General features: G+C 57.5%; 97 protein-coding genes and 2 tRNA genes (1 of these 99 running past the window's edge). 32 read left to right on the top strand and 67 right to left on the bottom strand.

Annotated features, from left to right (window positions below; translation table 11 throughout):
• The 5 genes from GJ699_RS00490 to GJ699_RS00470 form a co-directional block, all read left to right on the top strand.
• On the top strand, positions 1 to 263 hold the final stretch of the coding sequence (locus tag GJ699_RS00490; protein WP_154372067.1) for a hypothetical protein. The gene continues 451 nt to the left of window position 1, outside the view; only the last 263 of its 714 coding nucleotides appear in the window; the start codon falls outside the window, past its left edge; the stop codon is at positions 261 to 263.
• 388 nt (positions 264 to 651) lie between these two features.
• Positions 652 to 1206, top strand: coding sequence for a phasin family protein (locus GJ699_RS00485; RefSeq protein ID WP_154372065.1), 555 nt, complete (start codon positions 652 to 654; stop codon positions 1204 to 1206).
• Positions 1207 to 1275: 69 nt separating this feature from the next.
• Entirely contained in the window at positions 1276 to 2916 is a 1641-nt protein-coding gene (locus GJ699_RS00480) for a VRR-NUC domain-containing protein (protein WP_154372062.1), read from the top strand.
• Complete coding sequence (locus tag GJ699_RS00475; protein WP_154372061.1) at positions 2913 to 5234, top strand: ATP-dependent DNA helicase; 2322 nt, start codon at positions 2913 to 2915, stop codon at positions 5232 to 5234. Before GJ699_RS00480 ends, GJ699_RS00475 begins: the two co-directional genes overlap by 4 nt.
• 33 nt (positions 5235 to 5267) lie before the next feature.
• Entirely contained in the window at positions 5268 to 5726 is a 459-nt protein-coding gene (locus tag GJ699_RS00470; protein ID WP_154372059.1) for a nuclear transport factor 2 family protein, read from the top strand.
• A 21-nt stretch (positions 5727 to 5747) separates the two neighbouring features.
• On the opposite strand, the gene GJ699_RS00465 is transcribed toward GJ699_RS00470, so the two are convergent.
• The 8 genes from GJ699_RS00465 to trhA form a co-directional block, all read right to left on the bottom strand.
• Positions 5748 to 6173, bottom strand: coding sequence for a GNAT family N-acetyltransferase (locus tag GJ699_RS00465; protein ID WP_154372057.1), 426 nt, complete (start codon positions 6171 to 6173; stop codon positions 5748 to 5750).
• Between the two features lie 8 nt (positions 6174 to 6181).
• Positions 6182 to 6913: a LytR/AlgR family response regulator transcription factor gene (locus GJ699_RS00460; RefSeq protein ID WP_154372055.1), complete on the bottom strand. Its 732-nt coding sequence runs from the start codon at positions 6911 to 6913 to the stop codon at positions 6182 to 6184.
• 4 nt (positions 6914 to 6917) lie between these two features.
• Positions 6918 to 7994, bottom strand: a complete 1077-nt coding sequence (locus GJ699_RS00455) for a sensor histidine kinase (protein WP_154372053.1) — start codon at positions 7992 to 7994, stop codon at positions 6918 to 6920.
• Positions 7994 to 8716: a LiaI-LiaF-like domain-containing protein gene (locus GJ699_RS00450; protein WP_229261871.1), complete on the bottom strand. Its 723-nt coding sequence runs from the start codon at positions 8714 to 8716 to the stop codon at positions 7994 to 7996. Before GJ699_RS00450 ends, GJ699_RS00455 begins: the two co-directional genes overlap by 1 nt.
• On the bottom strand, positions 8713 to 9093 hold the full coding sequence (locus GJ699_RS00445; RefSeq protein ID WP_154372051.1) for a LiaF transmembrane domain-containing protein: 381 nt from the start codon (positions 9091 to 9093) through the stop codon (positions 8713 to 8715). The genes GJ699_RS00450 and GJ699_RS00445 overlap by 4 nt, the downstream gene beginning before the upstream one ends.
• A 121-nt stretch (positions 9094 to 9214) precedes the next feature.
• Positions 9215 to 9373, bottom strand: a complete 159-nt coding sequence (locus GJ699_RS34075) for a hypothetical protein (RefSeq protein WP_195763419.1) — start codon at positions 9371 to 9373, stop codon at positions 9215 to 9217.
• A gap of 150 nt (positions 9374 to 9523) precedes the next feature.
• Positions 9524 to 10405: a LysR substrate-binding domain-containing protein gene (locus tag GJ699_RS00440; RefSeq protein ID WP_371867402.1), complete on the bottom strand. Its 882-nt coding sequence runs from the start codon at positions 10403 to 10405 to the stop codon at positions 9524 to 9526.
• A 13-nt stretch (positions 10406 to 10418) separates the two neighbouring features.
• On the bottom strand, positions 10419 to 11036 hold the full coding sequence (trhA, locus tag GJ699_RS00435) for a PAQR family membrane homeostasis protein TrhA (RefSeq protein ID WP_154372047.1): 618 nt from the start codon (positions 11034 to 11036) through the stop codon (positions 10419 to 10421).
• 278 nt (positions 11037 to 11314) lie between these two features.
• On the opposite strand from trhA, the gene GJ699_RS00430 reads away from it, so the two are divergent.
• Genes GJ699_RS00430 through GJ699_RS00420 form a run of 3 tightly spaced genes read left to right on the top strand, consistent with a single transcriptional unit; the run spans position 11315 to position 15516 of the window.
• The gene (locus tag GJ699_RS00430; protein ID WP_154372045.1) at positions 11315 to 11695 is read left to right on the top strand and encodes a BlaI/MecI/CopY family transcriptional regulator; all 381 of its coding nucleotides are present in this window, start codon (positions 11315 to 11317) and stop codon (positions 11693 to 11695) included.
• Positions 11695 to 13404 carry a M23/M56 family metallopeptidase gene (locus GJ699_RS00425; protein WP_154372044.1) on the top strand — a complete coding sequence of 570 codons (1710 nt, stop codon included), beginning with the start codon at positions 11695 to 11697 and terminating at the stop codon, positions 13402 to 13404. The genes GJ699_RS00430 and GJ699_RS00425 overlap by 1 nt, the downstream gene beginning before the upstream one ends.
• A gap of 3 nt (positions 13405 to 13407) precedes the next feature.
• On the top strand, positions 13408 to 15516 hold the full coding sequence (locus tag GJ699_RS00420; protein ID WP_154372042.1) for a TonB-dependent receptor plug domain-containing protein: 2109 nt from the start codon (positions 13408 to 13410) through the stop codon (positions 15514 to 15516).
• Here GJ699_RS00420 and GJ699_RS00415 read toward each other — a convergent pair.
• Positions 15513 to 15890, bottom strand: coding sequence for a hypothetical protein (locus GJ699_RS00415; RefSeq protein WP_195763418.1), 378 nt, complete (start codon positions 15888 to 15890; stop codon positions 15513 to 15515). The two genes, GJ699_RS00420 and GJ699_RS00415, sit on opposite strands and share 4 nt — an antisense overlap.
• A 107-nt stretch (positions 15891 to 15997) precedes the next feature.
• Between GJ699_RS00415 and GJ699_RS00410 the strand changes: the two genes are divergently transcribed.
• Positions 15998 to 17104: a patatin-like phospholipase family protein gene (locus tag GJ699_RS00410; RefSeq protein WP_229261870.1), complete on the top strand. Its 1107-nt coding sequence runs from the start codon at positions 15998 to 16000 to the stop codon at positions 17102 to 17104.
• Here GJ699_RS00410 and GJ699_RS00405 read toward each other — a convergent pair.
• A complete protein-coding gene (locus GJ699_RS00405) occupies positions 17101 to 18798 on the bottom strand; it encodes an FAD-dependent oxidoreductase (protein WP_154372038.1) in 1698 nt (565 codons plus the stop codon). The genes GJ699_RS00410 and GJ699_RS00405 overlap by 4 nt on opposite strands.
• Before the next feature lie 76 nt (positions 18799 to 18874).
• Positions 18875 to 19204: a hypothetical protein gene (locus GJ699_RS00400; protein ID WP_154372036.1), complete on the bottom strand. Its 330-nt coding sequence runs from the start codon at positions 19202 to 19204 to the stop codon at positions 18875 to 18877.
• A 171-nt stretch (positions 19205 to 19375) separates the two neighbouring features.
• Between GJ699_RS00400 and GJ699_RS00395 the strand changes: the two genes are divergently transcribed.
• Complete coding sequence (locus GJ699_RS00395; RefSeq protein WP_229261910.1) at positions 19376 to 20401, top strand: type II asparaginase; 1026 nt, start codon at positions 19376 to 19378, stop codon at positions 20399 to 20401.
• A 3-nt stretch (positions 20402 to 20404) separates the two neighbouring features.
• Here GJ699_RS00395 and GJ699_RS00390 read toward each other — a convergent pair whose 3' ends face one another.
• Positions 20405 to 21028: a flavin reductase family protein gene (locus tag GJ699_RS00390; RefSeq protein ID WP_154372032.1), complete on the bottom strand. Its 624-nt coding sequence runs from the start codon at positions 21026 to 21028 to the stop codon at positions 20405 to 20407.
• A gap of 82 nt (positions 21029 to 21110) precedes the next feature.
• Here GJ699_RS00390 and GJ699_RS00385 point away from each other — a divergent pair, with 82 nt between their 5' ends.
• Positions 21111 to 21554, top strand: coding sequence for a GNAT family N-acetyltransferase (locus GJ699_RS00385; RefSeq protein ID WP_154372031.1), 444 nt, complete (start codon positions 21111 to 21113; stop codon positions 21552 to 21554).
• Between the two features lie 49 nt (positions 21555 to 21603).
• Here GJ699_RS00385 and GJ699_RS00380 read toward each other — a convergent pair whose 3' ends face one another.
• The 8 genes from GJ699_RS00380 to GJ699_RS00345 all read right to left on the bottom strand — a co-directional run bounded on the left by GJ699_RS00380 (position 21604) and on the right by GJ699_RS00345 (position 35857).
• Positions 21604 to 22182, bottom strand: a complete 579-nt coding sequence (locus tag GJ699_RS00380) for an FxDxF family PEP-CTERM protein (RefSeq protein ID WP_154372029.1) — start codon at positions 22180 to 22182, stop codon at positions 21604 to 21606.
• A 273-nt stretch (positions 22183 to 22455) separates the two neighbouring features.
• Positions 22456 to 24096 (bottom strand): methyl-accepting chemotaxis protein, encoded by a 1641-nt coding sequence (locus tag GJ699_RS00375; RefSeq protein WP_154372027.1) that lies wholly within the window; start codon positions 24094 to 24096, stop codon positions 22456 to 22458.
• Positions 24097 to 24224: 128 nt separating this feature from the next.
• Entirely contained in the window at positions 24225 to 25247 is a 1023-nt protein-coding gene (locus tag GJ699_RS00370; protein WP_154372025.1) for a formylglycine-generating enzyme family protein, read from the bottom strand.
• Between the two features lie 12 nt (positions 25248 to 25259).
• Positions 25260 to 27107, bottom strand: a complete 1848-nt coding sequence (locus GJ699_RS00365; RefSeq protein ID WP_154372023.1) for an arylsulfatase — start codon at positions 27105 to 27107, stop codon at positions 25260 to 25262.
• Positions 27108 to 27119: 12 nt separating this feature from the next.
• Positions 27120 to 29339 carry a TonB-dependent siderophore receptor gene (locus tag GJ699_RS00360; RefSeq protein ID WP_154372021.1) on the bottom strand — a complete coding sequence of 740 codons (2220 nt, stop codon included), beginning with the start codon at positions 29337 to 29339 and terminating at the stop codon, positions 27120 to 27122.
• 873 nt (positions 29340 to 30212) lie between these two features.
• On the bottom strand, positions 30213 to 32258 hold the full coding sequence (locus GJ699_RS00355; protein ID WP_371867401.1) for a putative bifunctional diguanylate cyclase/phosphodiesterase: 2046 nt from the start codon (positions 32256 to 32258) through the stop codon (positions 30213 to 30215).
• Between the two features lie 690 nt (positions 32259 to 32948).
• Positions 32949 to 33743 (bottom strand): hypothetical protein, encoded by a 795-nt coding sequence (locus tag GJ699_RS00350; RefSeq protein WP_154372019.1) that lies wholly within the window; start codon positions 33741 to 33743, stop codon positions 32949 to 32951.
• A gap of 1862 nt (positions 33744 to 35605) precedes the next feature.
• On the bottom strand, positions 35606 to 35857 hold the full coding sequence (locus GJ699_RS00345; RefSeq protein ID WP_154372017.1) for a hypothetical protein: 252 nt from the start codon (positions 35855 to 35857) through the stop codon (positions 35606 to 35608).
• 205 nt (positions 35858 to 36062) lie between these two features.
• On the opposite strand from GJ699_RS00345, the gene GJ699_RS00340 reads away from it, so the two are divergent.
• On the top strand, positions 36063 to 36629 hold the full coding sequence (locus GJ699_RS00340; protein WP_154372015.1) for a recombinase family protein: 567 nt from the start codon (positions 36063 to 36065) through the stop codon (positions 36627 to 36629).
• Positions 36630 to 36631: 2 nt separating this feature from the next.
• Here the strand turns inward: GJ699_RS00340 and GJ699_RS00335 are convergent, their stop codons facing one another.
• The 6 genes from GJ699_RS00335 to GJ699_RS00310 all read right to left on the bottom strand — a co-directional run bounded on the left by GJ699_RS00335 (position 36632) and on the right by GJ699_RS00310 (position 43567).
• Positions 36632 to 37321 carry a hypothetical protein gene (locus tag GJ699_RS00335; protein WP_154372013.1) on the bottom strand — a complete coding sequence of 230 codons (690 nt, stop codon included), beginning with the start codon at positions 37319 to 37321 and terminating at the stop codon, positions 36632 to 36634.
• Positions 37322 to 37753: 432 nt separating this feature from the next.
• Entirely contained in the window at positions 37754 to 38356 is a 603-nt protein-coding gene (locus tag GJ699_RS00330) for an HNH endonuclease family protein (RefSeq protein ID WP_154372011.1), read from the bottom strand.
• Entirely contained in the window at positions 38353 to 39483 is a 1131-nt protein-coding gene (locus tag GJ699_RS00325; protein ID WP_154372009.1) for an AAA family ATPase, read from the bottom strand. The genes GJ699_RS00330 and GJ699_RS00325 overlap by 4 nt, the downstream gene beginning before the upstream one ends.
• A 453-nt stretch (positions 39484 to 39936) precedes the next feature.
• Entirely contained in the window at positions 39937 to 41970 is a 2034-nt protein-coding gene (locus GJ699_RS00320; RefSeq protein WP_154372007.1) for a DUF3732 domain-containing protein, read from the bottom strand.
• Entirely contained in the window at positions 41967 to 42428 is a 462-nt protein-coding gene (locus tag GJ699_RS00315) for a three component ABC system middle component (RefSeq protein WP_154372005.1), read from the bottom strand. The genes GJ699_RS00320 and GJ699_RS00315 overlap by 4 nt, the downstream gene beginning before the upstream one ends.
• Positions 42428 to 43567: a hypothetical protein gene (locus tag GJ699_RS00310; protein ID WP_195763417.1), complete on the bottom strand. Its 1140-nt coding sequence runs from the start codon at positions 43565 to 43567 to the stop codon at positions 42428 to 42430. The genes GJ699_RS00315 and GJ699_RS00310 overlap by 1 nt, the downstream gene beginning before the upstream one ends.
• A 158-nt stretch (positions 43568 to 43725) precedes the next feature.
• Between GJ699_RS00310 and GJ699_RS00305 the strand changes: the two genes are divergently transcribed.
• A complete protein-coding gene (locus tag GJ699_RS00305) occupies positions 43726 to 44298 on the top strand; it encodes a HEPN domain-containing protein (RefSeq protein ID WP_154372001.1) in 573 nt (190 codons plus the stop codon).
• A gap of 257 nt (positions 44299 to 44555) precedes the next feature.
• On the opposite strand, the gene GJ699_RS00300 is transcribed toward GJ699_RS00305, so the two are convergent.
• From GJ699_RS00300 to GJ699_RS35235, 3 genes are all read right to left on the bottom strand, one after another.
• Entirely contained in the window at positions 44556 to 44846 is a 291-nt protein-coding gene (locus GJ699_RS00300; RefSeq protein ID WP_154371999.1) for an H-NS histone family protein, read from the bottom strand.
• A gap of 133 nt (positions 44847 to 44979) precedes the next feature.
• Positions 44980 to 46344, bottom strand: a complete 1365-nt coding sequence (locus tag GJ699_RS00295; protein WP_154371998.1) for an AlbA family DNA-binding domain-containing protein — start codon at positions 46342 to 46344, stop codon at positions 44980 to 44982.
• A gap of 68 nt (positions 46345 to 46412) precedes the next feature.
• Complete coding sequence (locus GJ699_RS35235; RefSeq protein WP_154371996.1) at positions 46413 to 46760, bottom strand: helix-turn-helix domain-containing protein; 348 nt, start codon at positions 46758 to 46760, stop codon at positions 46413 to 46415.
• Between the two features lie 489 nt (positions 46761 to 47249).
• Between GJ699_RS35235 and GJ699_RS00285 the strand changes: the two genes are divergently transcribed.
• Positions 47250 to 47807 (top strand): hypothetical protein, encoded by a 558-nt coding sequence (locus GJ699_RS00285; RefSeq protein WP_154371994.1) that lies wholly within the window; start codon positions 47250 to 47252, stop codon positions 47805 to 47807.
• A gap of 205 nt (positions 47808 to 48012) precedes the next feature.
• The gene (locus GJ699_RS00280) at positions 48013 to 48888 is read left to right on the top strand and encodes a CAP domain-containing protein (protein WP_195763416.1); all 876 of its coding nucleotides are present in this window, start codon (positions 48013 to 48015) and stop codon (positions 48886 to 48888) included.
• Between the two features lie 253 nt (positions 48889 to 49141).
• Here GJ699_RS00280 and GJ699_RS35230 read toward each other — a convergent pair whose 3' ends face one another.
• On the bottom strand, positions 49142 to 49384 hold the full coding sequence (locus GJ699_RS35230; RefSeq protein ID WP_371867443.1) for a helix-turn-helix domain-containing protein: 243 nt from the start codon (positions 49382 to 49384) through the stop codon (positions 49142 to 49144).
• A gap of 160 nt (positions 49385 to 49544) precedes the next feature.
• Between GJ699_RS35230 and GJ699_RS00270 the strand changes: the two genes are divergently transcribed.
• Positions 49545 to 50003: a hypothetical protein gene (locus GJ699_RS00270; protein WP_154371988.1), complete on the top strand. Its 459-nt coding sequence runs from the start codon at positions 49545 to 49547 to the stop codon at positions 50001 to 50003.
• A 372-nt stretch (positions 50004 to 50375) separates the two neighbouring features.
• On the opposite strand, the gene GJ699_RS00265 is transcribed toward GJ699_RS00270, so the two are convergent.
• The 7 genes from GJ699_RS00265 to GJ699_RS00235 form a co-directional block, all read right to left on the bottom strand.
• The gene (locus GJ699_RS00265; protein WP_154371986.1) at positions 50376 to 50639 is read right to left on the bottom strand and encodes a helix-turn-helix domain-containing protein; all 264 of its coding nucleotides are present in this window, start codon (positions 50637 to 50639) and stop codon (positions 50376 to 50378) included.
• Positions 50640 to 50859: 220 nt separating this feature from the next.
• Positions 50860 to 51576: an arsenical resistance protein ArsH gene (arsH, locus tag GJ699_RS00260; protein WP_154371984.1), complete on the bottom strand. Its 717-nt coding sequence runs from the start codon at positions 51574 to 51576 to the stop codon at positions 50860 to 50862.
• The gene (gene arsC, locus GJ699_RS00255) at positions 51569 to 51997 is read right to left on the bottom strand and encodes an arsenate reductase (glutaredoxin) (protein ID WP_154371975.1); all 429 of its coding nucleotides are present in this window, start codon (positions 51995 to 51997) and stop codon (positions 51569 to 51571) included. The genes arsH and arsC overlap by 8 nt, the downstream gene beginning before the upstream one ends.
• A 10-nt stretch (positions 51998 to 52007) precedes the next feature.
• Positions 52008 to 53288, bottom strand: a complete 1281-nt coding sequence (locus GJ699_RS00250) for an arsenic transporter (protein ID WP_371867400.1) — start codon at positions 53286 to 53288, stop codon at positions 52008 to 52010.
• A 72-nt stretch (positions 53289 to 53360) separates the two neighbouring features.
• Positions 53361 to 53837: an arsenate reductase ArsC gene (locus tag GJ699_RS00245; RefSeq protein WP_154371973.1), complete on the bottom strand. Its 477-nt coding sequence runs from the start codon at positions 53835 to 53837 to the stop codon at positions 53361 to 53363.
• 17 nt (positions 53838 to 53854) lie between these two features.
• Positions 53855 to 54355: an arsenate reductase ArsC gene (locus GJ699_RS00240; protein ID WP_154371971.1), complete on the bottom strand. Its 501-nt coding sequence runs from the start codon at positions 54353 to 54355 to the stop codon at positions 53855 to 53857.
• A gap of 14 nt (positions 54356 to 54369) precedes the next feature.
• Entirely contained in the window at positions 54370 to 54699 is a 330-nt protein-coding gene (locus GJ699_RS00235; RefSeq protein WP_154371969.1) for an ArsR/SmtB family transcription factor, read from the bottom strand.
• Between the two features lie 113 nt (positions 54700 to 54812).
• Here GJ699_RS00235 and GJ699_RS00230 point away from each other — a divergent pair, with 113 nt between their 5' ends.
• The 7 genes from GJ699_RS00230 (at position 54813) to GJ699_RS00200 (ending at position 63902) form a co-directional block, all read left to right on the top strand.
• A complete protein-coding gene (locus tag GJ699_RS00230; protein WP_154371967.1) occupies positions 54813 to 56018 on the top strand; it encodes an MFS transporter in 1206 nt (401 codons plus the stop codon).
• 153 nt (positions 56019 to 56171) lie between these two features.
• Complete coding sequence (locus GJ699_RS00225; protein ID WP_154371965.1) at positions 56172 to 56567, top strand: hypothetical protein; 396 nt, start codon at positions 56172 to 56174, stop codon at positions 56565 to 56567.
• 75 nt (positions 56568 to 56642) lie between these two features.
• A complete protein-coding gene (locus tag GJ699_RS00220) occupies positions 56643 to 57974 on the top strand; it encodes a TolC family protein (RefSeq protein ID WP_154371963.1) in 1332 nt (443 codons plus the stop codon).
• A complete protein-coding gene (locus GJ699_RS00215) occupies positions 57971 to 59533 on the top strand; it encodes an efflux RND transporter periplasmic adaptor subunit (RefSeq protein ID WP_154371961.1) in 1563 nt (520 codons plus the stop codon). Before GJ699_RS00220 ends, GJ699_RS00215 begins: the two co-directional genes overlap by 4 nt.
• The gene (locus GJ699_RS00210; RefSeq protein ID WP_154371959.1) at positions 59530 to 62691 is read left to right on the top strand and encodes an efflux RND transporter permease subunit; all 3162 of its coding nucleotides are present in this window, start codon (positions 59530 to 59532) and stop codon (positions 62689 to 62691) included. The genes GJ699_RS00215 and GJ699_RS00210 overlap by 4 nt, the downstream gene beginning before the upstream one ends.
• A complete protein-coding gene (locus GJ699_RS00205; RefSeq protein WP_154371957.1) occupies positions 62688 to 63059 on the top strand; it encodes a hypothetical protein in 372 nt (123 codons plus the stop codon). Before GJ699_RS00210 ends, GJ699_RS00205 begins: the two co-directional genes overlap by 4 nt.
• A gap of 492 nt (positions 63060 to 63551) precedes the next feature.
• Positions 63552 to 63902, top strand: a complete 351-nt coding sequence (locus GJ699_RS00200) for a copper-binding protein (protein ID WP_154371955.1) — start codon at positions 63552 to 63554, stop codon at positions 63900 to 63902.
• 114 nt (positions 63903 to 64016) lie between these two features.
• Here GJ699_RS00200 and GJ699_RS00195 read toward each other — a convergent pair whose 3' ends face one another.
• On the bottom strand, positions 64017 to 64259 hold the full coding sequence (locus tag GJ699_RS00195) for a hypothetical protein (RefSeq protein WP_195763415.1): 243 nt from the start codon (positions 64257 to 64259) through the stop codon (positions 64017 to 64019).
• Positions 64260 to 64830: 571 nt separating this feature from the next.
• Between GJ699_RS00195 and GJ699_RS00190 the strand changes: the two genes are divergently transcribed.
• Complete coding sequence (locus GJ699_RS00190; protein WP_154371952.1) at positions 64831 to 65604, top strand: hypothetical protein; 774 nt, start codon at positions 64831 to 64833, stop codon at positions 65602 to 65604.
• Between the two features lie 138 nt (positions 65605 to 65742).
• Here GJ699_RS00190 and GJ699_RS00185 read toward each other — a convergent pair whose 3' ends face one another.
• The 17 genes from GJ699_RS00185 to GJ699_RS00105 all read right to left on the bottom strand — a co-directional run bounded on the left by GJ699_RS00185 (position 65743) and on the right by GJ699_RS00105 (position 86343).
• On the bottom strand, positions 65743 to 66162 hold the full coding sequence (locus GJ699_RS00185; protein ID WP_154371950.1) for a hypothetical protein: 420 nt from the start codon (positions 66160 to 66162) through the stop codon (positions 65743 to 65745).
• A 193-nt stretch (positions 66163 to 66355) separates the two neighbouring features.
• Positions 66356 to 66898 carry a hypothetical protein gene (locus GJ699_RS00180; RefSeq protein WP_154371948.1) on the bottom strand — a complete coding sequence of 181 codons (543 nt, stop codon included), beginning with the start codon at positions 66896 to 66898 and terminating at the stop codon, positions 66356 to 66358.
• A gap of 19 nt (positions 66899 to 66917) precedes the next feature.
• Positions 66918 to 68567 (bottom strand): UvrD-helicase domain-containing protein, encoded by a 1650-nt coding sequence (locus tag GJ699_RS00175; protein ID WP_154371946.1) that lies wholly within the window; start codon positions 68565 to 68567, stop codon positions 66918 to 66920.
• 17 nt (positions 68568 to 68584) lie between these two features.
• Positions 68585 to 70348: an ATP-dependent nuclease gene (locus GJ699_RS00170; RefSeq protein ID WP_154371944.1), complete on the bottom strand. Its 1764-nt coding sequence runs from the start codon at positions 70346 to 70348 to the stop codon at positions 68585 to 68587.
• A 331-nt stretch (positions 70349 to 70679) separates the two neighbouring features.
• Positions 70680 to 71666, bottom strand: coding sequence for a GSU2403 family nucleotidyltransferase fold protein (locus GJ699_RS00165; RefSeq protein WP_154371942.1), 987 nt, complete (start codon positions 71664 to 71666; stop codon positions 70680 to 70682).
• Between the two features lie 94 nt (positions 71667 to 71760).
• Positions 71761 to 71994, bottom strand: a complete 234-nt coding sequence (locus GJ699_RS00160) for a hypothetical protein (protein WP_154371940.1) — start codon at positions 71992 to 71994, stop codon at positions 71761 to 71763.
• 162 nt (positions 71995 to 72156) lie between these two features.
• Complete coding sequence (locus GJ699_RS00155) at positions 72157 to 74244, bottom strand: ATP-dependent DNA helicase (protein WP_154371939.1); 2088 nt, start codon at positions 74242 to 74244, stop codon at positions 72157 to 72159.
• Between the two features lie 10 nt (positions 74245 to 74254).
• Positions 74255 to 74728 carry a VPA1267 family protein gene (locus GJ699_RS00150; protein WP_154371937.1) on the bottom strand — a complete coding sequence of 158 codons (474 nt, stop codon included), beginning with the start codon at positions 74726 to 74728 and terminating at the stop codon, positions 74255 to 74257.
• Positions 74715 to 75371, bottom strand: a complete 657-nt coding sequence (locus tag GJ699_RS00145; RefSeq protein ID WP_154371935.1) for a hypothetical protein — start codon at positions 75369 to 75371, stop codon at positions 74715 to 74717. Before GJ699_RS00145 ends, GJ699_RS00150 begins: the two co-directional genes overlap by 14 nt.
• Positions 75368 to 78877, bottom strand: a complete 3510-nt coding sequence (locus tag GJ699_RS00140) for a hypothetical protein (protein ID WP_154371933.1) — start codon at positions 78875 to 78877, stop codon at positions 75368 to 75370. The genes GJ699_RS00145 and GJ699_RS00140 overlap by 4 nt, the downstream gene beginning before the upstream one ends.
• Positions 78855 to 80255, bottom strand: a complete 1401-nt coding sequence (locus GJ699_RS00135; RefSeq protein WP_154371931.1) for a tyrosine-type recombinase/integrase — start codon at positions 80253 to 80255, stop codon at positions 78855 to 78857. The genes GJ699_RS00140 and GJ699_RS00135 overlap by 23 nt, the downstream gene beginning before the upstream one ends.
• Positions 80256 to 80796: 541 nt before the next feature.
• Positions 80797 to 80871, bottom strand: a tRNA-Arg gene (locus GJ699_RS00130).
• Between the two features lie 264 nt (positions 80872 to 81135).
• Positions 81136 to 81212 (bottom strand) — tRNA-Pro (locus tag GJ699_RS00125).
• A gap of 73 nt (positions 81213 to 81285) precedes the next feature.
• The gene (gene glmM, locus GJ699_RS00120) at positions 81286 to 82635 is read right to left on the bottom strand and encodes a phosphoglucosamine mutase (RefSeq protein WP_154371930.1); all 1350 of its coding nucleotides are present in this window, start codon (positions 82633 to 82635) and stop codon (positions 81286 to 81288) included.
• A 23-nt stretch (positions 82636 to 82658) separates the two neighbouring features.
• Positions 82659 to 83498: a dihydropteroate synthase gene (gene folP, locus GJ699_RS00115; RefSeq protein ID WP_154371928.1), complete on the bottom strand. Its 840-nt coding sequence runs from the start codon at positions 83496 to 83498 to the stop codon at positions 82659 to 82661.
• 70 nt (positions 83499 to 83568) lie between these two features.
• The gene (gene ftsH / locus GJ699_RS00110) at positions 83569 to 85452 is read right to left on the bottom strand and encodes an ATP-dependent zinc metalloprotease FtsH (RefSeq protein WP_371867399.1); all 1884 of its coding nucleotides are present in this window, start codon (positions 85450 to 85452) and stop codon (positions 83569 to 83571) included.
• A gap of 195 nt (positions 85453 to 85647) precedes the next feature.
• Positions 85648 to 86343 (bottom strand): RlmE family RNA methyltransferase, encoded by a 696-nt coding sequence (locus GJ699_RS00105; RefSeq protein ID WP_154371926.1) that lies wholly within the window; start codon positions 86341 to 86343, stop codon positions 85648 to 85650.
• Between the two features lie 44 nt (positions 86344 to 86387).
• On the opposite strand from GJ699_RS00105, the gene GJ699_RS00100 reads away from it, so the two are divergent.
• Positions 86388 to 86852, top strand: a complete 465-nt coding sequence (locus GJ699_RS00100; protein ID WP_154371924.1) for a YhbY family RNA-binding protein — start codon at positions 86388 to 86390, stop codon at positions 86850 to 86852.
• Between the two features lie 94 nt (positions 86853 to 86946).
• On the opposite strand, the gene GJ699_RS00095 is transcribed toward GJ699_RS00100, so the two are convergent.
• The 11 genes from GJ699_RS00095 to GJ699_RS00045 all read right to left on the bottom strand — a co-directional run bounded on the left by GJ699_RS00095 (position 86947) and on the right by GJ699_RS00045 (position 103652).
• Entirely contained in the window at positions 86947 to 87426 is a 480-nt protein-coding gene (locus GJ699_RS00095; RefSeq protein ID WP_154371922.1) for a DUF4149 domain-containing protein, read from the bottom strand.
• Positions 87426 to 87902, bottom strand: a complete 477-nt coding sequence (gene greA, locus GJ699_RS00090) for a transcription elongation factor GreA (protein WP_154371920.1) — start codon at positions 87900 to 87902, stop codon at positions 87426 to 87428. Before greA ends, GJ699_RS00095 begins: the two co-directional genes overlap by 1 nt.
• A gap of 100 nt (positions 87903 to 88002) precedes the next feature.
• Positions 88003 to 91221, bottom strand: coding sequence for a carbamoyl-phosphate synthase large subunit (gene carB, locus GJ699_RS00085; protein ID WP_154371918.1), 3219 nt, complete (start codon positions 91219 to 91221; stop codon positions 88003 to 88005).
• The gene (gene carA / locus GJ699_RS00080) at positions 91222 to 92385 is read right to left on the bottom strand and encodes a glutamine-hydrolyzing carbamoyl-phosphate synthase small subunit (RefSeq protein ID WP_154371916.1); all 1164 of its coding nucleotides are present in this window, start codon (positions 92383 to 92385) and stop codon (positions 91222 to 91224) included. It abuts the gene before it with no gap.
• 193 nt (positions 92386 to 92578) lie between these two features.
• Entirely contained in the window at positions 92579 to 92986 is a 408-nt protein-coding gene (locus GJ699_RS00075) for a toxin-antitoxin system HicB family antitoxin (protein ID WP_154371914.1), read from the bottom strand.
• Between the two features lie 123 nt (positions 92987 to 93109).
• Positions 93110 to 93520: a GlcG/HbpS family heme-binding protein gene (locus GJ699_RS00070; RefSeq protein ID WP_154371912.1), complete on the bottom strand. Its 411-nt coding sequence runs from the start codon at positions 93518 to 93520 to the stop codon at positions 93110 to 93112.
• Between the two features lie 16 nt (positions 93521 to 93536).
• Positions 93537 to 94457, bottom strand: coding sequence for a patatin-like phospholipase family protein (locus tag GJ699_RS00065; protein ID WP_154371910.1), 921 nt, complete (start codon positions 94455 to 94457; stop codon positions 93537 to 93539).
• 125 nt (positions 94458 to 94582) lie between these two features.
• Entirely contained in the window at positions 94583 to 95944 is a 1362-nt protein-coding gene (locus GJ699_RS00060) for a Gfo/Idh/MocA family protein (protein WP_154371908.1), read from the bottom strand.
• 14 nt (positions 95945 to 95958) lie between these two features.
• Positions 95959 to 99267, bottom strand: coding sequence for a TIM-barrel domain-containing protein (locus GJ699_RS00055; RefSeq protein WP_154371906.1), 3309 nt, complete (start codon positions 99265 to 99267; stop codon positions 95959 to 95961).
• 14 nt (positions 99268 to 99281) lie between these two features.
• The gene (locus GJ699_RS00050) at positions 99282 to 100604 is read right to left on the bottom strand and encodes a DUF3472 domain-containing protein (RefSeq protein WP_229261868.1); all 1323 of its coding nucleotides are present in this window, start codon (positions 100602 to 100604) and stop codon (positions 99282 to 99284) included.
• Positions 100605 to 100616: 12 nt separating this feature from the next.
• Entirely contained in the window at positions 100617 to 103652 is a 3036-nt protein-coding gene (locus GJ699_RS00045; protein ID WP_154371904.1) for a TonB-dependent receptor, read from the bottom strand.
• A 299-nt stretch (positions 103653 to 103951) separates the two neighbouring features.
• Here GJ699_RS00045 and GJ699_RS00040 point away from each other — a divergent pair, with 299 nt between their 5' ends.
• The 6 genes from GJ699_RS00040 to GJ699_RS00015 are packed head-to-tail and all read left to right on the top strand — an operon-like array spanning position 103952 to position 111162.
• Positions 103952 to 105088 carry an SIS domain-containing protein gene (locus GJ699_RS00040; RefSeq protein WP_154371902.1) on the top strand — a complete coding sequence of 379 codons (1137 nt, stop codon included), beginning with the start codon at positions 103952 to 103954 and terminating at the stop codon, positions 105086 to 105088.
• Positions 105075 to 106067, top strand: coding sequence for an ROK family protein (locus GJ699_RS00035; RefSeq protein WP_154371900.1), 993 nt, complete (start codon positions 105075 to 105077; stop codon positions 106065 to 106067). The genes GJ699_RS00040 and GJ699_RS00035 overlap by 14 nt, the downstream gene beginning before the upstream one ends.
• A 2-nt stretch (positions 106068 to 106069) precedes the next feature.
• Positions 106070 to 107413, top strand: coding sequence for a D-tagatose-bisphosphate aldolase, class II, non-catalytic subunit (locus GJ699_RS00030; protein ID WP_229261866.1), 1344 nt, complete (start codon positions 106070 to 106072; stop codon positions 107411 to 107413).
• Between the two features lie 32 nt (positions 107414 to 107445).
• Complete coding sequence (locus GJ699_RS00025; protein WP_154371898.1) at positions 107446 to 108213, top strand: DeoR family transcriptional regulator; 768 nt, start codon at positions 107446 to 107448, stop codon at positions 108211 to 108213.
• A 4-nt stretch (positions 108214 to 108217) separates the two neighbouring features.
• A complete protein-coding gene (nagA, locus tag GJ699_RS00020) occupies positions 108218 to 109315 on the top strand; it encodes an N-acetylglucosamine-6-phosphate deacetylase (RefSeq protein WP_371867396.1) in 1098 nt (365 codons plus the stop codon).
• 11 nt (positions 109316 to 109326) lie between these two features.
• The gene (locus GJ699_RS00015; protein WP_229261864.1) at positions 109327 to 111162 is read left to right on the top strand and encodes an MFS transporter; all 1836 of its coding nucleotides are present in this window, start codon (positions 109327 to 109329) and stop codon (positions 111160 to 111162) included.
• Here the strand turns inward: GJ699_RS00015 and GJ699_RS00010 are convergent.
• On the bottom strand, positions 111159 to 112130 hold the full coding sequence (locus GJ699_RS00010) for a helix-turn-helix transcriptional regulator (protein ID WP_154371896.1): 972 nt from the start codon (positions 112128 to 112130) through the stop codon (positions 111159 to 111161). The two genes, GJ699_RS00015 and GJ699_RS00010, sit on opposite strands and share 4 nt — an antisense overlap.
• Before the next feature lie 229 nt (positions 112131 to 112359).
• Here GJ699_RS00010 and GJ699_RS00005 point away from each other — a divergent pair.
• Positions 112360 to 115343, top strand: a 2984-nt coding sequence (locus GJ699_RS00005) for a beta strand repeat-containing protein (RefSeq protein WP_371867395.1), incomplete at its 3' end; no start/stop codon positions are given.

The following is a 115343-nucleotide window of genomic DNA, read 5'->3' as shown; positions in this document are numbered from 1 at the left end:
ACATCTGCATTGTTGTCGCAGCAGCCTTCTCTTTCGCGGCGTTTCTGGTGTTTTATTTCGGCGACTTCGACAAAGCTAACAAACGAAAACCTACGGAGATAACAGTAGTGCAGCCCGTAGTCATCAAGGGGGAAGTTATGTCTGTTACTAAACCGCCGCCGCCGCCAGCACCGCCTCCACCTCGCCAGATTCGCGAAGGAGTTGAAATTGTCAAACGCCCACAACCAAGCAATCAGGGAAGCAACGTACATGACAACAAATGACCGTCCCGAGCCACCTCCCCCGCCTGCTCCCCCAGAGCCGAGGCGAGTTATCGATAGCCCACCAGTAAAGCGGAGGCTTTAAGTGTCCAGGTTATGGTGCCATTATTGGCAAAAAATCCCGCAAGCTCGTAGCTGCTTGTTTATCTTGGCCGTGTACTGCGGTGGACTGAATGCCGAACCGGCGCCGTGGTGGAAATGGCGCAGCAAGCTGGACGGCTCGCTGGTGTGCTCGCAAACGCCGCTGGGACCGGGCTGGGAAAAAGCCTACGGCCCTTTTCGCGATGGCCGTTGCGAAAAGTTAATTGTTACTAGATAATAAAATTCATAACAACACGGGTGAACCGGAATCGCTGCAAGCTGCATCCCACATCTACCATGAGGAGACTGTATGTTTACGAATCCCGAACAATTCGCGACTGCTACCAAGGCACTGTTTGAATTCCAGCTTGAAACCTTCAACTCGCTGACCAGCAAGACGGTCCAGGGCGTGGAACAGGTGATCGCGCTCAATCTGGCCACCGCCAAATCCAGTCTGGAAGACGGGCTGGCGGCCGGCAAGGAGATCAGCCGGGCCAGCGATCCCAAGGCCGCGATCCAGGTGGCGGCGGAGCAGATCCAGCCGGGCGTGGCCGGGGCCGCCGCCTACCACCAGCAACTGGGCGACATCATCGCTGAGATCCGCGAAGAGTTCACCCGCGCCGCCGACGCCCACGTCGTTGAAGCCAAGAATAATCTGAGCGCGCTGATCCATGACGTCACCAAAAACGTCCGCCCAGGATCGGAAAACGCGGTGCAGATCGTCAAAACCGCGATCGACAACGCGTTCAGCGGTTACGAGCAGGTGACCAAGGCCACCAAACAGGCGGTGGAGGCGGTGGAAGCTGAAATCGCCAAAGCCAACGCCCTGGTCAGCCAGGCCGCGCCGGCCAAAGCCAAGAAATAACTGTGCAAGCGGGGCGTAACGCGATACACTGTATATAAATACAGTCAATCGCGTTACGTCCCCGCTGCAATGATCAAGGTTCTTGAAAATCCGTTCTATTATCTGGAGAATTTTCACCAGGTAGTGACGTGGATCAGCGAACGCTACGACGATTTGCTGACCACCGAGGAACGCGCTTTCCTGACCGCCTTCCCTACCCTGCCACAAGCCTCGCGCGCGCTGTTCGTGCGCATGGTGATGCGCAAGGGTACGCTGTTCCGCGCCAGCAAGCTGGTGTACGCGGAAATCGGCAGCACCCACGAAGCGGCACGCCCGCTGGCCGAGCTCGGCCTGATCGAGGAAGATCCGCCGCTGTCGCTGGACGAACTGTTCGACCTGCTGCAGAAGCCGGAAATCGTCAAAGTGTTTCAGCTGGCACCGCACGTCAAGCACTTGCGCAAGGCCGAGCAACTGGAAGCGCTGCGCGAGCAATTCGACGGCGAGCACCGATTCTCCGGCTGGTATGCCAATTCCGGCGACCATGCTTACCGCAACCGCACGCAGGAGCTGTGCGACCGCCTGCGCCTCATCTTCTTCGGCAATTACCATCAGGACTGGACCGATTTCGTGCTGTCCGACCTCGGCATCTACCAGTACGAAAAGGTCGAGTTCTCGCCGGCCGCGCGCGGTTTCCGCAGCCGCCGCGACATCGACGATTTCCTCGCGCTGCACGCCTGTCACGAGCGCTTTGCCGATGGCGAAGAGCCGGCCGCCGTCATCGCCGACCTGCCGCCGTGCGCGGCGGACAACGAATGGCTGCGCAGCCGCCGCGCCAAGCTGCTGTTTGCCATCGCCCAGCACGTGGAAAAGCTGGGCGACTGGTCGGCCGCCCACGCGCTGTATGCCGATTGCGATTATCCCGGCGCCCGCGCGCGCGCCATCCGCGTGCTGGAAAAGAACGAGCAGCCGCGCGAGGCGTTCGAGCTGCTGCAAACCGCGCTGCTGGCGCCGGAAAGCGAAGCCGAACGCCAGCAATTGCTGCGCATGGCGCCGCGTCTGGCGCGCAAGCTGGGCCACGCCAAGCCTGCGCCGGTGACACTGGCGCAGGCCGAGCGCATCGACCTGAATTTGCCGCCGCCGGCCGAAGCCAATTACGTCGAGTTCGTGGTGCGCGACCATCTGCACCGAGACGACGCGCCGGTCTACTACGTCGAGAATTCGCTGATAAATTCGCTGTTCGGCCTGCTATGCTGGGACGCGGTGTTTTCGCCGATCCCCGGTGCCTTCTTCCATCCGTATCACCGCGGCCCGGCCGATTTGCACAGCGCCGATTTCCAGCGCCGCCGCGCGGCGCAATTTCAGCACGCGCTGGCGCAGCTGGACGACGGCGACTACCGCATCACCATCCGCGCCAATTACGCGGCCAAGTACGGCATCCAGTCGCCCTTCCTGTACTGGGAGGCGATTGACGAGGCGCTGCTGGACCTGGCGCTGGACTGCATTCCGCCGCTGCATCTGAAGCGCGCCTTCGAGCGCATCCTGCTCGACATCAAGGCTAACCGCAGCGGCTTTCCGGACCTGATCCAGTTCTGGCCGGCCGAGCGCCGCTACAACATGATCGAGGTTAAAGGTCCGGGCGACCGCCTGCAGGACAACCAACTGCGCTGGATTGAATACTGCGCGGCGCATCAAATGCCGATCTCGGTTTGCTATCTGCAGTGGGCGGCATGACGCAGGGCGCCCGTTATACCGTCGCGGTGCGCGCGCTGTGCGAATTCACCGCCAAGACCGGCGACCTCGATCTGCGCTTCACGCCCTCGCCCACGGCGCAGGAAGGCATCGCCGGCCACGCGGTGGTGGCCTCGCGCCGCGATGACGATTACCTGACCGAGATCGCGCTGTCCGGCGATTTCGGTCCGCTGCACGTGCGCGGCCGTGCGGATGGTTACGACAGCCGCGCCAACCGGCTGGAAGAAGTCAAAACCTATCGCGGCGACTTGAAGAAAATGCCGGACAACCAGCGCGCGCTGCACTGGGCGCAGGTGAAGATCTACGGCCATCTGCTATGTCAGGACCAGGGATTGCAGAAGATCCGTCTGGCGCTGGTCTACTTCGACATCGGCAGCCAGAAGGAAACCGTGCTGCACGAAGACCATACGGCGGCCGGGCTGCAAGCTTATTTTGAGCAGCAATGCGGCCTGTTCCTCGACTGGGCGCAGCAGGAGATGGCGCACCGCGCCGAACGCGACCTGCAGTTGAAGGCGATGCGCTTCCCGTATGGCGACTTCCGTCCCGGCCAGCGCCAGTTGGCGGAAGCGATGTACCGCGCCAGCAATCGCGGCGTGTGCCTGCTGGCGCAGGCACCCACCGGGATCGGCAAAACCGTCGGCAGCCTGTTCCCGATGCTGAAGGCCAGCGCCGACCATGGCGTCGACAAGATCTTCTTTTTGGCGGCCAAGACCTCGGGCCGGCAGATGGCACTGGACGCGGTGGACATCATCCGCGAAGGCGCGCCGCTGCTGCCGCTACGCACGCTGGAGCTGGCGGCCAAGAGCACCGCCTGCGTCAATCCGGACAAAACCTGCCACGGCGAATCCTGCCCGCTGGCCAAAGGCTTTTACGACCGGCTGCCGGCGGCGCGCGCGTCGGCGCTGGCGGTGATGGCGCCATCGGGCTCCGCTGGCGCGGGCAGTGCGCCGCCGTCACTGGATCGCGAGACGCTGCGCGCCATCGCCCTCGCCCACAACGTCTGCCCCTACTACCTGGGCAGCGAGATGGCGCGCTGGTGCGACATCGTCATCGGCGATTACAACTACTACTTCGACCTCAGCGCCATGCTGTACAGCCTCGCGCAGCTCAACGACTGGAAGGTCAACGTGCTGGTGGACGAGGCGCACAATATGGTGTCGCGCGCGCGCAAAATGTATTCGGCCGACATGGAGCACGACAGCCTGCGCCTGCTGCGCAAGATCGTCCCCGACGAACTGAAAAAACCGTTGGAGCGCGTGCACAAGCAGTGGAACCAGCTGGAGAAAGACCAGACGGCCGAATACCAGTCGTACGCCGAGCTGCCGGAAAAATTCATGGGCGCCTTGCAGACCGCGTCCACCGCCATCTCCGACTACATGGTCGACCATCCGGGTTACGTGGAGCCGGACCTGCAAAGCTTTTACTTCAACGCGCTGATGTTCGCGCGACTGGCCGAGAGCTTTGCCGACCATGCGCTGTTCGACATCGAGAAAGCGCCGGGCGCGCGCGCCAGCAACAGCAATTCGGTGCTCTGCATCCGCAATATCGTGCCGGCGCCATACCTGAAGCCGCGCTTTGACAGCACCCACACCACCGCACTGTTCTCGGCCACGCTCAGTCCCTGGAACTACTTTGGCGACATGCTGGGCATGCCGGACACCACGGCCTGGGTGGATGTGGAATCGCCATTCGTGGCGGAGCAGCTGTCGGTGCAGGTGGCGGCGCATATCTCGACCCGCTACGCGCACCGTCAGCAATCGCTGCGGCCGATCGCGCAGCTAATGGGCAAACAGTACGCGGCGCAGCGCGGCAATTACCTGGCCTTCTTCAGCAGCTTCGATTACATGGAAAAAGCGGCCAACCAGTTCAGCGAGCTGTATCCGGAGGTGCCGGTGTGGCGCCAGTCGCGCCGCATGGACGAGGCGGAGCGCGCGCAGTTCCTGGACCGCTTTACGCTGGACAGCGAAGGCATCGGCTTCGCTGTGCTGGGAGGCTCGTTTGGCGAGGGCGTGGACTTGCCGGGCGCGCGCCTGATCGGCGCCTTTGTCGCCACGCTCGGCCTGCCGCAAATCAATCCGGTCAACGAGCAGATACGGGCGCGCATGGAGACTATTTTCGGCGCCGGCTACGATTACACCTACACCTATCCGGGCATGCAGAAAGTGGTGCAGGCGGCCGGCCGCGTGATCCGCACCACCTCCGACCGCGGCACCGTCTACCTGATCGACGATCGCTTCGGCCGGCCGGAAATTCAGGAGCTGCTACCCAACTGGTGGCGCGTTGATGTCGCGGTAGCGTAAGATAGGCGTTATCGCCATCATCCGGAGCCGGTCATGAAGAAATGGGGAGTCCTGCTGTTTGCCTTTGCCAGTAGCACATATGCGGCGGATGACGCCGCGCTCACCGCCACGCTGGCGCGCATCGATACCGAGATGTTCAATGCCTTCAACAGTTGCGACAAGCCGGGGCAGTTGGACAAATACGCCAGCTACTTCGATCCCAACGTCGAGTTCTATCACGATAACGGTGGCGTCACCTGGACCCGCGACGCCATGATCGCCAACACCGGCAAATACGTCTGCGGCAATTACAGCCGCCAGCTGGTACCGGGTACGTTGAAGGTGGTGGCGGTCAAGGATTTCGGCGCCATCACCACCGGCTCGCATACCTTTTGCCATTTTGGTACAGGCAAATGCGAGGGCATCGCCGAGTTCACGATGGTCTGGCGCCTGCGCGACGGCGCCTGGCAAGTGACCCGCGCCCTCAGCTACGGCCATCGGCCGAATCAATAAGCCGTATTCGGCGTCGCCCCACTAGCCCAGCTGCTTGGTCAGCGCATAACGGCAGCCGCCCGGCGGGAAATCGGGCAGGCTGCTGTGCACACGGTAGCCCAGCTTTTCGTAGAACGGCAACGCCTGGAAGCTCAGGGTTTCGAGGAACACGCGTGGGCAGCCGCGCCGCACCGCCTCTTCCTCGGCCGCGCGCATCAGCGCCGTCCCGCTGCCGCTGCCGCTGCCGCGCAAGGCGTCCGACACCCACACTGCCTGTACTTGCAGCCAGCCCAGGTAGGTCGCGCCGATCAAGCCACCGAGCACAGTGCCATCATCGTCGCGTAGCGACACCACCAGATAATTGGGCGTGTCGCCATTCGATTGCGAGGCGTTATACGCCGTCAGGCCGCCAACGACGGCGCCCATCACGGCCTGCTCAGGTCCATTTTCAAGAATGATTTGAGGCATAGCGTTCCTTATGAGATGACTGCACGGATTTTCTGGTAGCCGCTGCGGCTAATCGGGACGCGGCCGCCGTCTTTCAGCACCGCGACATGGCTATCCTTGGTGGCCTGCTCGATGCGGTCCACAAAGGCGATATTCACAATCCACGAGCGGTGGATGCGCAGGAACTGCTCGCCGTCCAGCTGCTCTTCCAGCTCCGACAGGCGCTGGTTCTTCAGATAGGATTTGCCGTCCGAACGGATCTGCACATAGTCGTCCTGCGCTTCGATATGCTCGATGCGGTCGGCGTTGATGACGTGGACTTTGGCGCCGTCGCGTATCAGCACCCGGCCCAGCGGCTTGTTGCGGCCGGCCGCTTCGCGCACCATCTTTTCCACCGCCTCGCCGCCGGCGCCGAGATTGGCGCGCGCATGCGCCAACGCCTGATCGAAGCGCTGCTGGCTAAAAGGCTTGAGCAGATAGTCCAGCGCATGAAATTCGAATGCCTTGATCGCATATTGGTCAAACGCGGTGGCGAAGATGTAGCGCGTTTTGCCGCCAGCCAGTTCGGCCACTTCAAACCCATCCAGCTTGGGCATTTGAATGTCCAGGAACACCAGGTCCGGTGCCAGTTCGGTAATCGCCTTCACCGCTTCGAAACCGTTGGCGCATTCGGCCACGATCTCCACGTCCGCATGTTCGGACAGATATTCGCGCACCACGCCGCGCGCCAGCATTTCATCGTCCACGATGATGATACGCATCGCTCTACTCCCCCTGTTCGCTCGTTTGTGCGGGCATTGTGATGTCCACGCCAAAGCTGTTGTCGCGCCGCCCCCAGTGGATGCCGGCTTCGTGTTTGTAGGCGCCGGCCAGACGCTGGCGCACGTTGGTCAAGCCGATGCCATGGCCGTCGCTACGAATGGACGCCATGTCCTCGTCGACAGGATTGGCGACGCTGATCTGCAAAATCGACCCGGCGCGACGCGCGCTGATGCGGATGGTACCGCCCTCCGGCATATTGCAGATGCCGTGCTTGACGGCGTTTTCCACCAGCGGCTGGATAATCATCGGCGGCACCAGGCAGGCGGCCGCGCCCTCCCCGATCTCCTCTTCCACTTTCAGGCGCTCGCCAAAGCGTACCTGTTCGATCGCCAGAAAGTGCCGGATCAGCACCATCTCCTCGCCCAGCGTGACCTTCTTGTGCGCTTCCATGCCCAGGCTTTGACGGAAGAAGCTGGCCAGTTCCAGCGTCATGCGGCGCGCCGCCTTGGGATCTTGCGAGGTCAGCGCGCTGATCGAGTTCAGGCTGTTGAACAGGAAGTGCGGATCGATCTGGGTGCGCAGCATGCGCAGTTCGGCCTCCTGTGCCATCAGCAGCGATTCCAGCTCGCGCTGCTCTGCGTTCTTGGCGCGCACGAATTCGGTCAGCAGATAATGCACCGCCGCCGCAAAACCGTACAGCAGTACGCCCAGCACCACCACCAATACCGACAGCTGCGGCGTGATGTCGATCCCGCTCCAGGCCACGCCGGGCAGCAGGCAAAGCGCGTTCCACAGATTCCCGATAATCAGCCACAGAAAGCCCGACACCATCGCCGCCATGGTCAGCACCACCGCGATGGCGCCGCCGCGCCGGCTGCCCAGCGGATAGGCGCGGCACAGGTAGTAGGCCGAGTAACCGGCGGCAAACGCATACTCCAGATTCATCGGAATCGCGAACAGCATGGCATTCGCCAGCGGCGTGTCGCTGGCCAGGGAGATCACGCCGCCCAGCGCGCAGCCGACGAACAGCCACGCCAGCAGGTAGATCGCCAGACCGCGCCGGGTCGACAACTCCTGCATCAGTTACGCACTTCCAGACCGCCCATGATGACGTAGCCGCGCAGGATCAGGCGTTTGTTGTGGATGGCCGGCGGTACGGTCTTCTCTTCGAAGCCGCCCATGATCGGCGTCCCTTCCAGCACCACGGTCCAGTCGATCGGCACTTTGACGCTGATGCCGCCGCACAGCGCGAATACATTCAGCACCGCCTCGTTTTCAATCGACGACTGGCGCAGGTCCAGCTCACAGCCGCCCATGATGGCGGTGATTTCGCCACCACGGAAATCCGGCGTGGTGATGCGGCGCTTGAAGCCGCCGAGAATGGCGGTGCAGTTGATCGCCGCTTCGTCGCTGGTTTTCTCCAGCGGGCCGAAAGGCTGGTCCAACTGCGTCGGGCCTTGCTTGGCGCGGAAGATGACGGCCACGCCAGCGCCTATCATCAACAGCGGCCAGACGCTGCGCCAGTCGATGTCCAGCCAGCCCATGGACTTCAGCATGATCAGACAGCCGATCACGATCATCACGCCGCCAACCACCATGCCGGACTGGGTGCGGGTCTGCAGCACTTTGAGGATGCCGGCGCCGATCAGGATGGTGGGCAGGATGTGGACCCGCAGGTCGAGATCCAGCCAGCCCAGATTATCGAGCAGGAACAGCAGGCCGATGCCGATGACGAACAGGCCGATGAACATCTGCGTGGCGGGATTGCGAGGATTGCGCTCGCGGCGGCTGCGGGTATTCATGCTTGCTCCTTATGCTGCGGCGGGAAGATATTGTCCAGCAGTGGGCGCAGCATCATGCCGACGCCCCAGGCCACCAGCAGCGCCGGCCAGGTCTCGCCGAAGCCCAGGCCCCACAGGTGATTGAAGGAGACATACCACCAGCCGGCAAAGAAGATCTCCCACCAGCCTTCAGTGAAGCGGCGTGAGCTCGTCGGTGGGATGATTTTGGTGATGCCGCTGATGACCACCAGCCAAGGCCAGTAGCGCCAGAAGTGCGCGGGATTGAGGTCGATGTCCAGCACGTCCATCTGCGCCAGCAGGATGACGGTGCCGGCGATGATCAGGGCCAGGCCCCAGACCAGTTGCTTGCGCCAGCGGTAGGCGGTTTCCACGTTCATGTTAAGTCCCCCAAGTCGGTATGAATATAACAATACCGGGGAACCGCTGGCGAGGAAACCGCTATTCGGTGAACGGCGTAAAAGCGCCGGTGAATGGCGAACGATTCGGTGAAATGCGCGTTTAACCGCGGCCGTTGCCGACCTTCTGCTCAAAGCTCATCAAGCCCCAGCCCAGCTGGCGGCGGATTTCGTCCGGGGTCGGTGGCGGCTTGACTTCCTGTGCGCGACGCTCAAGGTAGGCCCGTACCAGGTACTTTGAGGGGTGAGTAGTGTGCGTCATGATGACCTCCATATGGCGTCAACATCGTTGTCTGGTGCCGATACTTGAGGCTATCGGCTGACCTGCTGCCGGGCGTTCCGCTCCGAGCACGCAAGGCCAGTGTAGCCCCGCACCGTCGGGTTCTCTGTACGGATCCGCACACTGTGCCGCTTACAGTTTTTGCTGCAAAAACTCGAGGAAGCAGCTGATGCGCTGGGCCAGCTGGGTGTTGCGGTAGTAGACCGCGTGGATCTGCTGGCGGTAACCGGTGTAGTCGGCTTCCAGCACCTTGACCAGACGGCCGGCCTCGATGTCGGCGCGGGTCATGAAGTCAGCCAGGCAGACGATGCCCTGCCCGGCCAGCGCCAGCTGACGCAGCGTCTCGCCGCTGGAGGCCGAGATCGATGGCGTGATGGTCAGGCTGTTGCCGGCGGCATGGCGCAGCGGCCACTGGTTGCCCAGCTCATACTGCACAAAGCCCAGCAGCGAGTGATGCGCGAGGTCTTCCGGCGCGCGCGGCGTGCCGTGCTGCGCCAGATAGGCCGGACTGGCCAGCACGTGCAGCGGGCTGGAAGTCAGCGCGCGCGCGTGCAGCGTGGAGTCGTTCAGCGCGCCGATGCGGATGGCGATGTCGGTGCGGTGTTCGATCAGGTCGGCGATCTGGTCGTTGCTACTCAATTCCAGCCGAATCTCCGGATACATGGCGCGGAATTCGGCCACGTGCGGCACCACGCAATGCAGCATGAACGGCGAGGCGGCGTCCACGCACAGGCGGCCGGCCGGCTGCTGGCGGCGGATGCGGATGGTTTCTTCGGCTTCTTCCATCGCGCTCAGGATGGCGCGGGCTTTTTCCAGGAATAGTTGGCCTTCCTCGGTCAGTTCCATGCGGCGCGTGGTGCGCGTCAGCAGCGAGGTGGCCAGCTTGTCCTCCAGCCGCGACAGCGCGCGGCTGACGCCGGAGGTGGTCTGGCCCAAGTGGACCGAGGCGGCGCTCAGGGTGCCGCTGTCGATCACGGTAATGAAGGTTTTTAAATCGTCCGAGTTGATTTCCACCGGTATTCCATCCTTACGCCACGTAGAGCAGCACCGCGCCAAAATGGCATGCGCTGCCGCCCAGTACAAACAAATGCCAGACGCCGTGCCCATAGCGCCATTTGTGGTCGGTGACGAAGAAGGCGATGCCTACCGTGTAGACCAATCCTCCCACCGCCAGCCACATGAAACCATTCCAACCCAGCGCGTCGATCAGCGGGCTGGCGCCGATTACGCCGACCCAGCCCATCGCCACGTAGATCAGCAGCGACAGCACGCGCGCGCCTTTGGCAAACAACAGTTCCTGCAGGATGCCGATCACGGCCAGCCCCCATACCACGCCAAACAGGGTCCAGCCCCACGCGCCGCGCAGGCTGACCAGCGTGAACGGCGTGTAGCTGCCGGCGATCAGCAGGTAGATGGCGCAATAGTCCATCTGCCGCAGCACGTCTTTGGCGCGGCCGCGCAGGCTGTGATACAGCGTGGACGTCAGGTACAAGGCCAGCAAGGTGGCGGCGTAGATGCTGCAGCTGACGATTTTCCAGGCGTCGCCGCTGCGGGCCGCCTGGACGATCAACAGCGTGCCGCCGATGGCGGCCAGGGCCGCCCCTACGGTGTGCGTGATGCTGTTGAAGCGCTCTCCGTAATACATGGTTGTTTCCAATGCAGTGGTGGCTGCGGCTGAAATAGCTGCGGCCCCAGGCATTGTATAGCGCCTCGCTGCTTCTCGCCGCCGGCTTCAAACCGATACCTCGCTACGCGATACCTTGGGTCTTGCCTGATGCGACCATTCCTTTTGGGAAATTATCAAAAAGTTCATCGTAGCATATTTAGAATTAATTCAAAGCAATGTTACAAAATGATATATCTCGGCTTGACGCGATTGCGACAAGTGTCGCATAATCATCCCATTAGTCGCATGGAGGGTGTATGTCTGGAGTGATTCCTTCGGTCAGCGAGCTGACCTTGCTGAAAGTGCTGTGGAAACAGCAACCGCTGAGCGCGCGCGAAATCCACGATGCGGCGGCCGATGAGCTGGATTGGTCGTTCTCGTCCACCCGCAAGACGCTGGACCGAATGCTGGAGAAGCAGATGGTGGGGGTGGAGGCGGTGCACGGTATCAATGTCTATAGCGCGCGGCTGGAGAAGGTGGGCACGCTGGCGGCGTTTGCGCATGATTTCGGTCGGCGCGTGATGGAGATGGAGGCGCCGCTGCCGGTGGCCATGTTCACTGGCAGTAAGCTGGTCGATCAGCAGGAGCTGGCGCAGCTGGAGCAAATGCTGCAGGACTGGCCGGCGGACGAGGCGTGATGATGACCGCGTCGGTGGCGCTGGTGCAGTGGCTGTTCGCCTGTGCCAGCAGTGTGATGGCGGGTCTGGCGGTGTGGCTGCTGCTGAGCGGCGCAGCGCGCGTCTGGCCGGCGTTGCGCACGCGGCGCGTGGTGTGGCTGGCGGCGCAAGCGGTGGTGGCCGGCGCCGCCCTGCTGCCCTTTGCGCCGCACCGCGCGGATCTCAGCATCGCGCCAAGCGTAACGCTGACGGCCATGCCAGCGCCGACGGCCACCAATGTGGGCGATGCGTCGACGGCCATCGACAGCGCCACGACGGCGCGCCAAGCCGAGTCGCCATCCCACGCCATCGCCGCTATGGCGGCAACAGCTACCGCGCCGGCTGCTGCGGCCCCGGCGGCGGTGGGGGCGACGGCGGCGGTGCTTGCGGTGGCGCGGACGGCTGCGGCCAGGTCCGCCACCGACACACCGCTGTCTTGGGTGCTACCGCTGTTGGCGGCGTTGTGGCTACTCGTTTATGGCGCTGGTCTGACGCGGGCGGTCGTCCGCCAGCTGCGCACGCGCCGTGTATGGCGCACTTTGCTGGCCAGCGCGCAGCGTCTATCGCCAGCGCAGTTGCAGGCACATGGCGCCTTCCTGCCCGCCCAACTGCGTGAAATCAGCCAGCACCGGTTGACCGTGCTGCGCACGGAGGCCGCCATCTCGCCAATGCTGGCCGGCGTGTTCCGCCCACGGCTGCTGCTGCCGGCGCATCTCGACCTGCTCAGTCTCGAACAGCAGCAAATGATCGTCGCCCACGAACTGCATCACTGGCGTGCCCGCGATCCGCTGTGGCTCGGCCTCGCCGCCGTGCTGCAAACCCTGTTCTGGTTCAATCCCGCGCTGCGCTGGATGGCCAAACAGATGGAATGGGCACTGGAACTGCACTGCGATCAGCAGGTGCTGCGCGGACGCCCGCAACAACAGCGCAAGCAATACGCCGCCGCCCTGCTCCAGCAATGGAAAGTGCACACGATGCTGCAGCCAATCGGCGCAGCAGCCTTCGACGGCGCCACCACCGCCGCCCGCATCCGCCACATGCAGCGCGACGGCCTGCCCGCGCTCAGCACCAGCGCCGCCTGGCTAACCGGCATCGCGCTGACCGCCATCCTCGCCACCGGCGTCGTGCTGCAACCAGCGTTGGCCTACAGCGTGGCCGCGTTGCCGACTCCAGCCGACGCAAACACCCATGCAGCCGCAGCCGGGGAGGATGCCGGGGCCACGAGCGCCACCGTCACCGCCGTCTGGCGCGCACCGCTGGACAAAGTCCGCGTCATCAGCTTCTTCGGTGTGACGCGCAGCGTACCGAGCACGCCGCACAAAGGCATCGACTTCGCCGCCACCGAAGGCACGCCGGTCCACGCCACCGCCGCCGGCACCATTATCGCCGCCGGATGGATCACCGAGAACGACGGCCGTTACGGCAAAGGCGTCATCATCGACCACGGCGGGCAGCGTTCACTGTACGCGCACCTAAGCAACGTCAACGTCAACCCCGGCCAGCAGGTGCAAGCCGGCCAATTGATCGGCGCTGTCGGCCAGACCGGCCTCGCCACCGGTCCCCACCTGCATCTGGAAATGCGGCAGAACAGCCAGATCGTCGATCCCGCGCCGATGTTCGCCAACCTGGACGTTCACGCCACCGCGCGCGCACTCAGAGTCCGCCGCCAGCAACTACCCGAGAAGAGATAAACCATGTCGCCCCAACATATCACCAGCAGCTTGCTGCTGGCGGTGACCGCTTGCGCCTACGCTTCGGAAACGCCAGAGCCGCAACAGGTCCAGATCAGCGCCAAACGCGAAGACCAGCGCCAGCGCGAGACCACCACCAGCATCGTCATCAACCACGCCGACATCGTGCGCCAGGGCGACCAGACGCTGGCCGATGTGCTCAAGCGCCTGCCCGGCATCAGCATCAACGGCACCGCAATCCAGATGCGCGGCCTGGGCAACGGCTATACGCAAATCCTACTCAACGGCCAGCCGGTGGCTGCCGGCTTCTCGCTGGACGCGGTACCGCCCGAAACCATCGAACGTATCGAAATCCTGCGCGGTGCCACGGCGGAGCTGAGCAACCAGGCGGTGGCCGGCGCCATCAACATCATCCTGAAAAAAGCGGCGACGCCGGCCCAGCGCTCGTTCAGTGCTAGCCTGGCGCGCCAGAATGGCCGTAGCACGCCCACCATCAGCACACAGCTGTCGGACCAGGACGGCGGCTTTTCCTACAGCCTGGCCGCCACGCTGACGCGCAAGCTGACCGCCCGCCCCTTCACAGACTGGCAGGAACAGACCGACAGCGAAGGCCGCACCACGCTGCTGCGCCGCACGCAGCAACTGGAAGCAGTCCGCACCAACGCGCTGACGCTGACACCGCGCCTAAGCTGGCGGCTGGCCGATGGCGATACGCTGAACTGGCAAAGCTTCGCCTTCATCCGCCGCGTCGACAGCGTCACCAGCGCTGACGAAACGGCGCTGATCGGCGCACACAGCGAGTATCCACGCAGCGTATCCAACTTCGTCCCCAACTTCGTCATGCTGCGCAGCGATGTGGAGTGGACGCATCTGCTGTCCGACGGCGCCAGGCTGGAGACGAAGCTGGGCATCGCCACCAATCGCCGCACCGGCACTTTCGATTTCAACGGCATGGACGCGGATGGCAAGCCGGCCGGCCGCCACCACGTGGATTCCGGCCCGACCGAAAACACGCTCACCAGCACCGGCACCTGGCGCCATCCGATCGGCGAACAGCATGCGATTGCAGTAGGCTGGGACGCCAGCCATGCGGTGCGTCGCGAGGACCGCGACGAAACGCTGTTTGCCGCCGATGGTTCAATCACTGGCGGCAGCAACGCGGACTACAGCGCCACCGTCAACCGTCTGGCGCTGTTTGCGCAGGATGAGTGGCAGGTGACCAAGCGCTACTCGCTGTATCTCGGCCTGCGTCACGAACGACTGGATACGGCCAGCCGCGCCATCGCGGCCAACGCGCCGGATGCGCTGGACGCCAGTTCCGCTGTATGGAGTCCGTCGCTGCAATCGCGCTACGAACTGGCCAACAAGGATGTGCTGCGGTTGGCGATCAGCCGTACTTACAAGGCGCCGCCGCTGTCCAAGCTGGTGCCACGCCGCTATACCACTGATAACAATAACAATCCGAATAATCCGGATGAACAGGGCAATCCCGAGCTGCGGCCGGAGCTGGCCTGGGGACTGGATGCGGCGTACGAACATTACCTGGGCGACGGCGCGCTGGTCAGCGTCAGCACCTACGCGCGCCGCATCCGCGATGTGACGCAAACGCGCTTGTTCGAGCAGGATGGCGTGTGGGTGGAGGCGCCCTTCAACAACGGCAACGCCAGCACGCAGGGCGTGGAGCTGGAGGCCAAGCTGCGACTGACGTCGGCGCTGGACTTGCGGGCCAATCTGGCGCGCAACTGGTCGCGCGTGGACAGTGTTCCCGGACCGGACAACCGGCTGGAATCACAGGTGCCGGTGACGGCCAACTTGGGCGCGGACTATCGCTGGTCGCGCTGGACGGTGGGTGGGAATTTGAATTATCAGGCGGGTGCCACGTCGCGCCAGTCGGCGCAAGTGGTGACGCGCACCAGCGCCAAGCGCGAGCTGGATCTGTACGCGCTGTGGAAGTGGGATGGCAAGACGCAGCTGCGGGTCGCGGGCAGCAATCTGCTGCATCAGCAGGCCAGCGAAATCCGCGACTATGACGACGACACCGGCCACCAGCGCCGCATCACGCTATCGCCCGGCTACGCCACCGTGCGCGTCATGCTGGAGCGGCAGTTTTAATGCACGTAGCGGGCGATGTAGTAAGTGGCATACACCAGCGCTGAACACACCGCGCTGCTGCCGGCGAACAGGCGCCAGGTTTGTTTTTCCAGCGCGCGGTAAAGCTCGGAACGGATGGACTCGACCTGCGCCTTGGTGGCGTAGGTTTCCTTAACCCAGTTGACGTCGTTTTGAAGTATGCCTATTGATGCCTGAGTTGCCGCTTGCGCATCACGCACTTCCTGTAGCTGTTTTTGCAAATCTAGTTGGCCTAAACGCAAAACTTCCACCGCATCGACGATACCTTCGATGCTGCTTTGCATGACAGCAGTGCGGACTAGCAAGGTCTGCAGCGTCTCGTTGAGTGGTGTGTTATTCCCGTCCATGAGGACCATGATTGCCCTGCGTTGGACGCCGGTCAAGCGGAACGCTCAGCCTATGTCGAATAGATCAAACTTCCCGTTTCCGGACTGAACGACCGGCTGTGGTATGGTGGCGGCCTATGACGCAAGAATCGTATAAACCGTATAAACGTTGCATGGTGATGGGGGGCGGAGGTTTCCGTTTTGGCATCTACATCGGCATGTACGCCGCGCTGAAGGAAGCCGGCCAGGCGCCGGATGTGCTGCTGGCCAGCTGCGGCGGCGCCATCGCCGCCACCATCATTCACAACCTGCCCGAGCCGGATGCCCAGCGCGCCTGGCTGACGTCCGAAGACATGTACAGCTTCTGGTGCAGCCTGCGCGCCACCGAGCATGCGGCGCTGTACGGCACGCTGCTGCGCGCGGCCAAGCGCAAGCTGTCGAGCGCGCCCGCGCCAGTGGTGCCGGACCTGTTCAACGATTATCTGTTCGAGATTCCGCCGCAACTGCCGTTCCCGCCCGCCAGCGGTACGCCGGCCGTGGAGGTCGCCATCATCGGCGGCAAGCTGCTGTTCGGTCCGCAGGATGTCGGCCAGCGGCGCGGCCAGCGCAAGCTGTACGCGGAAACGGTGTTCTGCAGCGAGCGTGCCGCCGCCGCGTTGCGCGACATGGAGCCGCCGCTGAGCGCGCCACGCTGGGGCAATCACGCCATTGCCAATCAACTGCTGACCGACACCGGCACCAACGTCAACGACGCGGCCCGCATCTCGATTGCCGACATGGTCTACTTCCGCTCCGCCCAATATCGCGGCGACGAATACATCGGTGGCGTGCTGGACCTGTTTCCGGTCGAAATCGCGCGCCGGCTGGGCGACGAGGTCATCATGGAATTCAAGGAAGCCTTCGACCAGGTGTTTTCGATTCCGGCCTGGCGCGCGGTGCTGGGCGTGGACGGCAACGCCCGCCTGCGCTACGCCAACAGCCACCTTGCCGATATGCGCATCGATTCGTCGGACGTGTCGGTGGTGCTGGAAAAGCAGCAGCTACAGCAAAAGCTGCACTGGCTGCGCAACCGCATCGAACTGCAGATGCCGCCCAGTTACGACATCTTCGTGCAGCACATGCGCGACCAGTGGCAATACGGTTACGAGCGGGCGCGCGAGGCACTGGCACGGCCACCGCGTCAGCAACCGCCGATACGATGCGCCAACCGCCACAGCAAACCGCTCAGCAGCATCGAGCCTTAAAGCAGGTCCGAGGCCAATGCCTGGTGCAGCGAAGCCACCGCTGCCGAGCCCTCGCCCACCGCCGCCGCCACCCGCTTAACCGAACCGCTGCGCACATCGCCCACGGCGAAAATGCGCGGCCGGCTGGTCTCCAGGAAGTGGCGCGGACGCTCCAGTGGCCAGCGTGCGGCCGGCACATCAGGGCCGGTCAGCACAAACTGTTTGTCGTCCAGCGCCACGCAATCGCCCAGCCACGCGGTGCTGGGGTCGGCGCCGAGGAACAGGAACAGATGGCGCGCCGGCGCCTCGCGCGGTTCGCCACCGGCGGTCTGCCAGCAGATGCTTTCCAGCCGCTCGCCGCCGCGCAGTTCGACGATCTGTTTATGCGTGTGCAGCGTGATCTTCGGTGATGCCTCGATACGCTGAATCAGATAGCGCGACATGCTGGCCGCCAACCCGCCCGAGCGCACCACGATGTGCACATGCTTGGCGTGGCCAGACAGGAACACCGCCGCCTGGCCGGCCGAATTGCCGCCACCGACGATCACCACTTCCTCATCGGCGCAAAAGTTCGCTTCCATGAACGAGGCGCTGTAGTAGACGCCGCGTCCCTCAAAGCGCTCCAGTCCCGGCAGATCCGGTTTGCGGTAGCGCGCACCGCTGGCGATGACGATGGAACGAGCGCGCACCTGCTCGCCGCCATCAAGCTGGATATCGTATTCCGGATGCTCGCAGTTGACGGCGCTGACCTTGACCGGCACCGCCACCTCGGCGCCGAACTTGCGCGCCTGCGACAGCCCGCGCCCGGCCAGCGCCTGGCCCGAGACGCCGGTCGGGAAGCCGAAGTAATTCTCAATCTTGGAACTGGCGCCGGCCTGGCCGCCGGGCGCCTTGGCATCCAGCACCGCCACCGTCAGCCCTTCGGACGCCGCGTACACCGCCGCCGCCAGCCCAGCCGGGCCGGCGCCCACCACCACCACGTCGAACAGCCGGCCATCGATGCTGTCCGGGCTGATACCGATGCCGTCGGCCAGCTGGCGCAGCGTTGGCTGGCGCAGCACCTCGCCGCTGAGCGTGACCACGGCCGGGATGTCGTTAGCGCTGACACCGAAGCGGGCCATCAGCTCGCGCGCTTCAAGGTCGGCCGGGTTGTCGGTGTCGAAGTAGGCCGAGGGCTGGCCGTTGCGGTTGAGGAAGTGGCGCAGGATCAGCGTCTGTTGCGAATCGCGCGCGCCAAACAGCACCACGCCGCCGGTCTGGTCCGACATGTAGGCGACGCGGCGCAGGATGTAGGCCCGCATGATGAGTTCGCTCAGCGCGGCCTCGGAAATCACCAGCGTGCGCAGCGATTCCTCGCTGATGACGATCAACTCGCTATCCTCGACCACGCGCGCGGTGGCGACGGCGGCGCGTCCCGCCAGCGAGCCCATCTCGCCGGTGAACATGCCGGGACCATGCCGGCCCAGCAGCGTCGAACCCAGCACCGAGCCGCGCTCGACCTCGACCGCGCCGGAAATAATCACGTACATCGGAATATGGCGGTCGCCCTGGTGGAACAGCACGCTGCCAGCGGCAAAGCGCTGGCGCTCGCCATAACGCAGCAGAATGTCGAACTGTTCTTCGCTCAGGGTGGGGAAAATCTGGTGGCGGCGGTTGCCGATGTCGGATGATGCCAAGTGAGGGGCGGTGTTGCCTGCCCCGAATGTCTGTTCCATGCCATATTCCTCGCGAGGTGATACGGCAATGATAGCGCCAATTACGCGCTGTCGTGCTCTCCCCTTGAGACAGGGCTCAGCGGCACAGCTGCTGCCATTGCGCCTCGAACTCGGCGGGCGAGACATCCTGCGCCAGCAAGGTCAGGTCGCGCGCCACCGAAATATAGCGCTGATAGCCGATATAGCCGCCAAACGCGTCCTTGGCGTTGACCTCGCCGCAGGCACCGCCGCCCTTGCCGACGAACTGGTTGCGGAACTGAGCCTGGCCGGGGTCGAGCACTTTTTCCCGCACATATTTCTCGCCCAACGCGGTCAGCGTGACGTTTTCTTCATGCAATTTCTGCTCGGCCGTCTTGCCGCAGGCGGCCAGCGCCAGCAGCCCTATTATCGTGATCGCCAATCTCATATATAGTCTTGTCCCAAGGTATTTCCCACATTTCCTGACTTAACGCTGCAACATGCAATATTGTTGACATGCTGTTGATTTGTTATTATCTAAAGTTTTACTATTTGAAGAGGAGACCACATGTCGTACCCAACCACTGCTCGCTGGTGCAAAGCCCTGATGGCCTGTGCAATGTTGCTCAGTTCCTATGCAGGGGCAGCTGACAAACTCGCCCATGTGACCATTCTGGCCACCGGCGGCACCATTGCCGGCAGCGGCGCCAACAGCACCACCACGGTCGGCTACACCGCCGCCACCGTCGGCGTCGACCGTCTGATCGCCGCCGTGCCGGAACTGGCCAAGGTCGCCGATGTCAAAGGCGAGCAAGTGTTCCAGATCGCCAGCGAAAACATGAGCAACGACCATTGGCTGAAGCTGGCCAAGCGCGTCAACGCCCTGCTGGCCCAGCCGGATGTGGACGGCATCGTCATCACCCACGGCACCGACACGCTGGAAGAAACCGCCTACTTCCTGGACCTTACCGTCAAGAGCAAGAAGCCAGTCGTGCTGGTCGGCGCCATGCGTCCCGGCACCGCGCTGTCGGCTGACGGTCCGATCAACCTGTACAACGCCGTGCTGCTGGCCGCCAGCCCGGACGCGGTCGGCAAGGGCGTGCTGGTCGCGCTGAACGACCAGATCCACGCCGCGCGCGAAGTCACCAAAACCAACACCTCCACCCCGGACAGCTTCAAAACCCCGGAACTGGGCATGCTGGGCTACATCCAGGGCAACAAGCCTTATTTCTACCGCTTGCCAGCCCGCAAAACCACCGCCGATACCGAGTTTGACATCAGCAAGCTCGACACCCTGCCGCAAGTCGATATCATCTATGGCTACGCCAATGCTAACCCAGTTGCGCTGAACGCGCTGGTAAGCGCGGGCGCCAAGGGCATCATCAACGCCGGCGTCGGCGACGGCAGCCTGGCCGCTCCGGTCAAGGAAGCGCTGATCCAAGCCCGCAAGCAAGGCGTGCTGATCGTGCGTTCCAGCCGCGTCGGCCAGGGCATCGTCGCTCGCAACGGCGAAGCCAACGACGATGAGCTGGACTTCGTTGCCTCCGACACCCTGAACCCGCAAAAAGCGCGCATCCTGCTGATGCTGGCCTTGACCAAGACCAGCGACACCAAGCAGATTCAGCGCATGTTCGGCACCTACTAAATCTTACGGATAGCTGGGCCGCGTCATGCGGAACAGGCTATCCGGCTGGATTTCAAAATAATCGGCCGGGCCGCCGCCACGCAAAATGGTGCGCGATCCGGCCGTGTCGTATATGCCGTCGCGCAGCAGTTCTTGCGCGATATGCACCCCCACCACTTCCCCCAGGATCAGCCAGCTATTGGTGTCCGCGCCGGATGCGCCTTGCAGGCGGATGATCTGGGTACGGCGGCATTCGAACGCCACCGGGCTTTGCGCCACGCGCGGCACGCCGACGATGTTCGATCGCGCCGGCGTCAGGCCGGCCAGCTGAAACTCGTCCACCTCCGGCGGCGCGGCGGCGCAGCTGGCGTTCATCGCCTCGGCCAGCGGCCGGGTGGCCAGGTTCCAGACAAATTCCCCGGTTTCCTCGATATTGCGCAGCGTGTCCTTTCGGCCCAGGCTGGCAAAGCCGATCAGCGGCGGCGTATAGTTGAAGGCGTTGAAAAAGCTGTACGGCGCCAGATTCAGCACGCCATCGGCGGCGCGGGTGGAGATCCAGCCGATCGGCCGTGGGCCGACGATGGCGTTGAAAGGGTCGTGCGGCAGGCCGTGGCCGAGTGCCGGTTCGTAGAAGTAGTCGTTATCCATGCCCCGATTTTATACTGGCGGGGACTTGCGCGTATGGCTTGCGGGCTTTACGCTACGTAAATCACTTACTTGAAGCACGTACATGGATCTCGATTTGCAATTCCGCCTGCTGAAGGCCATCCCCACCACCAAACAGTTGATGAGCTATCGCAAGGATGCCGGGCTGGAAGGAAGCAAACCGCGCCCGATCGCGGTCAACGAGCGCTGCACTGTGCAGTGGGTGGCGGTGGAACTGAAAAACAAGCAGATCGGCATCGCCCGGCTGGAACTGGCGCCGCCGGAATTCTGCTTCATGTCGGAGTTGATGATTATGAGCCCGCATCGCGGCCAAGGCGTGGGGCACTGGTTCATCAAGCGCATCGAGCAGCTCTGTCTGAACGCTCACATCAAGCGCCTGATGCTGGTGGCCGGCGACGGCACCGACAATTTCTACAAATCGCAGGCCTTCATCACCGATCCCTTAATGCCGCGGCTGATGCGCAAGGAGCTCAATCCTTTCCAGCGCAAAGTATTCGCTCCATCCTGAAATAGCCACGCCATGGGCCTAGACTGGCTGCTGGCGTGGCGTTTTCCGCTTACGCCTGCTTGGCTTGCTTGCGGCGCGCCACAAAGCCCATCAGACCCAGGCCGGCCACCAGCATGGCGTAGGTTTCCGGTTCCGGAACAGCGGCCACGCCAATGGTCAGGTCGGAACCGTAGGAACCGCCGCCGTTGCCCACCACTTTGCCGTCGACTTCGACATAATAGCTGCCTGCGCTCAGGCCGCTGGCGCTCAGTTCCCAGTTATCGGTAATGCCGGTGGTGGTGTTGCTACCGGTGTAGGTGTTCAGGATGGCGTTGGTAACCGGATCGTATTGCACGATGCTGAGGCCGGTAATCAGCAAATCCTTGATGGTGCTGGACTTCAGATAGCTGGAAGTCAGCGACGCCGACGAATCGTAATTCGTGGTCAGCGTGAACAAATACTTGTCGGTGAAGCTGTTGCTGCTGTTCACACTGCTGAAGTTGTTACCGAAGTGGGCGTTATAGCCGCCCTCGCCGTCACTATCCAGATTGACGGTGACCGTTTTCCCCACGGTCGCAGCAAAAGCCGAAGCGCCGAACAGGCTGGCGCCTGCAATCATCGAAGCGAGCACGATATTTTTGATTTTCATTTTAGTTCCGTTAGTAGTTAGCGATGAACATCACAGATTTCCGGAAACCCTTATCCGGTGACGACAAGCATAAAATCCTGCTGTTTCGTCAACTGTTAGCGCACTAACACAAATGACAAACTGAACTAAAAATCAACACCTTGCGGTTGTTAACAAATTCTGTGGATAAGACTGTTAACAAGCACGAAGTGCCTTAGCTAACATGTTGTTTAGAAAGGAAAAAGTTTTCCTGCGCATTTTTTAGGCAGGAGAACTTATCCACCGCGCCGGCGCTTACCTGCCGCTGGCGAGTCTGCGCTCGATGCGCGGTGACCCGGCATGGGCCTGATACTGCCTGGCCGGCAAATGGGAAACCACCGAGGTCGACGCTTCCAGTTTGAATTGCCCGACCACGCCGCTTAAATGCACCGCCTGGTCTTTCAATTCCTCGGCCGCCGCCGTGGCTTGTTCCACCAGCGCGGTGTTCTGCTGCGTCATGCCATCCATATTGCCCAGCGCCTGGCTGACCTCTTGAATACCGACGCTTTGCTCCTGGCTGGCGTGACTGATTTCCGCCATGATTTCGGTCACCCGGCGCACGCTCGCCACCACCTCATGCATGGTGGTACCGGCTTTTTGCACCAGATCCGAACCGCTGCCGACTTTTTCCACCGAATCATCGATCAGCGATTTAATTTCCTTTGCGGCCTGAGCAGCGCGCTGCGCCAATACCCGCACCTCGCTGGCGACCACGGCAAAACCACGCCCCTGTTCACCGGCGCGCGCCGCTTCCACCGCAGCATTCAAGGCTAGAATATTGGTTTGGAAGGCGATGCCGTCAATCACCGAAATAATGTCGACGATCTTTTTGGAGGAATCATTAATCGACGCCATGGTATCGGTGACCTGGCGCATCACGGCGCCGCCCTGCTCCGACACGTCCGACGCCGACTGCGACAGGTGATTGGCCTGCTGCGCATTGCTGGCGTTTTGCTTGACGGTCGAGGTCAGTTCTTCCATCGCCGTCGCCACCCGCTCCAGCGACTGCGCCTGCTGTTCGGTGCGCTGTGACAAATCAACATTGCCGGCCGCAATCTCATTCGAGGCATGGGTGATCGACTCGGTGCCATGCCGCACTTCATCGACGATACCGGCCAGACTGTCGCGCATGCTCTTGATCGCAAACAGCAAACTACCGTTGTCGGCCGGCGCCAGTTGCACCTTGACCGCCAGATCGCCCTTGGCGATGCGGCTGGCGATTTCCGCCGCATACACCGGCTCGCCGCCGAGTTGTTTCAGCAGCAGCCGCTTGATCAGCACGGCAATCACCACACTCAACACAAAGGCGACCACGGCCAACACCGCCACCAGCCGCTGGGCGCCGCTGGCGTAGTCTTCCACCACCTCGCCGGCGGTCTCCGATTCTTTCTGTGCCGAGCTGACCAGCACGGCCATGTCCTGCACGATGCGCCGCCGCAGCGGGCTGCATTCATTGACCAGGAAACGGCCAAACTCTTCCATCTTGCCGGCCTCGCGATATTGGCGCGGCCGCTTCAGCTCGTTCGCCATCGCCAGCAAGCCTTCCTTCACCTTGGCAAACTGGGCGTCGTTGGCGTAAGCCGGCGTCATCTTGTCCACGGCGGCCAGATAGATCGCTTTTTGCTCATCGACGATGGCGAGTTCCTTCAGCGCCTGGGCGTCATCGGTGAAGATGTAGGCGTTGCGCGCCGCCAGGCCGGTTTGCGCCAGCGCCTCACGGGCCTGGTAGAGCGGCTCCAGCCGCTCCGCCGCGATGCGGTTGTCCTCGTGAAAGGCCTTGGCCAGTGCGTTCACGCGCATCACCGAAAAGATGGCCAGCGCCAGCATTAGCGCGGTCAGCATGCCGAAGCCCAGCGACAGCTGGGTGCCGATTTTTAATCGTTTAAAGGAATCCATATAACGCTCCACGGATAGAGTCGCAGGATCGGGGCGATATGGGAAAGGGTGTCGGGGCGGGGACGAACACCACTATGCGCCAAATAATTCCTTAAATCAACAAAAATGAAACTAGCGAAACGCACCTGTCATGACGCGCGCAACACCGTGCGGAAACCGATGTGGCTGGCGCCCAGGTTGGCTTCCTGCGATTCCCGCGCCGAGGCGCGGTAGCGCACGCAGTAGTCCGGCGAGCACAGGAAGGAGCCGCCTTTGATCACCATCGGCACATCGGGCCGGTGCGCGCCGGCGGCAGCGGCCACGGCGGCGGTGTCGCCGTTGTTATGCGGCTGACGCGGGCCGGTGTAGGCATCCTTGGTCCATTCCCAGGCATTGCCGATCATGTCGTACAAGCCGAAGGGATTGGCCGCGTAACAGCCTACCGCCGCCAGTCCGGCATGTCCGTCCTGCGCGGTATCCTTGAGCGGGAACAGGCCCTGGAAATAGTTGGCGCTCGGACGGCCTGCGCCATCCACCGGCGCCGCATCCAGCGCGGCATCGCTGCGGCCCGCCTTGGCGGCGTACTCCCACTCCGCCTCAGTGGGCAGATCGCGCCCCAGCCAGTGCGCGTAGGCCAGCGCGTCGGCTTCGGTAATCATGATCACCGGCTGGTTGGGCGGTGGCGGCGCCGGACTGGCGCCGGTCGGATTGTGCCAGCTGGCACCGCGCACATAACTCCACCAGGCATAGGAACGGCGCTGCAGTTCCTGCTGGTCCGGAGTGTGGAACACCACGCCGGCGCCCTCCTTTTCCGCTTCCGTCACATAACCGGTGGCGCGCACGAAGCGTTCAAACTGGGCGTTGGTGACTTCGGTCTGGTCGATCCAGAAACCGTGCACCTTGACCGGTTGTGCATCGGCCGGGCGCTCGTCCTGGTAGCCACGGGTGCTGCCGAACACAAACTCGCCATCTGGCAGCTTGACCATGCCGGCGCGCGGATTGCGGCCCCACTCCGGCGGCAGACCGCCGCCGGCCTCGCACAAGGCTTCCGTGCCAAGCGCGGCCAGAACCGGGCTGGGCCGCACGCCGGCGCCGGCGCCCGTGAACCAGGCCAGCGCAGCACATCCGAGCAGACTGCCAACCGCCAACTGTTTGATTACATTCGTGCGCATGCTGCTACTCCATCAATAGAAGCCGGCCGGACGCAGCGGTTCCACGCCGCCAACCTGCTTCATGTAGGCGTGCCACTGTTGCACCAGCTGCGCCACCAGTTCCGGATGCTCGGCCGAAACGTCGTGGTTTTCGCCCCGATCATTACGCAGATCGAACAGCTGCCAGTGACCGTCCACCGGACCTTGCGGCGGCTCGACCCAGACCGCTTTCCAGCGGCCTTCATCGCTGAAGTAGTAGGCGCGGCCGTAGGACTCGTCGGCGAACGGCAGGCCACGCTTGCCGGCGGCTTGGCCTTGCAACAGCGGCAACAGCGAAGTGCCGGTGAGCGGATAGACATTGCGGCCGTCGTACACCACCTTGCCCTCGTTGCGGTCGCGCTTGGTTTCCGGATCGATATCGGCCGGCGCCTTGCGCTGTGGTGGCGTGATGCCGGCCAGCGCCAGGAAGGTGGCGGTGTTGTCGGTCACATAAGTCTGCTCGCGCAGGATCGGCTGCTGCTGGAGCTGGCCCGGCAGCTTGATGATCAGCGGTGTCGAAACCCCGCCTTCATTCGACGCGCCCTTGACGTTGCGGAACGGCGCGGCACTCACCTCGGCCCAGCGCAGGCCGTATTGCAGACGCTTCAGCTGATCGGTGCCCAGCTTGGCGTAAGCGTCGCCTTGCGCGTTGGCTTCGTCGGTCGCCTTCGGATCGGCGCCGCCGTCCACCGGCCAGCCTTCGGCGCCGTTGTCCGACTGGAACATGATGTAGGTGTTGTCGTATTCGCCGATATCCTTCAGGTGCTGGATCAGCAGGCCGATGTTGTGGTCGAGGTTATCCACCATACCAGCGTAGATTTCCATGTAGCGCGCCTGCGCTTTTTTCTCCAGCGGGGTCAGGCTGTTCCACTTCTTCACCACCCGGCCCGGGCCGTAATCGACATAGCCCTGCGGCTTGCCGTTGATGGCGTTGACGTAGCGCGCCTCCGGCTTGCCGCTGTTGGGCGTGGCCGGCGAGCGTTCCAGCGTTTCCGGCAGACCTTCATACGGTTGGAAGTCGGCCGGAATAATACCCAACTGCTTCATGCGCGCGATACGCGCCAGGCGGATCGCGTCGTAGCCGGCGTCGTAGCGGCCCTTGTACTTGCTCAGGTAGGGCTCCGGCACCTGCAGCGGCCAGTGCGGCGAGGTGTAGGCGGCGTAGGCGAAGAACGGCTTGCCGTCGGCGCGCTGCGCATCGATGTAGCTAATCAGCTTTTTGGTGTAGAAGTCGGTCGAGTAGAAACCGTCGCCCGGCAGCACGAACTGGCCGTCTTCCGCATAGTTCTTCGATCCTTCCGGTTCATGGCCGTAGTGATTGCGCGCCGCGCCCGGCAGCAGCGCGTAGCTGCGTTCGAAGCCCCACTGATCCGGCGTCTTGCCCTGACCGGGCTGACCGCCGCCCAAGTGCCACTTGCCAGCCATGTAGGTGTGATAGCCGCCATCGCGCAGCAGTTGCGCCACCGACAGCGAGCTATCGTTCAGATAACCCTCGTAGCCCGGCAGACCACGCCGTTCATCGCGCGGCGCGCCCATCGTGCCCTCGCCGACCAGATGGTGATCGGTGCCGGAAATCAGCATGGCGCGGGTGATGGCGCACACGGTGCCGGTGTGGTGGTTGGTCAGCAGACGGCCCGCGCGCGCCAGCGCATCGAGGTTGGGCGTTTCGATCTCGCCACCGTAGGCGCCGATGTCCGAATAGCCCAGGTCGTCGGCCATGATGTACAGGATGTTCGGTCGCTTGGCGGCGGCCGCCGCCAGAGGCGCCTTCGGCGTTTCCTGCGACACGCTGCAAGCGCCCAGTGCAATCGCCAAGCTGGCGATCAGTGGATATTTTTTCAAACTGGTCTCCTTTTACAGTTCAAAGCTGAGGTTCAGCGATACCTGACGCGGCGCGCCGATCTGCAACGCGTTCGACGCGGTCGAATACCAGTAGCTGCGATCGGCCAGGTTGTTCACTTGCAGGCGATAGGTCAGATAATGGCCGTCAACACGGCTGCGATAGCTCGCGCCCGCGTTCAGCAGCGTGTAGGCCGGCACCAGCCAGTTCGGGTTGTTGGCGCTGTTGGCCGCCTCGTTACCGATATAGCTGGCGTCGGCGTGCAGCGAGAAGCCGGCGATCTGCGGCACTTTCAGGTCCGCGCCCAGCACGGCCTGGAAGCGCGGCGTGCTCTCGACGCGGTTGCCGATGATGGTTGGCGTGGTGTTGCGGTACTTCGCATCGAGCCAGGTGGCGCCGGCGTTGACGGTCAGCCAACGTTGCAGATCGGCGTGGCCGTTCAGCTCCAGCCCCTGGTAGCGCAGCTCGCCGCCCTGAACGTAAATACCTTGCGGATTGGTGCTGTAATCGGCATAGGCGGCACCGCGACGGACGCGGAACAGCGCGGCCGACGCGCCCCAGTCGCTGCGGTCGGTCTTCACGCCCAGCTCGGCCTGACGGCTTTTCAGGGGCGCCAGTGCTTCGTTGGCGTTGGCGTAAGTGGTCGACACCGTGCCGCCGTCCTCCAGCGCTTCCACATAGCTGCCGTAGATGGTGGTGCTGGTGGTTGGGTGGAACAGCAGCGCCACGGTAGGTGTGGTCGGCTTTTTGTTATAGGCCGAGGTCGACGCGCCGGCGGTGTTGTAGTTCAGGTTTTCATAATTGACATAGCGCGCGCCGGCCAGCAGCGACCAGTTCTGGTTGAAGTCGATGGTATCGCTGGCGAACAGCGACTTCTGGGTGTAGGTCGAAATGGTGTAGATGCGGCGATCGTTGACCGAGGTGTCCACCAGCACCGGCGGCGCCTGGTACAGATTGCCGACCGTGGCCGCGCTGTACAGACTCAGCGCCGACTGATAGTTCAGCGTGCGGCTCAGCCCCTGGCGGCCGGCGCCGAACACCACGTGGTGCTTGATGGTGCCGGTGTTGAAGGCGCCGTCGACCGTGAGGTTGAGCGCGTTGTAGGTCAGGGTCGGGCGGTAGTACGGATTCAGGCGGTTGCTGTAGGCGCCGTTCTGGTTGGTCAGGTACAGCGATTCGATCGAGCTGTCGATGCGCTTGAAGGTGTGGCCGTAGGTCAGATTGGCCTTCCAGTCATTGTTGATGCGCCAGTCGACGGCGCTGGTGCCCATCCACATCGTCGAATCGTAATAGGTGCTGGCGTAGGCGCCGTAGTTGGTGTCGCCGGCGACCGGCTTCGGCAGCCCGGAGGCGGCGGGATAGGCTTGCAGCGAAATAGTCGGCACGCCGCCGTTCAGGTCGCGCTCCTGGTAGAGGATGCCGCCGCTCAGCGTGATGTCCTGGCTCAGACGCGCGTCCAGCGCCAACGCAACCGCGTTGCGTTTCAGGCCGGCGCCGTTGTAGGTATCGCCCTCCTCGTGCGACACGTTGGCGCGGTAGCCGAAGCGGTTGTCCTCACCGAAGCGGCCGCCGACATCGACGTGCTCGCGCCAGATGCCGCTGTCGGTATAGCCGATATCGGCGCTGAACAAGCGTTCATCGGTAGGCTTTTTGGTGACGTAATTGATAATACCGCCCGGCGCCGCGAAACCGTACAGGAAGCCGGTGGCGCCCTTCAGCAGTTGCACCGATTCGAACGCCTCCAGCGGCAGCTCGACACCGTACATCTGGAACGGCTGACCGTCGATCTTGTAGCCGTTGGTGAAATCCAGCGTCAGGCCGCGCACGCTAACGGCGTAGGAACTCTGGGTGTAGGTGCTGCCCTTGGCGCTGACCGATGGATCGTCCACGAACACCTGGGCCAGGCTAGCGATCTGGCGGTCCTGGATCTGTGCGCTGGTGACGGTGGCGGTGGCGAATGGGGTTTCCAGATCCGAGCGGTCGCCCAGCGCACCGCGTGCTTTCGCCTTCTTCGCTTCGCTTTCGCGCTCGGCGGCAACGGTGACGGTCGCCAGACCGACGGTGGTGGCATCGGCTTCGGTGGCGGCGGTGGCTGCTGCGGTGGATGCGGCAGCGGCGGTGGCCGGCAACACCGGGGCGTCCTCTGCGGCAAACGCCTGCGGCGCGGCGGCGAAAAGTGCGGAGACGAGCAGGCTGATACGCCGGCGACGCACGCCGGAATAGGAATTGATCATGGTATGTCCTGATTGTTTTTGTCGAGTTATGCAGGACGCGCCCGGGGCATCCAGCTGCAAAAGGCCTTAGTGGCTTGCATCATAAAGTTGGGAAAAACTGCAAACAACGAATTGTTCCAACTATCAATATGCAAATTTTTTGTAGTCTGGATCTTCTTTTATGCCTAAAAGCTATAAAGCGAGGATGGGCGGCAGGGCTCACGCGTTTTTCGCATAAGGTTAGAGGTTGTTAACAAATTCTGTGGATAAGCTTGTTATCAATGCTTAGTTTCAGGATGCAAGCCATTGTTTTTATTGAAGAAAACCTTCCTGCACATTTTCTATCCAATGCACAGCCGTCGACTGAAGAAACAACGAGCACTATAGCTGCACCGTCCCCGTTATCACCGTCGCCCGGCTCACCCATACGTAGCCAATTCCCAAGGCAGCGGACTAATATCGCGCCAGCGTGGTAATGCCGTTCAGTTAAGCGCCGTCGTCGCGGCGTAAGCCGGGCGGTCGGCCGCTGCTGCCCATGCTGAATTTGCTTGGCATAAGCCCTATGGATTCCGGCTTTCGCCGGAATGACGATGGGCAATCTCTGCTTAACTTAACGGCATTAGCGCCAGTGTGGCGGTTTCTCGCTCAATAATAATCCAAGCGTGGCGAAGACAATTATCAATCAAGGCAAGCAATGCAAAAGAAATCAACACAAATATTTGAGCGACTCGCAGCTGGCCAAACCGGCCCACTATATCAATCCGTCGGCCGCCATATAATCAGCTCATCGTCCAGAATAGCGCAAACCTTTAATCCATCGCGTTTAGCGGTTGATCAACGCCCGATGCTTTGGCGCCAAAAATCAGCTTATACGCGCCAATTTCTGGCATGAATTCACAGGCATTGGCTTAGCGATGCCCTGAAAGCGGCTGCAGGCATCGGTCGACCGAACAGATAGCCTTGGTAGCGGGAACAGCCCAGCTGCTCCAGGTAGTTGCGCTGCGCCATGTTTTCCACACCTTCCGCGATAACATCCAACTGCAAACTGCTCGCCATCGCAATAATCGTCGAGACGATAGCCTGGCCATTATTGTTACTCACCAAGTCGTGCACGAAAGACTGATCTATTTTTAATTGGCTCAACGGTAGCCGCTTTAAATACTGCAGCGATGAATACCCAGTTCCAAAATCATCCAACGAAAAACGTATGCCAAGGAATTTTAATTTCTGCATCTTGGAAATGGTATCCTCTATATTCGCCAGCAGGATACCTTCCGTCAGCTCCAGCTTTAATCGTTGAGGATTAATGCCGTAACTTTCAACGCACTCCTCGACTTTCTGGCAGAAATCCCATTGATGCAATTGGGCGGCACTGATATTGATTGCCAACGTCAAATGCTCGGTCTTCGGATCGTTTTGCCAGCGCTTCAGCTGGGCGCAGGCGGTGTCCAGTAACCAATCACCGATCGGTAATATAAGCCCCGTTTCCTCCGCCAATGGAATAAACCTGGCCGGAGAAACGAAACTGCCATCTTCCTGTATCCAGCGTATCAACGCCTCGGCCCCCGTGGCAGCGCCGAATTGGTCAACTTGAATCTGAAAATAGAGCTCAAACTGCTTCTGTTCGACCGCCATCCGCAACGCCTCCTCCAGCTTGGCGCGGGCGTTGATGGTGTCCTGCATCTGCTGGTCGAAGAAGCGCATGCCGTTGCGGCCGGCCTGCTTGGCTTGATACATGGCAATATCCGCCTGCTTTAGCAACTCATCCGGATGGGCTGGACGGCCGTGGTGGAACAGTGTGGCGCCGATACTCGGCGTGCTATAGCAAGGATGGCCGGCCAGCATATAGGGGCGATTCAGCACCTCCAGAATCTTGGCGCCCAGCGCCTCGGTCTGTGCAGCGGCTTCCATGCGGTCGCTGCTCATGCGCTCCAACAACACCACAAACTCATCGCCGCCCAGCCGCGCCACCGTATCGCCCTGACGCATGGAGGCGAGCAAGCGCGCGCCGACCTGTTGCAGTAACAAATCGCCAACATTGTGGCCCAGCGTATCGTTGAGCGTCTTGAAATTGTCCAGATCGATGAAGACCAGTGCACCGTAGCTATCATGAAGATTGCTGGCCGCCAGCACTTGGCGCAGGCGCTCCTGCAGCATGCGGCGGTTGGGGAGACGGGTCAGCGGGTCAAAAAAGGCCAGATTGCGGATTTCATCGCTGGCGGCCTTGCTGCGGGTGATGTCGGTCAGCGCGGCAACGTAGTTGCAGATCGCGCCCGCCTCGTCGCGCACAGCCGCAATACTGAGATGCTCGGGATACACCTCGCCATTTTTGCGGCGATTCCAGATTTCGCCCTCCCAGGAACCCTGGTGTGCGATCGTTTGCCACATGGAGCTGTAAAACTCAGCTTCATGCCGGCCGGAACTCAGCATCGCCGGGGTCTGTCCGACCGCCTCGTTCACGCCGTAACCGGTAATGCGGGTAAATGCCGTGTTGACCTTCAGAATGACGCCATGGCTGTCGGTGACCATCATGCCTTCTGAAGATTCGAAAGCGGTAGCGGCAATCCGCAACTCCACTTCAGCCTCGTGACGCTCCGTGATATCCACATGCACCACCGCCACGCCCTGCCAGCCATGCGCCAGCGGCGACACCGTCATGCTGTACCAACGCCTGCGATTCGGCGTCTGGCAGGGATATTCCATCTGAAAATAGCCGGTACGGCCAGCCAACACCTCGCCGATGCCGACAGCAGCAGCGCCAGCGCCTTCGATCCCGGCGCTCCCCCCGTTACGGCAAACCTCAAGATAATTGCGGCCGATATCGCTGCGCCCAACAGGTCGCCCTTGTTGCAGACCACAGCGACGCCAGGCGGCGTTGACGGCAACGATCTCGCCACTCATGTCCAATACCGCGATCTGCTCCGGCAACGCATCCAGCACAGAGCAGGCCAAGCTCAACCGAGGATCGACCTCACCTTCAGCATGATGACTGAACTTACATTCGGACCTGAGGTTAGTCCGCGTATCTGGACTCACAGTCCCTCCCTTCCGCTGAAAAATACTTCCAACAGAATAGTGATCTATATCAACAGAAAGTATGATCCAGATCAAAAGGATCCGAAACCGTGACAATCTACGGCGAGTTGTCTCCCGATTGAATAGAACTTAGAGGAGGAACACATTTATACTTTAACAATCAAACGCTTGGATCAACGGACATGAAACCAGATGAGCACAAAAACAAACGCACCCGCAGGCAGTATTACGACGCCAGGGCTAACTGACGGACCTATCGACCACTGGCTTGCAACTTTTGAGCAAAATATTTCGGCAGTAGAGGACTGGTTGCTGAAGATGGATGACATCCTCGCTCAACCGTTTCCGGATGCTAAAGTTCTTCGCCTATCGTCGCGAGACATCAGTATGGTTTTGGATGAGGCGACCGCTCAACTCAAGCAATCTAAAGACAAAGCGTTAAATGAACGATATCTTGGCCTAATCCAGAAAATAGAAAGCTATATCAAGCGCTCAGATGCTGCGATGAAACAGTCAGACGCTCGGCTTGCCGTCAGTGAAGGCGTCGACCAGCTCCTACAGGTAGAACAGGATAACGCTCCCGAGACTGATCCGTTACCCCGTCTTTTGAGCAGCTTTCCTCTCTTCTCTCTGCTTGGCCCAGTTGTGAGCTGCTTCCAGAGCAAATTTTGGAATTTTCATCCACTTCGCCGCCTCGTCCGCAAGCTCAGGATTAACCCATAGCGGTGCGTTGATAGCCTGCCAGTTATTTCGAAACATCACGCTCCTCCTATTTGAGAGAGAAAACATGAGGTTCTGCCATACCAAAGCGTCGTGTGCGGGGTGTTTTTTATCCTCAAGAACCTTTTCTAGAAAAGCTCCTTCAATTCGACCAAACTTCGCCGGTCCGCCTATCCCCGCCTCTATTTCACGCACCCGTTCAAGAAGCACCTTCTCACTTGGGGTGTCGGCATAGTGCCTTACGTTTAGCGGCCGACAGTACTGGCGTAGGTGCCAAACCAGGTGGTCGAGTTGCAATAGTTCGTAGTCGTCCAGTGAAAGGGAGTGGATCAAATACCGGTCGCCCTGGCACTGCGCGATGTGGTCGAATACCTGCTGTTCCCCTTCGTTGAGACTTATCTTGAACGGGAGCGATTCGTTGATAAGAGCCAACGCCGCGCCGATGTCATGCGACAAGTTTTTCGTGCTGTGGCGGTTCAACATCAAAATGCACTTCAGGTACTTTTCAATGGCTTGCTCAGCAGACCAGAGAAAAGGATTTGCAAGTCTTGCCCGCATAGCCATTCGAGCCGCAATATAGTCAGCATCGCCGGTTTCCCGAAAACAGCGGATCGCGAATTGATTTATTTTTGCGTGCTGTGGCGGCGGCACATACTTGGCGCGGTCCATTCGAACTCCAGTAGATTGTCTTCTTGCAATCTTATCAGTAGTTTGGCTCGCAGCCCTGATCCTGAATAAGTACGCAGCGGAATGTGCCTAAGTGCGCACCTCCGGCCGGGTTTCGAACCGCTGTAGAAACCCGCCCCCCATAGGGGAAAGTGGCCGATTTTCTGCGCAGAATTGACCGCGTTTCCGAACGATTTCGGCTCGAATAAGTTCGCAGTTTGGTGCGCAGTTGGCGCTGGCCGGCGCCGACTTCCTCACAATGAGGGAGTGTGCTGGTCGCGACGGCGTAGCTCACCCTTGAGGAGGAGCTCGGCGCCACGTCGGCGGCGGCCGTCGGCTCACAATTGAGCAGTCGGTCCGCGCGATTATTCGCGGCCTAAAACTGAGCTGCGAATCTCAACCAGGTGACCGATGCAGGAAATCCGGCATCGCCCCGAATTTTGGGAAAACCTCATCCCCTAAATACGGGGAAATCCCGTATTTACGCCAGCCGCGAACCGGGAAAATCCCGGTATGGGAAATTCCATAGCGCTACCGTCGCCAGCCTCCTGAGACTCAAGGAGGTGTCCGCCGGTGCCGCACTCCTAAATTTTCAGGAGCACGCCCTGTCCTCAATATGTCCCCACTTGTCCCTTTGCTGTGCCCAAGGACAAGTGACGCTCGCCCTCCGGGACAAGCCATCATTCGCGAATGCTCGCGAGGCTTCGTCGTATATTTCCTGAATACCGACTCTCGAAACCTTGCTTGTGCCTCTACTTGCACATACCCGTAAGGCTAGAACCGTTCCAAGATAGGTTGGATGGAGTGTTTCCGTCATCACAGTGGAACCAATACAAATGACCATATCCCCCATAACTATCTGCCACTTGTATATGCGCCTGTGCATTCACTCCACGCAACGCAATCTTCTTCCGATTACAGTCGACGCTTGAATTTCCGGTGGGGGCCGTACCGCACCAAGCCACACTAATTTCCATATTGCAAATGTTTTTAAGTGCGGGTTGGCCTCCCAATGAGACAACTTCTAAGCAATGCTTTGCAGCATTTGCTTTAAGTGGCAAATTAACAGTGCATCCGATTGTGATAGCCAAAAGACAACGAAAGAATTTCATACACCCCCCTTATTAAATTTTTACTTCATTAGCAATATAGTAAGCCAAATGGAAGTTGTCATTATGATATTTTGACTGAGAATAGAATTTGAGTAATGCGAGGCTTGCCAACAACACCTTTCACGCTGGCTTGTATTAGGGATGTCTGCGCATAAAAAGCGAAAGAATTGGATAACTCGCTATACCGAGGTGTGTAACGGCACCTGCAACGCCTGCAACGAGTTACAGGCGCTGCAGGCGAACCGTACAGCCCCCCCTTCGATACCTTTAAAGCCCCTTGCAAGCCCCTTCGATCGGCCTTCACGCCAAGCTGCGGAAACCCCGCCGGTTGCGACTCGGATGCGACAGGGATGCGACGCAGTATCGGCTGGGTGCACTACGGCCGTTGGACGGCTGTTAAGCAGGCGTTGCGCGCGAGTGGGAAATCACCCAAGAGCCGGGCAAACAAGTGAGCAGACTCTAGTTGAGGAAATTGACTGCTTTGCCACAAGTGCGAAGCACACGGCGCGACTTACTATCCAAGCCGGCGAGGAAATTATGGCGTCCGTGGCAAGAGGAATGGCAGCATGACTCGAAAGTCGAGGATGCTCCGCCGCGCGCCCGGCATCCAGCTAGCGACGGTGAACGGCGCCAAGACCAGATAGCTCGGCAGAGGAATGAAAAGACAAAGGGGGCAAAATACCGCCCCCCTATTGTTTTGACCATGCAAAGCGCAGCGGCCTCTTGTGTACGCAGGGGCCAAAGTGGCGCTTGTCAATCTCTCTCTCGTATCAACCTGTACAAGGGTAAGTTGCTGATCGGATAGCCCAGTTTCAAAAGCCCTGTCAAGCTGCTCTGAACCCTCCGCGTGGCCGTCTCTAGAGATTCCGAGGCTTGACGCATGTCATCCCATCCAGCCGCGTCGCGAATGCAACAACTGAACTTCAGGTCGGCATCGTTCCATTTTTTTGATGCGTCAGCATATTCTTTGCGGGCCAGTGCCATTGCTATTTTGTCGCTGGACATGATGGGCTCCATAAAAAATGGGAATCGTACACACCGACAAAGCGCCTTGCAATAAATGAACTCTATAGTGCTCTGTTAGAAAACGAACGATTTTTAACATCCATGCAAAGCAATGGATATCCATGTTGGAAAAATATCCCTTGCAGTTTCTAACAAGAAGATATATTCCAACAGTGTTTTCCAACAGTCTAACCGGAGAGACACCATGGCAACCTTCACATACGGCCGCGTCAGCACCACCGAACAAAGCGCTGACAACCAGCGCATCGAAATCGAGGCGGCAGGCCACCAGGTCGATTTCTGGTTTGCTGACACCATCAGCGGCAAAACCGGCGCCACCCAGCGCCCGCAGTTCGCCGCGCTGCTCAGTCAGATTCGGAATGGTGAGACGCTGGTGGTAGCGAAGCTGGACCGCCTGGGCCGAGACGCGCAGGACGTCTGCGCCACGGTCAAGCTGCTGGCCAGCCGCAAGATTGCCGTCATCGTCCTCCAGCTTGGCAAGCTGGACCCGACCTCGCCGGCGGGCAAGATGATGCTGACCATGTTGGCCGCCGTGGCCGAGATGGAGCGTGATTTGCTGGTGGAACGCACGCAAGCCGGTCTGGCTCGTGCGAAGAATGAAGGCAAGACGCTGGGCCGCCCATCGAAAACGACCGCCGAGCAGCGTGCCAACATCATAGCCAAGTATGCCGCCGGCGAGAGCGTGAGCGCACTGGCCCGGATGTTCAGCGTCTCCCGGGCCAATATCTTGGGCGTGGTTAAGCCATCGTGAATTTACCACGCAGCATATGTTGCGCGCCGCAAATTCTGATAGTCAAATCCTAGTGCCTCTAGAAAAACCTCTACCACAGCTCGTTTATTGCTCCCTGCCCTCTTAATGGCTTCCGACATCGTATGGGATGCTTCTTTGCACCCATATCCTTCAAGCGCCATCTCGAATACTGACCGAATATCCGACTTTGGCATTGCCACATCCAAAACGGCCCATCCCTTCAGAAGCATCATCTTATTCTGGTACCGCGTCAGCACATCGGCCGCATGCAAGTCTAATTCTGCGTATGACCTGCGAAATTCCGCATCCCAAAATTGCTCCGCCTCAGGATGCTCCTCGATTTCGCGCTGCACTACAAAAATGTGATCAAAATCGTTGTTAAAAGTGGCAACTTGAGCTTGAACACGCGGCTCCGCGCCGGTCACAGCTACAACGAGCTCCATGCCTCTTATGCAACCAAAATAACAATGCAGCAATTCATGGAAAAGCTGATGGGCAGAACAAAGAAGCGGCAAGTAGATACGGAAAACTCGCTCAGCGCGGTACCAGTCCGCACATGCCCATTCAAGGCCGTTCCCACTAACGGGACTTGCCTTTCCCTGGAAACATTCAATCCTAATCCCATTTGCATTCAGTTCAGCCATAAGCGCAGTGCTGGGCGCCAGGTCACCAATTACGTCCATATCATTCATGCTCGCCCCAAGTTCGAAAAAACCTACACAGTGCCTACACGAAAACTACAGATACAAAAAAAGGACTTGAGAAACTCTCTAAGTCCTTGATTTTATGGCCTGCCCAGCTGGGTTCGAACCATTATGTAGTGCTACGTTACAGTAATCTACTGTGTGAGTGACTAAAATTTTAAAAAAATCAAAAACTTAGACATCCGATTCATTACGCCACGAATTGTACAATGATGGTAGTCAAAGTGGATTATCGAGCCTGGACAGCACTTCACGGATCGTCTTCCATTGCGAACTAGCGCGGCTAAGCTGCCTTGGCGAGCTTGGCGCGGGGTAGCGCCGCCCCCAGCACGCCATCAGGCACAGAGAAACACGCCGTCCTATCGTGAGCAATATGGACTCACCAAGCTGACGAAAACTTCTGGCTTGACATATCTAAAATTAGATCTTTGTAGTAAGTATTGCATCAATCAATGCAACATTATTTTTTTTCATTGCCTCCCAAACAATCTGTTTCGCCCTAGCCTCCGCTTGCTTAGTAGCTGATAATTTAAATAAGGCAATACTGTACGCACCTTTCCTAGTCAAAGCACCTATCAATACCTTTTGTTTTTCATTAACCCAGCAATAATGCATCGACGGATCATCGATAATCGGATGCACAATGGCGATCTTGCAATCTCTAAAATTTACGTTCTTTAAGCGCAGCACATCTGCTTGCCCTTTTTTTGAACTGCCATTGCAGTAAGTGCAAGCCAAAACAAGATTTATTCTATGAAAAGCATATTCTGGATAAGCAGGTCGCTTCTTTCCGCCCTTAGGAACTATATGCTCGATTTCCGCACGACTAGTTTCAAAAAGACTTAAACCACAAAAAGCGCAGTTACCATTTTGAATACTCAACAACTGACAATAAATTGTTTCTTTAAAAGCGGCCACTCCAGGTGAGGAGGAATCCCACTCACCGCCCTTTAGGGGATTAAGCCCCCTAAGCATATTCCTTATACGTCTTGGCATAGCTGCAGACTTGATTTGAACAATCATATTTTAGCAAGATAATTTTTAGCTTGATCAATCACTATGTTAATAGGATCTGACTCGTTGAACCGCAATGAAGAAAATTTCGAAACCAACTCCTTTATTCGAGGCACGTTCTTTGAGCGTTGTGAAATCATTGAGAGTAACTCAGAAAGCTCCTGCTCAAAATAAAAGTTGCGAGTTGTCCTTAAGTTGAAAACTTGATATAAAATATTTTCTGCCGACCAAGCATACGTACTGTAATCTAATTTCTCAAAATTCTTAACAATATTTCCATCAACATTTTTTCTGGATACCGTTACCAAGTCAGAATCTTTGGGTTCAATATCTGAAACCATAAAATGTGAGTGAGTAGCTAACAGGCAGTGCGATTCCGGGAACGACGATAAAACATTCTTCAATAGACTCACATAACGCATCTGCCATGAAGGATGAAGACTAATTTCAGGCTCGTCTATCAATATTAAAGAATCTGAAATGGTCGCTGCAAGCAAACTAATCATCGTGTAAAGCACACTTTTCTCACCAGAACTAGTGTGCTCAAATTCAAATCCATCAGCTTTTGAAAAAACAACCTTAGGAGGCGAAATAAATTCTATATTCTCTAATATGTTAATAGTCTCTAACTCGTCGGAATCGATCGTCGACTTCGATGAGTCACAATCCACAACATACTCAATCGAAAGCGGTTCAGATGAAAGTCTACATTTTAACTTATCCACATTGGATATTAGCAGTTCAATTTGCTCATTAGAAATTGACCTCAAGTTATAACTTAGATATTTTTTTCTATCGATTGCTTTCAACAGCGCAGAATTTATTATTTTATGATTTAGCTTCGATTTGAATAATGTTTTTCTAGTAAGCTCATGTCTGATCCTTAACTTTCTCTCCATGCCAAGAAACTCTAGAATGTCACCGAGTTTTTCCACTCGTTTTTCATTTCTCGAAATGGCGGAGATATGAGAGCATAATCGTTTCTCAATAGTGCTGGTGTACATTGCGTTGCCTGTAGCACGCACACCCAAGTAGGAATAAGAACCATCAACCTCAGCAGAAAATGAAAATTTATCATTTGTGATAAAGGAAAGTGCTAATATTCTACTAGGGAATATTGATCTATTAATTTCCACTTCCTTTTTGTTACAATAAGCTCTAATTTCACTTTTATTGCGCGATATCTCGTATAATTTCCCGCCTAAAAAATACGCTAGCTGGACGTTATCGTATTTAAAAGCAGGACTGACTGTCCCGGTCGAAATCCTTTCCGTATGAGAAATTAGATACCGAAAAAAAATCAGCCATTGTTGCTAACAAAAAGCTTTTTCCGGTGCCATTTTCTCCAATCACGAGTGTCGTCAATATTCGATCCCGATCGTTTTTTTCTGTGCTGGAGAATTCACAATTATATAAATCACGCCCTTTGTGTCGAACAACAAAACTTAGCAAAGTAAACAATATAACACTCCTGTTATCGTCTAATTCATTTTAAGACAATAACTCAGTTAAAAAAATAAACAGAAAAATTGCACTTACTATTTTCAAATCTCACGAGTAAGTTTTAAATGGGAAATAAACTTATTTCGTTATCTACCATCAATCGTGAGACCACGCATATCGATGAAACCATCATGTTGCTCGCGCCATCGCTTGCGAACCAAAGACTCAAAAGTCACGCCACTTTTCAAAACTAATTTATCTGCGTGATCAGTAACAATAATTTGGGGACAAATACCAGTTTCATCTTTTGTTTCTTGGCAGAACACCACCAGCTGATCAAAAAGTTTAGTTACTGCCTCAATATCTTCATCTACAGGTTTGCTCTTTTCACGACTTGCATCTCTTTTAACCAGCTCACCGGGAGAAAATTCGGAGTCATTGTCTAAAATAGTGGGGAAGTAAACTTGGCTTGGTTGATCCAAGAATAAGATTGGTGGAATGGAGCAATCCGCGCCAACCTCACAAAAATAGCGATGAAGGCTTAGAAATAGCACAAGGTGACAAGCCAGCCAATTTGCACCACTGCCCATTGAGCGAAGAAATACTTCTTTATTATTCGGCGTTACATGCCACAAATCAAAACTCTCCAAGGAAAAATGGAGGTTAATTGGTTTGTATGAGCCCTCAAAGTCGAATCGACTGCCGTATAAAGCCAAAAGGGTGCGAATGCGCCCTTCAGCTTCTTTTATTTTTTCAGTCAAGTCGTAATTAAGCTTAAGTTCGTCCGTTATTTTTTTAATTTCAATATCTAATGCTTTAATATCTGAATCGATCGTATTTTTAGATTGATTCAATAGTTCTTTCAGAACAGCTTCAATACGTAATTTTGCCTCAACAGCGAGCTCATATTGATTCTTTAGCGCCCCCATGTTCTCGGTCTGCTTCTTCAGAGAGCGTATTTTTGCAGAGCACGAAGCTAAATTCGCCCGATCATGCGCCACTTGCTTTTTTAATACACTCAATTCTTCATCGAGAGCAAGCTGACGATAGCTAGAGCGGCGAAGTTCACTGTTAAGCCAACCAATTGCCTCGGTTAACTGGTTGGCACTCGATTCAACGACGTTATTCTCTGATTCACAGAACGGGCAATTGGCGTGCTTGATGTTGGCCGTACGAGGAAGCGCAATAGCCTGATTGTGCTCCAAATATTTCTTCGAAAACTCCCCTGCAGATTCCACCTGGGTCAAGGCAATCTGGGACTTTCGAAGTTGACTGGTCAATTCGGTCCTGCGGTCCTCCTCTTGATTGAGCAACTTTACATGCTCGTTAGAGCCCGCGACATACTTGACTTTCTGTGCCCCCAGCCAGTTGAGCGCATTGGCTGGAGAACTTATAGCAGCGTCCAAATTCAAGCCAAATTCTTTTCCTGTAATTGCCCTGTATGAAAAGATGACCTGCTCCAACTTGGCGCGCTGTATGCTTTCTTGATCTTTCTTTTTGGGGATTTCTCGCTTTAGTCGACGACGCTTCGCATCAAGCTCATTGAATAACTGCATCAGACTAAAATAGCGCTGATCTGCAAACCCTAAGAAGATTTTTAGGTGTTCGATCGCTTGCTCACGTTTTTCTTTTTGGTCAAACCTGTAAAATATAGCGTGCTTGTTCGCAACCAAATTCTGATGCTGCAGATTGAACGATGCGAAACTACGAATAGACGGTGTAGCAGATCGCCGCTTTCCATATGCTGCACGAGCTTCGATGTCCTCATCTATATCCGTCACTTTTATGGAAAAGAACTGATTCATGCGCTTTTTGAACTGCCGTAGAGGATGGAAATACTGGGATTCGAAGTACCCCATTCCAAGCCAATCAAGCGAGACAAAATTCTCCACATCGAATTCTTCTTTTAGAAATACATCCTCGCTATCAGCAGCTCTGCCCATTACAAGAAGGGATGCTTCCATTTTCATAATCGTGAAATAGAACTGCGCAGCGGTTGTAATGACCCCAACCGGAACGGTAAATTCCGAACTACCGAAGCAATAGTCAAATATCTCAATTAAGGCGCTTTTCCCAGTAGATGACCGGCCTGTGATGACGTTAACACCTTCGCTAAACTCGACATGATACGCTGTATTAGCATTATCAATAATGCCGATATACATAATGCTAGCTCTCATAGAGATAATACTCCTACCATCCGAAAAATTGTTGGTACATCATATTCGTTAAAAAATCGAGCAAGCGTAACTGTTGCTTTTTCCAGGCCCGGCGGCGACGGAGCATCAAGACCAACTAAAGCGCCTCTCACTATGACTTCGTCACGCAAAATCTCTATGCACCCAGAACTAGCTAGATACTGCAAAGTCGCATTGGTTACACCCTTGTAGTCACCAATCGAATCCTGAAGTCCATGCAGCAAATCTTTTCTCTCAGCCATTGTTCTCAAATTACTTGCATCCAAATCACGCTTTAGATAAAGTCTGCGTTTAACAGGAAGAGAAATCGGTAACACCAAGTATGCAAGCAGCAACGAGTGCTCTCTCTTGCCTAAAGCTTTAAAAAATTCAAAAATTGCTGGGGCAAAAATGAAAGGATTATTATTTAAAATATCCAGATGCCTTATCGGATCACTCATTATGGATTCAAACTCCATCTGAAATTATCTTGAAGGTCATTCATGCAAATATGAATAATCCCGTTGCGGAACCAAGTTTGCACGTCACTATATCCAGTGAACGTTGGCGCAGGAGCCACTTGACAATTGTTATAAAAAACCTGCGACGCCCCCAAGTCCGCCATCGTATTCTTTTGCGCGGTATCGTAACTCATGAGGAAGTTCATTTTTACCAGATTACGGAATGAGTTAAAATACTTGAATCTTGCACTATAATCTTCGAAATGAGATGCAATCGTATGTACTGTCGACTCATAATCTTTAATCGCGTAAGCTAAAAATATATGATGCTGAATATCACGAATTTTCTCAATGAATAAATCTTCACGGTTTAGATCAATATCTGCCTCGTCGAATTCATCATAGTGCTGCGTTGGAAATGTGCGGGATTCGTTACAATATTTCTGGAGAAGAATCTGGCAATGATCGTCAAAATCTTCATGGCTTATCTCCCAGGATGCCCCAGCTTTTTTCTCCGGAAAACAAACAAATCCTAGGAGCCCCTTAACAAAAAGGTCCTTATTTGCTTGCAGTATTCCGATACTACGTTCATTACGAATTCGTTTGTACAGCTCTGGCATAGCTGGATGCCCGGTATCGATGAAGATCTTATCGACAATGCTTATCAGCAACTTTCGATTTTTGGGTGCCAGTACAGAACGTTGCTGCATTACCGCCTTGCTGGGCTTGTAGTCAGGTGTCGTATCCTGCTTCTTTTTGATTCGGTCTTCGGAACGCACCAAGATCTTCTCCAGAATCTCAATGCGGTCGCTATGCTTGCTGTCATTCCAAGCTGAGAGCGTGGCCATCGCGGAGAAGGACTGAGTAGTGAGAAGTATTAATGCTTGATAGGAGCCGGAAGGAAACGCAGGGTCAAGCCAGTTCGTCAACGTATTCCAAAAATTGGGATGACCATCCGTCAACTCATCTGAATATGCTTTTACCTCAAATTGCGAATCATCCTCAATCGTGAGGTCGCCTAGGTCTTCTATCAGAAGCTTTTGGCCAGGAGCTAATCCGTAACACTTATCCACGGCCAGACATAGCTGATATATAGTTCCACGAGTGGAGGCAGACGCGTTTGCGCGCACATTTGCCATAGCATTGGAGCAAAAAAATGCTTAACAGTTGGTAATGACTTATTGTATTGTAGAAATCTCACTAACCGTTACTGTACAAATATCCATGCCTTTAGTGGTCAAGAGAAATATTTTAATTTAGGCAATATTTTCATCGCGGGCAACAATTAGAGGGTTTTATGTCAACCAACATTTCGGTGCCGGCTTGGCCCGCCACAAAAGCAACAGCCCCTTCACGTATGCTATGGATGGCAGATGGGTTTGCGGAGGGCGCCCAAGTATTGTGTAATGCAATGGCGGCTGAGGACTATTACCCGCAGTACACAAACACGCGCGTGATATTACATCTATGCAGGCATGCAACTGAGCTTTTTCTAAAGGGTGCCATTGCGTTCAAAACAAAGCAATTCATAAAGACGCATCGGCTAGATATATTGTTCGAGAAATATCAACAACACTATCCATCCGCCAATTATCAAATTGCTTTTCCCTTCCCCAAATCTGTCTTTGTCCCAAGAGAGGGATTATTTCCAGATATATTGGAGGAATTTGTTCGCACACACGATCAGCGATTTCGGTATCCCATTGACAATACGGGAGAGCCATTTCAAGATGTAGAAGAATTTAAAATTTTGGACTATCAAAGCGCGATCGATCAGTTTCGCGCCGACTTGAACATCATGGTTTGGTTTATCGAATCCGGCAGGCCACCTGATCAGATGCCTGAATTATTCAGCCAGCGGAAAAATTAAAATTTCACCGATTCAGCGACTCAACCGAATGCGGCGAAAACAGGGGACATCGCCGTTACGTAATTAGCATTAAGTTGCACAAAGGTGCTCTATAAACTGAATGTATTTCCCCTCTTGCACCAAGACGTTGTCAAAACAATCGGTATCAGCCTAACTGCGCTGGGCCTTCAACTTAAATACCAAAACATTAGAGACGCAACTGCAAGCAGCTAATGGATACTCCGTTAGCAGAGGCTACTAACGGATCAATACAATTGTTATCGAATCAAGTATTGCTCTTTGTCTTTTCCTTCAAGCCACTTCGGAGCGCGCCCCCGGCCGGTCCAAGTGTCGCCAGTAGCTTCGTTCTTGTATTTCACTTCCACGGGCTTCCTCGGCGTCTTAGATAGCTGCTTTGACGAGCCGCCGATATCAGCTAATGTCAAACCATACTCTCTCATAATTGCCTGGATTTTGGCTTTGGCCTCTCCCACTTCTGCATGGCGTGCTTGATCCGCTTTGGCCTGCAACTCGGCAATTTGCTTTTGATAATCTTTATAAGTCGACATTATGGCACCTTTCAAATAAGTTATTGTTGAATCATTATACATGCCCAAATAATTCATGGACAAATTACAACTAAATGAACTGATTCTTACCTCAGCTCAACCTACCTGTTGATCTTCACAAGCAAAAAAATAGTTAACTGATAGCAAACGGAGAGCGTGGAAAATCAAAAATACCTGTCCATTGAGAAGGAGGGATCTTGCTATTACTAGCACCACGCCGGCAATAGAGTACGTAGTCCTGGCGGAGGTTTAGTGGTTTTATAACTGCTTCGGCTACGTCGATAAGTACAATATATTTTTCATCAACTAATATAGCGGTTACCTCAACGTTTACAGCCCCCTCGATGTTGTCCTTGATTACCGCTCGCAGCGCTCCGAGGTATCGGTTCATAAGAGATGGGCTGATTGCTTCTTTTCCCCAGGCACGGAGCTTTTCCTGATCTATCCCCACGATCTGGCAACTGTCATCGATTCCGAGATAGATGGTTCCACCTACTGTATTTGCAAATGCCACCACGGTTGCAATAATTTCATAAAGTTTAGTTCTGCCTTTATCTTGGCTAAGTCTTTGGTCAGGTTCGACGAATGGCTTGAATTCAATTTGCACGCCCTCCCCCGCAAGCGCGGCTGCCTGTATTTTAGTAACGTTACCGAGGCTATTCGTATTCAGGATCCGTCGACCGCCATGATCTTGCATGTGAAGATGTTCTTTATGAAAGTCGAATACCTGCCCTGCTTCATCAATTAAAACGAATTCGAGGGCTTGGGTCGCGGGAGGCAATCTTAGCAATGTAGCGCCGTTAACTACCCGCGCGCAAATTTGGTGGTTACTCATGCCATCCCAGGCTTTTCCGAGGACTGAAAGGCCGAGCTTGCCCACTTCAGATCCATCAATTCTGAGCGTCAAATAGCCTTCGTGTGATAGGTCAGATGATCCAACGTATGCTTCGTTTTGAGGTAACAAGAAGACAAGATGTTGAACTCTAGAGTCGCTCAGGCCATGGAAGGTTCTTAGACCGAGCCATTCCTGAGTTGCGCTGATGACATCGGAGTAATATGGCAGCCCAACTTTTGCTAACTGAGTCAATGGTTGGACAATTTGACTATCGTCTAGTCTCAGCGATACGGTCCAACCTGCCTCATTCATGCTTTCGTTCAAAGAGGCTCGTTGTTGAGATTGCCAATTAAAGCTCTGCGGGCTCTTAACATTTAACTGGTCAGCTATTCGCCAGCCCTCCTTCAGTTCGAGAAGAAATTCCTGGCATTCCGAGCCGGTCATCCACTCTTCGCTAAGCAGTGCATTTGAGTAATGCAAATCTGTCTGACTGGATTCCTTTTGCTCCGTCGGCATCCATTGGATGGTGCAGCCGATTAACGAGCTGCTGCTTGCATTTAATGAAACAACAGTTCGACGACGAAACATCCGCTGAAATGCGTACTTTCTAAGGTAGTTAAGGAGAATTTCCGGCGGCTCACTCGAATAAAAGGAATGCATCATAGAATCAATTTTGGTGCAGTCAGTCTCTTTAAAGGTGTACTTTCTACCAACTTTAAGGTTATACGTCTTTATTTCAGCTTACGGCCTGCTAGTTCAACACCAAGTTCCGAACGGCCGTGGATATTTATTGATCGTTTTCTCGTGGCACTTACACTGGCAACATAGCCGCCTCCAGAGCTACTCCAATAATTCTCACGCGGCATTTCAGGCGCGTGAGCAAGCTTGAGCAAAGCATCAATGCTAGGCTCACGCCGGCCCATCTCCAGCGAAGATATGGACTTCGGCTGCATGCTGACAATCGAATCCAGATCACTCTGCATTAGCTCAAGTTTTAAGCGCAACCTGCGTAAAACATGGCCCGAACTCCATAATTCTCTCCCATTTCTCCGGAAGCAATTTCGCAGATACAGTATCATTAGTACACTCAGCGCGCTAGGTGTACATTGATTTAGTTACTGTTTTTCATGGCTGTTTCACCGGGACGATGACACCGAAGCTCGGCACGAAGCAAAAAACCAATCTGCTTTTGCATTTCTTTCCTCAGTGGATTTTACGAAGCGGTAATTAGCCCCTTTTCCTGATAGTGGCATACGTTTAGCCAAGGAACCATCCTCCCGGCGTAACGTTCCGCAACTCCCCTTAGATCACACAGCAATCAAGATGAGCCGGTAGCGCGCAAAAACGGCTGGTTTCGCGAAAAGTTGGGCTGTGCATGACGAGAGTGTTGCCAATAGACAATTAATCAGGCTATACTTCAACGTAAACAACGGACATGTCCGTTGTTTTGAGCAAAAAGTTCGTTACGCCCACGGCAAAACAACGGATCCCAATAGTGGTAAGGCACGCTTGGCGTGCGTAAATTAGACAAGTTTCTTAGGAGCCCAGATGCACCAGAAAGCAGAGTCATGGCCGAATCGGAAAATATGAGCACATTCGTGATGCGTGGGCGACTTGCCGCTGTTCCCCATGGTGTTTGGCTCAACGGACACACAAAGCTTGCATACGTTGAGGTTGGAGACCAACGATTTGACGATTGCTGGGTCGCAGACTATTTACTTAATACGCTGGAAAATCAGGCCGGTAACGAAGTCGAACTTTCGCTTTGCCGTCTAGATAAACACGGCGTACATCTATGTGCGATAAAAAAAGGAGACGGGAAGATCGAGCGAATTCCAGACCCCTCACCCGCGCTACTAAGGCAGATGATCGTAAGCGCTTTGCTCTGGGGGGTTATAACTTTCATGAGCACACTACTCATCGCACCGATCATTCTTGTGATCCCAATTTATGCTTTCAAGGCCATTCTGTTTGGCCTAAGCGAGAGCATCTTAGCCCCCCTCATGATCTTCGGCGCGCTTAGCATTTGGGCTGTACAACTTATATGGATTCTTTATTGCAGCAAAAAGCTTTCGCCCAAAGTTCGACTCCGCATCATTCAGAAAGCTCGGACGGCATTTAATTAACACATGAAATCGTTGCAGTTAAATTATTCGGTAAAAAATGTATAACTCAGAATCTCGTTCTCTTCTCGCGTCAATGGTAATCCTAGTGTTAGCAACTGGCTGCGGCGGTAATGGGGGCAATACCGCGATGACTGCACCTGCAGGTCCAACCACGCCGACAACGCCTGCCAACCCCGTCGTAACGCCAGGCGACACCCAAACTTCTGTGCCAGCACTGACCTACACGGCAACCAGCCAGGAATATGCCTTCGTTACGGCACTCAACGACTTCCGCAGCAAGGTAGGTCTGGGACTGCTGGCCCAGAACATCAAGCTGGACACCGCCTCGACCAGCCATCTGAGCTACCTGCTGGCGAACGACGTCAACAACGGGGGCACAGTTAACTTCAACAGCTTTGATCCGGCCACCGGCCGCTCGATGCTGCACATCGAAAACAGCGTTCTGGCTAAGTTCACTGGCGTCCAAGAAGGTGATCGTGCCAAATTCGCTGGCTACGATGGTTCGTACACTGGCGAAGAGGTCACTTTCGGCGGCAATCAGGGCGGTGCTGCGGCCTTCGCTACGCTGGCTCAAACCGTGTACCACCGTGCCGGTCTGATGCTGCAAAATGTGCGTGAAATCGGCGTAGCGGTAGGCACCGACAAGTCGCAAACCGTGGTCATGGAAATGGGCCTGAAAACCAATCAGTCGGTCGCTTCGGACTATGTTGGCGTATACCCAGCCAACGGTCAGACCGGAGTAGCTCTGCATGCTTACGTGGAAGCGCCAAATCCGTTCCCTGACCTGTCCACAGCCAATGACGACTTTCCGACCAAGACGAGCTACCCAATCAGCGTTTCAGTCGTAACCGGCAACACCATCGCTGTTACCACCTTCACGGTGACGGAATCTGGCCAAGCAGCACCGATGGACGCCCGTCTGATGATCCGTTCAAACGATCCAAACGCCTATCTGGCCAGCAACGTTGCCTTCTTAATCGCCAAGGCTCCGTTTAAGTCCGGCATCACTTACAACGTGAGGTTCGCCGGCACCAACAACGGCGCGGCCATAACTAAGGAATGGTCATTTACGACCAGATAAGCGGCCGGCTTTTCCTAAACACTTACTCATAACGATAACGAAAGCATCAGCTTAGAATCCAAAATAGACTTCGCAGCCGTGTACGCGCATCAAACAGCGTCACACGGTTGCGTAGACTATCGGAGGCACTCAGTTCGCTATGAAATCGCGCCCATATCTTGGATCACGCCCAAAATGGATCGAAGCAAGATTAATAGCGACTGAAGCTAAAAGGGGCAACCAGGCCGAGACACGAAATTGCAAAAAACGGGCATTAAACACGTGCGCTCCCTAGCAATTGCTCCACAGACACTCCAAGCGCGCTAGCAATCGCAACCAAAGTCAGCAATGTAGGATTGTTGTCAGCTCGCTCCACAGCCGCTACATAACTCAAATTCAGACCGGCCGCCGCAGCGAGCCCTTCTTGTGTTAGCCCTCGATCTAGACGCAGAGATTTAATCGCAGCGCCGACGGCTACTAGAGGAGGCTGTTTACGCTTTGGAGAAATATTGGTCACATGCGGATGATCCGGGTATACTTCCGGAAGATCCAACGGACATGTCCGTTATTTCCTGCGTTAATATACTTTCCGCAAAACAGATAAGCACGAAACAAATCCACTTCGCCCGATCAGCTAGGCCGAACCATTTACCGCACAAACCTAAAACGGAGTCAATATGTTCCAGACAATCGAGTCATGGGAAATCATGGAAGGTACCGAGATACTTCGGGCGCTAGCTGGGCAGCCCGACCTTCGGCAATACCGAATGTTTGAAATTGCACTAAATACACCAACTTATCGGCTGGATGTCGTCCTGCCTGAGAAATTCTCCAAAGATCAAGTGTTGCGAAGATTTCGTCTTCATAGCCTGGGAGATGCATTGCAATTCATAAAGGAAGCGAACCCAGTAGAGACCCGCCTAACCCAAGAGACGCCGTTCGAAGATGGCGAGGCAGATCAGTTGCGTCAGATTACCGCAGTGTCTAGTGCGTTCGATAAACATGGTCGCAATGTATTTATATGCGAATCACTCTCCGGAACCTTCAACGTGAGTTGGGACAGCAGTTCTTACAACGGGCCAGTTAGCAATCAACGCAAGATATGGCCGCGTGACTCATCGTTAGTGAAGGGATGAGACCGAAAGATTTGCGTTACCAGCTACAGTACCCGTCTAGCTCCCCGCCTCGATTTGACTGCAAATGCCCGAAGAGTTAGAGCTTGTTCCTAAGTTTCGTACTATTTGCCGCCGCCGGAGGGACATTTCAAAAAAAATTCTGTCTATGCGTTCGTTTGCTCGCTGAATTGACCTGGTCAGTTTGCCCCTCTCTCCCTCGCGAACGCTGAAACAGAATAATAAGATCTCTCAAACTCAAACTCTTTCAGGTCTTCGTGCACCTGTTTTAGCGTAAGTCGTTATTTACGTCTCTCGTTCACTTCCGCCTTGAGCTGCGTGGTCACCTGTCGATGGCACTGGCAACACACCTTTCAGGTTAGGCGGGTGCGAACATCACCACTCCGCCGTTCCATTTGAGCCAGATGTGTCTCCCTCCCCCAACCAGAGCTCCAGCTCAAGTATCGAGCACCAGCTGAGCAGTTGTTTAAAGCTGATTTCGTCTGGATGTTTTTCTAAATGAGAAATACGATTTTGGCTCAACCCAAGGCGAATTGCCACCGTGGTTTGGGTCAGCTTGAGCCGCTTGCGAGTCGAAACAAGAAGCTGGCCAAGGTGCGGGGCAGTGATGACGCGAAGAGAGGTCGCAGGGATGGGCATGATTAGTATCGGATATTCGGATAAATTCAATTTATCCGAATATCAGATAATGTCAAGGCTATCGGAAGTAGGCGAAACTGCACCCAGGAATTACTCTCGTGACGTGCGCGGATGATCCGAAGACTAGACGTGAGTATTTGCATCCAATGGTCGTAAATGGCAGTGAGCACCTTGGCATCACCTACCGTGGCATCTCGAATAGCCGCTTCAACTTTATCGCTCATATTTTTTGGATCGTCTGGGTAATCGCTTTCATCGAACGCTCATTGCGTTCGCTGTAACGGTTTGTGAGGTAGTCAGCCCGACCACGCAGTAGCAGTGTCATCTTGAACAACTCCTCCATGACGTCGACCACACGATCATAGTAGCCCGACTGGCGCATTCGGCCGGTCTCGTCGAATTCCTTGTACGCCATCGGCACTGAAGACTGGTTCGGGATCGTGAACATGCGCATCCAGCGGCCCAGTAGACGTAGAGTGTTGACTACGTTGAACGACTGTGAGCCGCCGCACACCTGCATAACTGCCAGCGTGCGTCCCTGACTTGGACGAATCGCCCCCATTTCCAGTGGAATCCAATCGATCTGGTTTTTCATCACGGCAGTGACCGTGCCGTGCCGCTCTGGGCTGCACCATACCTGACCTTCCGACCACAGGCATAGCTCACGCAGCTCGACTACCTTCGGATGATCCTCGGGCACGCTACCGACCATCGGCAGCTCCATTGGATTGAATATCTTCACCTCGGCGCCGAAGTGTTCAAGGATGCGGGCGGCTTCTTCAGTGAGATAGCGGCTGAACGAGCGATCACGCAGGGAACCATACAGCATCAGAATGCGCGGAGGATGGTTCATGTCACCGACTTGGGCAAGTTTGTCCACGGTCGGCACATCAAGCTGCGATGGATTGATGTTGGGCAGGTCGACAATTTTATCCATGCTTGATGCGCGCTCCGTTTTCGTCAACAACGCGTTCGCCATCCTCTTTGGTGAACGCTCCGCGCTGTGGCTGCGGCAGAATGTCCAGGACCAGTTCCGATGGCCGGCACAGCCGAGTCCCCAGTGGCGTTACCACGAATGGACGGTTGATCAGGATGGGATGCACCACCATCGTCTCGATCAACTGTTGGTGCGTCACAGACGGCGAATCGAGGCCCAGCTCCAGATACGGTGTGCCTTTCTGGCGAATGGCTTCACGAATTGTCAGGCCAGCGGCCTTGATCAAATCCACAAGCGTGGTCGCAGTCGGTGGGGTCGTCAGGTATTCGATAATGGTAGGCTCGATACCGGCGTTTCGAATCATCGCCAGCGTATTGCGGGATGTGCCGCAATCCGGGTTATGGTAAATCGTCACGGACATGAAACTCTCCTTATGCCAGGCGCACGGCAAGTGCGGCCAGCGTGATTGCAAGCACCGGCAGGGTCAGGACCACGCCAACGCGGAAATAATAGCCCCAGGATATCTGGATGTCTTTGCTGGCCAGCACGTGCAGCCAAAGCAGTGTTGCCAGACTGCCGATCGGTGTAATCTTTGGACCGAGATCGCTGCCGATCACGTTGGCATAGACCATCGCCTCGCGCACAACGCCTTGAGCGGTTGTGGCGTCGATCGACAGTGCGCCAACCAGTACAGTCGGCATATTGTTCATGATCGAAGACAGGATCGCGGTGATGAATCCTGTTCCCAGCGCGGCGCCCCACACGCCGTAATTGGCGCATTCATTGAGCAGAGCAGTGAGGTAGTCAGTCAGGCCGGCGTTGCGCAAGCCATAGACCACCAGGTACATCCCCAGCGAAAACACTACGACTTGCCAAGGTGCGTTGCCCAGGACTTCGCGCGTTGAAATCCTATGCCCCCGCGCCGCTACGATGAGCAGCAATGCCGCGCCGGCGGCGGCCACCGCACTGATCGGCACACCGACGTGCTCAAGCCAGAAGAAACCGACCAGCAACAAGCCAAGTACCCACCATCCGGTGATGAACGTCGCCCGATCATGAATCGCCTGTTCAGGCGCTTTCAGCTGTGCCAGGTCGTAATTGGCTGGAATGTCCTTGCGGAAGAACCACATCAGCGCCGTTAGCGTGGCGACCACCGCGACCAGGTCGACCGGCACCATGACGGCCGCATAACGGGCAAAGCCGATGTTGAAGTAATCCGCAGAGACGATGTTGACCAGGTTCGAAACCACTAGCGGCAGGCTGGAGGTATCCGCGATAAAACCTGCGGCCATGACGAACGCCAGCGTTGCCTTGGCAGAAAAGCGCAATGCGCGCAACATGGCGATCACAATCGGCGTCAAGATCAATGCGGCGCCATCATTGGCAAACAAGGCCGCCACAGCAGCACCGAGCAGGACCAGTAGCACGAACAGGCGCTGGCCGCTGCCTTTGCCCCAGCGAGCAACATGCAGCGCTGCCCATTCAAAGAAGCCAGCCTTGTCCAGCAGCAGGCTGATGATGATGACCGCAACGAACGTGCCAGTCGCATTCCAGACAATGTGCCAGACGACCGGGATATCGGAGGCGTGAATGACCCCGGCCAATAGCGCCACCAGGGCGCCGGCCGATGCACTCCAGCCGATGCCCAGGCCGCGCGGCTGCCAGATAACGAGAATCAGGGTAGCGAGGAAGATCAGAAATGCGGTGAGCACGGTTTGTCCTTGTATTTTGTCTCAACGTTGCAAGTAAGCCGACCGCGTGGACAGCTCAGAATCTTGGCGTGGTTACGCCAGGATGGTGCCAATTTTGTCCAACTCGGCTTTCAGTTTTGCCTTGTCGTCGAGATCGGTCATTGGCAACGCCAGGAACGCCTCAATCCGTGCACGGATGATGCCGTACGTCTTCTCAAAGGCTGCGGTGATTTCTTCCTCAGTGCCGACCACGTGGCCTGGATCATCAACGCCCCAGTGAGTGCGCAGCACCGGGCCTAGATAGGCGGGACAAGTCTCGCCGGCGGCGTTGCTGCAGACGGTGACCACGATATCCGGCATCACTGGAAGGTTGTCCCAAGATTTGCTGTAGTAGCCTTCGGTGGAAATGCCCTTGCTGGTCAGAAGGGAAACTGCGCGCGGGTGTAGCTGGCCAGCTGGCTGACTGCCGGCGCTGATCGCCTTCAGGCCGACCGGTGCCAGGTGGTTGAAGGTCGCTTCGGACAGAACCGAGCGGCAGGAGTTGCCGGTGCAGAGAAACAGGATATTCATGGTCTGTCAGGTCAGAATTAAACTTCGGTGGCGCCGATCGCCTGGATTTCACGCTGGATCGCATTTTTCTCCAGCATGTGTAAAGGCAGGCTGACGAAGATGTTCATACGAGCCATGATCTGGCGGAAAATGCGATTGAAAGCAGCGCGCTTTTCTTCGTCGGTACCGTTAACGGCAGCAGGATCTTCGAAGCCCCAATGTGCCGACAGCGGGTGGCCGGGCCAGTACGGGCAGGTTTCGCCAGCTGCGTTGTCGCAAACCGTGAAAATGAAATCCATGTGCGGTGCATCCGGAACGCCGAACTCGTCCCAGCTCTTGCTGCGCAGGTCGCTGATCGGATAGCCGGTATGTGCGATCTGCTCAATCGCCAACGGGTTGACGGCACCCGCCGGATGGCTGCCGGCAGAGTAGCCCTTGAAGCGCCCCTTGCCCATCGTCGTCACCAGCGCTTCGGCCATGATGCTGCGCGCCGAGTTGCCGGTGCAGAGGAACAGTACGTTGTAGACTTTCTCTTGCATGTGATTTCTCCAGTTCAGGTAGGCGATTGGTTGGTGTCGCAACCCAAGGGGCCACAAGGAATACCGCCGCAGCAGTTCTCAGTCAGGTAACCGATCAGGCCGTTCATGACGGCGATATCGGCCGAATAGATGATGAAACGGCCCTCGCTGCGCGAAGTGATCAGCTTTGCGTGCGTCAGCTCCTTCAAGTGAAACGACAACGATGAAGGCGCGATATCGAGCTGCTCGGCTATCTTCGTAGCAGCCATCCCCTCTGGGCCGACCTGGACCAGCAGGCGGAAAATGGCCAGCCGACTTTCCTGTGCGATGGCCGCCAGAGCGGCTAAAACTTCCTTGGTGTCCATGGTCAATACTTTCATAATTCAATAAGCATTGAACTATAATACCTCATAAGCTGCGACACTTCAAAGAATATCGAATTAAATTGACAGCTTGATGACACCGGAAGGAACACCGCATGCACCGTCCCTGGCACACCGTCGGCATCCTCGCCTTCACCCAAATCACTTCGTGGGGATCGCTCTACTATGCGTTCAGCATCCTGGCCCCCAGTATTGGGCATGACCTCGCTTTGCGAGAGGAATTGGTGTACGGGGCCTTTTCGTGGAGTCTGCTGGTAGCTGGCCTGGTCGCAGCACCGACGGGCATGATATTGGATCGGTTCGGCGGGCAGTGGGTCATGGCCATCGGGTCGGCGCTTTGCGGCGCCGGGCTGATCTGGCTGAGCCACGTCACTGACGTCGTGTCCTATTACGCGGCGTGGACGCTACTCGGAGTGGCGATGTCGCTGACGCTGTACGAAGCCGCCTTCGCTACAATCAACCGCAAATTTGCACTTGGTAGCCGGCAGGCGATATCGACGCTCACACTGTTCGCCGGATTCGCGAGCACGATATTTTGGCCGCTGACGTTAAAGCTTAGTGTAATGCTCGGATGGCGGGACACGTATTTCTGGTTCGGGATGGTGCAGCTGCTCATCTGTCTGCCGCTACACCTGATGCTGGGCCGCGATGCACCGGACGCACATGGGCCGCATTCGGTCCCAGAGCACAGCCACACCCTGGCAGGGGCACTGCGCCATCCTGCGTTCTGGAAATTGGCGATGGCGTTCTCCGCCAACATGTTCATTTTCTCGGCTCTTTCCGTACACTTGATCCCGCTCCTGAAGGACTTCGGCCACACTGTCGCCATGGCGGTGCTGATGTCGACGCTGATCGGCCCGATGCAGGTCGTTGGCCGCATTTGCGAGAAAACCTTTGCCAAGGATGCGACGCCGCAAACGGTTGGGAAATTTACTTTCGCTGCGTTGCCGGCCGCCATTGTGGCACTACTGATATACGGCAGCCAAGCCTGGTCGGTCGCGTTATTCTGCATCCTGTATGGCCTGAGCAATGGCATCCTGACGATCGTGCGCGGAACCATTCCTCAAGCGATGTTCGGACGCAAGAACTACGGGGCCATTTCAGGTGCGATGTCTGGGCCTTCGCTACTCGCTAAGGCGGCCGGTCCCTTGGTTGCGGCCGCCATTTTGCGCGCCTATCCCAGCCCGGGAATCTTTCTCTTCTTCCTGTTGTGCGTGTCGCTGATCTCCTTGGCATTTTATTTGGGAGCGGTAAAGATCAGGGACAAGGGAACTTCGCAAGTTTCCCGCATGGAGCAATAGCACTGCCAGCTGCCTGGGACCTATCTGCAGTACAGAAAATGTAGCGGAACGGACGGAAGAAAGCTCAATCCACTGCCCGGTAAGCGAACAGCCATGCGCCTATTATTGACCGCTTCGGTATAGACTGATGAGTTGTGCTAACATCTGCTGACCATGAAACTGTCACAACCTACACGCGCGATCGCGGCCATCATTATGCTGTTCAGCTTGCTGTTTGCTCAGCTGGCTGTTTCTGCATATGCCTGCCCGATGTCGGATAAGGCGCAGACGGTAGAGTCGGTCGGCATGGCAGGTATGCCTGGTTGCACCGACATGAGCATGGACAAGAGCAGCCCCGCTCTTTGCGCCGCACACTGCGACAATGGCCACCAATCAGCAGATACCTCTGGCACACCGACCGTCCAGCCATTCATCGCATGCAGCCTTGAAGTTGTGCTTCCGCGTATCGAACGCTCCTTTATCTCTCTTTCTTCCGCACTTGAATCTGTCCCGCTGACGCGCACCACGGCCCCCCCCTTAGCCATCCAGCACTGCTGTTTCCGAATTTAATCCTCCAGAGCACGTAGTTCGTCACCGCGTCGCCACCCAGGCACGTGGTGTTGTCCATCGCATTCTGGAGATATCATGCCATCCCCGTTTTTCGCGCATTCCAATGCGCGAGCTATCCGTTTTCGGAGCATACCGAAGGCTACGCTCGCGCTCTCGTTTTTCGCCGCTGCTCATGGCGCACTGGCGACGCCTCAGCCGCTGACACTCGGTGAGGCCCAGCAGCGGGCCGTCACCCGCTCGCGCCAGTTGGGCGTCCAAGATCAGGCAATCACTGCCGCCAATGAGATGGCGGTCGCCGCCGCCCAACGCCCCGATCCGGTGCTGAAGATAGGCATCGACAATTTACCTGTCAGCGGATCAGAACGCCTTAGTCTAGGCAGTGACTTCATGACCATGCGCCGCATCGGCGTGTCCCAGGAGCTAACGCGCGCAGACAAGTTGCACTGGCGTTCCGCTCGTTATCAGATAGAAGGCGATAAAGCTCTAGCGCAAAAGGACATGGCGCTGGCGGCCATTCAGCGCGATGCAGCCGTCGCCTGGCTGGAGGTTTTTTACACAGAGCAAATGGCCAGCGTTGTTTCCACCCAAGCGACTATATCTCGTCAGGAGATCGAAGCCGCTGAAGCAGCCTACCGTGGTGGGCGTGGCACTTCGGCCGATATTCTCGCGGCCCGATCTGCATTGCTTGCGCTAGATGACCGCACCAGCGAAGTTCAGCGTCGCCAGCGCGTTGCCCACACAATGTTGTCCCGCTGGACGGGCGAAGAGACTTCGGTAGCTGGCGGGCCGGATATCGATCATATTCGCCTGGATCCAGCCTCGCTCGACACAGATCTCGCTCATCACCCGGAGATTGCAGTCCTCAACAAGCAGGAGGACATCGCTCAAGCCGACGCCAATTTAGCGCGTGCAAATCAGCACACCGACTGGAGTGTCGAAGTCGCGTTCCAGCAGCGCGGGTCTGCCTATTCGAACATGGTGTCGGTCGGTCTTTCGGTGCCGCTACAGTGGGATAGAAAAAACCGACAGGACCGTGACCTGACCGCCAAGCTCGCCCTGGTTGAACAGGCGAAGGCCGAGCGTGACGAGATGCTGCGCGAGCATGTTGCCGAGACCCGCAGCAAGATCATCGCCTGGCAGAGCGGCCGAGAGCGGATTGCCCGCTACACGCGTGAATCGCTGCCACTGGCTACCGAGCGCAGGCAGGCAGTGCTGGCCGCCTATCGAGGGGGGAAAGCAACTCTGGCCGACGTATTGGCCGCGCGGCGCGGCGAGGTTGAGATTCACCTGCAAGCGCTGGAAGTTGAACTGGACACCGCGCGCGTGTGGGCACAACTGAATTTCCTCTTTCCCGAGGGCGGAACCGCACAGCACTCCGCGACCACTAACGACCAGGAATCCAAATGAAGAACAAGAACATTCTCGCAGCCATCGCCGCCATCGCTGTCGTGGGGGGAGGATATGGCGCCTACCGGTTTGGGGTACATCAAGGCATGCAGTCCACGTCAGACAACGGCGCCACTGCGCAAGTTGCAAGTGACACGGGCAAGAAACCGTTGTACTGGCATGATCCAATGGTACCTGGTCAGAAGTTCGACAAACCCGGTAAGTCGCCATTCATGGACATGCAGCTTGTGCCGGTCTATGCCGGGGCTGATGGCGACGACGGATCCATCGCCATCAGCCCTCGCGTCCAACAGAACCTGGGCGTTCGTACCGCGATTGTTACAGCTGGTCGGCTGCCGTCCGGTGTCGTTGCGGTCGGTAGCGTCGCGTACAACGACCGCGACGTGGCGCTGGTGCAGGCCCGCAGCAACGGGTTTATTGAGCGCCTGTATGTTCGCGCCGCACTCGATCCCGTCAAACGCGGACAGCCGCTGGCCGATTTGTACGTTCCTGACTGGATCGCGGCGCAGGAGGAATACCTCGCGGCCCGCCGTATGCAAGGCGGTGACACCGCATCGCTGGTCGATGGTGCCCGACAGCGCATGCGCCTGGCCGGTATGACGGACGCTCAGATTCAGCTTGTCGAATCGAGCGGGAAGGTTCATCCGCGTATCACTATCTCCGCGCCCATCAACGGCGTGGTCGCGGAGCTGGGCGCTCGTGAGGGAATGACCGTGGTGTTGGGTGCGCCACTGTTTCGCATCAACGGCCTGTCCACTGTCTGGGTGAACGCTGACGTGCCGGAGAATGTTGCGGTCAAGGTCCGCCCTGGAGATGCGGTCGAAGCGCGCTCGCCGGCGATACCGGGCAGTGTCTTCAAAGGCAAGGTCGGCGCGGTACTGCCGGAGGTGGACACTGCCACACGCACGCTGAAAGCCCGGATTGAGCTGGCGAACCCTGGAGGACAATTAGTCCCGGGCATGTTCGCTACTATTACCTTCGCATCGAGCCGTGGCGCCGAGGTGTTACTTGTGCCGTCCGAGGCGGTGATCCAGACCGGTACGCGCAGCGTCGTAATACTGGCGCAGGATGGTGGTAAGTTTCAACCGGTCGATGTCGAACTCGGTGGCGAAAGCAATGGCCAGACCGAGATTCTCAAGGGCCTGAACGTCGGGCAAAAAATTGTCCTGTCGGGCCAGTTCCTGCTCGATTCCGAAGCTAGTCTGAAGGGAACCACAACCCGCATGGGCGACGTCCAGCCTCCCGGATCTGCTCCAGAGGCGCCGCTCCATCACGGTCAGGGCAAAGTGGAACGTATCGGCAAGGACGAAGTCACGATTTCCCATGGCCCGATCTCCACCTTGCAGTGGGGGGCGATGACGATGGGATTCAAGACGGCGCCGTCGGGGCCGCCGCGCAATGTCGGCGTCGGCGACCGAGTGGCATTCGACATCAAGCGACGTGACGACGGCGCCTTTGAGATTGTCGCCATTTCGCCGGTCGCGGATGTTCCCGTCACCAATGACAAGGCCATAGGCGGCATGAAGATGCGTACGGCGCCGACGGGAGCGACAAAATGATCGCGAAATTGATTCGCTGGTCGATTAGCAACCGTTTCCTGGTCCTGCTGGCCACGTTGTTCATCGCTGGATGGGGAGTCTGGTCGTTGACGCGCACGCCGCTGGACGCGATCCCGGACTTGTCCGATGTACAGGTGATTATTCGCACGACCTATCCAGGCCAGGCGCCGCAGATCGTCGAGAATCAGGTGACTTATCCGCTAACCACCACCATGCTGTCGGTGCCCGGCGCGAAGACGGTGCGCGGCTATTCCTTCTTCGGCGACTCCTTCGTCTACATCCTGTTCGAGGACGGTACCGATCCCTACTGGGCCAGGTCGCGCGTGCTCGAATACCTGAACCAAGTGCAATCGCGCCTACCGGTGCAGGCGAAGACAGCGCTCGGTCCAGACGCAACCGGGGTGGGCTGGATCTATGAGTACGCACTAGTCGACCGGAGCGGCAAGTTAGACCTCTCTCAGCTCAGGGCCTTTCAGGACTGGTTCCTGAAATTCGAACTGAAGACGGTTCCGAATGTCTCCGAGGTGGCCAGTGTTGGTGGCATGGCGCGTCAATACCAGATCGTGCTTGATCCCGATAAACTGCGCGCCTATTCAATTCCGCACGGCAAGGTGATTGAGGCCGTCCAGCGCGCCAATCAGGAAAGCGGCGGCTCCGTGATGGAGTTGGGCGAGGCAGAGTACATGGTGCGTGCGTCCGGCTATTTACAATCGCTCGACGATTTCCGGAAAATTCCGCTGATGACCACGGATGCTGGGGTGTCGGTACGCCTGAGCGATGTGGCGCGGGTCGAGCTAGGACCGGAGATGCGGCGTGGTATCGCGGAACTGAACGGTGAAGGCGAAGTCGCCGGCGGCGTGATCATCATGCGCTCCGGGAAGAACGCGCTGGAAACCATCGAAGCGGTCAAGGCCAAACTCGCCAAACTGAAATCGAGTCTGCCGGCCGGTGTCGAAATCGTACCAGTGTATGACCGTTCCAATCTGATCAAGCGCGCGGTCGAAAATCTTGAACACAAGCTGATTGAGGAGTTCATCGTCGTCGCGGTAGTCTGTGCGATCTTCCTGTTCCATATCCGCTCGGCGCTGGTGGCTATCGTATCGCTGCCTTTGGGGATATTGATCGCATACATCGTGATGTTCTACCAGGGTGTGAACGCCAACATCATGTCCTTGGGCGGCATCGCGATCGCCATTGGAGCCATGGTGGATGCCGCAGTCGTGATGATTGAGAACGCCCACAAGCATATCGAGGCGTGGAATCACGCCCATCCTGGCCAGAAGCTGTCCGGCGACGCCCAGTGGACGGTGATCGGTGATGCGGCGGCCGAAGTCGGCCCGGCGCTGTTCTTTTCGCTGCTGATCATCGTACTGTCCTTCATTCCCGTATTTACACTTCAGGCGCAGGAAGGCCGTCTGTTCGCGCCGCTGGCATTTACCAAGACCTATGCGATGGCGGCGGCAGCCGGTTTGGCGGTCACATTGATTCCGGTGTTGATGGGCTACCTGATCCGAGGGCACATCCCGGACGAACAGAAAAACCCATTGAACCGATGGTTGATCGCTCTTTATCGGCCTTTACTGGAAATTGTGCTGCGCCGTCCAAAGACCACACTGGTCGCGGCGGCCATGATTGCGCTGGCAACGATCTGGCCGTTGTCGCGCCTGGGCGGTGAATTCCTTCCGCCATTGGACGAGGGGGATCTTTTATACATGCCGTCGGCTCTGCCTGGCATCGGCGCAGGTAAAGTCGCGCAGCTGCTACAGCAGACAGACCGCTTGATCAAAACTGTGCCTGAAGTCCAAACTGTCTTCGGCAAGGCAGGCCGGGCCGAGTCCGCCACCGATCCGGCACCCCTGGAGATGTTTGAAACGACTATCCAGTTCAAGCCACGCGACCAATGGCGACCGGGCATGACCACCGATAAGCTGGTCGAAGAACTGGACCGCATCGTCAAGGTGCCTGGACTGTCCAATATCTGGGTGCCGCCGATCCGCAACCGCCTTGACATGCTGGCCACTGGTATCAAGAGCCCGGTCGGCGTTAAGGTGGCCGGCGCGAGCCTGCAGGAGATCGACCGTATCACCGGAGAGATTGAGCGGGTCGTAAAGCATGTGCCGGGTGTGTCGTCTGCCCTCGCCGAACGACTTAACGGAGGGCGTTACGTCGATATCCATATTGACCGCGACGCGGCGGCGCGTTATGGCCTGAACATCGCCGACGTGCAGAGCATCGTATCGAGCGCCATCGGCGGCGATAACGTCGGAGAAACGGTCGAGGGCCTGCAGCGCTTTCCGATCAACGTACGTTACCCACGCGAGGTACGCGATTCTGTCGAAAAATTGCGTGAGCTGCCGGTGCTGACCGAGCGCGGCGTGCAGATTCGGCTCGGCGACGTGGCCACGATTCGGATTGAAGACGGTCCACCTATGCTCAAAAGTGAGAACGCACGGTTGTCGGGCTGGGTGTACGTCGATATCCGGGGCCGGGACCTCAGTTCTGCAGTACATGAGATGCAACAGCTAGTCGCCAAGGAGGTGGCTCTTCCCGCCGGCTACTCGGTGTCCTGGTCAGGTCAATTTGAGTACCTGGAGCGCGCGACTGCCAAACTCAAGGTCGTCGTACCCATGACCTTGCTCATCATCTTCGTGCTGTTGTACCTGACCTTCAAGCGCGCGGACGAAGCGGCACTGATCATGGCGACGCTACCGTTCGCGCTCGCGGGAGGTATCTGGCTACTTTGGGTGTTGGGACATAACCTGTCGGTCGCCAGCGGAGTTGGTTTCATCGCCTTGGCCGGCGTATCGGCCGAGTTTGGTGTGATTATGTTGCTGTACCTGAAGCACGCGTGGGAAGCCCGTCTCACAAGGGGAGCTACAGACGAAGCCGACCTACTTGACGCCATACGCGAAGGTGCCGTGCAGCGTGTACGGCCGAAGGCCATGACGGTCGCTGTGATCATCACCGGCCTGGTCCCGGTCATGATTGGATCCGGTACCGGCTCCGAAGTCATGCAGCGTATCGCAGCGCCGATGGTGGGCGGCATGATCACTGCGCCTCTGCTGTCGATGTTTGTCGTGCCGGCGGTGTATTTACTGATACGGCGCAGGTCCAACCGCGCCACAGCCGCATCGACATCAGGGAGCGATCGTCTATGAAACGCATCGCCACTTCATCCCGGATGAAGCGCATGGTGCTGTGGCTCCAATGTGTCCTCCTGCTTTGTAGCCTGCAACTGCCCGGCATATCCCAGAGCTTGCCGTTGCAGATGGAAATGCCGGTGGCAGCCTCCATGGAGGCACTGCCAACAAAAGCGCCAGCAGTGGACTGTAAGTCTTTCTCCTTTTGCTGTATTGCGCCACCAGTCACTGTGCGCGCGATTGGCACGCCAGAGCGCTCGAATACCGTCTGCGGGGCCGACGCTTGGCAAAGGGAGCCGAACGGCCATGCTGCGGTTGCAATTTCGCGGCCCATCGCGTCACCGTCGGTGACGCTGCGCGTACTTTACTGCTGTTGGCGCAATTAGATTAAGGATATGCCTGCCGATCCATTGAGATTTGGATCGTAGGCTCGCCATACGCAACTGATAGCTTCCCCTTGGACTGCGATACCAGAGTATCCGCTGGCAACGCAGAGCATTGCCTCCTGCTCATAGACTTTTCTGTTGGCAGCTGGCCCAGTACATCAATTGATTCTTGTGTTCAGCACCCACGCGTGATGCTGAACGCATACTTAATTTTTAGGAGTTCTCCATGAACACGTTTTTTATCCGATTAATCTCCGTCGGCACCGCCATTGTGTTGACAGCCTGCTCCAGTATCGAGGGACCGCGACCGAACATCCTTCCCCTCGATCATGGCCCGCACGCTCAGGCTACGCCCTGGCAGAACCAGCAACGCTTAATGCACGCTGAGCAGCACGCAAAGGCTGTAAGCCAAGAGCCGACGTTGAAGCCTAACGCCTGACGGCCGACCTCGTTGTGGTTGGTCCATAGTTCTCACTATTAAAAGGAAATTCCATGAAAGTTACTACCGCACTGTCAATCGTTCTCGCATTACCAATCGCTGGCGCAGCCTACGGCCAAATGGATGCCATGCAGGACATGGGACACCACGGCATGAACATGCCAGCTCCGGCCGCTGCCGCAGTGATGACGCATCAGGCCGCGGCGATGGTGAAGGCCGTCGATCCCGCAAAAGGTCGCGTGACGTTGGCCCACGACGCCATCAAAACCTTGAATTGGCCGGCAATGACGATGGCCTTTTCTGTGAAGGACAGGAGCCTGCTAGATAAGCTTGTAGTTGGCAAGCAGGTCCAGGTTACATTGAAACAGGAAGGTACTGACTTCGTTGTTGTCGCAGTGAAGTAAGGAGCTAGAGGATGGGCGTTTGCTCAGGATAGCGAGCCACGCCCATTTATCGCTATCTGCGGCCGCCATGGCCAAACACGAGTTGGCGATTCGGGTAGGTTCGCAACACCTCCATTACTGGATGACGACCGAATTGTTAAACTGCATGGGCAGCCCCATTAGCATCGCGCCAAAGAATGCTTGCGCGCTATCACAGGTTAAATTGGCCATTTTGGGGGAGCTACCAATTCCAATGACCAGGAATTGCCCTTTGCGGCTGCCGCGAAGATTGACGGCATCGCGGCACGCCTTCAACGCGCAAAGCGTCCGGTTTCCTTCCTCGGTGCCTATCCATGCATCGATGTCTTTGATCAGCACGGCTATCAATGCCAACCAAGTTTTCAGCTTACGCCTCCTGCATCAACGATGACTGCTTGCGGTAGCTGCAATGATGAAAGACGAGGACTTGTTGTCTGTGGTGCCGGTGCCAACGGCACCACAGACAACTTCGACTCCCATGCGAAGTGTATTATCAAGCCTGAGTTCAAGCGGTCAGCGTATGGGGCGAAGGACAGCCCACCAGGGCCACATTGGTGCAGGTGTTAGATCAGGCGCTGAGCGGATCGGCCTCCCTAAAATATTTGCTCGGACTTGCTAGGCATGTCGTCAATGGTCGGGAATTGATCTTCTGGAGCAAGCTTCGCCTCTTTCCTCCACTCCCTTAGTAGTCCAATGATGCCTCTTAACCTGGCCACAAAGGCATCATGCCTTCTTCTCTGAAGGGTGTGCCGTCGCTTCAATCGACGATTGTTCATGACGCTCATCCAATTATTGGGCTACGCAAATAAGGTTCTAACTCATCTGACACATGATGTCAGGCCGGTTCTGCGCTACTATAGGTCTACCGAAACACCCTAAAGATTTTCATGACAAAAGGATCTGTCATAAGATGAACTTCCCGTTGGGCCATCGCCCGCTTGGAAAACGCCCCAATGTACGTCGAGAGGCTTCTCGGGTAAAGCGGAATCCGCTCGAACCGTGGTTCACTGCAATGCAATTTGATTTGGATCCAGTTGCTAGTAGTGACGTTTCGCGCTATCTAGATGCATACAAGCTGTACTACCTCTCGGTCCGCCGATACCTCACAAACATGTCCATTGTGGCTCGCTACATGAGCTCAGCTTACTACGCTCGCAAGTACCGCCGAAAATACTCCCCACCTGAGAAGGCTATCGCAGAGAAGTATCGCGAGGTTGCGCCATACACGGAGCTGGAAATAATAAACTGTCTAATCCATGCAAGAATCCTGTTGGACCGGGTGACATCCTTATCAAGCCATTTTTTGCGAGTCGGCAACCGGCCAAGCTTCAAATCGTTTAACGATCACAAGAGGTTTTTCAAAAAGCTAACAGCGCCATATGGCGATCACGAACCTTACGCGGAACACATCAGAGATGAAACCGCCTGGTTCGAAATGCCGCTGAAGGCAGTGCGGGACGATTTCGTTGTACACTCAGCGCCAAAGCACATGAGATTCGTCGCTCTTCCTAATGATTTCGAAGTGGAATTACTGATTCTACGTGCCGATGGAATCCCGCCCGAAAAGCCTTTTGCGAACGCCACTCCGATCAGGGTGAATATACTTCGAATGAGCTATGACATTGAAAAATTCCTGCAGTGGTATTGCAATTACGCCATATCCAAGCAGCCATCAAAATGCTGAAAAGCCATAATCAACTCTTACGGGCGGCCCGCTTCTTCTCCTAGCAGTCTGACAAACTATATCAAGCTAAGCATGATCCAGTCCGCGTAAAGGTCAGAGTCTATTTTACGTAGACAGCATGGGCGGTCCAGTGCCTTGTCAGGCAAAGTGTGTTCCGTGCTCATTTCTAGCTGCGCGTAGCAAGTCCTCCGCCCTATCCATTACTGCCCACGGGGCAATGGCAAACTCCTTCCCATCTTTTATTTGACCGATCCATCCATTTGGAAAAAAGAACCAAGCCGCAATTGCCCACGCATCTTTAGCACTGAAGCAGGCTAGAACATCTTTGATTACTGGATACGGCGAATGCTGCGCATCAAACTGAAATTGAGGGTACAGAGTAATCTGTCCATCCACACAAAATATCCGCTTTTCTCGCAACCACCCTGAGAGCAATTCAGCACCGTCTTTTTCTGCGGTTGTAAGCATTCGACTTAGCTCATCGTGCGTGTACCATGTAAGCCCACGCAACAGCTTCTCGATAGTTCTTTGACGCGCTTCTTTCTCAAATTCGTCCATCGTTCCGGAGGCTCCAGTGGTACGGTTGGCTGCTGGTATTTGCACTTAGGCTTCGTTACGATGACATGAGTAAAATAGGCCGTCAATCGAAGTTTGGTGCCGTCCATAGAGACAAATGTGCCATCTTTAGAGAGCGCAACTTCAGCTTCAGTTTGATCTTCCACACCTTGTTGCAGGCCAGCTTCCAAAGTTTTTATTGCCGCTGACTACTCCGGTAAAAATATTGGATAAGTTCAGACAGATCTGTTCCAGCCCCACCTTTTATACTTCCATTCTCTTTCCCCAAGTCCTCAAGAACACGATGTAACGGAATGAGGTCCACACCGTGGCTAGCGATTAAGTCTAGCTCCGATTGTTCTCGAACCACTGCATGAACCAGAACATACTTCCAATTCAGTCCGGGCCACGCCTGGTCACGTGCCGCTCGTTTAGCCGCCGACAGAAATTTCTTCTCGACCCATGCCGCAACCGCAGGTTCGAGCTGCTCCAATTGACGCGCCTTCATACTGGTCTTGGTTTTCGCAAAGCCCTCCAATGACTTCGCCGGCAATGGCGTGATGTATCCAATCGGCCTAAAGCTAGCTTGCACTTCCACATGCCAGGCTTCCAACGCACTCCCCCCAGGGCGAACACCAAGTAAGTCGAGCTCTCCAACGCCATGCTTGAGCCCACGTACGGTAAAGAAGCCCTTACGATTTAGCCACTCATCAACCAATGATTCCGCCAGTAGCGCCATCAGGTCATCCAGGAAGAAATTAGAGCTGCATCGGCACAAGCCCAACGGCGGTAGCCTGAGGCACCAACCGCTCATAGGACGCTAACGGAACTGCCAGCCAAAAGATGTCACGAGCACGTGTAAGGGCAACGTAGCCAATACGGCCGTTTTCCGTGGCAGTCCCTGCAATCAAGCCCCTTGCGTGCTGTTCCGTAGCTACGTAAAGAACAGCGCCGATGCTTTCACCTTTTACCTGATGCACCGTGTCGACGCGCACACCATGGCGTGGCTCTACTAAGGGGCTGTCCTCTAGATCGCGTGCAGTTACACGCCGGCCGATATCAGCGAACGTAAATCCAAGCGCACCAAGGTCACCTAACAAGTTCCGTAGATTTTGCTGCAGAGCAGGCAACCACTGTGTCCTTGCATTCAGGTGGCTGTGTGGGAGGCCAGCATCATGGTCACAGACAAACATCCAGATCTTCGCTCGGACGCTTCTGCCCAAGTCGGTATGGGCCTCTTCAACAAATGCCTTAAACCTTGGGAATGGCGGATCAAGGAAAGCTCCAACGACGCCCACGCATTCTTTGTATGCGAGGTGATACTCGTTTGCTAGACGATGATCGACCGCCTTCACAAGCGCCTTAACTATGCCTGAACCACGATTGCTAGTGCCGCCGCGAACCTGAGCGACAAGGCTATGTGCACGGCAGATTACGGCAACGTCATCAGTCGCATAGCCGATAGCGTTCACGACACCATGGAAGCGATCAAGGATAGCCCTGGGTAGCGCAGGATCATAACCAACTAAGAAGGCACCACAATGAGTCTGTAGCGCTCCGCGCGCAGCGACATCGTTACGGCCCGTTAGTTGGTTGGCGCACGCCACGATTTGCGGTACCGAACGAAAATTCGTTCTCAAGGAATAGTGGCCAACCTCAGCTGCTTGAACAAACTCCTGCAGGTACTGCCCTTCACCTCCATTAAAGCCAAAGATTGCTTGAGCCGGGTCACCGATCAACGTCACACGCATCCCACTTTGCCGAAGAAGCTGGATTAACGCCCAATCCATCGAACCGATATCCTGCGCCTCATCTACAAGCACATGCGGGTACCGCGTAACCAACAGAGGGACTAAAAACGGCAGCGCAATTAAGGTGCGATGCACCCAGTACCGCGCAATGTCATAGGTATAGGCACCCACGGCTCCAATCCGTTCAATCACGTCTTGAGCAATCGCCCAAGGAACCCTTTGATTATCTAGAAAAGCCTGAAATTCCGCTCCGTGTCTACGGATCTTCAAATTGGTAATTGGGTGTGACCTCTCCCCATAGAAAACGTTAAAGCCGGCTAAAAACGGTTCCTCCCCCAGCACCAAGAAGGGGGCCACCGCACATCTCATTACGTGGGCGGCGTACGGCATGATTACATAGTGCGTGAAAAACGAATCGAAGGTTTGTACGGTAACACGACTCGCATCTGCGTTCTGTGCGACCAGTCCTCGACGGAAGGTGTTAACAGCCACATTGGAGAACGACAGTAAAGCTACTTTCTGTCGGACTGGTATACGTTCTAGAACAGCGAGGACGCGCGCAATTGCTGTTTTCGTTTTTCCACTCCCAGCGCCCGCTACTACTGAAAGATCAACTAGCGGAGCGTTGACAACGGCATCTTGGTCTTCAAGGGACATAGGGGCTCGCTGTAAAATTAGCCAGCCTGCTGCGGTGGCGCTGCTCCCGCAGCCGCAGGCAGCGGTGCCAACGGAGGTACAGCTACCCGAATCCAATCGAACGCTGCTCGTATGTGTGGGGGCACAATAAACCCCTGCGGGCGCGCACTCAGTTTCTGCGCCAACTCCTGCGCTAACGCTCCCTTCGAAATTTTTGTTGCGCCAGCGTTTCGCTCGAACAGTCCTTGGTAGAGGACGCGGGCAGCAATAGTGTTGTCTTGCTCGGCGAACACAGCCTCGCGAAGCGTCGCAGCTATCTGCGGATGAATCTCACTCAATGCATCCAAGATCAACGCCCGATTCGCATGACCTTGCAGGCCAAGATCATATTCTAGTGTTTTGGGGCTAATAAATACCTTCCGAAATGCCTCATCAAGCTGCTGAATTGAATGCGCGTTTGCAGAAATATCGGCGGCCTGGCCCAAGCTTGGGAATGGAATGTGCGTGGGGTCTCCATCGGTCATCGTGGCCACCTTCACTGGCATAGCGGCGCGCCCGAAAAGTGGCAAGAAGCAGTCAAAATTCAGCCCCTCGGCGCTCACAATAGACAGTCCAAGATGCCGCAAGTTGATATTTAGGTACTCAGCCATAACAGGCATGAGCGCCCTCTCGGCAGCACCTTCAACCAGGATCACCGACCTCGCGAAAAATAAGTCAGCACGAGTAACGTCCAGATACCGCTTCAACTTCTTCCTTCGACGCTCATCCAGAACGGCATCTTTGATTGGGAAGGCTGTGAGCTTGCCAAAGTGCTCACTCAAACGGATGACGCTGTCCAGCTCGGCAAAAGCGGCAAAGTGGGGGCTATGAGTAGTTACAAAGATCTGTACCTGTTGTCCACCAGCGGCAGCTTCCTGCTGCAAATACGCCAGCAAGATCGACTGTAATTGAGGATGCAGATGTGCCTCAGGTTCCTCTACGATCAGGCAGCGGTAAACGACCTCTCCGCTTAGCGACAACTCCCCCATTACTGCCGCCATGTAAATCAAATTGTTATAGCCAAGACCATTTTTCTCAATATCAAATCCATCAGCAAGAATAGCTAAGCGCGACGCTACCTTTCCAATGTCTGACGGACTCAGATTGAGATCCAATTGCTGCGAGAGCGTTGCTCCGAGCATTTCACTATATCTGCGAGATATGGCATCTTTAGCTGCCGTAATAGGCTGTGCAGCTCCCAATCGTTGATCGACGAGTGTGAGTATTTGATTACATGCTTCCAAACCTTCCGGCGTGGCCACACGTTGCAACAACCGAGCTAACAGACTTCTCATTCCCGGCTTTAAAGACTTCGAAGCGTCGCGTAAGGGCGGCAAATAGATGCTACGAAGTTGCTCTACCATTTCTGTAGTCATTGGGGTCGCTGCACGATCTCCGCAAAGTCGCCTTGCTTTGAAACGCCCCATCTGATCAGGCGCTTCAAACTGCACCCAGAACTCAGCCGAAAATGTACCGTCAGCTTGAAGTAATACTGCGCCCATAAATTGAGCAGCCTGCTCTATATTTAAATTTTTGAATACAAAGTGAAATGAGATAGAAGGTGTATTAGGGTCGCGAGCATCCTCCAGACCTAAACGTATATAACCATCTTCTGGCGCCATAAGTAAAGTTCGAAGCGCATCGACTACGGTTGTTTTTCCTATATTGTTCTCACCAAGAATAATATTCAATCCTTGAGAAAAACTTGTAGATAGATAGTCGATTTTTCTGAAATTCGTTATCTCAAGTGTCGCAAGATACATCGCCTATTTTCTCCTGAAAACAACACGTAAAAACTGGATGCATTTCTCTGAATTTCCTACGAGCAAGCATAGTAGGAATTGTCCTACAAATGGTAGCAGCCTCCGGCCCAGGAAAGATCACACATTGTCACAGTCATCAGCGACCTCGTATGCCCGCTGGTCAATCGCGGCATGTTTCAATACGCATTCAAAAGGCCCTGCGCTGAATCTTCTTAACGCTTTGGAGTTGGGCCTACGTTAAACGGCCCAGACTCGATTTATTGCTGGCACGTTTGAAGGAGATAAATTCTCACGAAAGAAGCGGAAGGTTCAGGTTAGCATTACGCGCCAGTCAGGCACGTAAACACTGAATATGGAGCTGAATTTTATCTAAAGGCAAGTGCGGCAGGTAGCCCTCGCAGATGTCTAGTAATAGCCTTGCGCGATGCAGTCCGAACCCTGAATTATCGATGCCCAGATCTTGGTCAGCGAACTTTAGATCAAAGAGAATAAGGGCGCGCGGATCGATTGCTCTCATCTGCACCATTGTTCCTTTTTTCCCCACTATATGACCAATTACAACAGGGGCACTCAGGAGCCAGCCGATAGCGTCTAGCGCTGCGAACAGGCGACCATCAGTGGCAGAAATTTTATTGTTGATTTGCCGTGCTGTCGGAGCTAGCACCTCCAACATCCGTAATCTGAATCCTCTATCATTCACCACCGTCATGCCAGGTGAACCGGGATCATGCTTGAACGTTTTATCGACAGCACGCAGCATCCCTAAGAGGCTAGTTCTACTGACCTTTTCTGTTATCAAACAGGTGAGACTATTTTGAGTAATATAGAAGAGATCGAAATCAACCGGCAACGCATCAGCGCTGGATACTTGCACACCCGCCATTGCCTCATAGGCCCAGACAGCATTAGTATCAACCACGCAAATTTTGTCGCTCAGGCAAAACCGATGAAACTGCCTAAGAATGCCAACCAGTAGCTCATCGACTCGATTGAGGGAATGGATGCAGTTAAGACTAGCGTGCATCTTCAGCTTATTTTCTAATGATGAAATCCGATCTACTAGCTCGGATTTTCGGTGACGGAAGTTTTGATACACTGCTTCAGTTTCAGGTGATCGTGGCCCTAAACCTTTCTGGCCACCGCGCTTTAACTCTTGTACCAGATACTCACGACCACGCTGAGTGCGAAAGAATAGACGCCCCTCAAATTGGCGGGCCTCACTAATCACTGAATCTAGTGCGCTGTACACGTCCCGTGAGTTGACGTATTGGCGACGAGCATCCCCATTGAGCGGAACTATCTTAAAGCCCATTTTCATCCTAAATCTTTGAATTTAAAGTGTTTTCATAGAATTATCATTGAAATAAATAAAATCCATGAAAATCCTTGAAAATCAATATCTTAGATAATTTTTAGTCATTGGCCTGCTCATGTAATCTCAGGCGATGGAAGATGGCCACTTTCTGGCCGCCTAGAAGTGCGGCGTCAGCGTCTTGGTGCCAATCAATCATCGTAACGTCCGCCGCCGTCACATTGTTCGCCCATAGCAGGTCCGCTAGCTTTGTCGCATCCTCGTGTTGAAGAGTGGAACCATCTTCCAGGGAGGCGACCAGGAGGTCGCCAGAAAGTTTAATTTGTGCTTTCACATTAATTCCTTCGCGATGAACATCTCGCGACATTAACCACAAGCTAGTGTTTGGAGGGAAGCGGTATAGGCCACAAGTACTGGGAACAACTCCCCGTCGCCTGCAGCCGTCGCACCACTTTCGAAACTTTAGACTCCATGAATTTAGGTTTTACGTCACGCTCTAACTCGCCTCCACCATCGAGAAGTTGATACCCACCATACGCGTATGAGCAGAGTGACCTCCCATAACAGCTAATTCGAACACTTTCGAATCACCGACGAATACGACTTGCTCGATTCCGCAGGCCAACGCGGTATAAATAAGTGTTTGATCTGGTACGGTTGATGATCCGAGCACAACTGCGACTCGCGAAAAGTTCGAACCGTGTGCTTCTTGAACCGTAATCGCATACGCCAGGTCAATTTTTTGAGTCAATTCGAAATTGCTGATGACATGCTTTTCTCCATCAAAATCAACCTCAACGCCACTTCCATCAATCTGCCGGATTACTCGACCGAGTGAACCTTTCACTAGCCCACGTTCGTAATCATTTATTTGAAAAATCACCGGCTCCGATGTGATCAAGTATGGGTAACCATAAATTTCCTCACACTGCTCTGCATGAAATGCTTTATTAATCGAATTGACACTATCCCTTCCCACCTTGACATTAGAGAGAAACTGAAAATCATCTCCATCCCATTCATTGGCAATATTGCGCAATTCCGAAAATACCTGATCTGAAGTACAGTTAACAAAACTCACTCCTGCATGTCGCCCTGTGAAGGGTACAAACTTTGGAAACTGACGTGCGAGAACCGCCTGTGCGGCCACCTGCATACTAAAGCGATCAACCTGCCCCTCCAGTTGACCGAGCGTTATCGTTGGAATACCGGCTACATCGACGAGCCTGTGTAGCACTAATCCAAAATTGGTAGGCGGCAGTTTAGACTCGTCTCCCACCAGCAAAATGTTAACCGTATCGGGCAGAACGCGTAGAAGCTTGAAGAAAGTGGCAACGTCCAGAGTAGAAGCCTCCGCAATAATCACAATTGCGCCATCGGGAACCGCGAAGCCGTTGTTCACTTGAGACAAGAGCTTTGCGCATGTCATTGCAGGATGGGACGTGGCTGCAGAGAGACGCTGCGCTGCACGCTGAGGGACCGCCAACTGGAGAACGGGTATCGATTTTTTAGCAGCGTGTTCAACAACGCGTCTAAGCACTACCGTTTCCCCTGTGCCTACTGCCACACTCAGAACACTAAACGCTTTCTGAAACGGCATCAACACGCCATCAATCTGCTCAGAACTAAGTGTGACGCCGTCTTGCAGCTCTGCTACCTGCTGACGCTCCGCAAAGGTCGGTGGAGCTATCCAGACGGTCGCCTCTGGCCGGCACGCAGTCAACGCACGCACACGCTGCTGAATAGCCGTCTCCATGCTTCGTATTGTTACCGTCTGATACCCCCACGAGGATTCTCCGAATATAGCCCCGGACTTCTCCGCCAGATGAATCGCGCGATCCGCGACTTTGAACTTAAGGCGGCGATCTACCAAATCACAAAGCAGAGCGGTCGGCGTGAGCGTATGACCGCTTTCGAGCTGATCGTAAAGAACTGATTCCACAGAAGCGATCAAGCGGCGCTCGTCTCGATTGCCTATGTTCATCCCAAGTGCAGCACGATCCACTGCTATCCAATTCGAAAACGCGAGCATGCGGTAAGGATCAACGCGCAAAATTTCAAGTGCACTATTACCCCACATCGTAGTAATTTTCTCGGTAAGGCACAATTCGAAGCCATTTTCATCAAGAAATCGAAGCAGGTCGGAATGGGCCTTGAATTTTGCCCATGACTCAACTAGCTGCTCCGCAAGCATAGGACTTAAAACCAAACTCAGCCGACTAATGCTGCCCGCACTCAGTATCTGGGGCAACGCGTCCCCATAGACATCCCATAGGCGCTTCGCCTTGATTTTCCCCAGTCCCTTGAAGGCAGCGTTCCGGGCTAGAAGATTAACCATCAGTCTTCCGCCTGGCGGCTCCAGCCGGCACTCAATCACGTGGAACTGTCTGCCATGTTCGGCATGCGATTTAAAGATGCCCACTAGACGGTAGGTATATCCCAATATCGCCGGTGATTTCATGACGCGCCCACTTGCAACAGTTCGAACCTCGGTTCCATCCTCAGTAACGCCAACAAAAATTGACGCCCCGTCAGGAAGGACATGGATAAGTTCTGAAACCGAGACCACGCACTCCATTTGCATGCAGCTTCCTTTAGATATTTTCGAGGAGAGAATAAACCCGCCTCCCAGTTTCGATTGCCATGTCTTGGCGCCCAAGTTCCAGCTTCAGCAAGCGTAGGTGACGGCGTAGCTCCAAGTTCTCCGCGTTCAATGTCTTGTTTTGACTCTCCAGCTTTTGTATTGCTTTCGTCAAATGACTGTGAGAAGCCGTAACTCGCTCCGTCCCTTGTGGTTGTACGCGTCTAGCCGAGGCACCATCCCTGCGACGTAGAGCTCCCCAACGCGGAACATCAAAACACGCACAAACCTGATCAAGTGTTTTAATCAAGCTAGGATTCTGGTAGAACGACTCCTTTGGAATCCCGGTCAGGCGTACAAGCTCCGCTATATTAAGACTGCCGTCTTTAGCAGATACAGGTAAGCCTTGCGCGGATTGCACAAAGTCGATGAACTTGGCCGCATACGCGGCGCCGATCTGCGAGCCACTTTTTTTAATTTGCCCCATTGCTCGACATCCAATCAAAAAAGTCCGTAGCATATTCGGCGGGCACTATAACGGGATCTGCGATCGGGTCCGGGTCATAGATCGTTTTTGTTAAGGGATCCCATTTCACTATTCCCTCCAGATTCATCAACAGCAGATTCAGCGCCTGGCAAGTCCGCACAAACTTCTTGTGAGCTTGCTCAAATTTCATTGAGCCCCCGCTGGCATCGAAAGGTACAGCTAATAGTCCCCCAGCAGACGAAGCGTCCAGTTGTTTTTCAAGGTTGGCGACATATGCCTTCAAGCGTGTGTATTTCGTTTGGAGATTACTATGCTTGAGTTCGTCCAACATTTTGGAAGCATCGGAGGCACCGTCAGATGTCGGCGTCCTCTGGCGACTTTTGCGAACCAACGTTTCCTTAGTTGGAGTGATAAATCCATCAAGGAGCTCGCGATAAGTCCTATTACTCAAGAAAGTTTCATGACTGCATGGGCTTCCTTCTGCTTCAGCAACGAATGCCTTCACCAGCTTAGATAAGCTAGTCACGTTTTTAACCGTCACGCCAGCACTCTTTAACTCATCTAAGCAAGATTTGATTAGCTCTTCCCTCGCCTTCATGCTCTCCTGTTGAGAGCGCTGCGCCGGATACCAGCCGTCAATCATAGTGACTCCGCCGCAATGCTCAACGCTCCTTGTAGTGGACGCTTGGCGATATATACATCCCCCTCTAAGAGCTCGACCAGCTCCATTGGGGATAGCCTTTTTGCCGCGATGAGTGAGCGAAGCAGGCCCGCAGCTTCTGCAGTACCCTCGATAGGTTCGAGCTCACTAATATGATGCAAAAAACCATCCAAATTCGCACGTAACTTCCGACTAAATTTGTGCGCACGCGCCAACACCCCTGCTGTCTCCATCCCCGGATAGCTGACTGCATCCTCCAGTATTGAGAGCGTGAAAGTAATCTCATTAGACGGTGCCTCAACACGCCGCAGATCTTTTGCAATCATTTCGGGCTGCTGTACGACCCACTTCCGAGTGTCACCTTCTTCGCGAAGCGCACGCAGTCGCTCGTTCAGTGCTTCCGATGCCAGCCTGTAACCCAAGATCTCTTGCGAGATAAGATTCGCTTCTCTTTTTAACTTTTCAATGTCTGCATCAGAGTATCTGGTCCCCTCTTTTTTGGCCGCCTGCAATTTATTCGCAACAAAACCAAGCTCAACAGTAAAAATCCGCTGTTTTGCTTCGACAGCAGGCAAGTGATCAATACTTCGAATCGCATACTTGCATATTCCACATCGCCTCGCATCACCGATCGACACTAAAACATCCTTAGGGCATCTATTGCCATAAGGACAGATCTCAGCATCATTGAAAGCTGCGTGCATAAGACCTAGCTCAATTATCACATCAAGACCATTCGACGCATCTTTATCTGGCGTGAGACTGGAGCACCCGTAATCAGCCAGTGCAGCCGGCAAATTCGACTTAAGGCTTTTAACTAGCGGAGACGTTGAACTGCTGACATCTAGCTTATGAGAATACATATTATCTGCCTGTATAATATTCCTCACGCGCCCCATATTTGCCACCGCCATTACCAAATAATTATTTGCATCCAGTATATCGGCGCGTGCTCCTGGGTGGTTTGAGTAATAAATTACGGTTTGCGGAGCTTGACCCGTTATTTCCTTCCCGATAATTTCTGGGGGAAGCACGGTCAAGTATTCCGCAACCACGGTCACACGACAGCTATGCGGCGTAATGTCTGACTGACATACCAATTTTGAAAATTTAGTAATCATTTCGACGTTCCCCATGGCATACTCGCTGTGCTCTGTGGACTTATTCCACCAAGTAACCTCATCATCCGATATAGAAACGCCTGGAACGGCCAACCTTAACAAATTGTATTTCTTTGATATCTGAAGTTTATCCATTATCGCTACCATCCCGGTCAGCAAGTTTTTCATAGCATCAGAATACCTATCATCTGAGTAAGGTGCGCCATCACTACCCCATGAGAATAGCGGCAAGATTTTCTCATAAGGATTCTTGTCGTCACCATTGTAATCGTGAAGATTTCTAAACCCGCCCTCATCAATTAAGCTACGCCACCGTTTTTGCTGTCGAAGCAATTCAATAACTCGCCAGTTAACAACAGGAATAAACGAATTTCCTGATTTATCAGTCGCCACATGTAAAAGCGTGACTATTGAATTTGTTTCAACCGAAAATTCATCAAATTTATTACAATCGAGCCATTGAATATGTGAATTACGAATTCCAGTATACATTGCCGTAAGCGAATGAATTAGCGCATGTGGATGCGGAATTTCCATTTTCCCCTTCCCTATCACATCCACGCGATATGAATCAATCATATTCGGAATAACATCTGGAAATATCGTTTTTCCATCCCTAATAATTACGGGACGATAACCTATTATTTCAGCTAAATTACTTACATTTATAAAGTTACCGACAAAGCATATTGGCCCCTTTTTGAATTTTGTCTTTGCGTTTCCTATGTAATCAATTTCAAGCCGTCCATCAACGCGGTGATAGGCGTTACGTTTTAGAAGTCGAACATCAAGTTCGCCATCCAAAGCAAGCTCCATGATTCTATTCGTTATGCCTAATTGCATTTCAGCATAGTCCATCATCCATCCGAAAATTTCAGAGGGAATCGGCATCTTGTTGGTTCCTCGGCGACCAGGAACCACTGGAAAGTCTTGATCGGAGAACGGCTGTTTAAATCCATCACAGCCATCCATCAGGGAAGCATGTCTTTCAATCCATTCAAAAAATTTCTGCAAAAGCTTTAAAATTATTCTTAAATAAACTTTACTCCAATCACGTACTTTCGCCACCAACTTCATAAATTCCAAGAATGTCATTGGAAGATTAGAACTAATATCTAGAAGTCTGCTAACAAAAATTCCCGGTGTCAAATCTTTAGGTAAGGCAGGAAAACGGAGCGCCACCATCGGATTATTATTAAACCAACAAGGCAAATAGGAAAACAGATAAATATTAAAAAATCCAATAGCTTCATTCATAGATTTTTCTCTAAACGGATATCGATTGAGATATATATTTTCCACAGAAATCCATTTTTCTCGCATTTTTGGAAAATCGAAATCCAGTCCACTTAAATATTTTTGTTTCTCTATTTTTCTAGGAGACCATGCCGTCGGGCGTTGAGCTAGCACAGGTGCCATAATTGAAGCTTCGATAGGCTGTTTATCAACAGTCATATCTATAATATTTACCGAAGTGCTTCGCCCAGAATTTGATCTGCCAGTTGCGGAATTGCGAACTCTGACTATCTTTCTTTTTGCTTCCTCTTCTTGAAGAACATCCGATTGCCTAATTTTTTCGTCCCATAGTTCAACCGACAAATATTCTGACCTCCCGAATTTTCGAGCGAAGACATCGATCATTCTTTTAAAAGGAAAATGATCACGCGATTGATTCTGTGCAACCATAGATTCCTTTATTTTTATTAGATCGTTTAGATCAATGTCCGAATTCGTGCACCAACCTGTTGCCAGGAGAAGTTTGGTGCCATAGGTTAAAAAATATTCAGCAGATTTTTGATCCGGTATGACGGCCACGATCGCAGGATCGGCATCAGACAAATTGGCAGGCTTCAAAGAACGGATAAATATCATTAATTCATTGCAGATGTCACCTTCAAAATCTCCAATTGTTCCTCTTTCTGAACGCGTTACTGGCCAGTTGAAGCCCGCCGGTAAAATAATAGCATTCAATGAATGAAGCCTTAACAACATCATTCCAATACCCTGCTTCATGCTATAAATATACGTTTTCCTAAATTGAAATTCCGTCAACTTGTCGCACAACGCAAACCTGTCAAACATTTCAACCGACATATCATAATTTCCCGTTTGGTATGCGGCATAGGCATTTTCTATGTATTCCTTATTAAAAATTACGTCTGGTTTTTTAAGAATATTTCCCTCGACAAATTTGCTAAAACCGATTCTGAAATTATTCTTGGTACTTACCGCGCCAAGATCGAAGTCTAATAGGCCATACGCTTTTCTCATTGCCACAGACGCATCCATAAGGGCGGTACGAACTGCCCCATGCAATTCAGAACCATTCATTTTATAAAATATATTATTTATGGTACAGTTGCTCATTTCTATTTTCCTCGACCTTATTTCTCAATTTTTTCAGTTCAGATTCATGGAATTCTATTTTCAACTGATTAAAATCTTTGGCCACTGACCCATTAAAAATTTTTGAGTTTGCATATTCAATTTTTTGCTTATTAAATTCTTTGTCACGCTCAATATAGCCCATCGTAGTTTTCGGATTCGAATGACCTAAATAGTAAGCAACGTCTGCAAGACTCAAACCAACTCCCCCATCCGCTCGTGGACAATGATTTATGAGATAAGTAGCGACTCCATGCCTAATACAGTGAGCGCCGTCAATGTCATCATTTAATCCGATAGCTCTTCTACTTTTATGGAAATTTTTTTGCCGTGTGCCTGAGCTATCCAAAAACAAAGGCGTTCCACTTTTTGTCTGAAAGAAGAACTCATGTTGGTCATTTGGAATATATTCATGACGTACATAAAGCTCCGCATATTCGAAAAACATTGTTCCAAAAGGTTCCAGGAAAAATGCAGTCTCATCTGTCCTTCCTTTCCAAACTAGCTTTTGCCTCTCCTTAGCATTTAATCCGCGATAGCATGAAGAATTAATTCTCTTGTTCGGGTCTATAAAACGAGCCTCTCTTTTTGATAAGTTAAAATCCCGTATAAGAATCTGCATTGCCTCAGATATCCGGCAAGCCGTTGCGCCAATAAATGAATATAAGGCTTTATCTCGATATGTTTTCTGCTCTAAGATAAACGGGACGATTTTATCTATTGGAAATGCACGTGATTGCTTGTGCCCGGAAATTGGAATCGACCTACGCGGCGATTTTCGAATGAGTTTTGCCCCACCCTTCACAACGGCCGCTATTACAGAGTTTCGTGCAATCGCTCTTTTCTGAAATGGATCGATTTCCTCTCTCTGAACCGTGCCGAAATTAAGCGGAAGAGGATCTACATCCGCCTCAATTAATCCCAACGCCGATAATTGCTCCATTTCCTTACGAATTTTCTCTGAAACTTGAAGAAATCTATTTCTTGCCGCTATCATCAGATTGATACTTGCCGCTGAATATTTCTGCGGTGGTTTTTTAAATGCGACCAGCATCGAAATATGATTCTCAGAACTTTTCCCATGCACAATGTAATCCCTATAACTTTCTATTATCTCGTCAAGGACGAAATGACTTAATTGAAAATCGTCACTCGACAGATTCAAACAATGAACAGCTTCGATAACATAATCAATAAAAAATGCGGCGGCTCGGCAATAAGAGTCCATTGTATTTATTTTATCTTGCATTGTTTTTGCAAAGATTGAAAACTCATGGATCTCTCTGCCGTTAGACCCAATAAGTATCCATGTCTTAACTCCGTTAACTTTTCTTGGGCGTAATAAAATATTATTAAGCATCGATAATTCCCATATGAGCGTCGAAACAGGGAAATTATTGCACAATCAAAATAACTATTTCAAAGATGCAAAAAAGGAAATTTTGTAAAATAAAAGTTTACGGGTTATACGATAAACTATTAATTATTTCATTAAAACAATTGGCGGAAATAAAACTAGCGGTGCTTCGTCTTTAGGTACAGGGTTCTGCTATTTTTTTAATATGCTTTTATTCGAAAAAAAGAATTCACAACTTTTCTTCACTGTTTTTGTAAAAACAACGAGTTTGTCTCATTTTTACAACAAACTCATTTAAAAAAGTTGCGCTAAAATGAAAAAAGCCATCCAAGATCTTGGATGGCTTTTTCTGAGCACTGCCTAGAAAAACTGCTGCATATGGCAGTTAATCCGAACTTCAAAATAAATCAGAGCCCACGAGATGCAAAGACCGCGAAGATAGGTTCGGAGGTGTAGATATTCTAAAAAGACTTTGGCGCCGTTAAAACTCAGCGCAAAACTGTGATTCGAGGGAAGAGTGTTTGAAGAATAGCATTGGAGAGAATGGCCCGCCCGGAGGGAATCGAACCCCCATGATCGCTTTAGAAGAGCGAGGTCCTATCCGTTGAACGACAGGCGGTTTCATGAAGCCAATATTTTACCCATTACAGGGCAAGTTGTGGCCAGCATTTTACTGCAATTACCGATTTTACTTAAATGAGCTTAGTTACTTCAGCATACAGTAACTCATTGTACAACAACCCTATGACAACATAAGAACCAGCGACCCTCAGCTTAGAAGGCTGATGCTCTATCCAACTGAGCTATGGGCAGAAAGACGTCGCAGGAATCTGCGGCGGAAATGAAAAACGGGCTGTCCGAAGACAACCCGTTTTAGAGATTTTGGTCGGAGTACAAGGATTCGAACCTTGGACCCTCTGGTCCCAAACCAGATGCGCTACCGGGCTGCGCTACACTCCGATGAACAGTATTTTAGCCGCTACCACTGCCTACGTCAATCAAAGCACCTGATTTAAATTTCAGTGCTGAAATTTTATGCAGCCAACTGGCTTTCCACCTTGTCGGCGATGCGGCGCGCCATCGATTGGGCGTCGTCGGCATTGCGCGCTTCGACCATGACGCGAATCAGCGGCTCGGTGCCGGAGGCGCGGATCAACACGCGGCCGCTGTCGCCCAGCTCGGCTTCGACCTTTTCCTTTTCAGCCACCATGGCGGCGTTCTTGGTCCAGTCGAAACCTGGCGCAACGCGAACGTTGATCAGCGTCTGGGGGAAGATTTTCAGCTCGGCGCAGCACTGCTCCAGCGAACGGCCGGCGCGCTTCAGTGCCGACAGCACTTGCAGAGCCGAAATGATGCCGTCGCCGGTGGTGTGCTTGTCCAGCGCCAGCAAGTGGCCCGAGCCTTCGCCACCCAAGATCCAGCCTTTTTCCTGCATCACTTCCAGCACGTAACGGTCGCCCACCTTGGCACGGGCGAAGCCGATGCCCTTCTCTTTCAGTGCGACTTCCACCGCCATATTGGTCATCAGCGTGCCGACCGCGCCAGCCACCGGGCCGGTGGCCAGGCGGTCCATCACCATCAGGTACAGCAGCTCGTCGCCGTTGTACAGGCGGCCATTGGCGTCGCACATGATGAGGCGGTCGGCGTCGCCGTCCAGCGCGATGCCGAGATCGGCGCCATGCACCAGTACGGCGGCGGCCATGGCCTTGGGCGCGGTGGCGCCGTGGTCCAGGTTGATGTTGAAGCCGTCCGGCTTGTTGCCAATGGCGACCACTTCCGCACCCAGTTCATGGAACACGTGCGGCGCGATGTTGTAGGCGGCGCCATGGGCGCAGTCGACCACGATTTTCAGGCCACGCAGGTCCAGCTCGTTCGGGAAGGTGCTCTTGCAGAATTCGATGTAGCGGCCCTGGGCATCATCCAGACGCTTGGCGCGGCCCAGTTTTTCCGATGGCACGCACTCCATCGGCTGCTCCAGCGCGGCTTCGATATCGAGTTCAACCGCGTCCGGCAGCTTGGTGCCCTGCGCCGAGAAGAATTTGATGCCATTGTCCTGGAACGGGTTGTGCGAGGCCGAGATCACCACGCCGGCCGACAGGCGCAGCGCGCGGGTCAGGTAGGCAATGGCCGGGGTCGGCATCGGGCCGGCCAGCATGACGTCGACGCCGGCGGCGGAGAAGCCGGCTTCGAGCGCGGCTTCCAGCATGTAGCCGGAGATGCGGGTGTCTTTGCCGATCAGGACGGTCGGACGGCCGCTGCCGGTGCGCTTGCTGGCTAGGACTTTACCTGCGGCATAGCCCAGGCGCATGACGAAGTCAGGGGTGATCGGGGATACGCCTACCAAGCCGCGGATGCCGTCGGTGCCAAAATATTTACGTGCCATTGTATTTGCTCTTTAAGTCGTTGTTATTGTGCTGCTTGCCATACTTTCAGCGCGTCGACCGTCTCCGCCACGTCGTGCACGCGCACGATCAGGGCGCCGCGCGCCACCGCCGCCAGCGCGCCGCCGACGCTGCCGGCCATGCGCTGTTCAACCGGCTTGCCGGTCACCGCGCCCACCATGGACTTGCGCGACAAGCCCGCCAACAGCGGCAGGCCGAGCTCGTCGATCAGGCGGCCGGTGGCCTTCAACAAGGCGTAATTATGCTCCACGGTCTTGCCAAAGCCAAAGCCGGGATCGATGCAAAGGCGACGTGGATCAATACCGGCCGCCAGCAGCGCGTTAATGCGCTCGCGCAGGAAGCCAATCACCTCGTCCACCACGTCGCTGTACGACGGCGCCAGCTGCATGTGCTGCGGGTCGCTTTGCATGTGCATGATGCACAGCGCGCAATCGCCGTCCCGCACGGCCTCGATCGCGCCCGGAGCGCGGAAGCCGTTGATGTCGTTAATCATGTCAACGCCGGCGATGATGGCTTCGCGCATCACCTGCGGCTTGTAGGTGTCGATCGAGATCGCCGGACCGAGGTCGCGCACCGCGTACAGCACCGGCATCACGCGCTGCAGTTCGTCTTCCAGCGACACCGGCGGCGAGCCGGGTCGGGTGGATTCGCCGCCGACGTCGATGATGTCGACACCGGCCTCGATCATTTCTTCGGCATGCGACAGCGCGAACTCCAGCGACTGGTAGCTGCCGCCATCGGAAAAGGAATCGGGCGTGACGTTGAGAATGCCCATCACGCGGGCGCGCACACCCTCGCCCCGCCACGGGTAGTTAAATCGGCCAAACTGTAAAGTAGAGTGCATTGTGAAACAGGAATGAAAAAGGGCGAGGATCTCTCCTCACCCCTTGGTGTTGATACGCGTACCGTGCGGATTACGCCGGTGCGGTCAAGCTAGGCGATACGCCGCTGCCGCCATCGCTCGGTGGCTGCTTGCGGATCGACACGCCGGCTTTCGGCGGACGTGGGTCCAGGCCAGCCATGATGTCGTTGATCTGGTCGGCATCGATGGTTTCCCATTCCAGCAGCGCCTTGGTCATGACTTCCACTTTTTCGCGGTTGTCTTCCAGCAGCTTGCGTGCCAGCGCATATTGCTGATCCAGGATGCGGCGGATTTCAGCGTCGACCTTTTGCTGGGTCGCTTCCGAAATGGTCTTGTTGCTGCCACCCAGGAAGCCGTCGTTCTGGCTGTCTTCGTACACCATCACGCCCAGCGCGTCCGACATGCCGAACTTGGTGACCATCGAACGGGCCAACTTGGTGGCGCGCGAGAAGTCGTTCGAGGCGCCGGTCGACATCTGGCCGACGAAGATTTCCTCAGCGATACGGCCGCCGAACAGGATCGAAATCTCTTCCAGCATCTTGTCCTTGTAGCCCGAGATATTGTCGTGCTCAGGCAGTTGCCAGGTCAGACCCAGCGCCCAGCCGCGCGGCATGATGGTCACTTTGTGGACCGGATCCGCCTTCGGCAGCAGCTTGGCGACCACAGCATGGCCGGACTCGTGGTAAGCGGTGTTGCGACGCTCGTCCTCGCGGATCACCATCGACTTGCGCTCAGGACCCATGTAGATCTTGTCCTTGGCATCCTCGAAGTCCGCCATATCGACCAGACGCTTGGAGCGGCGGGCGGCAAACAGCGCGGCTTCGTTGACCAGATTGGCCAGGTCGGCGCCCGAGAAGCCTGGCGTACCACGGGCCAGGATGTCGGCCTTGACGTCGGTGCCGATCGGCACTTTGCGCATGTGCACGTTCAAGATCTGTTCGCGGCCGCGGATATCCGGCAGGCCGACGTTGACTTGACGGTCGAAACGGCCCGGACGCAGCAGCGCCTTGTCCAGCACGTCCGCACGGTTGGTGGCGGCAATCACGATCACGCCGGACTGCGCTTCAAAGCCGTCCATTTCCACCAGCAACTGGTTCAGCGTCTGTTCGCGCTCGTCGTTACCGCCGCCCATGCCGGCGCCACGATGACGGCCAACCGCGTCGATCTCGTCGATGAAGATGATGCAAGGCGAATGCTTTTTGGCGTTCTCGAACATGTCGCGGACGCGGGATGCACCCACACCGACAAACATTTCAACGAAGTCCGAACCGGAAATCGAGAAGAACGGCACTTTGGCTTCGCCGGCGATGGCGCGTGCCAGCAGGGTTTTACCGGTGCCCGGAGGACCGACCATCAGCACGCCGCGTGGAATGCGGCCGCCCAGTTTCTGGAATTTGCTCGGGTCTTTCAGGAAGTCGACGATCTCGCCGACTTCTTCCTTGGCTTCGTCGCAACCGGCCACGTCGGACAGGGTGACGGTGTTATTGGTTTCATCCATCATGCGCGCCTTCGACTTGCCGAAGGAGAACGCGCCGCCCTTGCCGCCGCCCTGCATCTGGCGCATGAAGAAGATCCAGACGCCGATCAGCAGCAGCATTGGGAACCAGGACACGAACACCTGCGACAGGAACGATGGTTCCTCAGGCGGTTTGATGTCGAAATGGATGCCGTTGTCGCGCAGATCGCCGATCAGGCCGCGGTCCAGCAGCGTGGCGGTGGTGCGGACTTTGGTGTCGTCGCTGCGGGTGGCGGTGATGTTGCCACCTTCAATCACGACATCCTTGATGCGCTTGGCTTTCACGTCATCCAGCAAGTCGGAATAAGCGACAGGCTTAGCCCCTCCCGTTACGCCATGGCTGTCAAACTGCTTGTACAGCATGAGCAGCAGCAGTACCACGACTACCCAGATGGCTGATTTGGAAAACATGTTATTCACGAAAACTCCTTGGATGCGAGGCGCATCTATAAACCTGGCTGAAATTCGATTTTACTCGCAATAAGCAGGCGTTGCCAGAAACCTGCCGTGCGCCGGGTCAAAACCGGCCGAAAAGCACATTATTTGAGCAAAAAAGCCATGCAATCAAGATAAAACTGCTTTTCCCGGTTGTATGTAGGGGTTATTCAAGGAATATCAAGGGTGCCAGCCTTCGGAATCCAGCGGCTGTGCCGAAGCCATGCCGCCGGTGGACGGATTTTTCAGGCCACGGCCCAGCAGGAAGATTTCGGACGACTTGTCGCGACTGGCTTTGGGCTTTTTCTGGATCACGGTTTTGAATTCGGCACGGAATTTATGCACGATGTCATTGAAGCCCATGTCTTTGAAACATTTGACCAGCAGCGCACCCTCCGGTTTCAAATGCGCCTGCGAGAATTCAATGGCCAGATCGATCAGATGCTCCATGCGCGCCGCGTCGGAATCGTGGATGCCGGACAGATTGGGCGCCATATCCGATAACACCAGGTCAACTTTCTGCCCCTGCACCACCGCTTCCAGCTGCTGCAGCACTTCGGCTTCGCGGAAATCGCCCTGGATGAAGTGGAAATCGGCCACCGGCTCCATCGGCAAAATGTCCAGCCCGATCAGCGTGCCGTGCACGCCGCCGCCTTCCTTGCCGGCCAGCTTGCGGCGCGTGTATTGCGCCCAGCTACCCGGTGTACAGCCGAGGTCGACGATGACCTGACCAGGCTTGATCAGCTTCTCGTCCTCATCAATCTCTTTCAGCTTGAAAGCCGCACGGGCGCGATAGCCCTCTTTCTGGGCCAATTTCACGTACGGATCGTTAATGTGGTCGTGAATCCAGTTTTTGTTTATTTTGTTCTTAGCCATTCGCGTAGAATACTGCCTTTAAGGAACCTACAAAAAATAATTTTATGATCAAACTGACTCCCGTTGAGCGCAGCGCGCTGCGCGCCGAAGCCCATGGCCTGAAACCTATCGTCCTGATCGGCGAGGCGGGTCTGACCGCCAACGTCCTCAAGGAAATCGCGCTGGGACTGGATTCCCATGGCCTGATCAAGGTCCGCGTGTTCGGTGACGACCGCGAAGCCCGCATTGCCATGTATGAAACTATCTGCGACCAGTTGAAGGCGGCGCCAGTGCAACACATCGGCAAACTGCTGGTGCTGTACCGTCCGAAGGTGGAAGCAGAGAAAACCCGCAACTCGTCCGGCAAGGGCATGCGCGAAGTCACCATCGTCAAAGCCAGCTCGACCGGCACCAAGCGTCCGTCGGTGACCAAAGTGCTGCTGAAGGGGAATGAACGCGTGACCCAGGGCGGCAACATCAAGCGCGCCAAGGCACGTCAGAAATCGACCAAGAAGACGGTGCTGGGTTAAAACCAACGTCGTCATTCCGGCGCAAGCCGGAATCCATGGAACGCTGGCCCAGCCTGCAAACTCAGCATGGATCCCGGCCTGCGCCGGGATCACATTACTGCTTCACCACCAGCCAGGCGGCCAGCAGGCTTTGGATCAGATAAATCACGCTGGAAATGCCGTGCAGGACGCCAAAGCGGTTTTTCGCCGCCTCTTCCATCACCCCACCCGGCCCCGCCGCCGCGCGCAGCGACGCCATCATCGGCTGCAGGCCGAAGTGCGACACCAACGTACACGCCAACATCACCAGCACGATAATCAGCAAGGTCTTGCGCGACTTGGCCGCCATATTGGCCGCCGGACCGGCAAAAATGCCGCCATTGCTGGTCTGGGTGGCCCCCAACAGCACCAGCATCACCAGTGCGCAGACGATCGACAGCCAGGCCTGGTTGGTGAATAAATTACCGGCGATGGTGCCGGCCAACACGCGATCACTCAGCGTGGCGAACAGGGTCGGTGCGGCCAGATAGCCTACCGCCCAGAGACTGCCAGCCCACAGGGTGGCAACCAGCAAACGGGTGCGGGCAAGTAGCATCAGACGTAACGGACTTCCAGGATTTCATATTCGCGCGGGCCGGCTGGGGCCTGCACTTCCACCACGTCGCCGGCCGATTTGCCGATCAGCGCGCGGGCGATCGGCGAGGTCACCGATACTTTGTTCAGCTTGATGTCGGCTTCGTCGGTGCCAACGATCTGGTAGCTGACGTTGTCGCCGGTTTCCAGGTCTTCCAGATCGACGGTGGCGGCGAACACCACGCGGCCTTCGGCGTCCAGCGTGGTCGGATCGATGATCTGCGCGGCGCTCAGCTTGCCTTCCAGTTCCGCAATCCGGCCTTCCACAAATGCCTGGCGCTCCTTGGCGGCATCGTACTCAGCGTTTTCCGACAAGTCGCCATGCGAGCGTGCTTCGGCAATCGCGTCGATCACGATACGGCGTTCTTTGGTCTTCAACTGGTGCAACTCTTCTTTCAGGAGTTCTGCGCCGTACTTGGTAAGTGGAACTGAAGTCATGTTATTTATTTACTCTGTTTTTACAATGGAAAACCACAGAGGCCGCGCCGTCTTGCCTGCGCGAGCTCTGTGGTCCGGGTACTACCTAAACCTTCAAGGCTTAGTGTAAGGTTTTATGCAGCCCTTGTAAATCGTACACTTGCAATTCGTCGAGATGACGGATGCCTTCCACCGCCGCTTCAGCGCCGGCGATGGTGGTGTAGGTGGTCACGCGCGAGGCCAGCGACGAGGTGCGGATGGCACGCGAGTCGATAATGGCGTTGCGCTTCTCTTCCACCGTGTTGATGACCAGGACGATTTCATGGTTCTTGATCATGTCGACGATGTGCGGACGGCCTTCCACCACTTTGTTGACGGCGGCGACCGGAATCCCGGCCGCCGCGATCACCGCTGCGGTGCCTTTGGTGGCTGCCAGCGTGAAGCCCATGTCGACCAGGTCGCGCGCCACTTTGACGGCGCGTGGCTTGTCCGACGATTTCACCGACAGGAACACCTTGCCCGACTTCGGCAGCTTGACGCCGGCGCCCAGCTGCGATTTGACGAAGGCTTCACCGAAGGTTTTACCGACGCCCATCACCTCACCGGTCGATTTCATCTCAGGGCCGAGGATGGTGTCGACGCCGGGGAATTTCACGAACGGGAACACGGCTTCCTTGACGCTGAAGTAAGGCGGCACCACTTCCTTGGTAACGCCCTGCTCCGCCAGCTTCTGGCCGACCATGCAACGCGCGGCGATCTTGGCCAACTGCAGGCCGGTCGCTTTCGACACGTAAGGCACGGTACGCGAGGCGCGCGGGTTCACTTCCAGCACGTAGACCACGTCCTTGCCGTCCTGTTTCTGAATCGCGAACTGCACGTTCATCAGACCGACCACGTTCAAGCCCTTGGCCATCAGCGAGGTCTGACGTTTCAGTTCATCGATGGTTTCCTGCGACAGCGAGTACGGTGGCAGCGAGCAGGCCGAGTCACCCGAGTGGACGCCAGCTTGTTCGATGTGCTCCATCACGCCGCCGATGAAGGTGGTGTCGCCGTCCGAGATGCAGTCGACGTCGCACTCGATGGCGTCGTTCAGGAAGCGGTCCAGCAGCACCGGCGAATCGTTCGATACTTTCACGGCTTCGCGCATGTAGCGCTCCAGGTCGCGCTGCTCGTGGACGATTTCCATCGCGCGGCCACCCAGCACGTAGGAAGGACGCACCACCAGCGGGTAGCCGATTTCCTGTGCCAGCGCCAGCGCGTCCGCTTCGGTGCGCGCGGTGCGGTTAGGCGGCTGACGCAGACCCAGGTCTTGCAGCAGCTTCTGGAAACGCTCGCGGTCTTCGGCGGCGTCGATCATGTCCGGCGAGGTGCCGACGATAGGCACGCCATTGGCTTCCAGGTCCAGCGCCAGTTTCAACGGGGTCTGGCCGCCGTACTGCACGATCACGCCAACCGGTTTTTCCAGTTCGACGATTTCCAGCACGTCTTCCAGCGTCAGCGATTCGAAGTACAGACGATCCGAGGTATCGTAGTCGGTCGACACGGTCTCTGGATTGCAGTTGACCATGATGGTCTCGTAGCCGTCTTCGCGCATCGCCAGCGCGGCATGCACGCAGCAGTAGTCGAATTCGATACCCTGGCCGATACGGTTAGGGCCACCGCCCAGTACCATGATCTTTTTCTTGTCGGTCGGGTTGGACTCGCATTCCTCGTCGTAGGTCGAGTACATGTACGCGGTGTTGGTCGCGAATTCGGCGGCGCAGGTATCGACGCGCTTGTACACCGGACGGATGTTCAGCTCATGACGCTTGGCGCGCACTTCGGCCGGCGTGGTTTGCAGCAGGAAGGCCAGACGACGGTCCGAGAAGCCCTTCTGTTTCAGCTTGTACAGCACGTTCTTGTCCAACTGATCCAGCTTCTGGGTGTCCATCCACAGTTCCAGGTCGACGATCTCTTTAATCTGGATCAGGAACCATGGGTCGATCTTGGTCAGCTGGTGCACTTCTTCCAGCGTGAAGCCTTGGGCGAAGGCGTCACCCACGTACCAGATACGCTCAGGACCTGGCTCGCCCAGTTCCTCTTCGATCTTCTCGCGGTCCTTGGTTTTCTCGTTCAGGCCATCCACGCCCACTTCCAGGCCGCGCAGCGCTTTCTGGAACGATTCCTGGAAGGTGCGGCCGATCGCCATCACTTCACCGACAGATTTCATCTGGGTGGTCAGGTGGTGGTCGGCGGTTGGGAACTTCTCGAAGGTGAAGCGCGGGATCTTGGTCACGACGTAGTCGATCGACGGTTCGAACGAAGCCGGGGTCTGGCCGCCGGTGATTTCGTTGCGCAGTTCGTCCAGCGTGAAGCCCACCGCCAGCTTGGCCGCCACTTTGGCGATCGGGAAGCCGGTGGCTTTCGACGCCAGTGCCGACGAACGCGAAACGCGCGGGTTCATCTCGATGACGATCATGCGACCGTCTTTCGGGTTGACCGAGAACTGCACGTTGGAACCGCCGGTGTCGACACCGATTTCACGCAGCACCGCCAGCGAGGCGTTACGCATGATCTGGTATTCCTTGTCGGTCAGCGTTTGTGCTGGCGCCACGGTGATCGAGTCACCGGTGTGCACGCCCATCGGGTCCAGATTTTCGATCGAGCAGATGATGATGCAGTTGTCCGCCTTGTCGCGCACCACTTCCATCTCGTACTCTTTCCAGCCCAGCAGCGATTCTTCGATCAGCAGCTCGTTGGTTGGCGAGGCTTCCAGACCGCGTTTGCAGATCGCTTCGAATTCTTCTTCGTTGTAAGCGATGCCGCCGCCGCTGCCGCCCATGGTGAACGATGGACGGATGATGGTTGGGAAGCCGACGGTCTTCTGCACCGCCCACGATTCTTCCATCGAGTGCGCCACGCCGGATTTGGCGGAGCCCAGGCCGATTTTGGTCATCGCATCCTTGAACTTGGAGCGGTCTTCGGCCTTGTCGATGGCTTCCGGGGTGGCGCCGATCAGTTCAACCTTGTACTTGTCCAGAATGCCGTGACGGTGCAGGTCCAGCGCGCAGTTCAGCGCGGTCTGGCCGCCCATGGTCGGCAGGATCGCGTCCGGCTTTTCCTTGGCGATGATCTTCTCAACCACTTGCCAGGTAATCGGCTCGATGTAGGTGACGTCGGCCATTTCCGGGTCGGTCATGATGGTCGCAGGGTTGCTGTTGACCAGAATGACTTTGTAACCTTCTTCGCGCAGCGCTTTGCAGGCCTGGGCGCCGGAATAGTCGAACTCACAGGCCTGGCCGATGATGATCGGGCCAGCGCCAATAATCAGAATGCTTTTAATATCAGAACGTTTTGGCATTTATTTTTTCTCCGAAGCTTCCATCAGGCCGATGAAGCGGTCAAACAGGTAAGCGACGTCAGTCGGGCCAGGCGATGCTTCAGGGTGGCCCTGGAAGCAGAACGCCGGCGTGTCGGTGCGGGCGAAGCCCTGCAGCGAACCGTCGAACAGCGATACGTGGGTTACGCGGCAGTTGGCCGGCAGCGTGGCCTGGTCGACTGCGAAACCGTGGTTTTGCGAGGTGATCATCACCTTCTTGCTGTCCAGGTCTTGTACCGGGTGGTTGGCGCCGTGGTGGCCGAATTTCATCTTCAGGGTCTTGGCGCCGGAGGCCAGGCCCATGATCTGGTGACCCAGGCAGATACCGAACAGCGGAATCTTCTTGGCCATGAATACCTTGGCGGCGGCGATCGCGTAATCGCATGGCTCAGGATCGCCAGGACCGTTGGACAGGAACACGCCGTCCGGGTTCAGCGCCAGCACTTCTTCAGCGGTGGTCTGGGCCGGCACCACGGTGACTTTGCAGCCGCGCGCGGTCAGCATGCGCAGGATGTTGCGCTTGACGCCGAAGTCGTAGGCGACCACGTGGAATTTCGGGTTTTCCAGCTTGCCGTAGCCTTCGCCGAGCGTCCATTCGGTTTCGGTGTATTCGTAGGCGGCGGCCACGGTGACCACCTTGGCCAGGTCCATGCCGGCCAGGCCAGGGAAGGAACGGGCCAGGTCCAGCGCCTGAGTGACCGACGGTTCGTTACCTTGAGTGCCGGTGACGATGGCGCCGGACTGGGCACCCTTCTCGCGCAGGATGCGGGTCAGCTTGCGGGTATCGATGCCGGCGATGGCGACGATGTTCTCGGCCTTCAGATAGTCCGACAGCGACTGGGTGGAACGGAAGTTCGAGGCGATCAGCGGCAGGTCACGGATGATTAGACCGGCGGCATGCACCTTGGAGGCTTCGACGTCTTCGGCGTTGATGCCGTAGTTGCCGATGTGAGGATACGTCAGGGTGACGATCTGGCGGCTGTAGGAAGGATCGGTCAGGATCTCCTGATAGCCGGTCATGGACGTGTTAAAGACCACTTCACCGGTGGTATGGCCGGCGGCGCCGATCGAAACACCTTTGAAAATGGTTCCGTCAGCGAGGACCAGTATGGCTGGAACGGCGGGGCCAGAAAAAAATGGCGGCAAGGGCAACTCCTGATAAAGTTACCGTAGCTGCGCCACGTCAGACGACCCTCAAGCGACCCAGGAGCTTGCGCGCCACGGGGGAGTTGGTCAGATTGATGATGGATGAGTGGTAGTCGCTACGGTAGAGATGTGATTTGGCTAAACCTTTGAATTATAACCAATTACACCCTATCTGACAAGGCAGCGACGGACTTTATTTGCGCGCCGGATACGCCTCCAGCTGAGGTAAGCCGAGCTTGCCCACATACTCGGAAATCGCCACTGTCAGCAGTTGGTTAACACTACAGCCTTGCATTTGCGCCAACTCGCTGATGTCGCTGTGTAGGCTGCGCGGTATCCGCAACGCGATGCGGCCGCTGGAATCGAACGGCTGCATGGGCTCGGCAATTGGCTGCCCCAACCCCAATGAGGCGGCCAGCCACGCCGCCGCAGCCTTATCGAGATTACTCAGCGCCTCATCCGCAGTCTCGCCCTCGGCAACGCAGCCCGAGAACTCGTGTATATAAGCGGTGTAGCCGCCCTGCTCATCCGGCAGCAAACGGCGCACATATGGACGGGCCAAAATCGCCCTTATTTTGCGTTTACGCCGCTTTGCCGCCATCTCCGCCCCCCCCCCCTGTGCCAACTTGATTAGACCATTCGCAGCGTGGCAAGGTTCCAATAAAAAAACCGCCTGGTGTTGAGCCAGGCGGCATTCTTGGGCTGCGCCCTGGTGGGCGACGGCTTAGTTCAGCGCGGCGATGCCGGCTTTTGCAATTTGTGCATCTTCGGCTGATTTCACGCCCGAGACGCCGACGGCGCCGATGGTGTGGCCGTCGACGATGACGGGCACGCCGCCTTCCAGCATGCCGTCCGCCATCGGCGCGGGCGCGCTCAGGAACGATACGCGGCCGTTGTTGATCATGTCTTCATACAGTTTGGACTCGCGGCGGCCCAGCGCCGATACGCGTGCCTTGGCCGGCGCGATGTGCGACGACAGCGGGTTGGCGCCATCCAGTCGCTGCAACCACAGCAGATGGCCGCCGTCGTCGACGATGGCGATCACCACGGCCCAGTTATTCGCCACCGCTTCCGCTTCAGCGGCAGCAGCGATTTTCTTGACGTCGGCGAGAGTGAGGTATGGCTTGGTTTGCATGATGCTTCCTTATGGTTTACTGAGGTTTACGCTTGGCTTCCAATTTCTGTTTGATCTGCGCCATCACCTGCGCGGCGGCCTGCTCGCCGGCCAGTACCGCCTGATTACGGCCATTGAAGTCATTGCTGGCCATCTTGCCCAGCGGCGGCGTGATGACGATGTCGGCCTCGCGCAGTTCGTAGTCGTTGATGCGCTGGCCCATGATGGAGAAGGTCTGCATGATGACGTCCAGCGAACTGACCGTGGCCTGCACGTCGGCCTGAGTGGAGATGTTGACCGCGATGACAAAGTCCGCACCCATGTCGCGCGCAAAGCGCACCGGCACCGGCGCCACCAGGCCACCATCAACATAAGTATGACCGCTGATGACCACCGGCTGGAACACCCCCGGCACCGCCGACGACGCCCGCACGGCCATGCCGGTATTCCCGCGCTGGAAAAGAATCGGCTTGCCGTCTTTCAGATCGGTGGCCACGGCGCCGAACGGGATCTTCAGCTTTTCCATCGGCTGGTTGTTGACCGCCTTGTTGACGTAGGCCTGCAGCGCTTCGCCTTTCAGCACACCGGTCGATTTACGGAACAGCGGCAGCGCCCAATCGGAGATCGACGCTTCGTCCATCTCCATCGCCATCTTCTGCAACTGGAAGCCGGTGTTACCGGCCGCGTACAGCGCGCCCACCACGCTGCCGGCGCTGGTGCCGACCACGATGTCCGGATAAATACCCTGCGCCTCCAGTGCCTTGATCACGCCGATGTGCGCGAAGCCGCGCGCGGCGCCACCGCCCAGCGCGAGGCCGATCTTGATCTTCTTGGGCGGCAGAGGTTCGGGAGGCGGCAGCACCGCCGGAGTCTCGATGACCGGCGTGGTTTTGCAGCCGACGATGGCGGCTGCGGACAGGGTGGCTAAAGTGGCAAGGGCGAGACGGCGTGATGTCATGAGCAGTGTAGTGAGCGGAATTCAGCGCCCAGATTGTACACCGCCTACGCCACGTCGTCCCGGCGAAAGCCGGGACCCATGCTGAGTTGGCGTTCTATGGGTCCCGGCCTTCGCCGGGACGACGGTCAGTAGCGGTCGTCGAAGGCGAAGATCGGCTTGCGGCTCTTCCACTGGCCGGCGGTGAAGTCCGGGAAATCCAGCGTCTGGAAGTTCTGTGCGATCGACTGCTCGGACAGCGGCGTGATGGCGCTCCAGGTCACCGCGTCGTAAATATCGATCGGCATCGGCGCGCTGGCCTTCAGCGCCTCCACAAACGCGTGAATGACGAAGAAGTCCATACCGCCATGACCGGCGCCCTCCGCATCCTTGGCATACTTGCGCCACAGCGGATGGTCATACTTATCCTGCCACGGCTGGAAGTCATCCCACTGGTGCGGCTTGCTCTTGCCTTCGATGTGGATCGAGTGATTCACATCCATCCACAACCCATCGGTGCCCTGCACACGGAAGCCCAGCGAATAAGGGCGCGGCAGCGAAGTGTCGTGCTGCAGGATGATGGTCTCGCCGTTCTCGCAGGCCAGCGTGGTGGTCACCACGTCGCCCAGCTTGAACACGGTTTTCGCGTTCGGATGATTCGGACCACCTTCCTTGACGACGTAATCATGCAGACCACGCGCCTTAGTGGCAAATGAATTAATCCGCGTGAAGCGGTTGCCGCGATTGATGTTGGTGTACATCGCGCACGGCCCAATGCCATGGCTTGGATACAGCTCACCATTGCGCTGCACCGAATGCTCGGTGCGCCAGCGCGCCTCCGACCAGCCCTTGGTGCCGAACTCCACGCCATCGCCATACGGCTTATCCGGATTACCGCTATTGAACTTCACCGCGCGCAGATCATGCTGATAGCCGCCCTGCAGATGCACCAGCTCACCGAACACGCCGGCGCGCACCATCTGCAACACCGCCATCACATCGCGACGGAAGCACACATTCTCCAGCAGCATATACGGCGTCTTGGTTTTCAGCTGGGTGTTCAGCACATCCCAGTGATCCTGCAGCGTGATGCCGGCCACCACCTCGCAGCCGACCGGGATCTTGGCCTGCATGGCGGCGATGGCCATCGGCGCGTGCCATTCCCATGGCGTGGCGATGATCACGCCATCCAGGCCGCCCTTGTCCAGCATGCGCTTGTAGGCTTGCGGGTCGCGGTCCTCGCCGTAGGTGATCGGCTTCGGCTTGTTATGCTTGGCGACGTTGGCCAGCGCACGACCCAGCATGATCGGTTCGATGTCGCACAGCGCCACTACTTCCACGTCATCGCGACGCAGCAGTTCCTGCAACAGCACCTGGCCGCGCATGCCGGTGCCGATCATGCCGATGCGGACCTTCTGACGCGTGGCGCCGAACGCGGAAGGCAGCATCAAGCCGCCGGCCAGCGCCGCGCCGGCCATCATGAAGTCGCGTCGATTAAATTGATTGCTCATTCGTTTAGCCTCTTTTATTTGTTATTGACTGGAGTGACGCTAGCGCCCTCCGTTCCGATCAGGGCCGCATTGGCCCAGTTACCGCAAACCTGCGCCGGTTTGCTGCCACGCGCACCCAACGTTCGCAGGCTGATGCTGGTCAGTCCGCGCACATCGATTTCCGGCTTAACCACCGCCGGCGCGTTAATCAGGCCACTGTCGTACAGCAGACGCTCGCCGCTCCACACCTGGAATTGCAGTCCGCCCGCGCTGCGGCAGCTGTCGTCCACGCCCAGATCGGCGCGCAGCAGGCTCCATTCGCCGGCCAGTTGCAGGTCGACGCGGCTGCTCGGGCCTACGCCCAGTCCTTTGCGGAACTTCAGGCCATTCATGCGCATCTCGCTGCCGTGCAGCGGCTTATCGCGGTTGACGCCTTTCGGCAGCGCCAGGTCGGACAGGAATTGCTGCAGCTCCGCGCCTTCCTTGCTCTCATGCGCCATCACGTGGAAGGTGGACAGCGTGATCGGACCGACATCGCTGGCGACTGCGGCGTTGAAGGCGCGCGCGGACGGAGCGTTGGCGGCGGTGACCATTGGATCGGTGCTGGCCGCGCCATCGCCTTCCGGGTTCTGCGTGCTGAGGACGCGGAAGCGCAGCAGACGGCCGGCGGTGGGCGCGAAGCTGATGCTTTGCAGTCCCTCCTGCAGTTTCAGTTGTCCGCGCTTGATCGGCGTGCCCCAGTCACCGTTGTTATCGCCCATGTAGATTTCGTAATCGCGCACCTGGCCGTGTTTCCAGTGCTGGTCGTTGCGCGGGGCGATTTCAATGCCGTCGATCAGACGACGTTCGGTAAAGCCGATAACCCATTCGTGCGGACCGCCCTGCACCGCCGGCGTGCGCGGCGTGCGGAACCAGGTGGCGGGATCGTTATCGAACGCGTTTTCCAGCGGCGAGCCGCTTTCTTCGCCCGGACGGTTGATCACCACCATGCCGTCCGCCGGAATGGCGCGGCCCAGCACTGGCGCCGCAGGGAAAGCGTCGTCGGCCAGTGCTGCCGCCGGCGCGGCCTGCAGAATGAAGCGCAGCGGCTGGCGGATGTCCTGGCTGGCGCTCTTCACATGCAGCGTGCCCTGACGCTCGGCGGCGTCGAAGTACCAGCCCTCGCTGGCGGCGTCGAAAGCCGCGCGGTCGGCCAACGCCGGCAGCACCGCGCCGGCTGCACCTTGCGCGACGCTGACCGATGCTGGGCGCTGACGCGTGAGCACACGCAGCGCATAGGCGCGGCGGGTCAGTTGGCCGTCGTAGCTGCCGGTCACCGGCGCCACCTCGACCTGTACGCCATCGGCGCTGGCGTTCATGCGAATGGTCTGCTGGCTGAACGCGCCGTCCTGATAGCGACGCGTGTTACCGTCATCCTCGTACAGCGTGTACTCGGACGCGCCTTGCGGATACAAATCCAGCGTCAGCGTGTCCTTGGGCTTCTGTCCGTCGTACAGCATTTCCGGATACATCGGCAGAATCGCACCAGCGCGCACGAACACCGGCAGCTTGTCCAGCGTCACCGCCAGATCGATATCACGCCCCTCCTTGCCGGCCGTGGCCTGACGGCCATCCCAATAATCGAACCAGCGCCCCTCCGGCAAATGAATCGCACGGCGCCAACCCTGGCTCACAGCCTGGCTGCGATACACCGGCGCCACCAGCAGATCGCGCCCGAGCAGATACTGATATTTGTACGCCTCGCTGTTGGCAGCGGGATCGTTCGGATAATCCCACATCAGCCCACGCACCAGCGGCGCGCCGCTTTGCTCCGCCTCGCGCATCAGCGTGTACATATACGGCGTCAGGCGCATCTTCAACTTCAGATAGCGGCGGTTGATGCTGACATAGGGCTCGGCAAACCACCACGGATGCTTGCGCTCCGCCGCCGACCATCCCGACATCCCCATCAACACCGGCGTAAACGCCTTCCACTGCAAATCACGCGTGAAGGTCTCGGGGCTGCCGCCAAAAATCGCATCCACATCGCCGGCGGCATACGCCTGGCCGGACAAGCCGGAACCGATCAGCGTCGGCACATGCCAGCGGATATAGTCCCAGCTGGCGCTTTGATCGCCGGTCCAGGCCACCGCGTAACGCTGCGTGCCGGCCCAGCCCATCACGGTCCAGATGAACGGGCGGGCGTCGGAGTTATTCAAAATCCCATCGTAAGCCGACTTATTGGCATCCAGCGAGAACTGATAGCCCTTGCCGGTCCATGCCACATCCAGCTTTTGCACGCGAGTGCCGGCACTGCCGACTTCCCACGCCATTTTCTCGACGCCATTCTCGGTCCACAAGCCGGTGCGGAAGCCATATTTGGCCAAGCCTTGCACCGTCTCCGGCAAACCGGAATAGCCGCAGCCATAACCATCGTTCGGCAAAATCCAGCCGCCCGGCATATCGTGCTCGCGATACTGACGCGCCACCGAATCCACCACATCCGGCGTCTTGCCTGTCGGGCCGTCGGTCCAGCCTTTCGGCACCGTGCCCGGCTTCTTCACGTTGTCGCCATCGTTGTAGCAATCGGCGTCGCCGTATTCCAGCGCCCAGCGTGGCAGCATGCGCGCGCGGCCGGTCCATTCGGTATAGCGCGCCAGCACATCGTGCATATCCTTGCCAACGAAGTAGTAGGCATCGAAACGCGCTTCGTCATGCTCCAGCGAGATCTGCTCGCTCTGACGCAAATCGTATTCGCCATTCGACCAGGTATTGCGCAACACGCCCCAACCGCGAGAACTCATCAGAAACGGCGCGGGACTCGGACGATCGCCCTCCTCCCAGCCGCCGGAATACGAAATCGGCAGCTGTTTTCCCTTGAACTCGAAGCGGCCATTCTGCTGGCCGCCGCCGAAGAAGCGTTCCGACTTCTCGCTCGACAGCGTCTGCACGCTTTGCTTGTCGCTCAGCTCCAGCGGCTGCACCTCGCGCCACAGCGGCTGCGTATCACCAGCGCGATACAGCGTAAACCGCAGCGGCTTGCGATCGATGCGCAGGCTCAGTGCAGGAGTGCGGATCAACACATGGTCGGCCTGCTCGCTGACGCTATGCTCAACCGACGCCGCCGGCGTGGCGACCACAATCGCCGCCGCCTTGTCACCGGCGCCGGTCAGCCCCGACTTCGGGCCGGCCCAGATATGCAGCACATCCGCGCGCGGCAGGCTGACCTGCACATGCGCGCCCGTGTCGGTGACCAGATCCCACTGCTGGGCGGCAGTGGGTGTCAGCGTAGTCAGATTGCCGATCGGTGCCGCCAGCGCCGAGACGCTGGCCAACATGGCGACAATCGCTGAAACAGATTTCATTTTGCTCCTTGGGGTTACTGCGGCAGGCTATTAACGTCCACCGTGGGTTGCTGGCCGGTGGCCGGCCGTGTAAAGTTTTGATTCACTGGTACGTAATCGGCAAAGAAGCCGCCGTTACGCAGATAGAACCGGCCGCCATCCAGTCCGCCGGCATAGTCCATGCGCTGCGCATTGGTCACGGTGGCGTCGCCGGTCAGGCGCGCCGTGGTCACTTCGGACCAGGTGCCGCTCGCATTGCGCGCCCACTGATTGCCATACAGGACGCGACGGCCAGTATAGCCGTTGGTATCGCTGAAATTCTCCAGGAACGAGTAGTTCCCGGTCAGATAAGTGCTGGTCTCGGGCCGCTTCCAGGTGGCGATGTAACGCCAGGCGCTGCTCTCCGGCGCATAGAACCAGGCCGAGAAGTTGGTGGCGCCGGCGCCGTCGGGCGTGGCCCGCGTGATGAAGCGGTAGGTGTTACCAGCTACCCAGTTGTACACCAGGTAGCTCTGGCCGCCGGTGCCTTCACCGCCGAAGGTGTTGTCCACCACGTCCGTGCCCTTGCTTACCAGCGTGGTCTTGGCGCCGCTGTCGGCATCCCACACCGAGAACAGGATCCGGCGTTCGGTGCTGGAGTTGACCTGGATGCCGAAGTAACCCTGGCTGAAACCATTGGCCATGAAGTAGGAGCCCACCGGATCCTGTCCGGTCGGGATGGTCACTTCGTTGTAGAAGTACTGGGTATCGGACGGCGTGGTGTAACCCATGTGGACCGATGGCCCGCGCCGCGACCAGTAGTAATTGGCGGCGTCATTGGCGTAGTTGACAGTGGCGGTGGTGGTGACCGTCAGCGCCGACACGTCGCCAAAGTAGCCGCCGTCCTTGCTGATGCCCTGCAGGTCTACCTTCACATAGCCAGGCGCCGCCACGTTGACCGTGCCCACCGCATAAGTCTTGGCGGTGGTGCCAGCCAGCGCCACCGTGAACGGCGTGCCGTTGACGGTAACCCGCACAGTGCTGTTGTTGCTGCCCGCCAGATAGCCGGTCAGGCCGATGGTGACCGAGCCGGCCGACGCCATGCGGAAGTAGGCGCTGGTGACGGCGTTGGCATTACTCCAATTGGCCAGGCCATTATCGTCAATGATCTCCTCCGCCCCGGCCGGTGCCGAGGTGATGAAGGCATTGCCGGCCAGCGCCACGGTGGACGTGGTGCCGGCGGCCACCGTGGTGGTGGTGTCCGTCGCCGTCGCCGCCAGCGATTGCGCGGCCGGTGCGCTGCTGCTGGCGCCATCGCCACCGCAGCCGGCCAGGAACAGTGCTGCTGAATACAAGAACATGCGTCGTTGTTTCATCATCCCATCCTCCTCTTAAAATTCGTACTCCGCGGTCAGGCGTACGGAACGTGGCGAAGTGCGGCCGGTCACCTGCAGGTAGTTGGCGTTGATGCCACCATCGCCGTCTTCACGGGTTTCGTTGTAGCGCGTGATGGTCTGGCGATCCAGCAGATTGAACACGTCCGCCTTCAGCGTCAGCCCTTTGGCGAAGCGCGGCTGATAGGCCAGATTCACGTCGATCTGCGCTTGCCATGGCAGGCGGCCCTGGCTGCCGCGCGGCGTCGCCACGCCGTTGCAGTAGAAGTAAGCCGCGCCGTAGTCATTGGCCCATTGCAGATTGGCCGGCAGTTCGCCGATGCAGTTGCGCGGTGCGCCGGATTGCAGATTCAGATTGCCGCCCACGGTCCACTCAGGCGTCACCTGGTAGTAGCCATACGCCTTGATCTGATGGCGATGGTCGCCCGGCAGATAGCCATAGGCGTTGTACATCAGTTCCTTGTGGTCGTCGCTGACGGTGAGGCCGACGTCGCCGCCGCCGATGGTGTCGGTCTGGCCTTCCATATTGCCCTTCAGCGCGGACAGCGTGTAAGTAACCTTGCCATACCAACCCTTGCTGAAAGGGTGTTCGACGAACAGTGTCAACGCCTTGTAGGTGCGATTCGGTTTCGGATCGCCCCACTCGGCGGCAGTGATGTCGACGCGGCGCAGGCCGGCGCCATCGTTAAAGTCGACCCACAGCGAGTTGTCGCGGCCAGGGTTGATGATGGCGCACTGGAAGCCGGTCCATTTACTGGTGTTGACATTGTTGCGCGCCGCCCAGGCATCGATCGGACGCTGATCGCAGGTATCGTCATTAGTATCGTTCAGACGCCGATACAGCAGGCTGCCGCCGACCACGATCTGCTTGCTCAGCGCTTTCTCGAAGCCCAGCGAGACTTCATCCTGCGACAGCGGCTTCAGGCCGATGGCGGTGATTTCACGCGCATCGCGTGACTGGCCGTAGGCATTATTGGCCGAATACGGATTGCCGATCGCGTGCAGGCCGGTCGGCGCGCCGGTCACCGGATCGACACCGGTATAGGTGTAGTACTGGCTGGTGGAGGTGTACGGCGACGCCAGGTTGCTGGACAGATTGGACGGCACCGGCAAGTGATAGCGGCCGGCGTTGGCGAACAGTTTCAGCGAGCCGTCGCCGTTGTAATCCCAGGTGATGCCCAGGCGCGGTGCGATCATGTTCCGCTGCGAGATGAAGGCGTCGCCGGTGCTGGTGTAGTTGGTGAACTGCTCGCGGCGCAGGCCCAGGTCCAGCAGCACGCGCGGCGTGACCTGCCAGTGGTCCTGGATGTACTGCGCCGACTGTTCACTGGTCGGATGCGCCACCTGGCTGTAGTGATCCAGGCTGACGTAGTAGCCATCGGCACCATAACCGCCGCCCTGCGCCGTGCTCTCGAAGGCGCCGTTCATGACGGCGTTGGGGCTGGAGGTCTTGCGGTAGGTCCAGCGGTAGCCGCCGGCGTAGGTGTTGCCGACCACGGAGTCGACGTCGATGCGGTCGATACCGCCGCGCAGCGCGTGGTCGCCCAGGCGGTATTCCAGATCGAGACGCTTGGCCTTCTGGCTGTCGCCCGAAGATGGGTCGACCATGGTGCCGGTTACCGTTTGCGGCACCACATAGGTCAGGCCCGGCACCTGCACCGTGGCGCCGGTGGAGATTTGCGGCAGCGACGGATCGTAGCCGCTCGGCGTGCGCGTATGGCTGGTGCGCGATTTGCCCCACAGCGCGGTCACAGTCAGGTTGTCGGTCAGGTAGCCGGTGTATTTATAGATATCGATGTTGGCGCCCGGCGCGGCCGAGGAACCGCAGCAGTTGACGGTGGTCTGGCCAGCGGTGGCGGCGACGTAATTGCGCTGCAGCGTCGCGTAGTCGAAGCCGTACGCCTGGCTGAATACCTTGGTGCGGTCATACAGCTTGGTGTACTCCAGGTGATGGTCTTCAGCCAGGTTGTAGTCGATCTTGATGGTGCCACGATCGACGGTGCTGTCGCTGTGGCTCCAGCCATTGGTAGTGCTGGTGGTGGAATCGCTGGTGGCGCCAATGGCGTCGCTGCTGGTCTTGGTGCGTTCCAGGCCAACGAAGGCGAACAGCTTGTTGCGGATGATCGGGCCGCTGCCATACAGACCCAATACCTTGCTGGTGCTCTGATTGTCCTGATTCCAGTACAGCAGTTTGCCATCGGTGTCCGGATGCGCGCCGGTGTTGGCATAGTAGGTGTTGTCGGTGGTGCCGCGCAGGCTGGCCGGAATGATGGCCGCCTTGCCGCCAAAGTGGAAATCGTTACCACCGCTCTTGGTGGTGATGTTGACCACACCGCCGGTGGAACGGCCGAACTCCGAGCCGTAACCGCCGGTCAGCACCTGCATATTGGAGATGGCGCCAAACGGCAGCTCCGACGCGCCGACCTGTGTCAGCAGATTGGTGACCGGGAAGCCGTTGACGTAGAACGAGTTCTCGGACTGGCCCGAGCCGCCGATCGACGGCGCGTTGCCATACTGGCTGTTGGTGCCGCGCACCGCGCCAGGCGTCAGCTGCACCACCGAGGCGATGTCGTTCGCCACCGGCAGTTTGTTCAGCTCCTTGGCCGTGAACACCACGCCGTTGTTGGTGTTGGAGACGTCAATCACGCGCCGCTCGCCGCTCACCACCACGGTTTGGGCATCGTCTTTGGCACCGAAATTGACTTCGGCACCGCTGCCGATCACCGCTTCGATTTCACGGCTGTCCTGCACCGTGCCACCGCGGAGTACGCGCAGCGCGTAACGGCCCGGCGGCATCGAGTTGGCGACGTAGCGGCCCGACGCATCCGGCGTCAGCGTACGCTGGGTGCCGGTGGCCAGGTTTTCCAGCACCACCGTGGCGCCGTCCGGCGACGCCACCTCGCCATATATAGTAGTGGTGGCGTTGGACTGCGCCAGCGCGTAATTGCCGGCTGCGGCCATGGTCAGGCCGATCAGAATGGCCGTTGCCTGGCGAATTGCGCTGTTGCGTGGTTTAAAACGGCTGTGATGCATGGCTTACTCTCCCAAGTTTGTCGTGTTTTGGTTTTACTTTCGAAAGACTTTCGCGTTGCTCTGCGATCACTCTAGAAATAAAAAGAAAGCCGGTCAACAAAAAGAAAGAAGAATTCGAAAAAAGTCTATTAATATCTTTCGAATCGGGTGGCGATAGCATGCTGAACTTTCGAATTCGTAGCAAAACCACCACATTGCACGAAGATACCTTGGCGAAACATCTTTCTTTTTGCTTTCGTATTTGACTTTTCGAAAATAAAACCTTACTCTTTATCTGACTTCAAACAGAAAAACTTTCGATGACTACCTTATTCCAGCGCGCCACCACGGACTGGCGCGACATCGGCGGCCTCGACACCGCAGAAGAAATCGCCCACCAACCAGCCATGTGGCGCGCGTTGGCGGCCAGCCTGAAAGTTGAGCAAAGCGCGGTCGCCGCCTTTCTCGGCGACTGCCTGCGCGATCCGCAGCAGCGTGTGATCCTCACTGGCGCCGGCAGCTCGGCTTATGTGGGCGAGATCATCGCGGACGAAATCAACGCCGCCTGGCCGGCCCAGGTGCGCGCCATCTCGACCACCAGTCTGTTGACCCACCCCGCCCTGTATCTGGAAGCCGACGCGCCGACCTTGCTGGTGTCGTTTGCGCGCAGCGGCAACAGCCCTGAGAGCACCGCCGCCGTGCAGCTGGTGCGCGATCTGGTGCCGGGTGCGCGCTTCCTCAACATCACCTGCAATGCGGATGGCGCTCTGGCGCAGCAAAGCGCGGGCGATGAGCGCACCTTCAATCTGCTGATGCCGGCCGCCAGCTGCGATCGCGGCTTCGCCATGACCAGCAGCCTGACCTGCATGCTGCTGGCGGCGTTGAGCGTGCTGGATCCGGACTTCCAGCCGCAGCGACTGGAGACGCTGGCGACGCTGGGCGAACAGGCGCTGTCGCAGTGGTCGGCGCCGGTTGCCGCGCTGGCGGCGCAGCGGGTGTCGCGCGTGGTGTATCTGGGCAGCGGTCCGCTGGAGTCGCTGGCCAAGGAAGCCGCACTGAAGATTCTGGAGCTGACGGCCGGCCAGGTGATGGCGATGTCGAATAGCGCGCTGGGTTTCCGTCATGGTCCGAAAGCGGCGGTGACGCGCGATACGCTGGTGGTGCTGTTCCGCAGCGCCGATCCGCTGTCGCGCCGCTATGAACAGGATCTGGTGGAAGAACTGCGGCGCGATCAGGTGGCCAGCGGCGTGCTGACCGTGGGCGCCGGAGGCGACATCGGCATCGATGCACCGGCCTGGCCGGATGCGTGGCTGGCGCCTTTGTGGCTGCTGATGGCGCAGCAGTACGCGCTGCATCAATCGGCGCTGCTGCAACTGCGGCCGGATAATCCTTTCACCGGCGGCATCGTGAACCGCGTGGTTCAGGGCGTGACCATTTATCGCCATGACGAATTCTAAAACCGGCTATCACGGCATCGACATCGGCGGCACCAAGATTGAGCTGGTGGCATACGCCGATGACGACGCCGGCCACAGCGCGGGCACGGGCGCGGGAGGCGCGAGCGCGGGTTCAGGCGCGGGCCTGCGCGAGGTCTATCGCGAGCGCATTGCGACTCCGGGCACGGACTTTGGTGAATTCATCGCCGCCATGCAGGCGCTGGTGGCGCGCGCCGATACTGCGCTGGGCTTTCGCGCGCCGGTGGGCATCGGCCTGCCGGGCGTAATCGACAGCGCGACCGGGCGCCAGCTCAGCTCCAACGTGCCGGCGCTGAACGGCCGACTGGTGGCGCAATCGCTGCAAGACGCGCTGCAACGTCCACTCGCCATCGGCAACGACTGCCAGTGCTTCGCTCTGTCCGAAGCGCAGGGTGGCGCCGCCGACGGCCTGCCGACCATGTTCGGCGCCATCCTCGGCACCGGCGCCGGCGGCGGCTATTGCATCGACGGCCACCTGCAGCGCGGCTTGAACGGCATCGCCGGCGAATGGGGCCACTGGCCGCTGCCAGCCGCCCTGCTGGCACAACACAGTCTGCCGCTGCTGGACTGCCCGTGCGGACGGCGCGGCTGCATGGAACGCTACGTCTCCGGCCCCGGCCTAAGCAATCTGCACCGCCACTACCGCAGCGCCGACGAAACGCCGCTGTCCATCGTCGCCCGCGCGCAAAGCGGCTCGGCCGACGCGCAGCACACGCTGGACGTGCACGCGGACCTGCTGGGCCACGCGCTGGCCAGCCTGGTACTGGCGCTCGACCCGCACGCGATCGTGCTGGGTGGCGGCCTGTCGCAGCTGACGCACCTGTACGACAAACTGCCGGCAGCGATCCAGCGCCACCTGTTTTCCGGCGTGCGCCCACCACCCGTGCTGCCGCCGAAATTCGGCGATGCCGGCGGTGCGCGCGGCGCCGCCCTCCTCGTCCGTCAACAACTGAACACCTGAATATGAACACCACCGCTTCCCTGTCCCCCGTCCAGCAAATCATCGCCGCGCATCGCGGTGGCGAAGCCGCCGGCTTGTACAGCGTGTGCTGCAGCCATCCGAGCGTGCTGCGCGCCGCCATGCGCGTCGCCACCAGCTACGACACGGTGCTGCTGGTGGAAGCGACTTCGAATCAGGTCGATCAATTCGGTGGCTACACCGGCATGACGCCGCCGCAGTTCCGCGACTACGTGCACGACCTCGCACGCCAGCAAGGCTTCCCGCTGGCGCGGCTGGTGCTGGGCGGCGACCATCTCGGACCCAATGCCTGGCAAGGGCTGGACGCAAACACGGCGATGCAAAACGCCGAGGTGCTGATCGCCGCCTACGCTGCCGCCGGCTTCCACAAAATCCACCTCGATTGCAGCATGCGCTGCGCCGACGATCCGCAATACCTGAGCGATGAAGTGATCGCCGAGCGCTCGGCGCGCCTGTGCGCGGTGGCCGAGCAAGCGGCGGCCGATGCCGGCCTGCCACCGCCGGTCTACGTGATCGGCACCGAAGTACCAATTCCGGGCGGCGAAGCGAATCTGGCGCAAGCCGGCGCGGTGACCGCACCGCAAGCCGCGCGCCGCACGCTGGACGTGCACCGCAAAGCCTTCATGGACGTCAATCTGCACGCCGCCTGGTGCCGCGTGATCGCGATGGTGGTGCAGCCGGGCGTGGATTTCGACCATAGCCACATCCAGCATTACGACGCGGCGCAGGCGCGCGCACTGTCGGACTTCGTGGCCGGCCAGCCGGGCATCGTGTTCGAAGCCCACTCCACCGACTACCAGCGCGAATCGGCGCTGCACCAGATGGTGCGCGACCATTACGCCATCCTCAAGGTCGGCCCGGCCGCGACCTTCGCGCTGCGCGAGGGTTACGCCGCGTTGTGCCACATCGAAGATGAACTGATCCCGGCCGGCCACACCTCGCGCTTGATGCAGGTATTGGACGACACCATGCTGGCGCAGCCCAAGCACTGGGCCAAGCACTATCCGGGCACCAGCGCCGAGCAGCGCCTGCTGCGCCGCTATGGCCTCAGCGACCGTTGCCGCTACTACTGGGGCGAGGCGCCGGTGGTGGCTGCGGTGACGCAGCTGTTCGCCAATCTGGCGGCACTGGAGATTCCGCTGTCGCTGCTCAGCCAGCACCTGCCGGAACAATATCTGGAAGTGCTGCAAGGTCAGCTGGCGATCGACGCCAACGCCCTGCTGGAGCACAAGATCGGCCGCCTGCTGGCGCAATACGCGCGCGCCTGCAACCGCAACGCCGTTGCAGACAGCGGCGTACCCGCTGGCAGCAGCGCCGCGATCTGTTAAGCTTGACGTTTTGATACACTAACAACAGAAATATGCGACATACCAGCCAACGCCGCGCCGCGATTCTGCAGGCGCTTACCCAACACGGTTCGGTGCAGGTGAACGAACTGGTGGAGCGAATGAGTGTCTCCGCGGTGACCATCCGCAGCGACCTCAGTGCGCTGGAGTCCCAGGGTCTGGCCACGCGCAGCCACGGCGGCGCCACACTGGCCCGCACGCCGCCGACCGAACACACGGTGCCGCAGAAAGACGCCATCAACCATGAGCAGAAGGCGCGCATCGGCGCCTGGGCGGCACGCATGGTGCAAGCGGGCGACAACATCATCATCGATTCCGGCACCACCACCATTTCGCTGGCGCGCCATCTGCGCGAGGCGCAGAACGTCACGGTGATGACCAATGGCCTGAATATCGCCTGGGAGCTGGCCGACGCGCCCGGCGTGGATCTGATCCTGACCGGCGGCCTGCTGCGCAAACAGTCGCTGTCGATCCAGGGCACGCAGGCCGAAGCCTGCCTGCAAGCCTACAGCTTCGACAAACTGTTCCTCGGCGTCGACGGTTTCGACCTGCAGTTCGGCGTCACCACCCACCACGAGGCCGAGGCCAGCCTGAATCACAAGATGGTGGAGCGGGCCAAGAAGATCATCGTGTTGGCGGATGCCTCCAAATTCGGCCGCGTCAGCCTGCACCGCATCGTGCAGCTGGACCGCGTGCACACGGTGGTGACCGACGCCGGCATCAGCGACGAATATCGCGACGGCCTGCTGGAAGCGGGCATCGAGCTGGTAATCGCGGAGTGATGCTGTGCTGAGTGGACGTATTCTTACCCCGGATGGCTGGATCAATGGCAGCATCGCTTTTGACCAGCGCATCCTGCACATCCGCGAAGACCAGGGAGCGGACAACACACTGACCATCCTGCCCGGCTTTGTCGACCTGCACGTGCATGGCGCCGCCGGCGTCGACATCATGCAAGGCGGTGACGCCGGCACCATCGTGGCGCGCGCGCACGCAAAGCACGGCACCACCGCCATGCTGGGCACCACCATGACCGCCACCGACAATTCGATCCGACGCGCGCTGCGCGGACTGGCGCCGGTGATCGCGCAACGCCCGACCGGCGGCGCGCGCATGCTGGGCGTGCATCTGGAAGGTCCGTTTTTAAGCATCCACCGCCTGGGCGCGCAGCCGGCGGACGCGGTGGTCATCGGCAGCATGGATCTGGTGCGCGACTATCACGCGCTGGCGCCGGTGCGCGCGATCACGCTGGCCACCGAGGTGGATGGCCATCTGGCGCTGATCCCGCAGATGAACCAGTTGGGCATCCGGGTGCAGATCGGCCATAGCAATGGCAGTTATGAGGATGGCGTGGCGGCGCTGGAGGCTGGCGCGGCCGGCTTCACGCATCTTTACAACGGCATGACCGGGCTGAATCACTACAAGCCGGGCATCGTCGGCGCGGCGCTGGCGCATGCGGAATATGCGGAGATCATTCCGGACCTGCAGCACGTGGAGCCGGGCGCGATCCGCGCCGCACTGCGGGCGATTCCACGCCTGTATGGCGTGACCGATGCCACGGCGGCCACCGGCATGCCGGACGGCGAATATGGCCTGGGCAGCCAGCGCGTGTACAAGTGCGCGGGCTGCGTGCGGCTGGCCACCGGTTCGCTGGCGGGCAGTGTGCTGACCATGGATCAGGCGCTGCGCAATTTCGTCGGCCTCGGACTGGAGCTGGCCGATGCGTCCAATCGCTTGTCGCTCTACCCCGCCGACTATCTGGGCGAGACCGAACGCGGTCGTCTGGCGCCGGGGGCTTGGGCGGATATTGTGGTACTCGATCAGGATTTACAACCGGTGGCCGTGTTCGTGGAGGGCGAGGCCATTCATCTTTCCACCAACTAGACGGAGACTCGATGCAAGCACGCGCCATGGGATTTTTACTGTTCATTGCGGGGATGGGTGGACTGCTTTACGGCATAGACGTAGGGATTATCGCTGGCGCGTTACCTTATCTTGAATCGACGGCGTCGGTGGCGTGGCATCTGAGCGCGCAGCAGTTGAGCTTTATCGTGGCGGCTGTGCTGCTGGGGTCTGTGCTGTCGTCGCTGTTTGCCGGCGCGCTGGCCGATTGGATCGGGCGGCGTTGGGCGATGGTGTTGTCGGGCGTGCTGTTCACGCTGAGCATACCGTTGATTGCGCTGGCGGATGGCTATGTGCCGCTGCTGCTGGGGCGTTTGCTGCAGGGCGTCAGCGGTGGATTGATCGGCGTGGTGGTGCCGCTGTATCTGGCGGAGTGTCTGCATGCGCGTCAACGTGGGCGCGGTGCGGCGCTGTTTCAGCTGCTGCTGACGATAGGTTTGGTGGCGGCGGCGGTGATTGGGCTGATGCAGGCCAACGCGGTGGAAGCCGCCACCGCCGCCGCGCAGCAGTTGGGCGAGACGGAGCGCACCGCTGCGGTGTTTGCGGCCAAGGATCATGCGTGGCGCAGCATTTTCTGGTGGTGTCTGACGCCGGGGTTGGTGTTCAGTGTCGGCGCGCTGCTGTTGGCCGAGTCGCCACGCTGGCTGGCACGGCGCGGTCAGATCGAGGAGGCCCGCACTGCCCTGCTGCGCACTCGCCCGGCCGATGAAGCCGAGGCTGAGCTGCGCGAGATCCAACAAGCGCTGACGCCCGCGCACAGCACCGCCGCCGGCGCGACCGACGCCACAGCCTCGCATGGCGCTGCAGCCTCGCGCGCCAACGCCGCAACGGGCGCCGACCCGCTGCTGAGCCGCCGCTACATGCTGCCCTTCCTGCTGGCCTGTCTGATCCTGGCGCTGAACCAGGCCACCGGCATCAACTCGGTGCTGGCCTACGTGGTCAACATCCTCAATCAAGCCGGGCTGCCGGGCAGCACCGCCAACGCCGGCGACGTGGTACTGAAAATACTGAACGCGCTGATGACCATCGTCGCGGTGGCGCTGGTCGACCGCAAGGGCCGCAAGTTCCTGCTGATGCTGGGCACCGGTGGCATCGTCACCGCGCTGCTGTTGGCCGGCCTGCTGTTCCGTGGCGCCGAAGCCGAACAGCGCGACGTACGCCCAACGCTGCAAGCCCGCGCGCAATCCGACAGCCTGTCACTGCGACTGGACGCGGCCACGCTGCAAGCACTCGGCGCCAATGCAGACACCGGCGCGCCGGTACAACTGACGGTCGCTTATTCCTACGGCCCGTTCACCAACGTGCAAACCCGCCGCAGCGACGACGCCGCGCTGCCACCGCTGCACATGAGCCGCGACGACACCGTGCAACCGGACAGCGTGATCGGGGTGTTCTTCCGCAAACTGTACCTGAATCCGTTTGCCGATCCGGCCGAGGGCATGCACGCGCCGCTGCGCATCGAGCGCGCCGACCTGGCCGCCGTGCCGTCCACCACCCACGGCTGGCTGGTGGCCGGCGCCATGTGTTTGTTCGTGGCCAGCTTCGCGGTCGGCCCCGGCGTGTGCGTGTGGCTGGCGCTGTCGGAGCTGATGCCGAACCGCATACGCTCGAACGGCATGAGTATCGCGCTGCTGATCAACCAGTTCGTGTCGACCATGATCGCCGCCGTGTTCCTGCCCACCGTGGGGCAGCATGGTTATGCCACCATGTTCTTCGTCTGGGCTGGCTGCACGCTGCTGTACTTCCTGACCGCGACTTTCCTGCTGCCCGAGACCAAGGGCAAAACGCTGGAAGAAATCGAAGCCCGCTTCGCCCGCCAGGCCGCCTAGACTTCGGACGCCATCAGCTTGGCCAGTTGCGCCTTGCTGCCCACCGACAGCTTCTGGTAGACCCGCTGCACCGTGTTGCGCACGGTGGCGGGCGCCAGCTCCAGCTGGCGCGCTATTTCCTTGTACGAGTGACCGCCGCCGAACAGGCGCGCCACCTCGCGCTCGCGCGGCGCCAGCTGGTCGAGGCGGAACTGCTGGCGCCCGCGCAGGAATAAACGCTCGCCCACCACCGTCGCCGTGAACAGCGTGTGGCGGCCCTGGTGGCGCCGCGCCGTGCCGCGCGCCAGTCCCTCCATCAACGCGCGCGGCAGGCGTGGCATGCGCCAGTCCGGCCATTCCAGCTGCAACAGCGTTTCAAACGCCGGGCCGCAGTAATGCAGGCGGCCGTCGAAGGAAGCAATCGCCAGTCGGCCCCTGGCCGCCCCCTCATCGTCCGGCCTGGGGCCGTGCAAAGCGTCATTCAGCTTGATTGCCTCCGCCAGATGCGGCAGCAGGCGTTGCGCCGCCAGCCGGTCGGCCTCGCTGTAGTGGGCGCTGTCGGCGGCGCGGTACAGCGACATGCCGATGTGATGGCCGCTGCTGGCGTCGTGCATCATCTGTACCGTGCCGTTGCGATGCTCGTAGCGGTGGGTGTAGTCGCGCATGATGGTGTCGCTGCTGCTGCGGGTGGGGAAGCGGCTGCTGGCATGGAAGATCACTGCCTGGTTCATCTTGTCCAGCGCGTCGCGCATCACCAGGTCGCTGGTGGCGATGGTGCTCCAGTCCAGCATCATGTCGTCCGGTTCGCGGAACAGCAGCGACTGCCGCACCACCACGCCGCCACCGCGCAGGTCGACCGTGGTCATGCGCGCCGAATCGTAGACCAGCACCGGCTTGAACAGGTTCATCGCGTAATCGACAAAGCCAACGCCGCGACATTCGCGCAAGGCGCCGTAAAGCTGCAGCAGCAGAGTATCCATCTGTTCCATGGCGGCGTCCGGGAAATGAAACCAGATTCAGCATATCGTGAAAATATCAAGTTGACAAGAAATGCGGCACGACCCGCGATCCGTCCCGGGCCAGCGCTGTTTCCTACTGGCAGCAATCATTCCTGATCGGGTGATGCACCTGCATCATTTACGCTGCCCGGCAGACCTGCGACAGTGACGAACGTTGTCATATCAATATTATTCGTCCATTACTGAAAGGTCGGTCACCATGCGCACGCTTCCTCCAGGCCATCCACGCAAACTGGTTCCCTTGCTGCTGTCGCTGGCTGTCAGCCAGGCCTATGCCGTCGATGTCAACCAATATGGCGCGGGCGGCCTGTCCGGCAACAGCGGCGCCACGCCGGGCGCCAATGGCGGCAACGGCGGCGCGGGCGACAGCGTGGTGGCCACCAATACCGGCTCCGCCGACAGCAGCAACTACACGCGGGCTTACGGCGGCGGCGGCGGCGCGGGTGGCAACGGCGCAACAGGTGACGCCAGCCTGAACGGCGGCAACGGCGGCGCCGGTGGCAGCGGTGGCAGCGCCACCTCACAAGGCGTGCTGGTGCTGGACGGCGTGTACGGCTACCTGAACGTCAGCGCTGCCGGCGGTTACGGCGGCAATGGCGGCCAGGCCGGCGGCGCCGGCCCCGGCACCCTGGCCGGCCTCGGCGCGGCCGGCGGTGCCGGCGGCGCGGCCAGCGCTAGCGGCAGCCTGACGCTGACCAATGCCAGCGGCACCAGCGGTGCCTTGATGGTGAGCAGCCAAGGCGGCAATGGCGGCAACGCCTACGGCAGCGGCTACCTCGGCGGCGATGGCGCCATCGCCAGCAGCACGGCCACGGTGAGCAGCGACGCGTACTCCACCAGCGTCTACGTGACGCAAAACGGCGGCAAGGGTGGCGACGGCTACAGCGGCGCCAGTGGCGGCCAGGGCGCGCAGTCGCTGATGAATAACAGCATCAGCGCCAGCGCCAACGGTTCTTATATGGACCTGAGCCAGTACGCCTACGGCGGCGGCGGCGGGGCCAGCGACAGCGCCGTGGCCGGGCACGGCGCCGCCGGCGGTTCCAGCCTGACACTGGCCGATGCGCTCGGCACTTACGCCGTGCTGCGCGTGGCCGGCAGCGGCGGTAATGGCGGCGACACCCAGACCGGCGTGGCCGGCAACGGCGGCAACGGCAGCGCCAGCTTCCAGCTCGACTCCGCCCTGCCCGGCAGCCAGGTTTACGCCTACACCTCCAGTGCCGGCGGCAGCGGCGGCAACGCCAGCAACGGCGGCACGGCCGGCCTGGCTGGCAATGCCAGCGCGCAGCAACAGCTGATCGGCGCCGACTCGGTCTACGGCAGCGTCAGCGCCACTGGCGGCACTGGCGGCGGCGTCACCGGCGGCAGCGGCAACGGTCAGCTCGGCGGCAGCGCCAGCAGCAGCGGTCAGGGCGAGGCCAGCTTGTACCTGACCTTGCAGGCATCTTCTTCCGGCGGCCAGGGCGGCCAGGGCTCGGGCGTGGGTTATCGGGGCGGCGACGGCGGCAACGCCAGCGCCACGCTCAGCGGCAGCGTCACCGCCAGCAACGGCCAGCTGCAACTGAGCACGTCACAGATCGGCGGCAATGGCGGCAGCGGCTACAACGGCGCCAGCGGCGGCAATGGCGCGGCGGTCGAGATGGTCAACACTTTGAGCGCCAGCACGCCCGGCTACCTGGGCCTGAGCCAGGTGGCCAATGGCGGCAATGGCGGCTACACCGACAGCGGCACCGCCGGCAATGGCGGCAATGCCAGCTCGACACTGACGCTGAGCGACGACAGCACCAACTATCTGGCGCTGTACGTCAGCAGCCGTGGCGGCGCCGGCGGCGGCAGCCAGAGCGGCCTGACTGGTGCCGCCGGCAGCGCCACCAGTGTCGTCAGCGGCAGCGCCAGCCAGGGCAGTGTCAGCGTCAACAGCACCGCCTACGGCGGCAGCGGCGGCGCCGCCGGCTGGTACTACGGCACCGTCAGCGGCCAGGATGGCGGCGCCGCCAGCAGCAGCGCCAGCAGTGTCGCCAGCGCCAGCCGCAGTGCTTATGCCAACGCCAGCGCCAGCGGCGGCGACGGCGGTACCGGCTACGGCGCCGGCGCGCACGGCGGCGACGGCCACAGCGCCACCGCCAACGCCAGCGCCAGTTCGGTATCCGGTTATGTGCAAGTGAGCGTGACCCAGAACGGCGGCAACGGCGGCAGCGGCTACGGCGGCGCCAGCGGCGGCCGTGGCGCCGACAGCCAGGCGCTGAACGCGGTCAGCGGCAGCAGCAGCTATTACCTGGTACTGAACCAGCAGGCCAACGGCGGCTATGGCGGCTCCAGCGATAGCGCGGCCGGCGGCGATGGCGGCCACGCCTCATCCCAACTGACGCTGGCCGACAGCAGCGCCGGCGCACTGCAGGCCACGGTCGGCGCCAGCGGCGGCGCCGGTTTCAGCGGCGGCAGCGCCGGCGGCAATGGCGGCAGCGCCGTGACGCTGCTGAACGTGCAATCGAGCGTCTCCAACGGTTACCTGAATCTGGCGACCACTGCCACCGGCGGCAGTGCCGGCACCGCCTACAACGGCGGTCAGGCCGGCGTGGCGGGCAACGCCAGCAGCACCTTGATTGCGGTCGGCAGCGGCAGCTTGAACGCCATCGCCACCGCCAACGGCGGCAGCGGCGCCAGCTGGGGCAACTGGTCCAGCGATGACATTGTGGTGAGCGCCAGCGATGGTGGCAATGCCGTCAGCGCGGTGCAGGCTCAGTTGACCGATGGCGGCTGGGCCCAGATCAACGCCAACGCCGGTGGCGGCAAAGGCAGCTCGGCGCTGGGCGCCGGCCAGACCGGCGGCAACGGCGGTAGCGCCGCCAGCAGCGCCACGCTGGATGGCAACGGCGACTGGGCCTATGTCAACAGCAGCAGCACCGGCGGTGGCGGCGGTGACGGCTATCTCGGCGCGGCCGGCGGCCAGGGCGCGGCGGTCAGTCTCAGCAACACGGTGTCCGGCAGCAACCGCGGCAGCCTGGCGCTGACGCAATACGCCTACGGCGGCGCCGGCGGCAACAGCGCGGACGCCGCCGCCGGTCTCGCCGGCGCCGCCAGTTCCAGCCTGACGCTGAGCAATGTGACACAGGCCGATTTGAGCCTGACCGCCAGCGCCACCGGCGGCCAGGGTGGCAACAGCGGCGCCGGCGCCGGCAGCGCGGG

The organism is Duganella guangzhouensis (assembly GCF_009674535.1).
Lineage (GTDB): Bacteria > Pseudomonadota > Gammaproteobacteria > Burkholderiales > Burkholderiaceae_D > Rugamonas > Rugamonas guangzhouensis.
Note: the sequence above shows the minus strand (reverse complement) of the source record. Positions and strands in the feature narration are given on the sequence as shown.

What these genes read in the sequence shown, in the direction of transcription:
- GJ699_RS00485 (WP_154372065.1), top strand. Translation starts at nt 652, where the DNA reads ATGTTTACGAATCCCGAACAATTCGCGACTGCTACCAAGGCACTGTTT.
- GJ699_RS00480 (WP_154372062.1), top strand. Translation starts at nt 1,276, where the DNA reads ATGATCAAGGTTCTTGAAAATCCGTTCTATTATCTGGAGAATTTTCAC.
- GJ699_RS00475 (WP_154372061.1), top strand. Translation starts at nt 2,913, where the DNA reads ATGACGCAGGGCGCCCGTTATACCGTCGCGGTGCGCGCGCTGTGCGAA.
- GJ699_RS00470 (WP_154372059.1), top strand. Translation starts at nt 5,268, where the DNA reads ATGAAGAAATGGGGAGTCCTGCTGTTTGCCTTTGCCAGTAGCACATAT.
- GJ699_RS00465 (WP_154372057.1), bottom strand. Translation starts at nt 6,173, where the DNA reads ATGCCTCAAATCATTCTTGAAAATGGACCTGAGCAGGCCGTGATGGGC.
- GJ699_RS00460 (WP_154372055.1), bottom strand. Translation starts at nt 6,913, where the DNA reads ATGCGTATCATCATCGTGGACGATGAAATGCTGGCGCGCGGCGTGGTG.
- GJ699_RS00455 (WP_154372053.1), bottom strand. Translation starts at nt 7,994, where the DNA reads ATGCAGGAGTTGTCGACCCGGCGCGGTCTGGCGATCTACCTGCTGGCG.
- GJ699_RS00450 (WP_229261871.1), bottom strand. Translation starts at nt 8,716, where the DNA reads ATGAATACCCGCAGCCGCCGCGAGCGCAATCCTCGCAATCCCGCCACG.
- GJ699_RS00445 (WP_154372051.1), bottom strand. Translation starts at nt 9,093, where the DNA reads ATGAACGTGGAAACCGCCTACCGCTGGCGCAAGCAACTGGTCTGGGGC.
- GJ699_RS34075 (WP_195763419.1), bottom strand. Translation starts at nt 9,373, where the DNA reads ATGACGCACACTACTCACCCCTCAAAGTACCTGGTACGGGCCTACCTT.
- trhA (WP_154372047.1), bottom strand. Translation starts at nt 11,036, where the DNA reads ATGTATTACGGAGAGCGCTTCAACAGCATCACGCACACCGTAGGGGCG.
- GJ699_RS00430 (WP_154372045.1), top strand. Translation starts at nt 11,315, where the DNA reads ATGTCTGGAGTGATTCCTTCGGTCAGCGAGCTGACCTTGCTGAAAGTG.
- GJ699_RS00425 (WP_154372044.1), top strand. Translation starts at nt 11,695, where the DNA reads ATGATGACCGCGTCGGTGGCGCTGGTGCAGTGGCTGTTCGCCTGTGCC.
- GJ699_RS00420 (WP_154372042.1), top strand. Translation starts at nt 13,408, where the DNA reads ATGTCGCCCCAACATATCACCAGCAGCTTGCTGCTGGCGGTGACCGCT.
- GJ699_RS00415 (WP_195763418.1), bottom strand. Translation starts at nt 15,890, where the DNA reads ATGGTCCTCATGGACGGGAATAACACACCACTCAACGAGACGCTGCAG.
- GJ699_RS00410 (WP_229261870.1), top strand. Translation starts at nt 15,998, where the DNA reads ATGACGCAAGAATCGTATAAACCGTATAAACGTTGCATGGTGATGGGG.
- GJ699_RS00405 (WP_154372038.1), bottom strand. Translation starts at nt 18,798, where the DNA reads ATGGAACAGACATTCGGGGCAGGCAACACCGCCCCTCACTTGGCATCA.
- GJ699_RS00400 (WP_154372036.1), bottom strand. Translation starts at nt 19,204, where the DNA reads ATGAGATTGGCGATCACGATAATAGGGCTGCTGGCGCTGGCCGCCTGC.
- GJ699_RS00395 (WP_229261910.1), top strand. Translation starts at nt 19,376, where the DNA reads ATGTTGCTCAGTTCCTATGCAGGGGCAGCTGACAAACTCGCCCATGTG.
- GJ699_RS00390 (WP_154372032.1), bottom strand. Translation starts at nt 21,028, where the DNA reads ATGGATAACGACTACTTCTACGAACCGGCACTCGGCCACGGCCTGCCG.
- GJ699_RS00385 (WP_154372031.1), top strand. Translation starts at nt 21,111, where the DNA reads ATGGATCTCGATTTGCAATTCCGCCTGCTGAAGGCCATCCCCACCACC.
- GJ699_RS00380 (WP_154372029.1), bottom strand. Translation starts at nt 22,182, where the DNA reads ATGAAAATCAAAAATATCGTGCTCGCTTCGATGATTGCAGGCGCCAGC.
- GJ699_RS00375 (WP_154372027.1), bottom strand. Translation starts at nt 24,096, where the DNA reads ATGGATTCCTTTAAACGATTAAAAATCGGCACCCAGCTGTCGCTGGGC.
- GJ699_RS00370 (WP_154372025.1), bottom strand. Translation starts at nt 25,247, where the DNA reads ATGCGCACGAATGTAATCAAACAGTTGGCGGTTGGCAGTCTGCTCGGA.
- GJ699_RS00360 (WP_154372021.1), bottom strand. Translation starts at nt 29,339, where the DNA reads ATGATCAATTCCTATTCCGGCGTGCGTCGCCGGCGTATCAGCCTGCTC.
- GJ699_RS00350 (WP_154372019.1), bottom strand. Translation starts at nt 33,743, where the DNA reads ATGGACCGCGCCAAGTATGTGCCGCCGCCACAGCACGCAAAAATAAAT.
- GJ699_RS00345 (WP_154372017.1), bottom strand. Translation starts at nt 35,857, where the DNA reads ATGTCCAGCGACAAAATAGCAATGGCACTGGCCCGCAAAGAATATGCT.
- GJ699_RS00340 (WP_154372015.1), top strand. Translation starts at nt 36,063, where the DNA reads ATGGCAACCTTCACATACGGCCGCGTCAGCACCACCGAACAAAGCGCT.
- GJ699_RS00335 (WP_154372013.1), bottom strand. Translation starts at nt 37,321, where the DNA reads ATGAATGATATGGACGTAATTGGTGACCTGGCGCCCAGCACTGCGCTT.
- GJ699_RS00330 (WP_154372011.1), bottom strand. Translation starts at nt 38,356, where the DNA reads ATGATTGTTCAAATCAAGTCTGCAGCTATGCCAAGACGTATAAGGAAT.
- GJ699_RS00320 (WP_154372007.1), bottom strand. Translation starts at nt 41,970, where the DNA reads ATGAGAGCTAGCATTATGTATATCGGCATTATTGATAATGCTAATACA.
- GJ699_RS00315 (WP_154372005.1), bottom strand. Translation starts at nt 42,428, where the DNA reads ATGAGTGATCCGATAAGGCATCTGGATATTTTAAATAATAATCCTTTC.
- GJ699_RS00310 (WP_195763417.1), bottom strand. Translation starts at nt 43,567, where the DNA reads ATGGCAAATGTGCGCGCAAACGCGTCTGCCTCCACTCGTGGAACTATA.
- GJ699_RS00305 (WP_154372001.1), top strand. Translation starts at nt 43,726, where the DNA reads ATGTCAACCAACATTTCGGTGCCGGCTTGGCCCGCCACAAAAGCAACA.
- GJ699_RS00300 (WP_154371999.1), bottom strand. Translation starts at nt 44,846, where the DNA reads ATGTCGACTTATAAAGATTATCAAAAGCAAATTGCCGAGTTGCAGGCC.
- GJ699_RS00295 (WP_154371998.1), bottom strand. Translation starts at nt 46,344, where the DNA reads ATGATGCATTCCTTTTATTCGAGTGAGCCGCCGGAAATTCTCCTTAAC.
- GJ699_RS35235 (WP_154371996.1), bottom strand. Translation starts at nt 46,760, where the DNA reads ATGATACTGTATCTGCGAAATTGCTTCCGGAGAAATGGGAGAGAATTA.
- GJ699_RS00285 (WP_154371994.1), top strand. Translation starts at nt 47,250, where the DNA reads ATGGCCGAATCGGAAAATATGAGCACATTCGTGATGCGTGGGCGACTT.
- GJ699_RS00270 (WP_154371988.1), top strand. Translation starts at nt 49,545, where the DNA reads ATGTTCCAGACAATCGAGTCATGGGAAATCATGGAAGGTACCGAGATA.
- GJ699_RS00265 (WP_154371986.1), bottom strand. Translation starts at nt 50,639, where the DNA reads ATGCCCATCCCTGCGACCTCTCTTCGCGTCATCACTGCCCCGCACCTT.
- arsH (WP_154371984.1), bottom strand. Translation starts at nt 51,576, where the DNA reads ATGGATAAAATTGTCGACCTGCCCAACATCAATCCATCGCAGCTTGAT.
- arsC (WP_154371975.1), bottom strand. Translation starts at nt 51,997, where the DNA reads ATGTCCGTGACGATTTACCATAACCCGGATTGCGGCACATCCCGCAAT.
- GJ699_RS00245 (WP_154371973.1), bottom strand. Translation starts at nt 53,837, where the DNA reads ATGAATATCCTGTTTCTCTGCACCGGCAACTCCTGCCGCTCGGTTCTG.
- GJ699_RS00240 (WP_154371971.1), bottom strand. Translation starts at nt 54,355, where the DNA reads ATGCAAGAGAAAGTCTACAACGTACTGTTCCTCTGCACCGGCAACTCG.
- GJ699_RS00235 (WP_154371969.1), bottom strand. Translation starts at nt 54,699, where the DNA reads ATGGACACCAAGGAAGTTTTAGCCGCTCTGGCGGCCATCGCACAGGAA.
- GJ699_RS00230 (WP_154371967.1), top strand. Translation starts at nt 54,813, where the DNA reads ATGCACCGTCCCTGGCACACCGTCGGCATCCTCGCCTTCACCCAAATC.
- GJ699_RS00225 (WP_154371965.1), top strand. Translation starts at nt 56,172, where the DNA reads ATGAAACTGTCACAACCTACACGCGCGATCGCGGCCATCATTATGCTG.
- GJ699_RS00220 (WP_154371963.1), top strand. Translation starts at nt 56,643, where the DNA reads ATGCCATCCCCGTTTTTCGCGCATTCCAATGCGCGAGCTATCCGTTTT.
- GJ699_RS00215 (WP_154371961.1), top strand. Translation starts at nt 57,971, where the DNA reads ATGAAGAACAAGAACATTCTCGCAGCCATCGCCGCCATCGCTGTCGTG.
- GJ699_RS00210 (WP_154371959.1), top strand. Translation starts at nt 59,530, where the DNA reads ATGATCGCGAAATTGATTCGCTGGTCGATTAGCAACCGTTTCCTGGTC.
- GJ699_RS00205 (WP_154371957.1), top strand. Translation starts at nt 62,688, where the DNA reads ATGAAACGCATCGCCACTTCATCCCGGATGAAGCGCATGGTGCTGTGG.
- GJ699_RS00200 (WP_154371955.1), top strand. Translation starts at nt 63,552, where the DNA reads ATGAAAGTTACTACCGCACTGTCAATCGTTCTCGCATTACCAATCGCT.
- GJ699_RS00190 (WP_154371952.1), top strand. Translation starts at nt 64,831, where the DNA reads ATGAACTTCCCGTTGGGCCATCGCCCGCTTGGAAAACGCCCCAATGTA.
- GJ699_RS00185 (WP_154371950.1), bottom strand. Translation starts at nt 66,162, where the DNA reads ATGGACGAATTTGAGAAAGAAGCGCGTCAAAGAACTATCGAGAAGCTG.
- GJ699_RS00180 (WP_154371948.1), bottom strand. Translation starts at nt 66,898, where the DNA reads ATGGCGCTACTGGCGGAATCATTGGTTGATGAGTGGCTAAATCGTAAG.
- GJ699_RS00175 (WP_154371946.1), bottom strand. Translation starts at nt 68,567, where the DNA reads ATGTCCCTTGAAGACCAAGATGCCGTTGTCAACGCTCCGCTAGTTGAT.
- GJ699_RS00170 (WP_154371944.1), bottom strand. Translation starts at nt 70,348, where the DNA reads ATGTATCTTGCGACACTTGAGATAACGAATTTCAGAAAAATCGACTAT.
- GJ699_RS00165 (WP_154371942.1), bottom strand. Translation starts at nt 71,666, where the DNA reads ATGAAAATGGGCTTTAAGATAGTTCCGCTCAATGGGGATGCTCGTCGC.
- GJ699_RS00155 (WP_154371939.1), bottom strand. Translation starts at nt 74,244, where the DNA reads ATGCAAATGGAGTGCGTGGTCTCGGTTTCAGAACTTATCCATGTCCTT.
- GJ699_RS00150 (WP_154371937.1), bottom strand. Translation starts at nt 74,728, where the DNA reads ATGGGGCAAATTAAAAAAAGTGGCTCGCAGATCGGCGCCGCGTATGCG.
- GJ699_RS00145 (WP_154371935.1), bottom strand. Translation starts at nt 75,371, where the DNA reads ATGATTGACGGCTGGTATCCGGCGCAGCGCTCTCAACAGGAGAGCATG.
- GJ699_RS00140 (WP_154371933.1), bottom strand. Translation starts at nt 78,877, where the DNA reads ATGAGCAACTGTACCATAAATAATATATTTTATAAAATGAATGGTTCT.
- GJ699_RS00135 (WP_154371931.1), bottom strand. Translation starts at nt 80,255, where the DNA reads ATGCTTAATAATATTTTATTACGCCCAAGAAAAGTTAACGGAGTTAAG.
- glmM (WP_154371930.1), bottom strand. Translation starts at nt 82,635, where the DNA reads ATGGCACGTAAATATTTTGGCACCGACGGCATCCGCGGCTTGGTAGGC.
- folP (WP_154371928.1), bottom strand. Translation starts at nt 83,498, where the DNA reads ATGCACTCTACTTTACAGTTTGGCCGATTTAACTACCCGTGGCGGGGC.
- GJ699_RS00105 (WP_154371926.1), bottom strand. Translation starts at nt 86,343, where the DNA reads ATGGCTAAGAACAAAATAAACAAAAACTGGATTCACGACCACATTAAC.
- GJ699_RS00100 (WP_154371924.1), top strand. Translation starts at nt 86,388, where the DNA reads ATGATCAAACTGACTCCCGTTGAGCGCAGCGCGCTGCGCGCCGAAGCC.
- GJ699_RS00095 (WP_154371922.1), bottom strand. Translation starts at nt 87,426, where the DNA reads ATGCTACTTGCCCGCACCCGTTTGCTGGTTGCCACCCTGTGGGCTGGC.
- greA (WP_154371920.1), bottom strand. Translation starts at nt 87,902, where the DNA reads ATGACTTCAGTTCCACTTACCAAGTACGGCGCAGAACTCCTGAAAGAA.
- carB (WP_154371918.1), bottom strand. Translation starts at nt 91,221, where the DNA reads ATGCCAAAACGTTCTGATATTAAAAGCATTCTGATTATTGGCGCTGGC.
- GJ699_RS00075 (WP_154371914.1), bottom strand. Translation starts at nt 92,986, where the DNA reads ATGGCGGCAAAGCGGCGTAAACGCAAAATAAGGGCGATTTTGGCCCGT.
- GJ699_RS00070 (WP_154371912.1), bottom strand. Translation starts at nt 93,520, where the DNA reads ATGCAAACCAAGCCATACCTCACTCTCGCCGACGTCAAGAAAATCGCT.
- GJ699_RS00065 (WP_154371910.1), bottom strand. Translation starts at nt 94,457, where the DNA reads ATGACATCACGCCGTCTCGCCCTTGCCACTTTAGCCACCCTGTCCGCA.
- GJ699_RS00060 (WP_154371908.1), bottom strand. Translation starts at nt 95,944, where the DNA reads ATGAGCAATCAATTTAATCGACGCGACTTCATGATGGCCGGCGCGGCG.
- GJ699_RS00055 (WP_154371906.1), bottom strand. Translation starts at nt 99,267, where the DNA reads ATGAAATCTGTTTCAGCGATTGTCGCCATGTTGGCCAGCGTCTCGGCG.
- GJ699_RS00050 (WP_229261868.1), bottom strand. Translation starts at nt 100,604, where the DNA reads ATGATGAAACAACGACGCATGTTCTTGTATTCAGCAGCACTGTTCCTG.
- GJ699_RS00045 (WP_154371904.1), bottom strand. Translation starts at nt 103,652, where the DNA reads ATGCATCACAGCCGTTTTAAACCACGCAACAGCGCAATTCGCCAGGCA.
- GJ699_RS00040 (WP_154371902.1), top strand. Translation starts at nt 103,952, where the DNA reads ATGACTACCTTATTCCAGCGCGCCACCACGGACTGGCGCGACATCGGC.
- GJ699_RS00035 (WP_154371900.1), top strand. Translation starts at nt 105,075, where the DNA reads ATGACGAATTCTAAAACCGGCTATCACGGCATCGACATCGGCGGCACC.
- GJ699_RS00030 (WP_229261866.1), top strand. Translation starts at nt 106,070, where the DNA reads ATGAACACCACCGCTTCCCTGTCCCCCGTCCAGCAAATCATCGCCGCG.
- GJ699_RS00025 (WP_154371898.1), top strand. Translation starts at nt 107,446, where the DNA reads ATGCGACATACCAGCCAACGCCGCGCCGCGATTCTGCAGGCGCTTACC.
- GJ699_RS00015 (WP_229261864.1), top strand. Translation starts at nt 109,327, where the DNA reads ATGCAAGCACGCGCCATGGGATTTTTACTGTTCATTGCGGGGATGGGT.
- GJ699_RS00010 (WP_154371896.1), bottom strand. Translation starts at nt 112,130, where the DNA reads ATGGAACAGATGGATACTCTGCTGCTGCAGCTTTACGGCGCCTTGCGC.